Origin of the sequence: Micromonospora sp. NBC_00860, from assembly GCF_045207375.1 — a bacterium.
Lineage (GTDB): Bacteria > Actinomycetota > Actinomycetes > Mycobacteriales > Micromonosporaceae > Micromonospora > Micromonospora vinacea.
The window spans coordinates 3,428,781-3,544,123 of sequence record NZ_CP108825.1; the positions used below are offsets into that span (position 1 = coordinate 3,428,781).

The 115,343-nt window shown below is 70.7% G+C and carries 97 protein-coding genes, 1 tRNA gene, 3 rRNA genes, 4 pseudogenes and 1 riboswitch (2 of these 106 cut by a window edge); of the genes and pseudogenes, 26 read left to right on the plus strand and 79 right to left on the minus strand.

Annotated elements, in window-relative coordinates:
* The 5 genes and pseudogenes from OH804_RS15710 to OH804_RS15730 form a co-directional block, all read right to left on the minus strand.
* On the minus strand, positions 1-2,120 hold the 5' portion of the coding sequence (locus OH804_RS15710) for an RHS repeat-associated core domain-containing protein (RefSeq protein ID WP_406066067.1). Its footprint begins 4,174 nt before the window's first position; 2,120 of the gene's 6,294 nt are visible here — the first part of the coding sequence; its start codon is at positions 2,118-2,120; its stop codon lies beyond the left edge, outside the window.
* Between the two features lie 230 nt (positions 2,121-2,350).
* A complete protein-coding gene (locus OH804_RS15715; RefSeq protein ID WP_406066552.1) occupies positions 2,351-3,427 on the minus strand; it encodes a LamG-like jellyroll fold domain-containing protein in 1,077 nt (358 codons plus the stop codon).
* A gap of 111 nt (positions 3,428-3,538) precedes the next feature.
* A pseudogene (locus tag OH804_RS15720) lies at positions 3,539-5,206 on the minus strand (LamG domain-containing protein); the annotation flags it as partial.
* Positions 5,207-5,981: 775 nt separating this feature from the next.
* Positions 5,982-6,254: a hypothetical protein gene (locus tag OH804_RS15725; RefSeq protein WP_406066069.1), complete on the minus strand. Its 273-nt coding sequence runs from the start codon at positions 6,252-6,254 to the stop codon at positions 5,982-5,984.
* A 178-nt stretch (positions 6,255-6,432) separates the two neighbouring features.
* Positions 6,433-7,599, minus strand: a complete 1,167-nt coding sequence (locus tag OH804_RS15730) for a CdaR family transcriptional regulator (protein ID WP_196922388.1) — start codon at positions 7,597-7,599, stop codon at positions 6,433-6,435.
* A gap of 315 nt (positions 7,600-7,914) precedes the next feature.
* On the opposite strand from OH804_RS15730, the gene OH804_RS15735 reads away from it, so the two are divergent.
* Positions 7,915-8,319 (plus strand): hypothetical protein, encoded by a 405-nt coding sequence (locus tag OH804_RS15735; RefSeq protein WP_196922387.1) that lies wholly within the window; start codon positions 7,915-7,917, stop codon positions 8,317-8,319.
* A gap of 53 nt (positions 8,320-8,372) precedes the next feature.
* Here OH804_RS15735 and OH804_RS15740 read toward each other — a convergent pair whose 3' ends face one another.
* From OH804_RS15740 to OH804_RS15755, 4 genes are all read right to left on the minus strand, one after another.
* Positions 8,373-8,507, minus strand: coding sequence for a hypothetical protein (locus tag OH804_RS15740; protein WP_269215519.1), 135 nt, complete (start codon positions 8,505-8,507; stop codon positions 8,373-8,375).
* A 33-nt stretch (positions 8,508-8,540) separates the two neighbouring features.
* Complete coding sequence (locus tag OH804_RS15745; RefSeq protein WP_196922386.1) at positions 8,541-8,831, minus strand: hypothetical protein; 291 nt, start codon at positions 8,829-8,831, stop codon at positions 8,541-8,543.
* Between the two features lie 232 nt (positions 8,832-9,063).
* Positions 9,064-9,396 carry a hypothetical protein gene (locus OH804_RS15750; protein WP_406066072.1) on the minus strand — a complete coding sequence of 111 codons (333 nt, stop codon included), beginning with the start codon at positions 9,394-9,396 and terminating at the stop codon, positions 9,064-9,066.
* Between the two features lie 259 nt (positions 9,397-9,655).
* Positions 9,656-10,219 carry a TetR/AcrR family transcriptional regulator gene (locus tag OH804_RS15755; protein WP_406066074.1) on the minus strand — a complete coding sequence of 188 codons (564 nt, stop codon included), beginning with the start codon at positions 10,217-10,219 and terminating at the stop codon, positions 9,656-9,658.
* Between the two features lie 76 nt (positions 10,220-10,295).
* On the opposite strand from OH804_RS15755, the gene OH804_RS15760 reads away from it, so the two are divergent.
* Both OH804_RS15760 and OH804_RS15765 read left to right on the plus strand, forming a co-directional pair.
* Complete coding sequence (locus OH804_RS15760; RefSeq protein ID WP_196924896.1) at positions 10,296-10,991, plus strand: alpha/beta hydrolase; 696 nt, start codon at positions 10,296-10,298, stop codon at positions 10,989-10,991.
* Positions 10,988-11,338, plus strand: coding sequence for a transposase (locus OH804_RS15765; RefSeq protein ID WP_406066076.1), 351 nt, complete (start codon positions 10,988-10,990; stop codon positions 11,336-11,338). The genes OH804_RS15760 and OH804_RS15765 overlap by 4 nt, the downstream gene beginning before the upstream one ends.
* Before the next feature lie 398 nt (positions 11,339-11,736).
* On the opposite strand, the gene OH804_RS15770 is transcribed toward OH804_RS15765, so the two are convergent.
* The 9 genes from OH804_RS15770 to ald all read right to left on the minus strand — a co-directional run bounded on the left by OH804_RS15770 (position 11,737) and on the right by ald (position 20,286).
* Positions 11,737-11,810: transfer RNA gene (locus OH804_RS15770), tRNA-Pro, on the minus strand.
* A 213-nt stretch (positions 11,811-12,023) separates the two neighbouring features.
* On the minus strand, positions 12,024-13,427 hold the full coding sequence (gene der, locus OH804_RS15775) for a ribosome biogenesis GTPase Der (RefSeq protein ID WP_196922383.1): 1,404 nt from the start codon (positions 13,425-13,427) through the stop codon (positions 12,024-12,026).
* The gene (gene cmk, locus OH804_RS15780) at positions 13,424-14,104 is read right to left on the minus strand and encodes a (d)CMP kinase (RefSeq protein WP_406066077.1); all 681 of its coding nucleotides are present in this window, start codon (positions 14,102-14,104) and stop codon (positions 13,424-13,426) included. The genes der and cmk overlap by 4 nt, the downstream gene beginning before the upstream one ends.
* Positions 14,105-14,299: 195 nt before the next feature.
* Entirely contained in the window at positions 14,300-15,070 is a 771-nt protein-coding gene (locus OH804_RS15785; RefSeq protein ID WP_406066079.1) for a pseudouridine synthase, read from the minus strand.
* Positions 15,057-15,995 (minus strand): SMC-Scp complex subunit ScpB, encoded by a 939-nt coding sequence (gene scpB / locus OH804_RS15790; protein ID WP_406066081.1) that lies wholly within the window; start codon positions 15,993-15,995, stop codon positions 15,057-15,059. Before scpB ends, OH804_RS15785 begins: the two co-directional genes overlap by 14 nt.
* Positions 15,988-17,022, minus strand: coding sequence for a segregation and condensation protein A (locus tag OH804_RS15795; protein ID WP_406066083.1), 1,035 nt, complete (start codon positions 17,020-17,022; stop codon positions 15,988-15,990). The genes scpB and OH804_RS15795 overlap by 8 nt, the downstream gene beginning before the upstream one ends.
* A gap of 41 nt (positions 17,023-17,063) precedes the next feature.
* On the minus strand, positions 17,064-17,987 hold the full coding sequence (locus OH804_RS15800) for a ParA family protein (RefSeq protein WP_030487987.1): 924 nt from the start codon (positions 17,985-17,987) through the stop codon (positions 17,064-17,066).
* A 179-nt stretch (positions 17,988-18,166) separates the two neighbouring features.
* On the minus strand, positions 18,167-19,132 hold the full coding sequence (locus tag OH804_RS15805) for a site-specific tyrosine recombinase XerD (RefSeq protein WP_196922378.1): 966 nt from the start codon (positions 19,130-19,132) through the stop codon (positions 18,167-18,169).
* Positions 19,133-19,170: 38 nt separating this feature from the next.
* The gene (ald, locus tag OH804_RS15810; RefSeq protein WP_196922377.1) at positions 19,171-20,286 is read right to left on the minus strand and encodes an alanine dehydrogenase; all 1,116 of its coding nucleotides are present in this window, start codon (positions 20,284-20,286) and stop codon (positions 19,171-19,173) included.
* 292 nt (positions 20,287-20,578) lie between these two features.
* On the opposite strand from ald, the gene OH804_RS15815 reads away from it, so the two are divergent.
* Positions 20,579-20,854 (plus strand): TM2 domain-containing protein, encoded by a 276-nt coding sequence (locus OH804_RS15815; RefSeq protein ID WP_196922376.1) that lies wholly within the window; start codon positions 20,579-20,581, stop codon positions 20,852-20,854.
* Between the two features lie 83 nt (positions 20,855-20,937).
* Here the strand turns inward: OH804_RS15815 and OH804_RS15820 are convergent, their stop codons facing one another.
* The 9 genes from OH804_RS15820 to recN form a co-directional block, all read right to left on the minus strand.
* The gene (locus tag OH804_RS15820; RefSeq protein ID WP_196922375.1) at positions 20,938-21,543 is read right to left on the minus strand and encodes an NUDIX hydrolase; all 606 of its coding nucleotides are present in this window, start codon (positions 21,541-21,543) and stop codon (positions 20,938-20,940) included.
* 76 nt (positions 21,544-21,619) lie between these two features.
* The gene (locus OH804_RS15825; RefSeq protein WP_112697923.1) at positions 21,620-23,371 is read right to left on the minus strand and encodes a CTP synthase; all 1,752 of its coding nucleotides are present in this window, start codon (positions 23,369-23,371) and stop codon (positions 21,620-21,622) included.
* A gap of 163 nt (positions 23,372-23,534) precedes the next feature.
* Positions 23,535-25,940 (minus strand): hypothetical protein, encoded by a 2,406-nt coding sequence (locus OH804_RS15830; RefSeq protein WP_406066087.1) that lies wholly within the window; start codon positions 25,938-25,940, stop codon positions 23,535-23,537.
* On the minus strand, positions 25,940-27,118 hold the full coding sequence (locus OH804_RS15835) for a glycosyltransferase family 4 protein (RefSeq protein WP_406066089.1): 1,179 nt from the start codon (positions 27,116-27,118) through the stop codon (positions 25,940-25,942). The genes OH804_RS15830 and OH804_RS15835 overlap by 1 nt, the downstream gene beginning before the upstream one ends.
* Positions 27,115-28,797: a murein biosynthesis integral membrane protein MurJ gene (gene murJ, locus OH804_RS15840; RefSeq protein ID WP_406066091.1), complete on the minus strand. Its 1,683-nt coding sequence runs from the start codon at positions 28,795-28,797 to the stop codon at positions 27,115-27,117. The genes OH804_RS15835 and murJ overlap by 4 nt, the downstream gene beginning before the upstream one ends.
* A gap of 1 nt (position 28,798) precedes the next feature.
* Positions 28,799-29,665: a hypothetical protein gene (locus tag OH804_RS15845; RefSeq protein ID WP_406066093.1), complete on the minus strand. Its 867-nt coding sequence runs from the start codon at positions 29,663-29,665 to the stop codon at positions 28,799-28,801.
* Positions 29,666-29,732: 67 nt separating this feature from the next.
* Entirely contained in the window at positions 29,733-30,674 is a 942-nt protein-coding gene (locus OH804_RS15850; RefSeq protein WP_196922372.1) for a copper transporter, read from the minus strand.
* 27 nt (positions 30,675-30,701) lie between these two features.
* Positions 30,702-31,880 (minus strand): putative cytokinetic ring protein SteA, encoded by a 1,179-nt coding sequence (steA, locus tag OH804_RS15855; RefSeq protein ID WP_124773929.1) that lies wholly within the window; start codon positions 31,878-31,880, stop codon positions 30,702-30,704.
* Positions 31,881-31,999: 119 nt separating this feature from the next.
* Positions 32,000-33,757, minus strand: a complete 1,758-nt coding sequence (recN, locus tag OH804_RS15860; RefSeq protein WP_196922371.1) for a DNA repair protein RecN — start codon at positions 33,755-33,757, stop codon at positions 32,000-32,002.
* Between the two features lie 89 nt (positions 33,758-33,846).
* Between recN and OH804_RS15865 the strand changes: the two genes are divergently transcribed.
* A complete protein-coding gene (locus OH804_RS15865) occupies positions 33,847-34,866 on the plus strand; it encodes a helix-turn-helix domain-containing protein (protein WP_406066095.1) in 1,020 nt (339 codons plus the stop codon).
* 82 nt (positions 34,867-34,948) lie between these two features.
* On the opposite strand, the gene OH804_RS15870 is transcribed toward OH804_RS15865, so the two are convergent.
* The 5 genes from OH804_RS15870 to OH804_RS15890 form a co-directional block, all read right to left on the minus strand.
* Positions 34,949-38,671: a S8 family serine peptidase gene (locus tag OH804_RS15870; RefSeq protein ID WP_406066097.1), complete on the minus strand. Its 3,723-nt coding sequence runs from the start codon at positions 38,669-38,671 to the stop codon at positions 34,949-34,951.
* Positions 38,672-38,829: 158 nt separating this feature from the next.
* Positions 38,830-39,714, minus strand: a complete 885-nt coding sequence (locus tag OH804_RS15875; RefSeq protein ID WP_091407282.1) for an NAD kinase — start codon at positions 39,712-39,714, stop codon at positions 38,830-38,832.
* A 103-nt stretch (positions 39,715-39,817) separates the two neighbouring features.
* Positions 39,818-40,678, minus strand: a complete 861-nt coding sequence (locus tag OH804_RS15880) for a TlyA family RNA methyltransferase (RefSeq protein ID WP_406066099.1) — start codon at positions 40,676-40,678, stop codon at positions 39,818-39,820.
* A gap of 40 nt (positions 40,679-40,718) precedes the next feature.
* Positions 40,719-40,988 (minus strand): hypothetical protein, encoded by a 270-nt coding sequence (locus tag OH804_RS15885; RefSeq protein WP_406066101.1) that lies wholly within the window; start codon positions 40,986-40,988, stop codon positions 40,719-40,721.
* Positions 40,985-41,572, minus strand: coding sequence for a hypothetical protein (locus OH804_RS15890; protein ID WP_406066103.1), 588 nt, complete (start codon positions 41,570-41,572; stop codon positions 40,985-40,987). The genes OH804_RS15885 and OH804_RS15890 overlap by 4 nt, the downstream gene beginning before the upstream one ends.
* Positions 41,573-41,683: 111 nt before the next feature.
* Between OH804_RS15890 and OH804_RS15895 the strand changes: the two genes are divergently transcribed.
* Entirely contained in the window at positions 41,684-42,022 is a 339-nt protein-coding gene (locus OH804_RS15895) for an SCP2 sterol-binding domain-containing protein (RefSeq protein WP_088947517.1), read from the plus strand.
* 17 nt (positions 42,023-42,039) lie between these two features.
* Here the strand turns inward: OH804_RS15895 and OH804_RS15900 are convergent, their stop codons facing one another.
* Together OH804_RS15900 and OH804_RS15905 are read right to left on the minus strand one after the other, a co-directional pair.
* On the minus strand, positions 42,040-43,071 hold the full coding sequence (locus OH804_RS15900) for an HAD-IIA family hydrolase (RefSeq protein WP_406066105.1): 1,032 nt from the start codon (positions 43,069-43,071) through the stop codon (positions 42,040-42,042).
* The gene (locus OH804_RS15905) at positions 43,068-44,024 is read right to left on the minus strand and encodes a tetratricopeptide repeat protein (protein ID WP_406066107.1); all 957 of its coding nucleotides are present in this window, start codon (positions 44,022-44,024) and stop codon (positions 43,068-43,070) included. The genes OH804_RS15900 and OH804_RS15905 overlap by 4 nt, the downstream gene beginning before the upstream one ends.
* Between OH804_RS15905 and OH804_RS15910 the strand changes: the two genes are divergently transcribed.
* Positions 44,013-45,881: a hypothetical protein gene (locus OH804_RS15910; protein WP_406066109.1), complete on the plus strand. Its 1,869-nt coding sequence runs from the start codon at positions 44,013-44,015 to the stop codon at positions 45,879-45,881. The two genes, OH804_RS15905 and OH804_RS15910, sit on opposite strands and share 12 nt — an antisense overlap.
* Positions 45,882-45,971: 90 nt before the next feature.
* On the opposite strand, the gene rrf is transcribed toward OH804_RS15910, so the two are convergent.
* The 4 genes from rrf to tyrS form a co-directional block, all read right to left on the minus strand.
* Positions 45,972-46,088, minus strand: a 5S ribosomal RNA gene (gene rrf / locus OH804_RS15915).
* Between the two features lie 85 nt (positions 46,089-46,173).
* Positions 46,174-49,283 (minus strand): 23S ribosomal RNA (locus tag OH804_RS15920).
* 381 nt (positions 49,284-49,664) lie between these two features.
* Positions 49,665-51,179, minus strand: a 16S ribosomal RNA gene (locus OH804_RS15925).
* The 16S, 23S and 5S rRNA genes sit together here, the layout of an rRNA operon.
* Before the next feature lie 644 nt (positions 51,180-51,823).
* Positions 51,824-53,116, minus strand: a complete 1,293-nt coding sequence (gene tyrS / locus OH804_RS15930; RefSeq protein WP_406066554.1) for a tyrosine--tRNA ligase — start codon at positions 53,114-53,116, stop codon at positions 51,824-51,826.
* 82 nt (positions 53,117-53,198) lie between these two features.
* Here tyrS and OH804_RS15935 point away from each other — a divergent pair, with 82 nt between their 5' ends.
* Positions 53,199-53,606 (plus strand): PaaI family thioesterase, encoded by a 408-nt coding sequence (locus OH804_RS15935; RefSeq protein ID WP_406066556.1) that lies wholly within the window; start codon positions 53,199-53,201, stop codon positions 53,604-53,606.
* 22 nt (positions 53,607-53,628) lie between these two features.
* On the opposite strand, the gene OH804_RS15940 is transcribed toward OH804_RS15935, so the two are convergent.
* The 5 genes from OH804_RS15940 to OH804_RS15960 form a co-directional block, all read right to left on the minus strand.
* Entirely contained in the window at positions 53,629-54,966 is a 1,338-nt protein-coding gene (locus tag OH804_RS15940; protein WP_406066111.1) for a hemolysin family protein, read from the minus strand.
* A 126-nt stretch (positions 54,967-55,092) separates the two neighbouring features.
* Positions 55,093-55,734 carry a YgjV family protein gene (locus tag OH804_RS15945; RefSeq protein ID WP_196922364.1) on the minus strand — a complete coding sequence of 214 codons (642 nt, stop codon included), beginning with the start codon at positions 55,732-55,734 and terminating at the stop codon, positions 55,093-55,095.
* A 9-nt stretch (positions 55,735-55,743) separates the two neighbouring features.
* Complete coding sequence (locus OH804_RS15950; RefSeq protein ID WP_406066113.1) at positions 55,744-56,244, minus strand: GNAT family N-acetyltransferase; 501 nt, start codon at positions 56,242-56,244, stop codon at positions 55,744-55,746.
* Between the two features lie 46 nt (positions 56,245-56,290).
* On the minus strand, positions 56,291-57,763 hold the full coding sequence (locus OH804_RS15955) for a serine hydrolase domain-containing protein (protein ID WP_406066115.1): 1,473 nt from the start codon (positions 57,761-57,763) through the stop codon (positions 56,291-56,293).
* A 49-nt stretch (positions 57,764-57,812) separates the two neighbouring features.
* Entirely contained in the window at positions 57,813-58,316 is a 504-nt protein-coding gene (locus OH804_RS15960) for an ArsR/SmtB family transcription factor (protein ID WP_406066117.1), read from the minus strand.
* 181 nt (positions 58,317-58,497) lie between these two features.
* Between OH804_RS15960 and OH804_RS15965 the strand changes: the two genes are divergently transcribed.
* The 3 genes from OH804_RS15965 (at position 58,498) to OH804_RS15975 (ending at position 63,048) form a co-directional block, all read left to right on the plus strand.
* A complete protein-coding gene (locus tag OH804_RS15965; protein ID WP_406066119.1) occupies positions 58,498-61,089 on the plus strand; it encodes a cation-translocating P-type ATPase in 2,592 nt (863 codons plus the stop codon).
* A 96-nt stretch (positions 61,090-61,185) separates the two neighbouring features.
* Entirely contained in the window at positions 61,186-62,073 is an 888-nt protein-coding gene (locus OH804_RS15970; protein WP_406066121.1) for a universal stress protein, read from the plus strand.
* Between the two features lie 102 nt (positions 62,074-62,175).
* On the plus strand, positions 62,176-63,048 hold the full coding sequence (locus OH804_RS15975) for a universal stress protein (RefSeq protein ID WP_406066123.1): 873 nt from the start codon (positions 62,176-62,178) through the stop codon (positions 63,046-63,048).
* Between the two features lie 22 nt (positions 63,049-63,070).
* Here the strand turns inward: OH804_RS15975 and OH804_RS15980 are convergent, their stop codons facing one another.
* The 5 genes and pseudogenes from OH804_RS15980 to OH804_RS16000 form a co-directional block, all read right to left on the minus strand.
* Positions 63,071-63,706 carry an FMN reductase gene (locus OH804_RS15980; RefSeq protein ID WP_406066125.1) on the minus strand — a complete coding sequence of 212 codons (636 nt, stop codon included), beginning with the start codon at positions 63,704-63,706 and terminating at the stop codon, positions 63,071-63,073.
* Positions 63,703-64,845, minus strand: a complete 1,143-nt coding sequence (locus OH804_RS15985; RefSeq protein WP_406066127.1) for an LLM class flavin-dependent oxidoreductase — start codon at positions 64,843-64,845, stop codon at positions 63,703-63,705. The genes OH804_RS15980 and OH804_RS15985 overlap by 4 nt, the downstream gene beginning before the upstream one ends.
* Before the next feature lie 164 nt (positions 64,846-65,009).
* Positions 65,010-65,285 carry a ubiquitin-like small modifier protein 1 gene (locus tag OH804_RS15990; protein WP_196922357.1) on the minus strand — a complete coding sequence of 92 codons (276 nt, stop codon included), beginning with the start codon at positions 65,283-65,285 and terminating at the stop codon, positions 65,010-65,012.
* A 2-nt stretch (positions 65,286-65,287) separates the two neighbouring features.
* Positions 65,288-66,373 carry a WD40/YVTN/BNR-like repeat-containing protein gene (locus OH804_RS15995; protein ID WP_406066130.1) on the minus strand — a complete coding sequence of 362 codons (1,086 nt, stop codon included), beginning with the start codon at positions 66,371-66,373 and terminating at the stop codon, positions 65,288-65,290.
* An 88-nt stretch (positions 66,374-66,461) separates the two neighbouring features.
* Positions 66,462-66,551, minus strand: a pseudogene (locus OH804_RS16000) (3-methyladenine DNA glycosylase); the annotation flags it as partial.
* A gap of 170 nt (positions 66,552-66,721) precedes the next feature.
* On the opposite strand from OH804_RS16000, the gene OH804_RS16005 reads away from it, so the two are divergent.
* On the plus strand, positions 66,722-67,351 hold the full coding sequence (locus OH804_RS16005; RefSeq protein WP_406066132.1) for a DNA-3-methyladenine glycosylase: 630 nt from the start codon (positions 66,722-66,724) through the stop codon (positions 67,349-67,351).
* Positions 67,352-67,652: 301 nt separating this feature from the next.
* Here the strand turns inward: OH804_RS16005 and OH804_RS16010 are convergent, their stop codons facing one another.
* On the minus strand, positions 67,653-70,349 hold the full coding sequence (locus tag OH804_RS16010; protein ID WP_406066134.1) for an ATP-binding protein: 2,697 nt from the start codon (positions 70,347-70,349) through the stop codon (positions 67,653-67,655).
* Positions 70,346-73,030, minus strand: coding sequence for an AAA family ATPase (locus OH804_RS16015; protein ID WP_406066136.1), 2,685 nt, complete (start codon positions 73,028-73,030; stop codon positions 70,346-70,348). The genes OH804_RS16010 and OH804_RS16015 overlap by 4 nt, the downstream gene beginning before the upstream one ends.
* Positions 73,031-73,142: 112 nt before the next feature.
* Here OH804_RS16015 and OH804_RS16020 point away from each other — a divergent pair, with 112 nt between their 5' ends.
* The 5 genes from OH804_RS16020 (at position 73,143) to OH804_RS16040 (ending at position 77,260) form a co-directional block, all read left to right on the plus strand.
* Entirely contained in the window at positions 73,143-73,934 is a 792-nt protein-coding gene (locus OH804_RS16020) for an alpha/beta hydrolase (RefSeq protein ID WP_406066138.1), read from the plus strand.
* Positions 73,931-74,866, plus strand: coding sequence for an alpha/beta fold hydrolase (locus tag OH804_RS16025; RefSeq protein WP_406066140.1), 936 nt, complete (start codon positions 73,931-73,933; stop codon positions 74,864-74,866). The genes OH804_RS16020 and OH804_RS16025 overlap by 4 nt, the downstream gene beginning before the upstream one ends.
* A 6-nt stretch (positions 74,867-74,872) precedes the next feature.
* Positions 74,873-75,649, plus strand: a complete 777-nt coding sequence (locus OH804_RS16030) for an oxidoreductase (RefSeq protein WP_406066142.1) — start codon at positions 74,873-74,875, stop codon at positions 75,647-75,649.
* A gap of 29 nt (positions 75,650-75,678) precedes the next feature.
* Positions 75,679-77,058, plus strand: a complete 1,380-nt coding sequence (locus tag OH804_RS16035; protein WP_406066144.1) for an FAD-binding oxidoreductase — start codon at positions 75,679-75,681, stop codon at positions 77,056-77,058.
* A 73-nt stretch (positions 77,059-77,131) separates the two neighbouring features.
* Complete coding sequence (locus OH804_RS16040; protein ID WP_406066146.1) at positions 77,132-77,260, plus strand: hypothetical protein; 129 nt, start codon at positions 77,132-77,134, stop codon at positions 77,258-77,260.
* On the opposite strand, the pseudogene OH804_RS16045 reads toward OH804_RS16040, so the two are convergent.
* Positions 77,248-77,488 (minus strand): annotated as a pseudogene (locus OH804_RS16045) (DNA-3-methyladenine glycosylase); the annotation flags it as partial. The gene OH804_RS16040 and the pseudogene OH804_RS16045 overlap by 13 nt on opposite strands.
* 129 nt (positions 77,489-77,617) lie before the next feature.
* On the opposite strand from OH804_RS16045, the gene OH804_RS16050 reads away from it, so the two are divergent.
* Together OH804_RS16050 and OH804_RS16055 are read left to right on the plus strand one after the other, a co-directional pair.
* A complete protein-coding gene (locus tag OH804_RS16050; protein WP_406066148.1) occupies positions 77,618-78,073 on the plus strand; it encodes a hypothetical protein in 456 nt (151 codons plus the stop codon).
* 91 nt (positions 78,074-78,164) lie between these two features.
* On the plus strand, positions 78,165-78,590 hold the full coding sequence (locus OH804_RS16055; RefSeq protein WP_406066150.1) for a DNA-binding protein: 426 nt from the start codon (positions 78,165-78,167) through the stop codon (positions 78,588-78,590).
* A gap of 24 nt (positions 78,591-78,614) precedes the next feature.
* Here OH804_RS16055 and OH804_RS16060 read toward each other — a convergent pair whose 3' ends face one another.
* A complete protein-coding gene (locus OH804_RS16060) occupies positions 78,615-81,623 on the minus strand; it encodes an AAA family ATPase (RefSeq protein ID WP_406066152.1) in 3,009 nt (1,002 codons plus the stop codon).
* 266 nt (positions 81,624-81,889) lie between these two features.
* Here OH804_RS16060 and OH804_RS16065 point away from each other — a divergent pair, with 266 nt between their 5' ends.
* The 4 genes from OH804_RS16065 to OH804_RS16080 all read left to right on the plus strand — a co-directional run bounded on the left by OH804_RS16065 (position 81,890) and on the right by OH804_RS16080 (position 86,589).
* Positions 81,890-83,218: an MDR family MFS transporter gene (locus OH804_RS16065; RefSeq protein WP_406066154.1), complete on the plus strand. Its 1,329-nt coding sequence runs from the start codon at positions 81,890-81,892 to the stop codon at positions 83,216-83,218.
* 67 nt (positions 83,219-83,285) lie between these two features.
* A complete protein-coding gene (locus OH804_RS16070; RefSeq protein ID WP_406066156.1) occupies positions 83,286-84,803 on the plus strand; it encodes a GMC family oxidoreductase in 1,518 nt (505 codons plus the stop codon).
* A gap of 308 nt (positions 84,804-85,111) precedes the next feature.
* Positions 85,112-85,969 (plus strand): hypothetical protein, encoded by an 858-nt coding sequence (locus tag OH804_RS16075; RefSeq protein ID WP_406066158.1) that lies wholly within the window; start codon positions 85,112-85,114, stop codon positions 85,967-85,969.
* 266 nt (positions 85,970-86,235) lie between these two features.
* Complete coding sequence (locus OH804_RS16080; RefSeq protein WP_196922352.1) at positions 86,236-86,589, plus strand: MmcQ/YjbR family DNA-binding protein; 354 nt, start codon at positions 86,236-86,238, stop codon at positions 86,587-86,589.
* Between the two features lie 43 nt (positions 86,590-86,632).
* On the opposite strand, the gene argH is transcribed toward OH804_RS16080, so the two are convergent.
* The 20 genes and pseudogenes from argH to OH804_RS16180 all read right to left on the minus strand — a co-directional run bounded on the left by argH (position 86,633) and on the right by OH804_RS16180 (position 106,895).
* A complete protein-coding gene (gene argH, locus OH804_RS16085; protein ID WP_196924888.1) occupies positions 86,633-88,096 on the minus strand; it encodes an argininosuccinate lyase in 1,464 nt (487 codons plus the stop codon).
* A gap of 14 nt (positions 88,097-88,110) precedes the next feature.
* Positions 88,111-89,316, minus strand: coding sequence for an argininosuccinate synthase (locus OH804_RS16090; protein ID WP_406066160.1), 1,206 nt, complete (start codon positions 89,314-89,316; stop codon positions 88,111-88,113).
* Complete coding sequence (locus tag OH804_RS16095; RefSeq protein ID WP_196922350.1) at positions 89,313-89,828, minus strand: arginine repressor; 516 nt, start codon at positions 89,826-89,828, stop codon at positions 89,313-89,315. The genes OH804_RS16090 and OH804_RS16095 overlap by 4 nt, the downstream gene beginning before the upstream one ends.
* On the minus strand, positions 89,825-90,793 hold the full coding sequence (gene argF / locus OH804_RS16100; RefSeq protein WP_196922349.1) for an ornithine carbamoyltransferase: 969 nt from the start codon (positions 90,791-90,793) through the stop codon (positions 89,825-89,827). Before argF ends, OH804_RS16095 begins: the two co-directional genes overlap by 4 nt.
* Complete coding sequence (locus OH804_RS16105) at positions 90,790-92,067, minus strand: acetylornithine transaminase (RefSeq protein WP_406066163.1); 1,278 nt, start codon at positions 92,065-92,067, stop codon at positions 90,790-90,792. Before OH804_RS16105 ends, argF begins: the two co-directional genes overlap by 4 nt.
* Positions 92,064-92,969 carry an acetylglutamate kinase gene (gene argB / locus OH804_RS16110; protein WP_196922347.1) on the minus strand — a complete coding sequence of 302 codons (906 nt, stop codon included), beginning with the start codon at positions 92,967-92,969 and terminating at the stop codon, positions 92,064-92,066. Before argB ends, OH804_RS16105 begins: the two co-directional genes overlap by 4 nt.
* A 114-nt stretch (positions 92,970-93,083) precedes the next feature.
* Positions 93,084-94,256, minus strand: coding sequence for a bifunctional glutamate N-acetyltransferase/amino-acid acetyltransferase ArgJ (gene argJ / locus OH804_RS16115; protein WP_196922346.1), 1,173 nt, complete (start codon positions 94,254-94,256; stop codon positions 93,084-93,086).
* Positions 94,253-95,254, minus strand: coding sequence for an N-acetyl-gamma-glutamyl-phosphate reductase (gene argC / locus OH804_RS16120; RefSeq protein ID WP_406066166.1), 1,002 nt, complete (start codon positions 95,252-95,254; stop codon positions 94,253-94,255). Before argC ends, argJ begins: the two co-directional genes overlap by 4 nt.
* Before the next feature lie 111 nt (positions 95,255-95,365).
* Positions 95,366-95,556: pseudogene (locus OH804_RS16125) on the minus strand (hypothetical protein); the annotation flags it as partial.
* Positions 95,557-95,724: 168 nt separating this feature from the next.
* Positions 95,725-96,693, minus strand: a complete 969-nt coding sequence (sigJ, locus tag OH804_RS16130) for an RNA polymerase sigma factor SigJ (RefSeq protein ID WP_406066168.1) — start codon at positions 96,691-96,693, stop codon at positions 95,725-95,727.
* Between the two features lie 83 nt (positions 96,694-96,776).
* A complete protein-coding gene (locus OH804_RS16135) occupies positions 96,777-97,511 on the minus strand; it encodes an SDR family oxidoreductase (RefSeq protein WP_406066170.1) in 735 nt (244 codons plus the stop codon).
* Positions 97,512-98,370: 859 nt separating this feature from the next.
* Positions 98,371-100,917, minus strand: coding sequence for a phenylalanine--tRNA ligase subunit beta (gene pheT, locus OH804_RS16140; RefSeq protein ID WP_406066173.1), 2,547 nt, complete (start codon positions 100,915-100,917; stop codon positions 98,371-98,373).
* Positions 100,918-100,957: 40 nt separating this feature from the next.
* Entirely contained in the window at positions 100,958-102,025 is a 1,068-nt protein-coding gene (gene pheS, locus OH804_RS16145) for a phenylalanine--tRNA ligase subunit alpha (RefSeq protein WP_196922343.1), read from the minus strand.
* 219 nt (positions 102,026-102,244) lie between these two features.
* A complete protein-coding gene (locus OH804_RS16150) occupies positions 102,245-103,042 on the minus strand; it encodes a TrmH family RNA methyltransferase (RefSeq protein WP_406066175.1) in 798 nt (265 codons plus the stop codon).
* A gap of 83 nt (positions 103,043-103,125) precedes the next feature.
* Positions 103,126-103,518 (minus strand): 50S ribosomal protein L20, encoded by a 393-nt coding sequence (gene rplT / locus OH804_RS16155; protein WP_091087503.1) that lies wholly within the window; start codon positions 103,516-103,518, stop codon positions 103,126-103,128.
* A gap of 32 nt (positions 103,519-103,550) precedes the next feature.
* Positions 103,551-103,745 (minus strand): 50S ribosomal protein L35, encoded by a 195-nt coding sequence (gene rpmI, locus OH804_RS16160; protein WP_007458415.1) that lies wholly within the window; start codon positions 103,743-103,745, stop codon positions 103,551-103,553.
* A 20-nt stretch (positions 103,746-103,765) separates the two neighbouring features.
* Positions 103,766-104,410, minus strand: coding sequence for a translation initiation factor IF-3 (infC, locus tag OH804_RS16165; RefSeq protein WP_196922341.1), 645 nt, complete (start codon positions 104,408-104,410; stop codon positions 103,766-103,768).
* Positions 104,411-104,928: 518 nt separating this feature from the next.
* On the minus strand, positions 104,929-105,402 hold the full coding sequence (locus OH804_RS16170) for a PH domain-containing protein (RefSeq protein ID WP_181549307.1): 474 nt from the start codon (positions 105,400-105,402) through the stop codon (positions 104,929-104,931).
* A 334-nt stretch (positions 105,403-105,736) separates the two neighbouring features.
* Entirely contained in the window at positions 105,737-106,582 is an 846-nt protein-coding gene (gene hisG, locus OH804_RS16175; RefSeq protein WP_030488425.1) for an ATP phosphoribosyltransferase, read from the minus strand.
* Between the two features lie 49 nt (positions 106,583-106,631).
* Positions 106,632-106,895: a phosphoribosyl-ATP diphosphatase gene (locus tag OH804_RS16180; protein WP_030335709.1), complete on the minus strand. Its 264-nt coding sequence runs from the start codon at positions 106,893-106,895 to the stop codon at positions 106,632-106,634.
* 133 nt (positions 106,896-107,028) lie between these two features.
* On the opposite strand from OH804_RS16180, the gene OH804_RS16185 reads away from it, so the two are divergent.
* From OH804_RS16185 to OH804_RS16195, 3 genes are read left to right on the plus strand one after another with little or no spacing between them, the layout of a single operon-like run.
* On the plus strand, positions 107,029-107,892 hold the full coding sequence (locus OH804_RS16185; protein WP_406066179.1) for an ABC transporter substrate-binding protein: 864 nt from the start codon (positions 107,029-107,031) through the stop codon (positions 107,890-107,892).
* Entirely contained in the window at positions 107,889-108,734 is an 846-nt protein-coding gene (locus OH804_RS16190; protein ID WP_196922339.1) for an amino acid ABC transporter permease, read from the plus strand. Before OH804_RS16185 ends, OH804_RS16190 begins: the two co-directional genes overlap by 4 nt.
* Before the next feature lie 3 nt (positions 108,735-108,737).
* Positions 108,738-109,481 carry an amino acid ABC transporter ATP-binding protein gene (locus tag OH804_RS16195; protein WP_307788653.1) on the plus strand — a complete coding sequence of 248 codons (744 nt, stop codon included), beginning with the start codon at positions 108,738-108,740 and terminating at the stop codon, positions 109,479-109,481.
* Between the two features lie 19 nt (positions 109,482-109,500).
* On the opposite strand, the gene ribH is transcribed toward OH804_RS16195, so the two are convergent.
* From ribH to rpe, 7 genes are all read right to left on the minus strand, one after another.
* Positions 109,501-110,001: a 6,7-dimethyl-8-ribityllumazine synthase gene (ribH, locus tag OH804_RS16200; RefSeq protein WP_091401939.1), complete on the minus strand. Its 501-nt coding sequence runs from the start codon at positions 109,999-110,001 to the stop codon at positions 109,501-109,503.
* A gap of 2 nt (positions 110,002-110,003) precedes the next feature.
* Positions 110,004-111,269, minus strand: a complete 1,266-nt coding sequence (locus tag OH804_RS16205) for a bifunctional 3,4-dihydroxy-2-butanone-4-phosphate synthase/GTP cyclohydrolase II (RefSeq protein WP_196922338.1) — start codon at positions 111,267-111,269, stop codon at positions 110,004-110,006.
* On the minus strand, positions 111,266-111,955 hold the full coding sequence (pnuC, locus tag OH804_RS16210) for a nicotinamide riboside transporter PnuC (RefSeq protein ID WP_406066182.1): 690 nt from the start codon (positions 111,953-111,955) through the stop codon (positions 111,266-111,268). The genes OH804_RS16205 and pnuC overlap by 4 nt, the downstream gene beginning before the upstream one ends.
* Positions 111,955-112,593, minus strand: coding sequence for a riboflavin synthase (locus tag OH804_RS16215; protein ID WP_196922336.1), 639 nt, complete (start codon positions 112,591-112,593; stop codon positions 111,955-111,957). Before OH804_RS16215 ends, pnuC begins: the two co-directional genes overlap by 1 nt.
* A 1-nt stretch (position 112,594) precedes the next feature.
* Positions 112,595-113,656 (minus strand): bifunctional diaminohydroxyphosphoribosylaminopyrimidine deaminase/5-amino-6-(5-phosphoribosylamino)uracil reductase RibD, encoded by a 1,062-nt coding sequence (ribD, locus tag OH804_RS16220; RefSeq protein WP_196922335.1) that lies wholly within the window; start codon positions 113,654-113,656, stop codon positions 112,595-112,597.
* A gap of 166 nt (positions 113,657-113,822) precedes the next feature.
* Positions 113,823-113,993: riboswitch (FMN riboswitch) on the minus strand.
* Positions 113,994-114,071: 78 nt separating this feature from the next.
* Complete coding sequence (locus OH804_RS16225) at positions 114,072-115,028, minus strand: response regulator (RefSeq protein ID WP_196922334.1); 957 nt, start codon at positions 115,026-115,028, stop codon at positions 114,072-114,074.
* A gap of 1 nt (position 115,029) precedes the next feature.
* Positions 115,030-115,343 carry the end of a ribulose-phosphate 3-epimerase gene (rpe, locus tag OH804_RS16230; protein ID WP_030335689.1) on the minus strand. 367 nt of this gene lie beyond the right edge of the window, so 314 of the gene's 681 nt are visible here — the last part of the coding sequence; its start codon lies off the right edge, out of view — the gene reads right to left on this strand; the stop codon is at positions 115,030-115,032.

Here is a 115,343-nt window from a genome sequence, read left to right on the forward strand (position 1 = left end):
TCGACGCGGTACTTGTGCCACCACTCGGTGACCAGCGTGTTGCCCGTCGGGTCCTGCGGGTCGGGCACCTTGACCGGATAGCAGCGCCGGGTGTTGTTGTGCGGCGCCAGCGCGTCGACGATGGCGGCCGTGCACTCGGGCGCTGAGTAGTCGACTTTGATGCGGGCGCCGGTTTCCGTGACGATGCTGGAGAGGCGCAGCCAGTTGTCGGTGGGGCTGTGCTCGGTGTACACCCGGTTCGGTTTTGACTCCGCACCGAAAGTCACCTGTGGCAGATTGATGGCGGTGGTGCCGACCAGGCCCGCGTGGTCGATGCGGTCCAACCACAGGCCCTCGTGGGTGGAGTCGGCCGTCGCCGAGAAGGTGTGCCCCAGGGTCCAGGATTCGACGGGCTGCCAGTCCGGGGTTGATTTGGTGGTGTCCCACACCTGGGTGGTGACCGTCTTCAACCGCTTGGTGGTCCAGAACGTCGGCGTGTACTGCTGCGGGCAGGACGTGGCCGATGCCTTGCAGTCCTGGTCCCACGGGGTGTCCTTCCAACTCGAGGTCACCGGGGCGGCCTCGGTGCCACAGTTGGAGAAGCAGCGCATGTCCGTGCCGAACAGGACCTGCGCGTACGGGGTGGTGCTGCGTTCGGTGACGCCGTGCGTCGCGGTCGTCCGGTCGTACGTGCCGTAGTCGATGCGGGTGAGGTAGCCCGCCCGGTCGTAGCTCACGTCGTCGGAGTCGGTGACGTTCCGGGCGTACTTGTTGGTTTCCCTGCCGTACCAGAGCGACATGGTGTTGCCGCGCACGTCGACGACATAGTCGAGGTTCCACCGCCACGCTTGCACGCAGTCCGACCCGGCGAAGGTGCTCTTGGCGCAGGGCTCGGCGGTGTGGTTGCCGAACACCGGCACCGTGAGGGTGGAGTTCGTCGCGGTCGTCTCACCGGGCAGGTTGTGCCGGCCGAAGAAGTACTGGGTGCCGTCGGTGGCGGTCACCTTCCAGTACTCACCCACGTCACCGAAGGCCGGGTCGCCGCTGTCGCCGTTGGTCGCACCGGTCAGCTTCTCGATCTTCGACCCGTCCTCGGTACGGGAGTGCCAGCCCTTACCAGCCTGGTAGATGAGCTCGCCACCGCTGCCGTTGAGGCTCATCGTCGCGTTGTCCGAGCGCCAGCACTGGTCACCGGTCCGCGTAGTGTTGGTCGCCCCGTTCTTCATGTCCTCGGCACACGGCACGTACCGCCGCTCGATGAAACCGGACGAATAGTCGAAGCCCTCGCCGATCCACGACGGCTGATTGTTCGTGACCGCCGACCGGCCATCGACCGTGGATGACGAGTAGCTCAGGGCGACCGACGGTGCCGGGCCAGTCGCCGGGGGCATGCGCATCGGGTAGTTCCACGAGAAGTCACCAGCGCTACCGCCACTGGACCAGGTGGACGAGGGTGCCAGGCTGGTCGCGCCGAAATCACCATCCGTTCCAGCAGGTGCAGCGGCGAGCATCAGGAAGGAGCCCGACGCCGCAGTCGCGGACGGGACGCTCACGTCCGCGGTGGCGATCCCCGCGGTGGTGTCATTCCTGGTGTGCAGCGGCACCGACCGGCAGCTGGGGCTGGTGGGGTTGCTCATCGCGCACTGCGGAACCTGCCACAGACGCAAGCGCGACGCCCAGGATCCGCCGGCTGCGTAGCGGAAGGAGTCGTAGTTGACCGACACCTTCGCCACGCCGGTCGGGGTGCCTTGCGGTGCGGTCACCTGCAGCATCAGTCCGTCGCGCCACGCCTGCGGGAGGGTCGCCCGGTCCACAACCTTCACGTCGAGCTGAGCGAGCGGCTCACCGGCCTTGCCGGAGCCTCGCTCGACCCAGACCGGCAGCGAGCCGGCCCGCACGCCGCGGCTGCTGGCCGCACGGGCTGAGGTGGCGGCGAGGTCGACCCGCGCGGCTGCGCCAGCGGGCCACTTCGGTGCCGGGGAGGGAGCAGAGGTCACCCTGTTCTGCTGCCAGGCCTTACCGGCGGCCACCGGGCCGCCGTCGCGGTCGAGCTTCTCCGCGGGCGGCTTCGACGGCTGTCGCGGTGCTGCCGCCTGCGCTGGCACGTAGGGCACCAGGGACAGCACCAGAGACGCGATCACCGTCCCGACCAACGGCCAGCGTCGGCCGCTTGCACTGGGAAGACTCCGGCGCACCCGCCGTGGGCCGCGCACAGACCGTGCCGACATGAACTGTTCCTCTCCGACAACCACTACAAAGTTTGGGGGGAATTCGACAGGAGCGACCGGCTGTTGCCAGACCGGCGGACCTCGACCTCTCCTGCTCGGCCTGGCCGGGGACCGGGCCGAGCAGAAGAGGGTTTATCGCCGGGTCACCGGTGCCATATGACCGTTCCGCCGGGGTCGAGGAGCACCAGGTCGCCGTTGTCCCGCAGCACGAGTTGGCTCGCGTTCGAGCCTCGGGTGTTGGTGTGCCACACCGGTGTGCCGTCCCTGCTGTAGACGACCAGGTTGCCGTCGGTCTGCAGAATCAGGTGGGCGCCAGGAGTGCCGCGGGTTTCGGTGTCCCAGAGGGGGAAGCCTGCCTGGGTGAGGACGAGGTTGCTGTCGGGCTGCATCCATAGCTGGTAATTGCCGGTGTCGGAGCGCAGGTACTGACCTGCGGCGAGGCTTTCCCCCTTGGCCAGGGTGTTCGTGCCAGGTGAGACCGACATGTGGGCGTTGTACGCGTTGAGGACGGCGGTGTCGGTCATCGCGCCCTGGAAGACGGCCACGTCGTCGATGCCGCCGCTGAACTGGTCGGCGAACTGGTCATGCCACAGCGTGCGTCCTACCAGCAGCGGCCCCGACGATTTCATCGGCGTGAACACGACCGCCTTGGTTGTCTGCAGCTGCCCGTTGACGTAAAGGCGCAGTTCGCGGCGGCTGGCGTCGTAGACGCCCGTCAGGTGGGTCCAGACTCCGTCGACCGCGGCGGACTTCGACGACACCCACTCGGTCGCGGTGGTGGTGACATCCTCATCGCTCACTACGAAGGACCACTTGCCCTCTGTCTGGGTGTACTTGAGCCAGCCGGCGCTCTCGTGTGTGCCCTGTTGCGAGAGGATCGCTCTGCTTCCGGTCAGGCTGTCGATCATCGCCCAAGCGGAGAGGGTGAAGGAGTCGTCGGTGCGCAGCACCGGGGTGTCCTGCCAGACGGTGAATTGGTTGCCGTCGGCGTTGGGTGGGGTTGTTCCGGTCTTGACGGCGCTGCGGGCGTACTCCTCTGATGCGCTGGTGTAGCCCTCGTTGGGGAAGTATTCCGAGTCCAGCCACAGGCCGTAGCCGCCGTTGCCGTGACCTGACCCGTTCGTTGCGCCTCGGGTGAGGGCCAGCCATCGACCCCAGGTTGGCTCTGGATCAGGTGCCTCGCAGGTACCCCGCAAGTTGGTGAGGTAGCAGCGTGTCATGTTGTCAAAATTCCAGCTGCCCGTGAGGATCGGCGTCAGGATTCCGGGCTCGTTGAATCCGCCGGACAGCGGATCGGTGGCTAACTGGCCGGTGAAGTCGTGTGGCACCAAGACCCGGTCGAAGACCTGCACGTCGGCGAGGCTGCCCTGCCACCATGTTGACCCCGCCCTGCTCCTACCGATCCAGAAAGGTCCGGTTGCGTCGTTGAACCCGACGACACCCGTGACAGTTGACTCCAACGACCCATTGACATACAGCTTGAGCGTGTTTTCCGTAGCGTCGTATGCGGAGGCTAGGTGGGTCCAGACGTTTGTTTGTGGTACCGAGGTGGACTTCGCGATCCACCAGGTTGTCGTGCCGGAGGTCGCGGACGGCATTTGCGCCACCCACCGGTCGGTGCTCTTGTGGTACTGGAAGTACAGCGACGCCCACCCGGCGGCGTCTTTACTGACCAGCGTCCGGTCGGCTGACTTGTCGGTCAGCCGAACCCACGCGGCCACGCTGTACGACTTCGACGTGTCGACAACCTGCCCGGCGGCCTGGCCGTACGACGACGTTCCGTTGAACGTCGCTGTCTGCCCTCCCACCAGGCGGACATCATTGGTCCACGTCACGTTCGACGCCGTGACCAGCGAGTTGACCGGAGCGGGCGCACCGTCGGCTAGCGCCGCCGCCTGATTGATCCCCGGGTAGGTCTCCAAACCCCATCTGGCCGTCGGGCCTGACGAGCGGGTGACCATGAACTCCACGGATCCGGAGCCCTCGTTCATGGTGGCATCCACCGCTTTGACGAGCAGAACATTGCGGCCGAAGCTCGGCGCCGTCATGTCCACCTCGGCGAACCTGGGTTCGTGCCCTGTGCGGTGTTGGTGGCGGAGCCTTGCGGGCCGGGGACGTGTCCGTCACCGTGCCCATACCGCCGGCAGGCACTTGGATCCACTCGAAGGCCGCCGTCAAGGAGTCATTGTCATCGGCGTCCGGGAACACCGCGGAAAACTTCGGCGTCAGGGTGCCGACCGTCAGGACGCCGGACGCAGGACACTCCACCTCGGCGACCTGCAACCCGTTCGGCGTACCTGGCTTGGAGTCGAAGTCCGCATACAGCTTCGCGTCGTTCGGCTTGAACTTCTTCCGCCGCTTCTGCGTCGACTCGCCGGACCCATCGGAGGAGCGCGCGGTGAACCCGACCGTGACGGTGTTCCACCAATCCGTCGCCGCGGTCTGCACCTGACGGGTCACCGTCGCGCCGTCGAACTTCATGATCATGTCCGGTTGCGGCGGATCGCAGCCGCCGGCCTCGTTCGCGTGCCCCGAGGCGTCGGCCAAGAACGTCGGCAGCTTCATCTTCGACCAGCTGGACTTCATCGTCGCGTCGATCGCAGATGAGAGATACATCGACGCGACAGTGTTCTCGCAGGAGTAGGAGTGCCCGAGGTTCATCTGGACGTACGCCGACTCGATGTGCTTGCCCTTGAGCGACACCCGTTCGCGGTCGTCTTGAACTCAAAGAACGACCGATACAGAGCGCCACCCGTCGCGCGCAATCCACCGTCCGGATCGGCGCTCACCTACACGTCCCCGCTCAACCCGAATCGGATCTGGCGCACTGCCGGATTCGCCGCAGCCGCCGCTGATTTGACGACCAGCGCGTGAGCGAACCCCGTCCGGGTCGCCCGCACCACCAGGTCCACCTCGGTCAACAGGTTGCGGTACGTGACAGCGTCGCCCGAAACCTCCGGCGCCGGCAATGATCCCCCGGGCCACGACATCATCATCGTCTTGCCGCCGCGCTTGAGGGTCACCAGCGGGCCGTTGCCACCAGCGCAGAACGAGACGTCGGCGACCGATGCCGCCGGCCGCAACCCACCATCGGGTCCCGGAGCGAGATCGAGGTCAACATCGGTCCACTTGCCGTCCTTGCGGGTGCGCTGCGGCTCTACTGCTGCCTCGAAGCGCATCCGCCCGTCGGGCTGCGCCACCACCTCGGCGAGTTCCGTGCGGGAACCGTCCACGGACACCGGCTCGGCACAAGCCGCGGCCAACGCCGATGCCTCAGCCTCCGACGGGGCGACACCCGTACACGCCGGAGCCGCCCCAACGGCGGACACGGGGGCAGGAACGACGAGCAAACTGCCGGTGACGGCAGCGGCTACCCAGGCTGCCAGCCCACGACGGCACCGACGACCCATGCCACACGTCCAATCGATCAAGGAGCAGTGGCAGAGACAATAGGGCTGGTGATCTCTTCACTTGGTCCCGTTGGACCGCGCACAAGCCGACCGGTTCCACTTAGGACCCCAATGGCATCGGATGCCATCTATGACAGTGCCTCCCTGAGCTTGATTCACTACGCCTCGTAATCGACGCCAGCCAAACGTGCCGATAGCGTGATGTACGTCATAGCGCAATCGGCGGAATTGTGCGGTCCGCTGCTGAGCTGGCCCGTCGGCGTCGTTGTCGGAATGGGTGTGGCCGCGTGGCAACGGGTGCACGAGGTCCTGAGGAGCTAACAACGGGATAGCAGGACGTGTCCGGGGCGCTAACTGACGGCTCTCAAATTTGGGTGCCCAGATGCGGCCCAAGATCGGTGCGAATCCGGTCGACTGCCGCGCACCAAGCTCCAAACACCACTCCATCACTGACGTGAGCGGCGCCCCTCGCCGAAAACTCCGGCCGATGGATCGGGCGGTGCACCTGTCGGCGCAGCACCGCCACCTGATGCCGGAGCACCAGGATTTCCACGTCCTTGGCCCCACCATCGCGGGCGAGCTGGGACAACATCTGTAGAACCTGGCGAAGCAGCAGGTACATCAGCGATGTGCTCATGGCCTTCATCGTGTCGGCCAGGTCGATGTCGAGCGAACTGCAGCTCAGCCGGCGTAACCCAATTCTCGAGCCCCACAGGCCCGTCCGGCATGATCAGCTCGCTACAGGTTTCGATGCGTTTCGGTAACAAGCTGAGCTAAATCAGTATGAAGAACATGGAGCTCACTCGGCTGCTGATCTAGCCGGCGAGGATCCGGGCGACGGCGGTGCTCAGCACGCGTACGCCGCGGGTCGAGCCCGCCTCCAGCCCGGTCAGGTCGCGCACCCGGGTCAGGCGGTAGTCGAGCGTGCGCGGGTGGATGCACAGCGCGGCCGCGGTGTCGAGCCGGTTCATGTCGTGTTGGTAGTAGGCGTCCAGCGTGGCGACCAGGTCGGGGCCGGCGTCGAGTTGCGCCGCCACCACCTGGAGCCACTGCCCGACCTCCGCCAGTCGGGCGGCGCCCAGCTCGGCGAAGACGTCGGTGACCGTGTAGGCGTGGCGCGGCACGGCCCGCACCGGTGCGACCTCGCTGACCTGCCGGGCCAGCGCCACGGCGTCGCCGAACGCGCGCACCCGCCCAGGCGCGGTGCCGGCCGCGCACGGCCGGCCGGTCATCGAGGCCACGTCGCGGGCCAGCGCGAGCCCGCGCTCGACCGCCGGCTGCCGGCCGCCCGGTGAGCTGGGGATCAGCGCGACCACCTCGTGCGGCTCCGGCCAGCTCAGCGGCATCCAGTGCGTCTTCAGCAGCGCGCCGGCGAACTCGTCCCGCGCCGCCTGGTCCGGCCCGGGCGACCCGCCGGCCACCCGGACCACCGTCGCGACGACGTGGTCGGGGACCGGCATGTGCAGGCTGCGCGCCAGGTCGGTCGCGCTGTCGTCGCCGGCCAGCAGCATCACCGTCAGCAGCCGCACCTGGGCGGCGGTCGCCAGCGTGCGCCGCTGCCCCTCGATCCAGCCCCGGGTGTACGCGCCCTGGGCGGCCAGTCCCGCGGGAGCCAGCCAGGCGAGCGTGTGCATCGTCGCGGCGATGTCGTTCGGGCCGGCCGCCTCGTACACCTCGCGCAGCGTCAGCCGGGTGTGCACGAGCAGCACCTGCCGCTGCGCGGTCAGGGTGAGTCCCTTCTCGCCGCGCTGGCGGCCCATCGCGGCCATCAGGTCCAGATCCTGCACGTGGAACGGCGCGCTGTCCGCCGCGAGGTCGACCGTGCGCTGACGGAGGAAGACCGCGAAATCGAGCATCTCCGACCGCACCCGCGGCATGGCCGCGAGGTTGCGGTATTCCAGCAGCTCCTCCTGGTAGGCGTCCACCGCCCGGCGGGCGTTGTCGGCCACTCGCTGCCGCCAGAGGCTGAACAGACCGCCCATGCCGGTCAACGGTAATCGATGCGTTCCGGCCACTCCGCCCGGTTGACGCGGACCGGACAGCCTTGCGGACATTCGCAAGAACCGGGGTACGCCGGCGACCCGGTTCTCGCAATATCACGAAGACCCGGCCACCGGCACCTTGGAACGCTTCGCCATGGACGTCGGACGACGGCCCGGCCGGGTCGGGCGCGACCAGGTACGCGCCCCGGCATCCGCAGATCGCACAGCAATCGAGAGGTGGTTCTGGTTATGACATGGCGTAGTCGACCCTCCGCCGGAGCACGATCCGGCATTCTCCGCGCATCCAGTCTGCTGTTGGCCGCGACGGCGATGCTCGCCGCGTTCATGGCCGCACCGTCCGCGGCGGTCGCGGCACCCGCGCCGAGCGGCGACGCGGCTGTCGCCGCCATCGGAGCCGAGCGGGCATCGGCGAGCTCCGCCGGCACGTTGAGCGTCACGACGTCGACGGCGGCCGCCGCCTCACCGGCGAAGGGCGGCGGTTTCTCGGTGATGTCGGGCTCCTGCCCGTACGCCGGGCAGTACGTCGACCCGTGGCTGATCGTGTTCCAGGGCTGCACCCTCACCGGCCAGCCGACGACCGCGGTCAGCGCCCGGTGCTCCAACGGGGCCACCCTGGGCCCCGTGCACGTGCCGCCCGGCGTCTACGACATCTATGTCGACTGCTACCCGGCGTTCTTCAGCTCGCTCGCGTTCATCTGATCGGCCCACCCGGCACGGATCCCGTTGCGGGATCCGTGCCGGCGGTGCCGGTCTCAGGGCAGCGCGTCCAGGTGCGGGCCGACCGTGTTGGCGAAGCGGTTGCCGTTCGTCACGTCCCAGTTGACCGACCAGGTCATCGCGCCGCGCGGGCAGACGCGGCGGCCGACCTCGTCACGTGTGAAGGTCAACAACCGCTGTTTCCGCCGGTCGACCGGCGGCTCTCATTTGACACCCAGCCTGCGGGCGAACTCCTGCCCCCTCGCGTTGGCTTCCGCAACGTGTGCGGCCAATTGCTGCGGGGTACGTGACGGCAGCACGATCGAGCACCAAGCGGGTGGCACCGCCTGCAACTGCCAGCCCAGCTGGTCGGCGAGCTGGGGGGCCTCGGCGCGGACCCGGAGCAAGGAGGCGCTCATATCGCGGCGTACGAGGCGCTGCAGCGGCCTGTCGTAGAGGTCCTCACCTTGGTCAGGAAGACGGGCGTCGGATAGACCGACTTCCTTGACGCTCAACTTGTCGTGGAGTTTTTCTTCGGCCCAGAGCCGGTCCCAGGCATGGGTGGGCGTGATAGCCGAAGGCTGAGGGGCCCGAGTGATGGCCGAAGGTTGAGGCGAAGCTGATGCTGGACTGGCCACCGAGGACATGACGGGTGCGGCAGGGTGCTCCGCAGCCGAAGAGCTGTACCCGGTCAGGACTACCGCACAAACAAGCACGGCGGATCCGGTTTCGTGGTAGCGGGGCAGCTCATGTCTGGTCGCTCTTGTCTCTGCCCGTTCGTCTCGATGGCTCGGCGTACCCCACATTCAGCCAAGCTTCCTTGATGATCGGTGAGCCGTAGCTGGAGCAGGGTTCCGGTGGCGTGAATATCGCTATCCGCTGTTCGGTACGGACGTCTGCCATGGTGGCGCTGGGAGGCAGGCTGTCTAACGGTGGAAGCTCACGAATTTGCTGCTTGACGTCGGTGGAGGCAAGCAATGCCCTCACGACCGCATCGAGGACTCGCTCCGCCAACTCGTCCGATGTGGCCCGGCGTCCTCCATCGATCTCGTAGCGACCGCAGAGCACGAGGTCGCGCATCTTGTCATGGGGCGCCGGGGCCAGCTGTCCACTGACATTAGTGAGCCATTTTCATCGTGCGGAGCGGTTCGTTTCGACGTGGTGCAGGACCCAGGGCCCCGGCAAAGTCGTTAGGTGAGTGGTCGACGACGATGTCGACCAACTTGTCGCTGCGGGCCATGGCCGGCTGGGCTTGCACCTCCGCCCGAAATCCCGACTCGGGGGGGGTCCGCGTAGCCCTCTGTCGGCGTACGGGTTGGTGTCCCCAGCTGGGTACGGATCAACGGTTGGGGACGATCTGTTGATCGAGTGTGCTGAGGAAACCGGAGAACGCCCTATCTGTTCGGGTGCTGTCGGCAGTGGCATCGAGGTCCATGAGGAGACCGCGAATGACCGCGAGGACGAGGGTAGCGAGCTCTGGCCGATCGATGCTGCTCAAGCCTTTTTCGAGCGGCCCGAGCCAGTTAGTCGTCGCCATCCGGCGAAAATCGGGCAATAGTTGCTGCGCGGCGCTTTCCCGCCACTGCCCGAACATTCCCAAGTAAGGCTGCCCTTCGGGACCGGTTATGAACCTCCAGGCGTTCGCCAGCGTGGCGGTGTAGGGCTGATCGGGTCGTACGCGCAGCAGGTCACCGAAAGTGGTGAGCTGGCGTTGCCGCGCGTGCTCAAGAACGGCGCGCAGGAGAACGTCGCGGGTGCCGAAATGATAGATCAGCATGCGGGTGGAGGTGCCTGCGGCGGAGGCCAGTGGTTCGAGCCTGTCGGGCAGGCCGTGCTCGAGCGCGTAGTCGGTGCACGCGTCGAGCAGCCGCTTCTTGATCTCGGGTTGAGGTCGCCGTCCCACCGGCACACTTTTTCACGTAACTGCCGATACGTCTACTGTGGGTGGGACGGCAGTAACAGTGAACGCGGAGGTGGCGATGAGGGTCGTATTCGTGCACGGGGCGTGCGTGCGGGATGGCTGGTGGTGGTGGCACCGCATGACCGGATTGCTGGAGGAGCGGGGGGTGGCGAGCGTGGCCCCGGCGCTCCCGAGTTGCGGAGAGGCCGGCGCGCCGGGAGGTGCCGGTGGCCCGGGGTTGACCGAAGACGTCGGCGCCGTGCGGCAGGTGCTGCAGGACAGCGACGAGCCGACCATCGTGGTCGCTCACAGCTATGGCGGCATCGTGACGGCGGCGGCGGCCGCGGGCGTTGGATCGGTGCGCCACCTGCTGCTGATCTCCAGCTACCTGCCTGAGGTTGGGCAGAGCTTGTCAGACTTCGGTGACGGCACCCCCGCACCATTCCTCAACATCGACACCAACGCCGGGACGTTCGGAGTCCGCCCCGAGCTGCTTGTGGGCACATTCCTGCAGGACTGCGACGATGACGCCCAGTCCCAGGCGGCTGATCATCTCGCCCGTCAGAGCGTGCAGGTGATCGGGGAGCCGGTCGGGGCGGCCGCATGGAAGGACGTGCCCTCGACGTACCTCGTGTGCACCCGAGACGCAGGCACCCCGGTCCGATTGCAGCGCGAGTTCGCTCGCCGGGCCGGCCGTGTCGTCGAGCTCGACGCGGGCCACCACCCGTTCCTGTCTCAGCCCGTCGCGGTCCGCGACCTGCTGCTGAGACTGTGAGCCGCACATTGAAGAGTGAACTGTTCGACGCGATCGTCGACGACGCTCTGCGACGCGGCCGACAAAGGCCCGTCCCGTTCCTCGACTACGACCTGGAGATCCGCACCGTCATCTGCTCTACGAACGCGATCGAATCGTTGAACGCCCGCTACTGGCGGGCGATCAAGGCTCGCGGCCACTTCCCGAACGAGCTGGCCGCGTTGAAGTGTCTGTATCTGGTGACCCGGTCCGTGGACCCCACCGGAGCAGGCAGAACCCGATGGACGATGCGCTGGAAACCCGCCTTGAACGCCTCCGCCATCACCTTCAGCGACCACTTCCCAGCCGCTGGAACCTACACCACGTAGCAGCGCATGATGTCCCGCTAGTTGCTGAGCGTCGTCTCCTGGACGTCCAGTTCGCGCTCGTTGAGCCAGCTCTCCAACTCGGCAGCGACGGTGCCGTCGGCCCCGAGGTCTGCTCCGCCGTAGGCGGCTTGTGCGTCCTGCTCCGCCTTGAGGGCAGCGGCCTGATTGGGGAACCCCTGCCGCTTGTGCTGGCGGCGCCCCCCTCACGTCGGGCGGGAGGTCGATGATGAAGAACCAGCGGGTCTGGCCGTTGGCGAGGCGGTAGTTGTAGACAGCCATGAGGCTGCACCTCCGCAGTAACGGGATCGAGGGATGCAACCCACGTTAAGCGATCTCCGTTACCGCCAGCGTTACCGCAAGACCACACATGATCTTCTATATCCGCTGGTGAATACCAGTCGGGACGGCCGGATTCGAACCGACGACCCCTTGACCCCCAGTCAAGTGCGCTACCAAGCTGCGCCACGTCCCGCCCCCGCGTGGTTTCCCCCGCGGCAGCCGGTACAGCTTAGCGCAGCAGCTCCGAGTCGTCCGCACAGGCCCCACCGGCATCGCGGGCTATTCGAACCACCCGACAACGAGCTACCGCACACCCCCTAGAGCGTCCTAGGAGGGTGGGGTTGGACAGGGAAATGCCGGATGGGCGGGGTCCGCCCATCCGGCATTCGAACGCAAATCGAACCGGTCAGCCGTGCGCCTTGCCTCTGCCGCCGGGGCCGAGCTTCTTACGGGGGCGGACCGAGATCTCGATCGGGCTGCCCTCGTACCCGAATTCCTCGCGGAGCTTGCGCTCGACGAAGCGCTGGTAGCCGGCGTCCAGCGGGCCGGTGGTGAAGAGCACGAACCGTGGCGGCGCCACACCGGCCTGCGTCGCGAACAGGATCCGCGGCGCCCGTCCACCACGTACCGGGTGGGGGGTGGCCTGCACCAGCGCGGTGAGCCACTGGTTGAGGTGCGCGGTCGGCACGCGGGTTTCCCAGCTGGCCAACGCCTTGTTCAGGGCGGGGGCCAGTTTGTCCACGGCGCGGCCGGTCATCGCCGACAGGTTCAGCCGGATCGCCCAGGGGATGCGGCGCAACTCCCGGTCGATCTCCTTGTCCAGGTAGTACCGACGGTCGGCGTCGACCAGGTCCCACTTGTTGAACGCGATGACCAGCGCCCGGCCCGACTCGGTCACCATCGACAGGATCCGCTGGTCCTGCTCGCTGATCGGCTCGCTGGAGTCCAGCAGCACCACGGCCACCTCGGCGGCCTCGATCGCGCCGGCGGTACGCAGGCTGGCGTAGTACTCGGTGCCACTGGCCTTGCCGACCCGCTTGCGCAGTCCGGCGGTGTCCACCAGCTGCCAGGTCTGACCGCCGATCTCGACAAGGCTGTCCACCGGGTCCACTGTGGTGCCCGCCACCGAGTCGACGACCGCCCGCTCCTCACCGGAGAACCGGTTGAGCAGGCTGGACTTGCCGACGTTCGGCCGGCCGACCAGCGCCACCCGGCGCGGCCCGCGCGGACGGTTCTCCACGATCGCCGGTGCCTCCGGCAGCGCGGCGAGGATGGCGTCCAGCAGGTCGCCGGAGCCGCGTCCGTGCAGCGCGGACACCGGGAACGGCTCACCGAGACCGAGCGACCACAGCGAGGTGGCCTCCATCTCGATGGAGTTGTTGTCGGCCTTGTTGGCCACCAGGATCACCGGCTTGGCGCTGCGCCGCAGCATCTTCACCGCTGCCTCGTCGACGTCGGTGGAGCCCACCATCGCGTCGACCACGAAGAGCACCACGTCGGCGGTGACGACCGCCGTCTCGGCCTGCGCGGCGATGGCCGCGGCCCGGTCCTTCGCGTCCGGTTCCCAACCGCCGGTGTCCACCACTGTGAACGCCCGGCCGTTCCACTGCGCGTCGTACGGGACCCGGTCGCGGGTCACGCCAGGAACGTCCTCGACGACCGCCTGCCGGCGGCCGATGATCCGGTTGACCAGGGTCGACTTGCCCACGTTGGGGCGGCCGACCACAGCCACCACCGGCTGCGGGCCGCTCGGTTCCTCGACGACGAGCTCGGGCTCACGAAGCTCGACCCACCCTGCACCCTCGCTCATGCCACGCCCCGCTCGGTGAGCAGGTCGCGCATCCGCGCCACGACCTCGTCGATGCCCAGCTCGGTGGTGTCCAGCACCACCGCGTCGGGCGCCTGGGCCAGCGGGTTGACCTTGCGGGTCGAGTCGAGACGGTCCCGCCGCGCCAGGTCGGCGGCCGTGGCCGCCACGTCGGCGGCGTCCTCGGCGCTGCGCCGGGCTGCACGGGCCGCCTCGGAGGCGGTCAGGAAGACCTTCAGGTCGGCGTCCGGCGCCACGATCGAGCCGATGTCACGACCCTCGACCACCATCCGACCAGCGTTGGCGATCATCTCGCGCTGCCGGGTAACGAGCAGCTCACGAACAGCCGGCACGGCGGCGACGGCGGAAACCGCGCCGGTCACCTCGGCGCCACGGATCTCCGCGTCCACGCCCACACCGTCGACGGTCACGGCGTACCCCTGCGGGTGGGTGCCGATGCGCAGGTTGACCTCGCCGGCGACCTTCGCCACCGACGCGGCGTCGGTGAGGTCCACGCCGGAGCGCAGCACGGCCCACGTGATCGCCCGGTACATCGCCCCGGTGTCCAGGTAGCGCGCACCGATGCCGGCGGCGAGCCGCCGCGACACGGTGGACTTACCCGACCCGGACGGCCCGTCCACAGCGACCACACATCGCCCGAACCGTACGTTTTCCTCCACCGTGTCCTCCTCAGCCCGTACCTCACGGATCGCCCGGTGAGCTGGCGCCGCAAGCGGTTGTCAATCGTCATCAATCATGCCCGGGTGCGTTCACGAACCCGCGCGCGACGCCGCCGGAGGCGACCCACGCCACCCGGGCGGCCGCGTCCCGGCCATCGGTGGAGCCTACCGGCTGCCGTACCCCGAACTCGGGGGTCAGTCACCCACCGCGTTGAACAGGGCGGCGACCTCGGCGTTGGTCAACCGCCGGAGCCGTCCGGTCCGCAGTTCACCGAGCCGGATAGGACCGATCGCGGTACGCACCAGCCGGGTGACCGGGTGGCCGACCTCGTCCATCAGCCGCCGGACGATGTGCTTGCGGCCCTCGTGCAGACTCAGCTCCACCTGGGCGGATTTGCCCAGAGTGTCCACCACCTTGAACGAGTCGACCTTGACCGGCCCGTCCTCCAGCTCGACGCCGGCCAACAGGCGCTTGCTCAGGTTGCGCGGGATCGGCCCGACCACCTCGGCGAGGTACGTCTTCAGCACCTCGTACGAGGGGTGCATGAGCTTGTGCGCGAGGGTGCCGTCGTTGGTGAGCAGCAGCAGGCCCTCACTGTCCGCGTCGAGGCGCCCCACGTGGTAGACCCGCTGCTCCAGCCGGGCGCCGATGAAGTCGGCCAGCTCGTTGCGTCCCTTGTCGTCCGCCATGGAGGTGACCACCCCACGCGGCTTGTTCATCGCCACGTAGACCAGGCGGATGTCGACCTGGAGGCGCTCCCCGTCCACGTGGATCACGGAGGTGGCCGGGTCGACCTTGTCGCCGAGCTTGGCGACCCGCCCGTCCACGGTGACCCGGCGGCGGAAGATCAGGTCCTCACAGGCGCGCCGGGAACCCACGCCGGCGGCGGCGAGAACCTTCTGCAGGCGCTCAGCCCCCTCGTAGACGGGCGCGTCGGGTTTCGGGGAACGGTTATCGGGTCGCATCAGCAAGCTCTTCTACGTCGTCGGGCAGGAAGGGTGCGAGGGGCGGCAGCTCGTCGACGGTGTTCAGCCCGAGCTTCTCCAGGAACAGCGTGGTGGTCTTGTACAGGAACGCCCCGCTGTCCGTTTCGGTGCCGCACTCCTCAATGAGGCCGCGGGTGACCAGCGTACGGATGACCCCGTCGCAGTTCACACCCCGGATGGCTGAGATTCGCGAACGGGTCACCGGCTGCTTGTACGCAACCACGGCGAGCGTCTCCAACGCCGCCTGGGTCAGTCGTACCGACTGCCCGTCCAACACGAACCGCTCGACGTACGTAGCGTATTCCGGCCGGGTGTACAGCCGCCACCCACCGGCCGCCCGGCGCAGCTCGAACCCGTGCCCTGCCGTTGTGTAACCGGCAGCGATCTCGTCGAGCATCGGCCCGACCCGCTCGGCCGGCTGCTCCAGCACCTGGGCCAGCACCAGCTCGCTGACCGGCTCGTCGACGACCAGCAGGATCGCCTCCAACGCGCCGCGCAGCTCGGTGTCGGACAGCTCGGGCGCGGGCTCCGGCGCGGCCGTCACCCGCCGCCGCCCCGCCTGCTGCCGCCGGGGTACGTCCCCAGCGTCACCCGACTCCCCCGCCGTGCCCTTCGTCACCCCACCGAGGTCCGGCCCCGCCGAGCCCGCTTCCTCCGAGGCCACTTCCTCCGAGGCCGAGGCTGCTTCCTCCGAGGCCACCTCGACATGCTGTGGCTCAGCGGGGCCAACCTCGTCGGAGGCCAGTTCGGCAGCATCCGGCCCACCCGAGGCGTCCGGTGCTGCGGCGGACTCGTCCGGTGGCGTGGGGGTGTCCTCGGTGGCGGGCGGGCGGGGGCGGTCCCACGGGGGCACCCAGGCGGCAGCCTGGTCGGCCAGCGAGTCCCGGCGTTGCTCGTCAGTCATCCCGCGCACCCTCCGTCATTCCCGTCCCGTCCGGCCCGCCGGCCTCCCCCACCGACTCAGAGCCGTGCTCCACCGACGCAGGCTCGGGCCCCGCCGGCTCAGATCCAGCCCCCGCCGGCTCAGCCCCCGGCGGCTCAGGCCCACCAGGCCCCGGTGGCTCCGGGTCAGCCGGGGTTCCGGCGTACTCGTCGACGTGCAGCTCGGTGTCGCCGTCGGCCGGGCCGGTCCAGCGCACCGTCAGCTCCTCCAGGGCCTGCTCCTGAACGAACGAGACCAGGCCCTCCCGGTACAGCTCCAGCAGGGCGAGGAACCGGGCCACCACCTCCAGGGTGGCCTCGCAGTCGGCGCAGAGCAGCGAGAACGTGGCGGTGCCGGCCCGGCGCAGCCGGGCGGCGAGGATGGCCGCGTGTTCCCGGACACTGACCCGCACCATGTGCACGTGGGCGATGGAGACCTCCGGCACCGGCTTCGGAGTCATCGCCTTCACGGCCAGCTTCAGCAGCCGCTGGGGGCCGATGCCGAGCACCAGGTCGGGCAGCGCCTCGGCGTAGCGGGGTTCCAGGCTGACCGCGCGCGGATAGCGCCGGCCGCCGACGGCCTCCAGCTCGGCGATGTGCGCCGCCGCCTCCTTGTACGCCTTGTACTGCAACAGCCGGGCGAAGAGCAGGTCCCGTGCCTCCAGCAGGGCGAGGTCGGCTTCGTCCTCCACCTCGGCGGCGGGCAGCAGCCGGGCCGCCTTCAGGTCGAGCAGGGTCGCGGCGATCAGCAGGAACTCGCTGGCCTCGTCCAGGTCCCAGTCGTCGCCCATCGCCCTGATGTAGGCGATGAACTCGTCGGTGACCGTGTGCAGGGCCACCTCGGTGACGTCGAGTTTGTGCTTGCCGATCAGTTGCAGCAGCAGGTCGAACGGGCCGGTGAAGTTGGCCAGCCGAACAGTGAAGCCACTGGCAGCGGGATCGGCGGGCGGCACACCGTCGACCACTGCCGCGTCGGCGGTCTCGGGCGGGTCGAGGGGTGGCGCGGTCACCGGACGACCGTAGTCCACGAGTCGGGCACCGGGCGTTCCGGCTACCGCTCCGACTGGGCGGCGATCACCTCGCGGGCCAGCTGACGGTAGTTACGTGCCCCGGAGGAGGCCGGGTCCATCGTCGTGATGGGGGCACCGGCCACGGTGGACTCGGGGAACTTCACCGTCTTGGTGATGACCGTCTGGTAGACCTTGTCGCCGAACGCCTCCACCACACGCTGAAGGACCTGGCGGCAGTGCGTGGTGCGGCTGTCGTACATGGTGGCGAGGATGCCTTCGAGCTCCAGGTCGAAGTTGAGCCGCTCGCGCACCTTGTCGATGGTGTCCAGCAGCAGCGCCACACCGCGCAGGCTGAAGAACTCGCACTCCAGCGGGATGAGCACGCCGTGTGCGACGGTCAGCGCGTTGATCGCCAGCAGGCCGAGCGACGGCTGGCAGTCGATCAGGATGTAGTCGTACTCCTTGCGGACCGTGCGCAGGACCCGGGCCAGGGCCATCTCACGGGCGACCTCGTTGACGAGCTGGATCTCGGCGGCGGAGAGGTCGATGTTGGCCGGCAGCAGGTGCAGCCCCGCCACGTCGGTCTTGATGACGACGTCCTCGGCGATGATGTCGTCCTGCATGAGCAGGTTGTAGATGGACAGGTCGAGGTTGTGCGGGTTGACGCCCAGGCCCACCGAGAGCGCGCCCTGCGGGTCGAAGTCGACCAGCAGCACCTTGCGGCCATATTCCGCGAGCGCCGCGCCCAGGTTGATGGTGGTGGTGGTCTTGCCGACGCCACCCTTCTGGTTGGCCATCGCGATGATGCGCGCGGGGCCGTGCCGATCGGTGGGCATCGGCTCGGGAATGGGCTTACGCATCGTGTAGGCAGCCGGGTCCGCCGGACCCAGGTCCGCGCCGAGCGTGGCCTGCTGCTCGCGGAGCTCCGACGTCCAGGTCTCGGCACGGTCACCGTTGCCAGCCATGTGCTCGTTGCCCCCTCCCGACGACCCACCCGGCGTCGGAGCCGTCCGACGTCCTTCGCGGCGCCGCTGCGCACCCCGGTCGTGTCGCTCCAGGAGGTCCGCGCCGATGCCGACTGTACGCCACCGACCAGCAGGGGGTTCGGCACCGGCCCGGCGTGTCGGCGTCGACAGCGACCGGTTCAGCCCAGGGCGCGCGGATGCGCGGTGGCGTACACCTCGCGCAACCGCTCCACGGTGACCAACGTGTAGACCTGGGTGGTGGTCACCGACGCGTGGCCGAGCAGTTCCTGGACCACCCGGACGTCGGCGCCGCCGTCGAGCAGGTGGGTGGCGTACGAGTGGCGCAGGGTGTGCGGGGAGACGGCTGCGGGCCCGTCAACGGGCAGCCCGGCCCGGTCGGCGGCGCGGCGCAGGATGCCCCAGGCGCCCTGGCGGGACAGCGCGCCGCCGCGGGCGTTGAGGAACACCGCCGGGGTGCCCCGGCCGGCGGCGGCCAGCCCGGGGCGCGCCCGGACCAGGTAGGCGCGGACCGCGTCGACGGCATACCCGCCGATGGGCACCAGCCGCACCCGGCCGCCCTTGCCGCGCAACAGCACCGTGCCCTCGTCGGTGTCGAGGTCGTCCACGGCGGCGCCGACCGCCTCGGAGATGCGCGCGCCGGTGCCGTACAGGAACTCCAGCAGCGCCCGGTCGCGCAGCGCGAGGGGCGCGTCGTCGCCGGTCGCGGTGATCGGAGCGGCCGTCTCCAGCAGCCGGACCACGTCGTCGACCGGAAGCGCCCGGGGCAGCCGCCGGGGCGGCGTGGGCGGGCGGACGTCGCGGCTCGGATCGGCGCCGGCCAACCCCTCGCGCAGCGCGAAGCGGTGCAGGCCGCGTACCGCGCTGGCCGCGCGGGCGGCGGAGGACACCGCCAGCGGCGGGTGGACGTCGTCGCCGGCGCGCAGCCGCGCCAGGTGCGACTCGACGAGGCCGGCGCCGACCGACGCGAGGTCGGTGACGCCGGCCTCGGCCAGGGTCGCGAGATAGCGGTCCAGATCCCGACGGTACGAGGCGAGCGTGTTCGCGGAGAGGCCACGTTCGACGGTCAGGTGGTCGAGGTAACCGCGAACGGCACGGCGCAGCGCCGGCGTGGGTGGAGCACCCACGCCGGCGGTGTCCGTGCCGCCGGTCAGCCCGCCACCGTTCAGGCCAGCGCGTCGGCCAGCGGGAGCACGTCCATGCCGTGCGCCTCGGCCACCGGGCCGTAGGTGACCTGACCGGCGTGGGTGTTGAGGCCCAGCGCCAGCGCCGGGTCGTTGCGCAGCGCCTCGCGCCAGCCCTGGTTGGCCAGTTCGAGGGCGTACGGCAGGGTGACGTTGGTCAGCGCGTAGGTGCTGGTGTTCGGCACCGCGCCGGGCATGTTCGCGACGCAGTAGAAGATCGACTCGTGCACCTTGTAGACCGGGTCGGCGTGCGTGGTGGGGCGCGAGTCCTCGAAGCAGCCGCCCTGGTCGATGGCGATGTCGACAAGCACGCTGCCCGGCTTCATCCGGGAGACCAGCTCGTTGGAGATCAGCGTCGGGGCCTTCGCGCCGGGCACCAGCACCGCGCCGATGACCAGGTCGGCGTCGAGCACGGCCCGCTCGACCTCGTACGCGTTGGAGGCGACGGTCTGCAGGTGGCCCCGGTAGATCGCGTCGGCCTGCCGCAGCCGGGCGACGTTCTTGTCCAGCAGCAGCACCTCGGACTGCAGGCCCAGCGCGATCGCGGCGGCGTTCATGCCGGAGACGCCGGCGCCGATGACCACGGTCTTGGCCGCGTACACGCCGGAGACACCGCCGGGCAGCACACCACGCCCACCGCCGGTGCGCATCATGTAGAAGGCGCCCACCTGCGGGGCGAGCCGGCCGGCGACCTCGGACATCGGGGCGAGCAGCGGCAGCGACCGGTCGGGCAGCTCGACGGTCTCGTAGGCGATGCCGGTGACCCGGCGGTCGATCAGCGCGTCGGTGCACTCCTTGGAGGCGGCCAGGTGCAGGTAGGTGAAGAGCACCTGCCCCTCGCGCATCCGGTGGTACTCCTCGGCGATCGGCTCCTTGACCTTGAGCACCAGCTCGGCGGTCTCCCACACCTCGTCGGCGGTGGCGAGGATCGTCGCGCCGGCGGTGGCGAACTCCTCGTCGGTGATGCTGGAGCCAACCCCGGCGCCGGACTCGACGAAGACCTGGTGGCCACTGCGGGTGAACTCGTTGACGCCCGCTGGCGTGATCGCCACGCGGTACTCGTGGTTCTTGACCTCGCGTGGGATTCCGACCTTCACGATGCAGACACCTCTCTTCGGGGCTGCTCTCCCCCGACTGCTCGGTGCCGCGACGGCCCCTTTGCCATCGCGGTACACCGGTCCCGCGGCGGCAGTCTAGGCGCGCCCGGCGCCGCCGCGAGCCAGCACAGTGGCATCCGGTGCCCGGGTGTCCTGACGAAGTGTCAGGCACCGACCGGATCCGTCGATCGCGCATCACCCTCAACCGACAGGACAGTGTTTCACCATTATCGTCCCATCTGCCGGGTGGCGGTGCGGACAGCCGGCGAGTGGATCACTAATGTGTCCGCCCATGACCACTCCTCCTTACCAGCCCGGTTACCCCCAGCCGGGGTACCCACAGGGCGTCTCCGACAAGAGCAAGATCGTCGCGGGCATCCTCGGCATCCTGCTCGGCACCTTCGGTGCCGGTCGGTTCTACACCGGACACACCAAGATCGCCGTTCTCCAGCTCGTCGTGAGCGTGGTGACCTGCGGCGTCGGCGCTCTCTGGGGCGTCATCGACGGCATCCTCATCCTGGTCAACGGCGGTACGGACGCGCAGGGCCGTCCGCTGCGCGACTCCTAGACCAGACAGCGAAAGGGGCCCCGCGGTTGACCGCGGGGCCCCTTTGGCGCGTACTCCCCCACCGGCTGGACCGGCGGCGACGCTCAGCGCGGCAGCGGCGCGTCCGCCCGGCGCAGCTGCGTGAAGCCGGTGTCCCGGGCGCGGGCCGCGGCCAGCAGCCCGGCCACCGCGGCCGCGTTGGTGACCTCACCGGCCAGGACCATGGCGACCGCCTCGTCCAGGTCGATCCGGACGACCTGGAGGTCGGCCTCCTCGTCGTGGCGCTCGTGCCGCTCGTCGGCCGGCACGTCGCCGAGGTCGCGGGCCAGGAACACCCGGACGATCTCGTTGGTGAACCCCGGCGAGCTGTGCAGGTCCACCAGCACGTCGACCCGCCCGGCGGTGAGGTCGGCCTCCTCGGCCAGCTCCCGCAGCGCCGCCGCCGGCAACTCCTCGCCGGAGACGTCCATCAGGCCGGCCGGCAACTCCCACAGGTGCCGGCCGACCGCGTGCCGGTACTGCCGGATCAGCACCACCTGGCCGGCGTCGTCGAGCGCCACCACGGCCACCGCCCCCACGTGCCGGACGAGGTCACGCAGCCCGGTGCCGCCGCCCGGCATGGTCACCTCCTCGGTGACCACGTCGAAGATCCGCCCCCGGTACCGCTCCTGCCGGGAACGCACCTCGTAGCGGTGCTCGACGGCGCTCACGCCGTCGACTCGCTACGCTCGACGACGGCGCGAGACGCCACGCTGCTGAGCCTGCTGGTTCGCTCGCTGCGCTCGCTCACGAGGCCGACGACGCCTTGGTCGCGGCGCCGTTGCGGGCGGCCTTGCGCGTCGTCGGGGCCTCCGCCGCCGCGTCCAGGTCGACCGGCAGCTGGTCGGCCTGCGAGTACGCCACCGCGGCCTTGACGAACGAGGCGAACAGCGGGTGCGGACGGGTCGGACGGCTCTTCAACTCGGGGTGCGCCTGGGTGGCCACGAAGAACGGGTGCAGGCTCCGGTCCAGCTCGATGAACTCGACCAGCCGGCCGTCCGGCGACGTGCCGGAGATGTGCAGGCCCGCCTTCGTCAGCGCGTCCCGGTAGGCGTTGTTCACCTCGTACCGGTGCCGGTGCCGCTCGCTGATCTCCGTGCTGCCGTACGCCTCGGCGACGATCGAGCCCTCGGTCAGCGTCGCCGGGTACGCGCCCAACCGCATGGTGCCGCCCAGGTCGCCCCGGCCGGCGACGATGTCCTCCTGGTCGGCCATCGTGGCGATGACCGGGTGGGCCGCCTGCTCGTCGAACTCCAACGAGTTGGCGCCGTCCAGGTCGGCCAGGTGCCGGGCCACCTCGATGGTCATGCACTGCAGGCCGAGGCAGAGGCCGAGCAGCGGGATGCCGGCCTCGCGGGCGTACCGGGCGGTGCCGATCTTGCCCTCGATGCCGCGTACGCCGAAGCCGCCGGGGATGAGGATGCCGTCCACGCCGGCCAACGCCGCAGCGGCGCCGGCGGGGGTGACGCACTCGTCGCTGGGCACCCAGCGCAGCTGCACCCGGGCCCGGTGGCCGAAGCCCGCCGCCCGGATCGCCTCACTGACCGACAGGTACGCGTCGGGCAGGTCGACGTACTTGCCGACCACCGCGACGGTGACCGTGTGCCGGGGGCGGTGCACCCGCTCCAGCAGGTCGTCCCAGCTGGCCCAGTCCACGTCCCGGAAGGAGAGGCCGAGCCGGCGCACCACGTACGCGTCGAGCCCCTCCCGGTGCAGCACCTTCGGGATGTCGTAGATGCTCGGGGCGTCCGGGGCGGCGACGACCGCCTCGGCGTCCACGTCGCAGTAGAGCGACAGCTTCTCCTTGAGCTTCACCGGGATCTCCCGGTCGCAGCGGAGCACAATCGCGTCCGGCTGGATACCGATGTTGCGCAGCTGCGCCACCGAGTGCTGGGTCGGCTTGGTCTTCAGCTCACCCGACGGCGCCAGGTACGGCACCAGCGAGACGTGCAGGTAGAAACAGTTGTCGCGGCCCAGGTCGTGGCGGACCTGACGGATCGCCTCCAGGAACGGCAGCGACTCGATGTCGCCGACCGTGCCACCGACCTCGGTGATCACCACGTCGGGGAGCTGGCCGTCCTCGTCCGGGTCGGCCATCGCCAGGATCCGCGACTTGATCTCGTTGGTGATGTGCGGGATGACCTGGACGGTGTCGCCCAGGTACTCGCCGCGCCGCTCCTTGGCGATCACGTCGGAGTAGATCTGGCCGGTGGTGACGTTCGCCTTGCCGGACAGCGCCCGGTCGAGGAACCGCTCGTAGTGCCCGACGTCGAGGTCGGTCTCGGCGCCGTCCTCGGTGACGAAGACCTCACCGTGCTGGAACGGGTTCATCGTCCCCGGGTCGACGTTCAGGTAGGGGTCGAGCTTCTGCATCACCACGCGCAGCCCGCGCGCGGTCAGCAGGTTGCCGAGGCTGGAGGCGGTGAGGCCCTTACCCAGCGAGGAGGCGACGCCCCCGGTGACGAAAATGTGCCTGGTCGTCCGTGCTGATGGGGCCAAGGCCTGCTCCCGTGTCGTCTGTCGCGGTCATGCAGACCGCCGTGCTTGATCAGCAAAGTGATCACGCGATCCACGGGATTCGACGGTAACACCTCCCGGGCGGGTACCCGCAGGCCGCACCCCGGCTGCGACACCTCCGGGCCATCCGGACGAGGTCCGGCGCTCAGGGCGCGGCAACCTCCGTCGATGACCGGGAGACCTGCCGGGGCGGTACGGGCACCGTCGGCGTGGGGTCCGGAGTCGACCCGCTCGCGGTCGGGTCGACCGGCTCGTCGGCGTCCTCGCGGCGGTCGCCCGGAGGGTCCGACGCCGGTTGGGTGACCTTCGCCGGTGCGCTCGCGGGCGGGCCGCTGATCGGGCGCGGGTGCACCGCGCCCAGTGGCCCACCACCGCCGGACGGGCCGTCACCCCCACCGACCGGGCCGACCCCGCCGGGCCCGGAGTCGTCGTCGGCGCGGGGGCGGCCCGTTGCCGGCCGGGTCCGGTCCGCGGCGTGCCCGAGCACCCGCAGCGACGACAGGGCGGCCATCGGCACCACCAGGGCGGCGGCAGCGCCCATCAGGTCCAGTGCCGCGCCGTCGAGCACGCCACCGAGCACCGCGGCGACCACGGTGCCGGCCAGCGCGGCCCGGACCGCCGGGTAGATGCCGAACAGCCGCATCAGGCCACCCCACGGCTGCAACAGGGCGAACCACACCAGCAACCCGCCGGCCAGCGCCAGCACGGTCAGCGGGCTGTTGACCAACGTCTCGAAGTTCTCCGTGCTGGACCGGTGCACCGCGAACCCGCCGGTGCCGTCACCGAGCGCGGAGAGAAACCGCCCCAGGCTGCCCCGCTCCCCCGGAGGGCGCCGCAGGTCCACCACGGCGAACCCGATGCCGACCGCCAGCGCGGCCATGGTGGCCCAGGCCAGCCGGCTGATCGTCAACCAGCCGCCGGCACTGATCACGGCGGCGACACTCACCCCCGCGGTGAGCGCGATCGCGCCGACCGGGTCGGCACCCAGGTACGGGCTGCCGACCACCACCACGGCGAGACCACCCACCGCCACCATCACCGCCGGCCGCCAGCCCCGGTGCACCCGTTGGGCGAACCAGCCGCCGGTGAGCAACGCGCCGGCGAGGAACACCCCCAACCCCACAGTGCTCAGCCCGGCGTACCGGCCGCCCTGCAACGCGGAGTAGCCGACCACGCCGTTGAGCTGGAGGCGGGCCCCGGTGAGCACGTCCAGCCCGACCACGAGCGTGGTGAGGCCAGCCACCGCGCCGAGGGGTCCGAGGGTGCCCGCGTACCCGGGGGCGAACCGCACCGCGGCGGTGCCGGCGGCCACCAGCAGCGCTGTCACCCCGGCGAAGATCCACCCGGGGTGCTCACCGCGCCACCAGGGCACCGCGTCGGCCAGCAGCGCCGCCGGCACCGTCAACGCCGCGGCGACCAGCAGCAGCTCCACCACCGCCACGATCCGCCCGGAGACGGGCGTCGGGCCGGCCGGGCCGGCGTGCGGACGGGCCCGGCGCAGCAGCGGCAGGATGGCGAGCGCCAGCAGCACCTGCACCCCGGCGAGCAGCGCGAAGAACACACCGGAGACGGAGCGCTGGGCGGCCGCCTCCCGGTCGGCGCTCGCCGGAGCGTCGATGGCCTCGGCCAGGTCGGCCGGACGGCCACCGGTGCTGATCGCCGGACGGCCGAGGAAGAGCCTCTCCGGCATGGGCCGGCCCAACGCGGCGAGGGCGGTCGGCGCGAGGTCGACAAGTTGCAGGTACCCGTCTCGGCCGGTGCTGGCCGAGGTGAGCCACCCCCGCTCCCAGCCCGGCCCGTCGGCGACCGCCACGTGCAGCCGTGCCGGCTGGGCGGTATCGGAGATCCCCGCGACCAGCACCAACGACCGTGGGGGTCGCGCCGCCAGCACCCGGGCCAGCTCGGCGTCCGCCGCGCGGGCCTCCTCGGCGCGGGTCGCCGGATCCCCCCCCTCGACAGTGCCGAGGTCGACGATGCTCAGCACACACGAGCCGAGCAGCGGCCGCGGGTCGGCCGGCAGCCCGGACGCGTACCGGTCGACACGGCCGAACGGTCGGGCGGCGGCCACCGCCGCGCCCGGGCCCACGGCGACGGAGCACCGCACCGACTCGGACAACGAGCCGGGCATTGCACCCCAGGGCAGTCGCTGCTGGTTGTACTGGACCACGCTCTCCTGGTCGGGCAGGTTCGCGCCGATGCCGTCCGGCTGTTCGACAGTCACCCCCGCCGACGGGCAACCGTCGACCGACCGGCTGCCGTTCCACGCGGCGAAGCTGCCCGCGCCGAGGGTCAACCAGCCGTCCACCGGGCAGGTGGGCCGGTGCGCGGAACGCACCGACAGGGAGCCGATCGACCCGTCCTGGGCCATCCGCCACAGCGTCGGGGTGCTCTGCGGATCCACGTCCTCCCAGCGCAGCCCGGCGATCCCGGCGAGCACCACGAAGTCGGCGGTGCGTTGCGGGGTGCCCTGGGGTGGGCGGGCGGCGAGCGCGGTGACGCCCAGCGCCACCACGAGCACTGTCAACAGGGCGGGGGCGATTCGGCGCAACATCACCGGTGTCCCGTTCTCGGGGCGTCGGAGCCCGGGGCGGTCGCCGGGCCACCGGGATCCCCGGCCAGCTCGGCGTAGAGGGCGACGAGCGTGGCGACGGTGTCCTCCTCGGTCGGCCAGGTCGCCGCCCGTTCGGCGCCACGCCGGCCCAGCTCCGCCCGCGCCGCCGGGTCGTCCAGCAACGCGCGTACGGCCGCGTCGACAGCGTCCACGTCACCGGCGGGCACCCACGTGGCGGCGTCGCCGACCAGCTCCGGGAGGCCGCCCACCTGGGTGGCCACCAGCGGCACACCGGCGCGCAGCGCCTCCTGGGCGAAGAGCTGCCGCGCCTCCCAGTCGCTGGTCACCACCGCCAGGTCGGCGCCGGCGAGGAGGTCGGCCACGTCGGTGCGGTGCCCCAGCAGGGTCACCGGGGCACGGGCCGCCGAGGTCCGCGCGGCGAGCGGCAGATACGCCGGCCCACTGCCCGCGATCACCACGACCGGGGGCGGGGTACGCGTACGCCAGCGGGCCGCCGCGTCGATCAGCACGTCGTAACGCTTCTGCGGGTGCAGCCGGCCGACCGAGAGGATCAGCGGCTGGTCGGGGCGGACACCGAACTCGGCGCGTACCGCCGCCGGGCGTCGACGCGGCGCGGGCAGCGTCGGCGCGGCGACCGGGGCGAGCCGGGCGTCGGCGGCGCCCACCTCGGCGGCCCGTCGCACCAGGTCCGAGGAAGCCCCGAGCGCCACCCGGACGCCCCGGGCCACCACCCGTTCGACGAGCCGGGACACCCCGCCCCGCAGCCCTCCGGCGAGCACCGCGTTGTGCCAGGTGACGACCAGCGGGGCGGTCGGACGGGCCAGCACGGCGACCAACCCGGCCCGCAGTCCGTGCGCGTGCACCACGTCGACGTGAGCGGCGGCGAGCACCCGACGCAGCGCGAGCACCGCCCGGGCGTCGGCCGGAGTCGGGCTGGCCGGGATCTCCACCGGCGCGAACCGGGCACCGACACCGGTGAAGTCGAACTGTTCCTGTGTGGCGGCCGGCCCGCACACCAGGACGGTGGCGCCGCCCGCGACGAGGCCACGGGCCACCGAGCGGACGTGCTGGCCGACCCCACCGGTGCTGGACGCGAGCACCAACGCGACGGTGCCCGACCACCCGGCGGGCAGAGCTGGATCATGTCCCGCGCTCACTGGCCCACCGTCTCCTTCCCGTCGCCCCGCTGCGGGGAGCCCGCGTCCGGCGGCGCACCGCCGGACGACCCCCGCCGGCCCAGACGCCGCACCGCCCCGGCGAGCAGTGGCGCTACGTCCCGCCGGTCGACGAACCAGACCACGGCGAGGAACACCACCCCAACCAGAACCCCGGACAGCATGCCCTGACCCAACGCCGCCGCGATCGTCGGGGTGCCGTCGTCCGACCCGTTGAGCCAACGGGTGAGGCCCAGCCCGGCGAGCCCGGCGAGCACTCCGGCGAGGCCACCGGCCGCCCCGGCCCGGGCCGCACCCGCGAGGGCGGGGCGGCCGGCGCCGCGCCGCACCGCCACGAGCAGCAACGCGCCGAGCACCAGCATCCCCACCGAGTTGGCGGACGTCAGGGCGAGCACCCGGTCGGCGGTGGGCAGCAGCACCGTCAACGGCACCGCCACGGCCGGAACGACCAGCCAGCCGAGGGTGATCGCCACCGTCGCCGACCGGGTGTCGCCGCGCGCGTACAGCGCCCGGGACAGCAGCGCGAACAGGCCGTAGCCGAGCAGTCCCGGCGCGAACCCGCTGATGGCCGCCGCTGTGGACGCCGGATTGTCCGGGTAGAAGAGGGCGGCGATCGGCTGCGCGGTACCGATCAACGCCGCGACGCCCAGGCAGCTGAAGAGCAGCACGCCCCGCGTCGCGCCGGAGAGGGTCCGTCGGTAGCCGTCCTCGTCCCCGGCCGCGCTGGCGGCGGCCAGGGTGGGATAGGACGCCACCGCCAACGGCACGGCGAGGACCGCCCACGGCAGCAGATAGATCGCCTGGGCCAGGTTGAACACCTGTGGGGAGCCGGTGGGGCCCCCGGAGACCCGGTTCAGGACCACCAGGAGCGCGATCTGCTGTGCGGCCACCGTCACCGCGCCGGCCGTGGCGAGCCCGCCGATCCGGGCCCGCGCGTCGGCGGTGAAGGCGTACCCGAACCGGGGCCGTAGCCGCAGCCGGCGCAGCGGGATCAGCAGCGAGAGCGACAGCACGACCACGCCCACAGTGGTGCCGCCGGAGAGGAGCAGTTCGCCGCTGCGGCCCACCTGGGCCACCGACACGCCCCGCCCCTGGGCGGCGCCGAAGGCCACGTAGACGACGACCACGGTGAGGCTGGACAGCAGCGGCGCGATGACCGGCCAGGCGAAGCGTCGGTGTGCCTGCAGGACGCCGGTGAGCACGATGCCGATCCCGTAGAGCGGCAACTGCGGGGCGAACACGCGCAGCATCCGGGCGCCGGCGGCGAGTTCCGCCGCCGATCGTCCCTCGCTGATCAGCGAGATGATCGGGTCGGCGAACAGGACGACGAGCACGGCGAGGGGAACCAGCAGGCTCACCGTCCAGGTGAGCAGGGCGCCGGTGGTGGCCGCCACCGCCCGCCGGTCCTCGGCCGCGACCGCCCCGGCCAGCAGGGGCACGACCAGGCTGGCCAACGCCCCGCCCGCGACGATCTCGAAGACGATGTTCGGCACCGTGTTCGCGATGACGTACATGCCGCCGAGGTCGCTCTGCTCGACCACCCAGGTGAACACGGCGGTGCGGCCGAACCCGGCGAGTCGGCTGGCCACGGTGAGGACGGCGATGAGCGCGGCTGCCCCGGCCAGCCGGCCGGCGCCGGCGAGGGGTGCCGGTCTGGTCACGTCAGTCGGCGCGTCGGCCCAGTGCGTCGAGTTCGCGCAGCCCCGGGGTCCGCTGGATCACCGCCGTGAAGCTGACCTTCTCGCTGGCGGCGGTGAGCCCGGCGAGGACGGCGAGCAGACCGGCCCGGCCGAGCGGGCCGGTACGGGCGGCGAGCGCGACGCCGAGCAGCGCCCCGAGCGCGTTCGCGCCACTGTCGCCGAGCATCACGTCCTCGGCCAGGTCGTCGCGGAGCAGGCCGGCGGCGGCGCCGGCCGCGCCCGCGGCGATGCCGCCCTGCGGGCCACCGGTCAGCGGCGCGGCGAGCAGCAGCCCGGACTTGAGGGCGCGGCCCGGCCGCAGGTCGAGCAGATTCAGCAGGTTGGCCGTGCCGGCGATCACGCCGGCGCCGAGCAGCACGTCGACACCCCGACCGAACGCGCCGTGCCGCTGCCGGCGCGGGTGCGCGGCGACCCGGGGGTCGGCGGCGAGCAACGCGGCGGCACCCAGCCCGGCGGCACCCACCCCGACGACCTTGACCAGACCGGCGGTGACCCGCCCCTCGCGCAGCGCGGCGAGGTGCCCGGCGAAGCCCTTGGCCGCCTTCTGCTCCGGGCGCGCGCCGACCACGTCGTCGTACAGGCCGACGCCGCCCGCGCCGAGACCGGCGACCAGGGCGGCTCCACCGGCCGCGCCGCCGGTGGCGCCGAACGCGCCAGCGGCAGCCGCGCCGGCGGCCAGCGCCGGCCCGGCGGCCAGGCTCACCGTGCGGCCACGGAAGTTGGTGCGCTCCAACGCGGGCCCGGCCGGCGAGGTGCGGGCCTCACGCAGCGCGTACCGGGCCGCCGCGGCTCCCGCGCCGGCGATCAGCAGCCGGCCCAGCGCGCTCACGCCGCCACCTCGCTGGCGCGGCAACACGCCACCTGGTCGGATCCGGACACGGGGGTACGTCGTTCGCTCACTGGGGCAGTCTAGGCAGCAGCGACGGGGCATTGTCGCCGACGCCGTACTGCCCTGCCTTCTTCTCGGTGAGTTGCTGCACCAGGGCGAGGGTGGTGACCACCTGGCCCTGCACGGTGTTGGCGTTGTCGACCGTGGAGATGGTCTGGGCGAGCACCGGGTCGCCGCGCACCACGCCGACCAGGTTGCCGCCGACGGAACCGTTGCCGGCCACCACGATCGACCCGGTGCGGTCGAACTGCTCGGCGATCTTGACGACCGACTCGTCCCGCTTGTCGGAGTCCTTGTCGACGTACGGCTGACCGCTGACCACGACGACCGCCTCCGCCGAGGCGGTGACCTTGTTGCTGTCGGTGGTCAGGTAGCCGGCGTTGTTGTAGGCGGCGAGCACCGCCCGCCGGTCGGCGTCGCTCACCGGCGTGACGCCCTGGGCCCGGTCCAGCAGGACGCTGGCCAGCAGAGCGCTGGAGGTCTCCACGCCGTGCCCGTTGCCCGGCAGGCCGGTGGTCTGCGCGGTCGGGCGGGCCGCGGTGACGGCCAACTCCAGCAGGTTGGAGTTGTTGTCCGGGTTGATGAACTTGTCCTGCAGGTCGACCTGACCGGTGATGGTGGCCCCGGCCAGCTGGAGCTTCTTCAGCACGCCCTCGGTGTGGTCACGCCCGTTGGGCAGGCTGAGCACCACGACCCGACGCCCGGCGAGGGTGCCGGGCAGGACGACCTGGGAGATCTCCTCGGCGAACTCCTCTTCCAGCGCGAGTTGCTTCTCCATGTTGCTGACCGTCTGACGCCAGTGTTGGTTGTCCTTGCGCAGCCCGGTGACCTGCCCCTCGAGCGAGTCGGCGACCGGGCCGTTGAGGGCGGCTGTGCCGACCACCAGACCGATCGCCAGAGCCAGGAAGACCGCGGTGAGGGACACCACGTGGTAGCGGAAGTTGATCACGCTTGCAGCCTCTTGATCGGTCGGGAACTAGAAGAGCCGGTACAGCTGGAACACGAAATTGTCCCACCACTCGGCGACGACGCCCAGGTACGCCTTCCCGACCGTCGACACGGCCACCGCGGACGCCATCGCCGCGATCGCCGACAGCACCAGCAGCAGCAGCGACGAGCCGGAGATGCTCTGCCGGTAGAGCCGGCTCACCCCCTTGGCGTCGACCAACTTGCCGCCGACCTTCAGCCGGGTCAGGAACGTCGAGGCCATCCCGCCACGGCCCTTGTCGAGGAACTCGACGAGGGTGGCATGGGTGCCGACCGCGACCAGCAGCGAGGCGCCCTTCTCGTCGGCGAGCAGCATGGCCAGGTCCTCGCTGGTCGCCGCCGCCGGGAAGGTGATCGCCGGCACACCGAGGCCGTTGACCCGGGGCAGGCCGGGCGCGCGCCCGTCCGGGTACGCGTGCACGATCACCTCGGCGCCGCAGCGCAGCACGTCGTCGGTGACCGAATCCATGTCCCCGATGATCATGTCCGGGGTGTAGCCGGCCTCGACCAGGGCGTCCGCGCCGCCGTCGACGCCGATGAGCACCGGCTTGAACTCCCGGATGTACGGGCGCAGCACATCCAGGTCGGCCTTGTAGTCGTAGCCGCGCACCACGATCAGGCAGTGCCGACCCTGGATCTGGGTCTCGATGTCCGGCACCCCGACACCGTCGAGCAGCAGGTCGCGTTCCTGGCGCAGGTAGTCCATCGTGTTGGCGGCGAACGCCTCCAACTGCACCGACAGGCCCTCCCGGGCGTCGGCCATCGCCTTGCCGACCGACTCGGCGTCCTGGAGGCTGCCGTGCGCCACCGGCTCGTCACCGGCGAAGACAGTGTTGCCCTCGATGCGCACCTGGTCGCCCTCGCGGATCCGCTCGAAGACGCCCTCACCCAGGTCGTCGAGGAGCGGAATGCCGGCGGCGATCAACACCTCCGGGCCGAGGTTCGGGTAACGACCGGAGACCGAGGGCTTGGCGTTGAGCACCGCCGCGACCCCGACGGCGACGAGCGAGTCGGCCGCCACCCGATCCAGGTCGACGTGGTCGATGACCGCGATGTCACCGGGGCGCAGCCGACCGACCAGGCGTTTCGTCCGGCGGTCAAGGCGCGCGGTGCCGAGGACTCTGCCCGGTTCGGAGTTCCGGTTCCGGCGCAACGTGGGTAGACGCATCGTGACCATCCTGGCATGTGAGGCAGGCTTTTCTGTCGCGACATGCCTGAGCAGGGCCGCCTACCCAGGGAAGCACACACCGGCACAAGCCGGTGTGCTTGCGCTCACAATACGCGGCGTCACAACCGCCTTTCCTTGGCGGCCACTGCCAGAAGCTCCTCGGCATGGGCGATACCCAGATCCGAATCGGGCAAACCCGCCAGCATGCGCGCCAACTCCCGGGCCCGCTCGGTGTCCTCCACCACCCGCACCCCGCTGGTCGTCACCGCACCGCCGGTGTCCTTCGCCACCACCAGGTGCCGGTCGGCGAACGCGGCCACCTGCGGCAGGTGTGTGACGACCAACACCTGGTGGCTGCGGGCCAGCCGGGCCAACCGGCGGCCGATCTCCACCGCCGCCTGGCCACCGACCCCCGCGTCGACCTCGTCGAAGACCAACGTGGGCGGACCACCCGAACCGGCGAACACGACCTCGATGGCGAGCATCACCCGGGACAGCTCACCGCCGGAGGCACCGCGCTGCAACGGCAGCGACGGCGCGCCCGGATGGGCCAGCAACCGCAGCTCCACCTCGTCACCGCCGTCCGCTGTGACACCCACCTCGACGCCGTTGACCGCCAACGTCGGCTCGGCCCGCCCGGCCGGACGGGGCAGCACCGCCACCTCGATCCGCGCGTGCGGCATGGCCAACCCGGCCAGCTCGACGGTGACCTGGTCGGCGAAGCGGACCGCCGCCTCCTGCCGGGAGGTGGACACCCGCCCGGCGAGGTCGGCCACCTCGACGGCGAGGCGCTGGCCCTCCCGCTCCAACTCGTCGAGCACGTCGTCGGACATGTCCAGGTCGGACAGTCGGGTGCGCGCCCGGTCGGCCCAGGCGATCACCCCGTCGACGTCGTCGGCGTACTTACGGGTCAACGCGCGCAGCGCCGCCCGCCGCTCGTAGACGTGCTGCAACCGGGCCGGGTCGGCGTCCAACGTCGCGAGGTACGCCGACAGCTCCGCGGACACGTCGGTGACCAGCGTGGCCGCCTCCTCCAGGCGGGCCGCCAGCTCACCGAGCGCCGGATCGGTGCCGGACTGCGCCTCCAGGGTCCGCCGGGCGGTGCCGAGCAGCGCCGCCGCGTCCGGTGTCTCGTCGGAGGCCTCCACGCCACCGGCCACGCACTGCTGGGCGATCTGCGCGGCCGTGCGCAGGCCCTCGGCGTGCTCCAGCCGCTGCGCCTCGGTCTTCAGCTCGTCGTCCTCACCGGGCTGCGGATCGACCCGGGTGATCTCGTCGAGGCCCAACCGCAGCAGGTCGGCCTCCTGGTTACGCTCGCGGGCGTTGCGCCGCCGGTCGGCCAGGTCGTCGACGACCCGACGCCACCCCGTGTACGCCTCGCGCAACGCGTCGAGCAGCTTCTCGTGCGCGGGGCCGGCGAACCGGTCCAGTGCGGCCCGCTGCTCGGCCGGGCGCAGCAGCCGCAGCTGGTCGGACTGGCCGTGCACGGCGACCGCCTGCTCGCCGACCTCACCGAGCATCGACACGGGCATGCTCCGGCCGCCGACGTGCGCGCGCGAGCGCCCCTCCACCGTCACCGTGCGGCTCAGCAGCACCGAGCCGTCCTCGTCGGGTTCGCCACCGGCCTCGATGATCCGCGCGTGCACGGCGTCGCCGACCCGCCCGTGCAGCCGCAGCCGGCCCTCCACCACCGCCCGGCCGGGTTGGGCGCGGACCCGCCCGGCGTCGGCCCGGCCGCCGAAGAGCAGGCCGAGGCCGGTGACCACCATCGTCTTGCCCGCACCGGTCTCGCCGGTGATGACGTTCATGCCGCCGGTCAACGGCAGCGTGGTGTCTTCGATGACGCCCAGTCCGGTGATGCGCAGCTCTTCCAGCACAGCCACCGACAGTAGACGCGAGGCCCGACACTTGACCAGCCGACGGGCCCGGGTACGGCCCGTACCCGGCCGACGTACAGTTCTGCCCCGTGTGGGACGTGATCGGCCTGACCTCGGCTGAGGAGGAGCTCTACCGCTGCCTGCTCCAGCTCACCACGGCCCGCATCGACGAGTTGGCCGTTCGCCTGCACCGGCCCCGTGAGCAGGTCGTCGCCCAGGTCGAGGCGTTGCGCGGCAAGGGCCTCGTACAGCCCACCGACAACGACCCGGACGCCCCGCTGCGCCCGACCGCCCCGGACGTCGCCCTCGGCGGGACGCTGCTGCGCCGCCAGGAGGACCTGGAGTCGGCCCGCCGACTGGTCACCCAGTTGGCCGAGGAGTACCGCTCCGGGCTGCGCCGACACCACGTCGACCACCTGGTGGAGGTGATCACCGGCGCCCGGGTTCTTCGCGACCGCCTACGCGATCTGCAGAACTCGGCGCGGACCGAGGTGCTCTGGTTCTGCCGGGCCAATCCCCTGGCCATGGCCGGCCCGGAGAACGTCGAGGAGTTCGACGCGCTGGCCCGGGGGGTGAACTACCGGGCCATCTACGAACGGGACCTGCTGCTGGAGCCGGGCGCGTTGGCTGACCTGGCCAAGGGGGTCGCCGCCGGTGAGCAGGCCCGCGTCCTGGACCGGCTGCCGGTCCGACTGGCCATCGTGGACGCCCGCACGGCCATCTGCCCGTTGGTGCCGGACCGCGACGGCGGCGAACCGAGCGCCGCCGTGATCGGCCGCAGTCAACTGCTCGATGCCCTGCTCGCCCTCTTCGAAAGTCACTGGCGGGTGGCCACCCGGCTGCGGCTGGACGACCCGCTCGCCGTCGCGACGCCGGAGGCGCGACGGCCGGAGCCGGACAACCAGCCGGGCGACGGTTACCAGCCCGACGCCGACGAGGCCCGGTTGCTGTCGCTGTTCGTGGCCGGCGTACCGGACAAGTCCATCGCCTCCCAGCTCGGGGTGAGCCGGCGCACCGTGCAACGACGGATCGCCGACCTGATGGCCGCCGCCGGCGTGGACACCCGGCCCGGGTTGGCGTTCCAGGTGGCCCGCCGCGGCTGGCTCTGACGCGGAAAGGGTCCGCCGTCGACCGACGGCGGACCCCCTCAACCGCAAGGGCGGGACGGCCGGGCCGCCCCGCCCTGCCCGATCAGCGCAGCCCGTACGCCTGGAGCACCGTCTGGTCGACGGTGTTCCCGGCCCGGTCGGCGGCGTGCACCCGCAGCGACACCGTTCCGCGCCCCGCCGGCACGGTAGCGGTGTACCGGGTGCCCGACCCCGTGGTCGGCGCGTTGCGCCAGGTGACGCCCCCGTCGAAGGAGACCTGCACCCGGACGCTGGCGCCGGTCGGCGCCGGCACCCCGGCCGGCTGCCGCAGGGTCAGCCCGAGCTGGTGCGACCGGTTGCCGCGTACCGTGCCGAGCAGGTCGGCCGGCACCCGGTAGTCGACCTGGAGCAGCGACAACGGCGTGGCGGCGTCGCCCGCCGGTCGGGCCGAGGTGAACTCCCAGGCCGTGTCCGTCCGTGTGCCGTAGCGCCACTCGTCCGAGGAGCGCTGGGTGGTCACGTCCAGGCGGTAGCGGGCCGCCCCGGCGGTAGCGGGCACCGGCGCCCAGCCGTCGGAGAGGTCCGCGATCTGCTGCCCGTTGCGGCTGACCCGCGCCGCGACGGTGTCCGACTCCTCGCTCTCGCCGGCCACGCTGTAGTGGCCCTGCGCGTCGACGAATTCGGCCACCCGCAGATCCAGGTTGTCACCGGTGCGCGTGGGCACCGGCGCACCGCTGGCCGGAACGGCCGGGCGGATCACCGGCGCGTGCCAGGTCTCGGTCACCCGGTCGTCGGCGGCGTAGCGGCGGGGCTGCTCGGTCAGACCACCGGCCAACTGCCCCCACTGCATGAACATCTGCTTGTGCAGCACCCGATGCTGCCACCAGTTGTCGCCGGCGCTGACGAACTCCTGACGGGTGGTGCCGTTGCGGACCATGCGCTGGTCGTCGTTCCAGGCGTACTCCTGCCACGGACGCCAGCCGAACCGCTCCTCGGTTGCCCAGCCCGCACCCACGTCGCCGTAGCTCGCGGTCACCTCGGCGGTGTTCTTCGAGGTCACCGTGTGCACAACACGCTCCGGCACCCGACCCTTCGACACCTGCCACACGTCGTACAGGTAGGGGCTGTCCACGGTCAGCGTCAGGTCCAGCGTCGCCCGGCCCCTGCGCGCTGCCGCGATCAGCCGCTGCCCGTCGTCGTACGCGACCACCATCGACGGGATCGGCAGCCGCTCTCCGGTGGGCCGCCAGACCGTCCACGCGCTCTGGTCCTCCGGCCGGACGATCAGGACCGCGGCGGCGCCGGCTGCCGCGGCGGCGGTCACCTGCTCCTCCTCGGAGCGGTTCGGGTCGGCGCTGAGCAGCACGGCGGCGCCCCGCACCCGGGTCAGCTCGGCGGGGGTGCCGGTGCCGGCCCAGACCAGCGGCAGCTTCCGCCGACCGGTCGGCGCCGGTGACGTGCCCAGCAGGTTGATGTCCGACGGACCGGACACCCCGCTGATCGTCGCGTCCACCATGGGCGCGACGAGCTGCCACCGTGAGGCGAACTCGAACTCGCCCCGGCGCACCTGGCGGGTCGGCGTCACGTTGACCTGCTGAACGGTGCTGTAGGCCATCACACCGTGGTCGATCTGCCGGCCGTTGCCCAGCACCCGGTGCACGTAGTAGCTGAGCGCGGCCCGCTGCTCGCTGGGCTTCGGCGTCTCGATCCGCACCGGCGTGCCCTTGCGGGCGTCGAGCACCACGGTGATATCCCGGTCGACGGTCACCTCCGGCTCGATGATCTGCGTCATCTGCTCGTCCAGGGGGACGCCGTGCGTGAGCAGCGCGGTCAGCACGTACGTGCCTTCCTCGACCTGCAGGGTGCCCTCGCCACCCCACATGCCCCAGAAGTCCGACTCGGGCTGCTCACCGAAGACGGTCAGCCCCGGCGAGAGGCCCGGCTGACCCTCCCGGTCGAGCAGCTTGATGGTGAGTTGGTGCACAGGACCGCTGACGGTGAGCCCGACCGGGGTGCGCACGGCGACGCCGTCCGTGCCGGTCGCCACCAGCCAGCCACCGTGCGGGCCCCGGCCCAACTTCGCCGGGTCGGCGCGCAGCGGCACTGCCACGCTGCCGCCCGCCGGCACGGTCACCTCGCCGAAGGTCACCGCGACCCCGTCGGGCTCGGCCGCTCCGGTGTCCAGGTTGCGGAGGTCCAGGGCCAGCCGCAGTGTCTGCGCGGTCTTCGTGCCGTTGGTGTACGTCACGGTCCGCTCGACCGCGGTACCGCCGGTGGAGATCCGGCCGAAGTCCGCGGTGGCCGAGGCGTACACCTGCTGCCCGAGCGCCCGCGCCACGTCGACCCGACCGCCACCCTGCTCGAAGACGGTGAGCGCCGGGTTCGCCTTCGTGGTGCTGACAAGCGCGTCCTTGAGTTTCGCGGCGGGCCAGTCCGGGTGTTCCTGGGCGAGGATCGCCGCCGCTCCAGCCACGTGCGGAGTGGCCATGGACGTGCCCGACGCGGTCGTGTAGGCGTCGTCCACCGGCGTACCCATTGTGGTGCCGGCGGCCCGCGCGGCGACGATGCCGACGCCCGGCGCGGTGATCTCGGGCTTGAGGCCGTTGTCGCCGAGGCGCGGGCCCCGGCTGGAGAACTCCGCCAGGTTGTCGGCGCGGTCCACCGCGCCGACGGTGAGCGCCGCCGCGGCCGCGCCGGGCGCGCCGACGGTACGCGCGGCGCCCGAGTTGCCGGCGGCGACCACGAAGAGCGCGCCGGTCTCGGCGGTCAGGTCGTTCACCGCCTGGCTCATCGGGTCGGTGCCGTCGGTGGGGTCGCCACCGAGGCTCATGCTGACCACCTTCGCACCGGAGTGGGCGGCCCACTCCATGCCCGCGATGATGGACGAGCTGAAGCCGGAGCCACCGTCGTCGAGCACCTTGCCGACCAGCAGCTGCGCGCCGGGGGCGACGCCCTTGCGTCTCCCGTCGGACGCCGCCCCGCTGCCGGCGATGGTGGCGGCCACGTGGGTGCCGTGGCCGTGCCCGTCGCGGGCGCTGCCGCTGCCGGAGAAGTCCTGCGCCTCGGCGATCCGACCGGCCAGGTCGGGGTGGGTGGCGTCGACACCGGTGTCGAGCACCGCCACCTTCACGCCGGCACCGTCCCGGCCGGCGGCCCAGGCGGTCGGGGCGCCGATCTGCGGCACGCTGTGCTCCAGCGTCGGGCGGACCCGCCCGTCCAGCCAGACACGGGCGATGCCAGCACCCAGCCGGGGCGCGGCGGCAGTCGTGGTCCGGCTGGCCGGCGTACCGGCGAGCGTGGTCCACAGGCCGCCGAGGGCGCCCTTGCCGACCCGCAGCGCGGCGCCGTTGATGCTCTCCAACGGCCGGGCGTCAGTGGCACCGGCAAGCGGCTTGACCCGCCCGGCCGCCTGCTCCTGGTAGCGCACGATCAGCGGCAACGTGCCCTGCGCAGCGTCGCCGTATCCGTCGGCGGCCAACTCCTGCACGTCGAACAGGTTGGCGTCGAGGACCCCGCTCGAGACGTAGGGCAGGGCGTCGCTGGGCAGCACCCGCAGCCGGCCGTCGACCTCCAGGGTCTGGAAGATGACCCGCTCGCGCCCGGGTCCCGGACGGACGGTGGCGGCGACCCGGCCCGGCGCCGCGGGCGCGAGCTCGACCTGGTCGCCGGTGATCAGGGTGACGCGGACGGGTGCCGCGTGCGGGGTGGGCGTGCCCGATGTGGGGCCGGTGGGCCGGGCGGGCGGGTCGGCGGACGCCGGTGCGGCGACGCCGACCACCAACGCGCCGACCGCGCCGACCGCGAGCCAGCGTGGGGACCAGTGCATGCGATGCGCTCCTCTACTCCTCCAGGCCCGCCATCCGTAGATGAGGGCCGATCGGAGTCTGCGTCGGAGCGTGTCACCAGGTCACTAGTCGCCCGCCGCCGCAGCGGCGACATGTCGTCAGGTGGACAACTCACATCCACCGACTGTGTGCGCCACGGTCACCGGCGGCTGCCGCGCCACCCGTGCACGGGGAGGCCGAACTTGGCCACCAGCCGGTCGGTGAACGGGCGGGGGCGCAGCCGCACGATGCGTACCGGCAGGGCGCCCCGGCGCACCGTCACCCGCGCGCCGGGTGGCAGGTCGTAGACGCGCCGGCCGTCGCAGGAGAGCACGGCGAGGGTGGTGAACGGGTCCACGGTGATCACGAAGGTGGACGTCGGGGCCGTGACCAGCGGGCGGCTGAACAACGCGTGCGCGCTGATCGGCACCAGCAGCAGCGCTTCCACCTCCGGCCAGACCACCGGCCCGCCACCGGAGAACGCGTACGCGGTGGAGCCGGTGGGGGTGGCGCAGACGACACCGTCGCAGCCGTAGCGCGACAGTGGCCGCCCGTCCACGTCGACGAGAAGCTCGAGCATCTGGGCCCGCTCGCCCTTCTCGATGCTGATCTCGTTGAGCGCCCAGGACTCGATGGTCGGCCCACCGTCGAACTCGGCGGTGACGTCCAGTGTGAGCCGCTCGTCGACCGTGTAGTTGCGACCGACGACGTCCCGGACCGCGGTGTCCAGGTCGTCGATCTCCGCCTCCGCCAGGAAGCCCACCTTGCCGAGGTTGATGCCGAGCAGCGGCGCCTTCGCGGGCCGGGCCAGCTCGGCGGCGCGCAGAAAGGTGCCGTCTCCACCGAGCGCGAAGACGATCTCGGCGCCCTCGGCGGCCTGCGGGCCAGCGACCGGCACCACGCCGGGCAGGTCGAGGTCGTCGGCCTCGTCGGCGACCACCCGTACCTCGAAACCCGCGTCGATCAGGTCGGCGGCGACCGACCGGGCGTGTTCCGTGCTGCGCCGACGGCCGGTGTGCGTCACCAGCAGCGCGGTCCGGCTCATCGCGCCACCGGCCCACGCCGGAGCGGGCGGCGTCGCGCCAGCCGCGCCTCGGCGCGACCGCCTGTCAGCCCGCGGCCCGTTGTGACGTCCTCGCTGCGCGTGTTCACCCTGCGACCTCCTCCGCCGCCACGTCCGGCACGTCGCCGGCCGTCGTCGAGCCGTCCGGCCCGGCCGCCACCACGGCCCGCACCCGCTGCGGGTCGGCCGCTGGTGCGCCCCGGCGCAACCATACGAAGAACTCCACGTTGCCGCTCGGCCCGGGCAGCGGGCTGGCCGCCACGTCGGCCAGCCCGAGGCCGAGCCGCTCGGCCGTCGCGGCCACGTCCAGCACCGCCTCGGCGCGCAACTCCGGATCGCGGACCACACCGCCGGCGCCGACCCGGTCCTTGCCGACCTCGAACTGCGGCTTGACCATCAGCGCCAGGTCACCGTCGTCGCGGGTGCAGCCGGCCAGCGCCGGCAGCACCAACCGCAGCGAGATGAACGACAGGTCGGCGACAGTGAGGTCGACCGGGCCACCGATCGCGTCGGCATCGAGGGTACGGACGTTGGTGCGCTCCAGGACGCGGACCCGCTCGTTCGTGCGCAGCGGCCAGGCGAGCTGCCCGTAGCCGACGTCCACGGCCACCACCTCGGCCGCGTCGGCGCGCAGCAGCACGTCGGTGAACCCACCGGTCGACGCTCCCGCGTCCAGGCAACGCCGCCCGGCGATGTGCAGCCCACCGGGGGCGAACGCGGCCAGCGCGCCGGCGAGCTTGTGCCCGCCCCGGGAGACGTACTCCTCGGCCGGGTCCGCTCCGGTCACCAGGAGCGGGTCGGCGGGGTCGACCATCGCGGCCGCCTTACGGGCGACCACGCCCCGCAGTTGGACCCGGCCGGCCTCCACCAACGCGGCGGCCTGCTCACGGGAGCGGGCCAGACCGCGGCGGACGAGTTCGGCGTCCAGCCGGTTACGACGTGCCATGCGTGTGGTTCTCCGGTCTGCTCAGGCCTGGTCGTCCCGCTCAGGTCTGGTCGATGGTGGCGAGGGTTTCCCGCAGCGTCTCGTAGGCCGCCTCGTACTGGGCGATCTGGTCGGCCGGAGCAAGTGTCGCCGCGTTGGCGAGGGACTGCACGGCGGCGTCCACCGCCGGATGCCGCGCTTCATCGTCCCCGAGGTCCGGTGGCGGCCCGGGGCGGGCACCCACCGGCGGGCCAGGCCGCCCCAGCCCGCCGGCCGGCGGGCTGGGGCGGGCCGGGAAGGACCCGCCGGGCAGTGGACCGGGCCGGGTCATTCGGCGTCGTCCGACCGCGGCTTGCGGACCGCCTTCTTGGCGGGCATCACGGCCGGCGTCGGGACGTCCTCGTCGGCGGTCCGGCTGATCGTCGCCGGCGGCTTCCTGGCAATGGCCTTCTTGGCGACCGCCTTCTTCGCCACGGCCTTCTTCGCCACGGGCGCGGAGACCGGGGCACCGCCCGAGGAGTCGGACGGCACGAGCCCGGCATCGGGCCGCGCGGCGACGGTCGGGTCGGGTTGCGGCGTCGGGCCGGCGGTCGGCCCGCCGGCCGGCTCGGCGGACCGCGCCTCCCGTAGCTGCCGTTCCAGGTCGTGCACCCGCCGGGTCAGCTCGGCGACCTCGTCGGCGGTGGCCAGCCCGACCGCACCGAGGGCCCGGTCGACCTCGAAACGGACCAGCTTGGTCAGCGCCTCCCGGTTGGCGGCGCCGGTGGTGACAAGCTCCTCGCCGAGGGCCTGGAGTTGGGCGGCGGTCGCACCGCCGGAGCCGACCAGGCGACGAGCCACGTCCTGGGCCTTCTTCCGGGGCGCCTCCGCAAGGCCCATGGCCAGCTCGAGGTAGGCGCGCCACGCGTCCTGCATGCCTGAGTCCTTCCACGGGGCGGGGTGTGCAGGTGTCACGCTACCGGGCACCCCGGACCAACCCGTGCGGTACGGTGCCGAGGACGGCGTGGCGATCAGCGAGGGGGAGATGTGGCCAGCGTGGACGAGTGCCGGCAGGCGTTGCAGGAGCTGGCCGCCCGGTTGGATCGCAACGCCGAGACGGTACGCGAACGGATCGACCTGGACCGCACGTTGGCCTGCCGGATCACCGACCTGGACACCGCGTTCCACGGCCGGATCACCGGTGGTCGGCTGGTCGAGCTGACCGACGGCGACGACCCCAAGGCCAAGATCGCGCTGAGCACGTCCAGCGACGACCTGCTCGCCCTGGTCCGAGGCGACCTGGACGTCACCAGCGCGGTGACCTCCCGCCGGGTGTCGATCAAGGCCAACCCGTTCGACCTGCTCAAGTTGCGCAAGCTGCTCTGACTGTTTGGCTGGCGGCGTCACGCCGCCGCGGTCAGACCGAAACTCTCCAACGCGTGGGCCGCGTCCGGGCCCACCGGGCGGATCTTCGGTAGCGCCGGCACCGGTGCCGACCAGGCCACCGCGCAGAGCGCCGCCAGGGCGTCCAGCGGTCGGCCGGCCCCGGCCAGCTCCAGCGTGCCGTCCCGGTCGGTCACGGACCAGCCGCCAGCGTCCGCCGGGCCCGGGACCCGCACCGCGGCAGCCGGGTCGAAGAGCCCCGCCAGGTCCCTCGCCACGTACGTGGGACGGCGCCGCGGCTCGGCGGCCAGCAGCTCCGGTACGCCGCTGACGCCGGTGAGCACGAGCAGGCTGTCCAGCCCCGCCCGGCGGGCGCCCTCGATGTCGGTGTCCAGCCGGTCACCCACCACCAGGCTCCGCCCGCCACCACTGCGCCGAGCGGCCGTCTCGAACAACGCCGACTCCGGCTTGCCGACCACCACGTCGGGGTCCCGCTCCAGCGCCGTCCGCAGCACGGCGACCAGCGAACCGTTGCCGGGCAGTGGTCCCCGCCCACTGGGCAGGGTGCGATCGGTGTTGGTGGCGATCCAGATCGCACCCGCCCGCACCGCGATCGACGCCTCGGCCAACTCGGCCCAGCCGACCTGCGGGCCGTACCCCTGCACCACCGCCGCCGGCTTCTCGTCGGCCTGGGTGACCGGGGTGAGACCGACAGCGCGCAGCTCCGCGCGCAGCGCCTCCGCACCGACCACCAGCACCGACGCGCCGGCGGGCAGCCGGTCGCGCAGCAACTCGGCCGAGGCGGCTGCGGAGGTGAGGACCTCCTCCGGCCGGGCCGGCACACCCATCCCGGTCAGCAGGTCAGCGACCTCGCTGGACCGGCGGGACGCGTTGTTGGTGGCATACGCCACCGCCCGTCCCTCGGCGTGCAGCCGGGCCACCGCCTCGACGGCGCCGGGGATCGGCCGGTCGATCAGGTAGATCACGCCGTCCAGATCGAAGACGACCAGGGTGTACCCGTCGACCAGCCGCTCCCCCACGCCCGCGCTCACCGCTGCGTCGAACCCGACTCGTCGTCCCGGACCGGCACGGTCCCGTCGGCGTCCGCCGCGTCGACGTCCGACGTCACGCCACTGTCGCCAGCGGTGTCCACGTCGGCGTTGCCGCTCTCGGTGGGGTGACGGTCCTCGTCCTCGCCGTCGAAGCCTTCGTCGTCGACGGGACGGCCGACAGCGGCGTCCTCCTCGTCGTCGTCGAAGTCCTCGTCCTCGTCATCGTCATCGTCGTCATCGTCATCGTCATCGTCATCGTCGACATCGTCATCGTCGTCGTCGTCGCCGGTCAGGTCGGCGTCGGGTCGGGCCGGCACCGCGCCAGGAGTGCCCGGGCCTGCGGCGATCTCCTCGGCGGCCTCGTCCTCGTCGTCACCCTCGATGACCACGCCGTCGAGCTCGAGCAGGCGCTCGGCGGCGTCGGTCTCGCCCTCGGTGTCCACGTCGGCAGCGCGGGAGAACCATTCGCGGGCCTCCTCGCGCCGACCCACCGCGAGCAGCGCGTCGGCGTACGCGTACCGCAGCCGGGCCGTCCACGGCACTGTGGCTTCGCTGGTGAGGTCCGGGACCTGGAGCATCGCGACCGCAGCGTCCTTCTGCCCGAGGTCGCCCCGCGCGCCGGCAGCGACGATCAGCAGCTCGATCGCCACGGCCTGGTCCAGCTTCTCCCGGTCCGCGCCACGGAACAGGTCGATGGCCCGCTCCGGCCGGCCGAGGGCACGCTCGCAGTCCGCGAGTACGGCCAGGTGGCTCTGCAACCCGCTCATCCGGTGGTACGTGCGCAGCTCGGCGATCGCCGACTGCCACTCTCCCGCGTGGTACGCGGCCAGGCCGACCGCCTCGCGGACAGCGGAGATGCGCGACGCGAGCCGCCGGGCGGCCAGCGCGTGCGCCAACGCCTCGGCCGGGTCCTCGTCGATCAGCTGCCCGGTGGCGACCAGGTGTCGGGCCACCGTCTCGGCGACCGGCTTGTTCAGCGAGAGCAGCTCAGCGCGGACGTCCTTGTCGAGGTCGGTCGCGACGATGTCGTCCGGCAGCGCCGGGGCCGAACTACGCCCGCCCTCGAACGACTCGGAGCCACCCGCGCGATCGTCGCGACGGAACTCCCCCTCGCGACGCGGCCGCTCGTCGGCCCGGAAACCCCCGGTGCGCTCTCCACCCCGGTGGCCGCCCTCGCGGTCACCGCCACGGAAACCGCCCTCACGGGGAGCGCTGGAACGCGAACCGTCCCGGTCGCCACCACGGAACCCGCCCTCACGGCGGTCGCCGCCCCGGAAGCCGCCCTCGCGGGGAGCGCCCGAGCGCGAACCGTCGCGGTCACCGCCCCGGAAGCCACCCTCACGGGGGGCGCTGGAACGCGAGCTGTCCCGGTCGCCGCCACGGAAACCACCCTCACGGCGGTCACCGCCACGGAAGCCACCGTCGCGGTCACCGCCACGGAAGCCACCCTCGCGCGGCGGGCCGGAGCGAGTGCGGTCGCCACCCTGGTAACCGCCCTCACGACGGTCACCCCCACGGAAACCACCCTCACGGTCACCACCGCGGAAGCCACCCTCACGGGGAGCGCCCGAACGCGAACCGTCGCGGTCCCCGCCCCGGAAGCCACCCTCACGGGGGGCGCTGGAACGCGAGCTGTCCCGGTCGCCGCCACGGAAACCACCCTCACGGCGGTCACCGCCACGGAAGCCACCGTCGCGCGGCGGGCCGGAGCGAGTGCGGTCGCCACCCTGGTAACCGCCCTCACGACGGTCACCCCCACGGAAACCACCCTCACGGGGAGCGCCCGAACGCGAACCATCGCGGTCACCACCACGGAAACCACCCTCGCGGCGGTCGCCGCCACGGAAGCCACCGTCGCGGTCACCACCGCGGAAGCCACCCTCGCGCGGAGCGCCCGAACGCGAACCGTCCCGGTCGCCGCCCCGGAAGCCACCCTCACGGTCGCCACCACGGAAACCGCCCTCACGACGGTCGCCGCCACGGAAACCACCGTCGCGATCTCCACCGCGGAAGCCACCCTCACGGGGGGCGCTGGAACGCGAGCTGTCCCGGTCGCCACCACGGAAGCCACCCTCGCGGCGGTCGCCACCACGGAAACCACCGTCGCGGTCACCGCCACGGAAGCCACCCTCGCGCGGCGGGCCGGAGCGAGTGCGGTCACCGCCCTGGTAACCGCCCTCACGACGGTCACCCCCACGGAAACCACCCTCACGCGGGGCGCTGGAACGCGAACCGTCCCGGTCGCCACCACGGAAGCCACCCTCACGAGGGGCGCTGGAACGCGAGCTGTCCCGGTCGCCACCCCGGAAGCCACCCTCGCGGCGGTCGCCGCCACGGAAGCCACCGTCGCGGTCACCGCCACGGAAGCCACCTTCGCGGGGGGCACTGGAGCGCGAGCTGTCACGATCGCCGCCACGGAAGCCGCCCTCGCGGGGCGCACCGGACCGGAAACCACCCTCGCGGGGAGCACCCGAGCGCGAACCGTCCCGGTCACCGCCGCGGTAGCCGCCCTCACGGGGGGCGCTGGAACGCGAACCATCGCGGTCGCCGCCACGGAAACCACCCTCACGGCGGTCGCCGCCACGGTAGCCGCCCTCACGGGGGGCGCTGGAGCGCGAGCTGTCCCGGTCACCACCACGGGAGCCAGAATCGCGGCCGCCGGCGTATCCGCCTCGGGCGCCGCCGCTGTCGCGGTCTCCCCGGTACGGGGGCCGGCCTTGGTCATCGCGGCGCGGGCCGCGGTCGCGTCCGCCCGCACCGTCAGTACGGTCTTCGTAACGACGGGGACGGTCTCCGCCCTGCGGTCCTGAACTCACAGGTACATCCTTCCTGATTGCGCCACCAATGGCGCTACGCAGTCGAGGGCCGACCCGGATGGGGCGGCCCTCGACTGGAAGATTGTCCGGCGGCGTCCTACTCTCCCACACCCTCACGAGTGCAGTACCATCGGCGCTGGAGGGCTTAGCTTCCGGGTTCGGAATGTAACCGGGCGTTTCCCCTCCGCCATGACCGCCGTAACTCTATGAACATATCAAACAACCCCGGCACACAAACACGGGTGTTCGCTTGTTCAGAGTTGCACAGTGGACGCGTAGCAGCTTAGTAGTCAAGTCCTCGGCCTATTAGTACCGGTCAACTGAACCCGTTACCGGGCTTACATTTCCGGCCTATCAACCCAGTCGTCTAGCTGGGGGCCTTACCCCACCAAGGTGGGTGGGATACCTCATCTTGAAGCAGGCTTCCCGCTTAGATGCTTTCAGCGGTTATCCCTTCCGAACGTAGCTAACCAGCCGTGCCCTTGGCAGGACAACTGGCACACCAGAGGTTCGTCCGTCCCGGTCCTCTCGTACTAGGGACAGCCCTTCTCAAGTATCCTACGCGCACGGCGGATAGGGACCGAACTGTCTCACGACGTTCTAAACCCAGCTCGCGTACCGCTTTAATGGGCGAACAGCCCAACCCTTGGGACCTGCTACAGCCCCAGGATGCGACGAGCCGACATCGAGGTGCCAAACCATCCCGTCGATATGGACTCTTGGGGAAGATCAGCCTGTTATCCCCGGGGTACCTTTTATCCGTTGAGCGACACCGCTTCCACTCGCAAGTGCCGGATCACTAGTCCCGACTTTCGTCCCTGCTCGACCTGTCAGTCTCACAGTCAAGCTCCCTTGTGTACTTGCACTCAACACCTGATTGCCAACCAGGCTGAGGGAACCTTTGGGCGCCTCCGTTACCTTTTAGGAGGCAACCGCCCCAGTTAAACTACCCACCAGACACTGTCCCTGAACCGGATAACGGTCCGAAGTTAGATACCCAAATCAACCAGAGTGGTATTTCAAGATTGCCTCCACCCATACTGGCGTATGGACTTCACCGGCTCCCACCTATCCTACACAAGCTAATTCGAGTACCAATGTCAAGCTATAGTAAAGGTCCCGGGGTCTTTCCGTCCTGCCGCGCGTAACGAGCATCTTTACTCGTACTGCAATTTCGCCGGGCCTGTGGTTGAGACAGTGGGGAAGTCGTTACGCCATTCGTGCAGGTCGGAACTTACCCGACAAGGAATTTCGCTACCTTAGGATGGTTATAGTTACCACCGCCGTTTACTGGCGCTTAAGTTCTCCGCTTCGCCCCGAAGAGCTAACAGGTCCCCTTAACGTTCCAGCACCGGGCAGGCGTCAGTCCATATACATCGAATTACTTCTTCGCATGGACCTGTGTTTTTAGTAAACAGTCGCTTCCCCCTGCTCTCTGCGGCCATACAACGCTCCACCCGCGCGGGGCTTCACGTCTCCGGCCCCCCTTCTCCCTAAGTTACGGGGGCAATTTGCCGAGTTCCTTAACCACAGTTCGCCCGATCGCCTCGGTATTCTCTACCTGACCACCTGTGTCGGTTTGGGGTACGGGCCGCTAAGAACTCGCTAGAGGCTTTTCTCGGCAGCATAGGATCACTGACTTCACCTGAATCGGCTCGGCATCACGTCTCAGCCCTAGTGTGTTGCGGATTTGCCTACAACACGGCCTACACGCTTACCCCGGCACAACCACCGGCCGGGCTCAGCTACCTTCCTGCGTCACCCCATCGCTTGACTACTACCCATCAGGTTCCCACGCTCCCTCAACTCAGTCCGAAGACCTCACCAAGTTCGGATGGTTAGCACAACGAGGTTCATCAGGGACGCTCTTTCGCGGGTACGGGAATATCAACCCGTTGTCCATCGACTACGCCTCTCGGCCTCGCCTTAGGTCCCGACTCACCCAGGGCGGATTAGCCTGGCCCTGGAACCCTTGGTCATCCGGCGGAAGGGTTTCTCACCCTTCTTTCGCTACTCATGCCTGCATTCTCACTCGTGCCGCGTCCACAACTGGGTCACCCCGCTGCTTCACTCGCGGCACGACGCTCCCCTACCCATCCACACACCTGCACAAGGAATCAAGTCCAAGCGAGGATAAAATGTGAATGCCACAGCTTCGGCGGTGTGCTTGAGCCCCGCTACATTGTCGGCGCGGAACCACTTGACCAGTGAGCTATTACGCACTCTTTAAAGGGTGGCTGCTTCTAAGCCAACCTCCTGGTTGTCTATGCGACCCCACATCCTTTTCCACTTAGCACACGCTTAGGGGCCTTAGCTGGTGATCTGGGCTGTTTCCCTCTCGACTACGAAGCTTATCCCCCGCAGTCTCACTGCCGCGCTCTCACTTACCGGCATTCGGAGTTTGGCTGATTTCGGTAAGCTTGTGGGCCCCCTAGACCATCCAGTGCTCTACCTCCGGCAAGAAACACGCGACGCTGCACCTAAATGCATTTCGGGGAGAACCAGCTATCACGGAGTTTGATTGGCCTTTCACCCCTAACCACAGGTCATCCCCCAATTTTTCAACATTGGTGGGTTCGGCCCTCCACGCGGTCTTACCCGCGCTTCAGCCTGCCCATGGCTAGATCACTCCGCTTCGGGTCTAGGACACGCGACTGAATCGCCCTATTCAGACTCGCTTTCGCTACGGCTCCCCCACACGGGTTAACCTCGCCACATGCCACTAACTCGCAGGCTCATTCTTCAAAAGGCACGCCGTCACCCCGCAAGGCTCCGACGGATTGTAGGCGAACGGTTTCAGGTACTATTTCACTCCCCTCCCGGGGTACTTTTCACCATTCCCTCACGGTACTTGTCCGCTATCGGTCACCAGGAAGTATTTAGGCTTACCAGGTGGTCCTGGCAGATTCACGGCAGATTTCAGGGGTCCGCCGCTACTCGGGAACACCCACAGAAGGTCAGCAACTTTCACCTACCGGACTCTCACCGTCTACGGTCAGCCATTCCAGACTGTTCGACTAGCCACTGACTTTGTAACTCCTCGAGTGCATGTCAGTACACTCAGCGGGGTCCCACAACCCCGACCACGCAACCCCTGACAGGTATCACACGCAGCCGGTTTAGCCTCGATCCGCTTTCGCTCGCCACTACTCACGGAATCACTAAATTGTTTTCTCTTCCTACGGGTACTGAGATGTTTCACTTCCCCGCGTTCCCTCCACACACCCTATGTGTTCAGGTGTGGGTGACACCACATGACTGGTGCCAGGTTTCCCCATTCGGACACCCTGGGATCACAGCTTGGTTGACAGCTCCCCCAGGCCTATCGCGGCCTCCCACGTCCTTCATCGGCTCCTGGTGCCAAGGCATTCACCGTTCGCCCTTGACAACTTGACCACAAAGATGCTCGCGTCCACTGTGCAATTCTCAACAAACGACCAACCCACAACCCGATCCGCCCCACACCAAACCCGACAACAGTCAGCGGTATGTGAGGCCAGGCCATGCCTGGCAGACTGCCAGCCCCCACACAGGAGGCCAGCCACGTCTCTGAAACAACAACCACACGGGTTGTTCCTTCAGGACCCAACAGGGTGCCTACATCTCCCCCCAGCCGCACCAGAAGCAACCGTTCCCACCACCCAAGGGTGGCTGTACTAGGCGCCGCCGGCCGTTGCCAGGGCAAAACTTGCCAGTGTCTCCGCCATCTGAGCACCCCACCACCACAGTCGGGCAGTGCGGGCTCCTTACCGACTTTCGTCGGAAGGTGCTCCTTAGAAAGGAGGTGATCCAGCCGCACCTTCCGGTACGGCTACCTTGTTACGACTTCGTCCCAATCGCCAGCCCCACCTTCGACGGCTCCCTCCACAAGGGTTGGGCCACCGGCTTCGGGTGTTGCCGACTTTCGTGACGTGACGGGCGGTGTGTACAAGGCCCGGGAACGTATTCACCGCAGCGTTGCTGATCTGCGATTACTAGCGACTCCGACTTCACGGGGTCGAGTTGCAGACCCCGATCCGAACTGAGACCGGCTTTTTGGGATTCGCTCCACCTCGCGGTATCGCAGCCCATTGTACCGGCCATTGTAGCATGCGTGAAGCCCTGGACATAAGGGGCATGATGACTTGACGTCATCCCCACCTTCCTCCGAGTTGACCCCGGCAGTCTTCGATGAGTCCCCGCCATAACGCGCTGGCAACATCGAACGAGGGTTGCGCTCGTTGCGGGACTTAACCCAACATCTCACGACACGAGCTGACGACAGCCATGCACCACCTGTGACCGCCCCCGAAGGACCTCACATCTCTGCGAGTTTTGCGGCCATGTCAAACCCAGGTAAGGTTCTTCGCGTTGCATCGAATTAATCCGCATGCTCCGCCGCTTGTGCGGGCCCCCGTCAATTCCTTTGAGTTTTAGCCTTGCGGCCGTACTCCCCAGGCGGGGCGCTTAATGCGTTAGCTGCGGCACAGGGAACCGGAGAGGCCCCCCACACCTAGCGCCCAACGTTTACAGCGTGGACTACCAGGGTATCTAATCCTGTTCGCTCCCCACGCTTTCGCTCCTCAGCGTCAGTATCGGCCCAGAGACCCGCCTTCGCCACCGGTGTTCCTCCTGATATCTGCGCATTTCACCGCTACACCAGGAATTCCAGTCTCCCCTACCGAACTCTAGCCTGCCCGTATCGACCGCAGGCTTGGGGTTGAGCCCCAAGTTTTCACGGTCGACGCGACAAGCCGCCTACGAGCTCTTTACGCCCAATAAATCCGGACAACGCTCGCACCCTACGTCTTACCGCGGCTGCTGGCACGTAGTTGGCCGGTGCTTCTTCTGCAGGTACCGTCACTCTCGCTTCGTCCCTGCTGAAAGAGGTTTACAACCCGAAGGCCGTCATCCCTCACGCGGCGTCGCTGCATCAGGCTTCCGCCCATTGTGCAATATTCCCCACTGCTGCCTCCCGTAGGAGTCTGGGCCGTGTCTCAGTCCCAGTGTGGCCGGTCGCCCTCTCAGGCCGGCTACCCGTCGTCGCCTTGGTAGGCCATCACCCCACCAACAAGCTGATAGGCCGCGAGCCCATCCCAAGCCGAAAAACTTTCCACCACCAGCCATGCGGCCAGCAGTCCTATTCGGTATTAGCCCCCGTTTCCGAGGGTTATCCCAAAGCTTGGGGCAGGTTGCTCACGTGTTACTCACCCGTTCGCCGCTCGAGTACCCCGAAGGGCCTTTCCGCTCGACTTGCATGTGTTAAGCACGCCGCCAGCGTTCGTCCTGAGCCAGGATCAAACTCTCCAACAAAAAATTAGTTGAACAGCTATCCCGGCAACAAACAAATGTTGCCAAAGGAATCCCAACCAGCCAGCAAAAACTGACCAGTCCGGGGTATAAATCATAATTGGCACTGGCTTTACAAGCACCCTGTTGAGTTCTCAAAGAACAACCACACACCGACCAGAAGCCCCACCCAAGTGGAACCCCAACCGGGGCTAATTCCCGTACCGCGTCCGGCGCTTTCAGCGCCAGGCACTTTTACTACGTTACCCGCTCGTTTCCGCCGTGTCAAACCGATATTTCGCGGTTCGTCGTGCTTCACCCGAGAATGCGGGCACCATGTCGCAACCGGCTTGCGCCGCTCTCGTCATGGATTCGACAGGCCGGCCGTCGCGATTTCCCGCGACCCGCCCGGTGCCCTGCCGGTTCGTAACCATACCCGGTCGGTTTCGCCGCGCCAAATCCGCCTCGCGGCGTTTCTGGGGGCACCTCCCGGTTGGGGCTCCGGTGGGCAATGCCCGCCCGACCCCCTGGCCGTTGGCCGGCGCTCCGGCCGTCTCAGGCTTTCGCCTGTTTCGTCCGTTCCGCGCTGACAGAGAGAAAGTTACGCGTCCGGCGGGATGATCGTCAAATCCGCCGGACGCGTCCCCCGTCACATGGTCGACAGTGGGCTATTCGCCCAGCTCAACGCCCGCGAACGACCGCTTGCCGCGGCGCAGCACCAGGTAACGCCCGTGCAGCAGGTCGGTCGCCGAGACCCGAGCATCCACCTCGGTCACCCGGTTGTTGTTGACGTAGGCGCCACCCTCGGCGATCACCCGTCGGGCCTCCTTGAGGCCGCTCACCAGACCGGAGTCACGCAGCAGACCCGCCACATCCGGCAATTCGCCGGTGAGGCGAACGAGACCGGCCTCGGTCAGGGCCGCGCGCAGGGTCTCCGGTGCCAACTCGTCCAGCGATCCGCGGCCGAAGAGCGCCTGGCTCGCGGCGATCGCCTGCCGGGTCTCGTCGGCGCCGTGCACCAGGGTGGTCAGCTCCTCGGCGAGCGCCCGCTGCGCCAGCCGGGCCGCCGGCCGTTCGGCGGTCGCCTTCGCCAACTCCTCCAGCTCGTCGCGGGTCCGGAAGCTGAAGTACCGCAGGTAGCGGTCCACCTCCTGGTCCTCGACGTTGAGCCAGAACTGGTAGAACGCGTACGGGCTGGTCATCGTGGGGTCGAGCCAGACAGTGCCACCCTCGGTCTTGCCGAACTTCGTGCCGTCGGACTTGGTGACGAGCGGCGTGGTGAACGCCTGCACCGGCCCCGCACCCCGTCGGCGTACGTAGTCGACGCCGGCGGTGATGTTGCCCCACTGGTCGGAGCCGCCGAACTGGAGCTGACAGCCGTGCCGGCGGTGCAGCTCGAAGAAGTCGTTGGCCTGTAGCAGCTGGTAACTGAACTCGGTGAAGCTGATGCCGGTCTCCAGGCGGGCCCGCACCACCTCCCGCGCGAGCATCTTGTTCACCGGGAAGTGTTTGCCCACGTCGCGGAGGAACTCGACGATCGACATCTCGCCGGTCCAGTCCAGGTTGTTGACCAACTGCGCCGCGTTGTCCCCGGTGTACGACACGAACGGCGCCAACTGCTCGCGGATGCGCTCGACCCAGCCGGCGATCACGTCGGGCGGGTTGAGGGTCCGCTCGGCGCTCTCCTTCGGGTCGCCGATCTGCCCGGTCGCCCCGCCGACCAGCAGCAACGGGCGATGGCCGGCGAGTTGCAGCCGGCGGGCCATGAGGACCTGCATGAGGTTGCCGACGTGCAGGCTCGGCGCGGTGGGGTCGAAACCCACGTAGTACGTGGTGGACTTCCCACCGTCGAGCAGCTCGCGCAGCTCGTCGAGGCCGGTCGAGTCCTGTATCAGGCCACGCCAGAGCAGGTCGTCGATCAGGGAGTCCCGCCCAGGCGGCGGAGGGCTGCTGTCGGTCACGGTCACCGATTCTCCCCCATCGTCGGCGTCGACCCGTACCGGGTTTGCCGCAACCCACCCCGGCTAGGCTTGCGCCCCGTTGATCGGGGAGGGCTTTGCCGTGGAGATTCCGGATCTGACGGGCGGTTTCGCCGCCCTGCTCGGCCTCAAGTTCGAGGAGGCCAGCGCCGACCGGGTGGTCATCAGCTGGCAGGTCCACCCGGGGCTGCACCAGCCGTTCGGCATCCAGCACGGCGGTGTGTACTGCTCGGTGGTGGAGACCGCGGCCAGCGTGGGCGGGGCCCTCTGGCTCGCCGACCGGGGCACTGTCGTGGGGGTGTCGAACCAGACCGACTTCCTGCGGGCCGTGCGGGACGGCGAGCTGACCGCGGTCGGTACCCCGGTGCACCGCGGCCGCAGCCAGCAGCTCTGGCAGGTGGAGATCACCGACGCCGACGACCGGCTGGTCGCCCGTGGTCAGGTCCGGCTGCAGAACCTCTCGCCCGCCTGAGCGACGGCGTGCGCCGGACTTGTCACCTGCGGGCCTCGTCCAGCACCGGTTCCGGGGCCTGGTCGGTGTCGGCGTCACCGTCGGCTTCATCGGGTACGCGGCTGAGCCGTACCTCGGTGATCGCCCGGTGGTCGATGCCGGCCACCATCAGCACCCAGCCGTCCAGCGTGACGTCCTCCCCGGCGACGGTGGGGATGTGCCCGAGCCGGGTCAGCACCAGCCCGGCGACTGTGGTGTAGTCGCCATCCGGGCGCGACGGCAGCTCGACGCCGATGTCCGGCAGGTCGTGGACCGGGAAGGTGCCGGGCAGCAGCAGCGCGCCGTCGGGGTCGCGTCGTACCGAGCGCACATCCCGGTCGGTCTCGTCGTAGATCTCGCCGACGATCTCCTCCAGGATGTCCTCCAGCGTCACGATGCCGTCGACGGCGCCGCGCTCGTCCACGACGAGCGCGATGTGCTGACGCTCGGCCTTGAACTGGCGCAGCGCGTCCACCACGGGCAGCGAGTCGGGCAGCAGCATCGGCGGCCGGGCGATCTCGTCGACCGGGCGATCGTCGGGCACGCCCACCAGGTCACGCAGGTGGATCATTCCGGCGGTGTCGTCCAGGCCGCCGTGGCGCACGACCGGAGCCCGGGAGTGCCCGGTGGCGGCCAGCACGAGCCGCGCGGCCTCCGCAGTGGTCCCGCTGTCGAGCGTGAAGACCTGCAACCGGGGTACGAGGACAGCCCGCAACCGCCGGTCGGCGATCTCCACGGCGCCCGCGATGATGGTCCGCTGTTCCTTGGTGAAGCCGTGGTTGCCGGCGACGATGTCGCGCAGCTCGTCCGGGCCGATCTCCTCCGGCTGGTGTTTGGGGTTGAGCCCGACCAGGCGGACCACCACGTCGCTGGTGGCGCCGAGCGCCCAGACGGCCGGCCGGGTGAAGCTGGCCAGCAGGTCGAGTGGGCGGGCCACCAGCAGTGCCCAGCGCTCGGCGGACTGCATGGCGATCCGCTTGGGCGCCAGCTCGCCGAAGACCAGGGTGACGAAGGTCAGCGCGAGGGTGACCGCCACGATCGCCACCGTCTCGGCGGCGCCGCCGAACATCCCAAGCAGTGGCACCAGGGGTTTGGCCAGCGAGACCGCCGCAGCGGCGGAGGCCAGGAAGCCGGCGAGGGTGATGCCGATCTGGATGGTGGCCAGGAAGCGGTTGGGGTCCTTGGCGAGCCGGGCCAACACCCGCCCGGCCCGGCTGGTGCGCTCCAACCGCTGAATCTGGCTGTCTCGCAGCGACACCAACGCCATCTCGCTACCCGCGAAGAGCGCGTTGATCACGACCAGGACTCCGACCAGGGCCAGTTGGCTCCCGTAGCTCTGCACGCCCGGTTCGCTCCCTCGTGGTGGTGGCACCGGCCGCTACGCGCGGCACCCGCCGGTCGGCGAGCCCGCCCGGCGTAGGCCTGTCATTGCCCCGTCCGGCGCCGGCCGAATCCTGCCCCGGCGACGCTACGCCGACTGGGCCGTCGATGACGCCGGCAGGTCGAGGATGTACGAGTCGCCCTCCGGGCGGAAGCCGAGCCGGTGGTAGTAGGGGGCGACCATCCGGGGCGGGCTGACCACCCGGTGGAAGCCCCGTTCGGTGAACAGGTGGCTGCGCCGGTAGACGAACTCGCCCGGGGTGAAGTCCCGGAACTTCGGGGTCACGTAGTCCAGGTCGATCTGGGCGACGCCGGGCGCCTCGGCGTGCGACAGCACCACCCCGACCACCTCGTCGGCCGTGACCACGAGGAACGCCGAGCGCCCCGAGGCGTCCGGGTCCCAGTGGAAGCCGGGGTTGAACCGGGCGATGTCGGCGGCGTGCACCCGCAGCGTGTGCGCGAGGAACTGGTCGCCGACACCGACCTCGACCACCTGGTAGGTCTTCTCGTCGTGCCGGGTGGCGAGCATCCCGCGCAGGTACCAGATGTTGATCACCGCGAGCACGACGTTGAGCCCGACGCCGGGCCAGACCTCGATCGCGGCGTTGTAGCCGATCAACACGAAGCAGCCGACGAGGTTGAGCGCCCGCAACCGCAGGATGCGCGACTGCAGCAGCGACCAGACCAGCACCGCGGAGCCGGCCCAGCCGACGAGATCCAACCAGTTCACGCCGCGAGACTAGTGCCCGCCCAGGTCAGGACCATCGGCGGGCAGCTCCAGCAGCCACTCTTCGACGTCCTCGCCGCGGCCGTTGGCGTACCCCGAGTCTTCGCCGACCACAGCGAACCCGCACTTGCGGAGCACCGCGAGGGAGGCGGCGTTGTCCTTGGCGGCGCGGGCGTGCACCGGCCGGGGCAGCTCGCGCAGCAGGGCGGCCAGGGCCGCCGTGGCGTGGCCCCGGCCCCAGCGCGCCGGGTCGATCCAGTAGCTGACCTCGGTCTGCCCTTCGACCGGGAACGCGCTCACGTAGCCGACCACCTTGCCGTCGGCCTCGACGGTGCGGACCAGGTTCGCCGGGTTGGTGAGCACCCGGGCCCAGTGTGCGGCGAACTCCCGACGGTCGGTCGGGTCCTTGGGGCCGAACGCGGCCATCCGGTTGGCCTCCGGGTCCTGCTGGTGCAGGAAGAACTCGACAAGGTCGTCCTCACGGACCGGGCGCAGCAGCACATCGGAGGTCATCGGCCGAGGGTACGCAACCGCTGTGACACGCAGCGGCGGCGCGACGTCAGCCGGCGACGGCCACGACCGCCAGCACGGCGGCCACCACGGAACTCGCCACCGACAGCAGCCGACGCCACGGCACCCGCGCGTCGACCAGCGGCAGGGCACGCCACCGGGTCGCCGCCACTGCCACCCCCGCCGCCGACAGACCGGCCCCGAGCGGCCACAGCCAGGCCGGCACCACCGACCAGTCCCCCAACTGGTGCCCCAACCCCAGATAGGCGAACGCCCAGACCGCCGCCGCCAGCACTGTCACCTGGTCCAGTCGGCGGCGGCGGGCGGTGCCGAGCAGGGAGACGCCGCCGAGGAAGGTGAAGGCCACCGCGAGGCCGGCGCCGATCCACGGCAGCACCACCGACGTCGCCGAGTCGGCAGTCTTCTGCGGCACCCCGAGCAGCCGCAGTCCGATCGGCTCGACGCCCTTGTCGGTGTTGCCGAGCACCACCACAGCCCGGCCGGTGGCTCGCTCGAAACCGACGTAGGACCGGAACCCGCCGGTCGCGCCGTTGTGCCAGACCACCTCGTGGTCGCCGTGTCGGGTGGTGAACCAGCCGTACCCGATGCGGGTGTCGTCGTCCTCGCGGAAGCGGGCGGTGGCGGCGTCGGCGCCGGGCCCGGTGCCGGCCAGGGTTGCGGCGAGCAACAGGCCCAGGTCCTCGGCCGTCGACCAGGGGCCGGCGCCGGCAGGGGCGTAGCCGGACCCCGCCCACGGGTCGAGCGGCCTGCCGCCGGCCCGGCTGCCCTGGGCGCGACCGGCCGGCAGGTCGTCGTCGCGGGTGGCGACGACGGTGGCCGTCATGCCGAGCGGCCCGAGCACGCGGGCCCGCAGCAGCTCCGGGTACGCGACGCCGGCCTTCGCGGCGAGCGCGTGGCCGAGCATTGACGGCCCGAGGTTGGAGTAGTGGACCTCGCCGCGGTCGTCGTCGGGACTGACCCGGTCGGCGGCGCCGCGGATGGTGTCGACGCCCTGCCCGGCGTAGGGGTTGCCGCCGGAGACGTTGGACCAGAGGATGCGTGCCCACCCCAGCGGGGAGCCGGGGGCGAGCCGGGGCAGGCCGGCGCGGTGGCTGGCGAGTTCGGCGAGCGTGACGTCGCGGGCCGGGCCGGCCACTTCGGGCCAGGTGGCGCCGAGCCGGTCGTCCGGGCCGACGACACCGGCGGCGACCTGGTCGGCGAGGAGCATGCCGGTGAGGGCCTTGGCGACCGAGCCGATCTCGAACGGGGTGCCGGGCTCGACGGGTCGACCGGCGGGGTCCCGGTCGCCCAGGCCGGCGGTGCGGATCCGGCCGTTCTCGACCAGGGCGACGGCGAGCCCGCGGTGCCCCGACGGGTCGGGCGCGGCCGACCGTGCGGCCGCGGCCAGGTCGCGATCGCCGGTGGTCTGCGCGCCGAGTCGGGGCGCCCGGGGCATCAGCGCCACCCCGACCAGACCGGCGATCAGCGCGACGACGAGGGCGGTGACTGTCGCCCGGCTCATGGTGGCTCCTCCGTGGGAGTGGTCGGATGCGCGGTCGAGCCGCGTCTGGTCAGCGGCCGGCGGCGGTGAGGATGGCCAGCAGTGGCACCACTCGTTCTGCCGGGACCGCGTAGCGTCCTCGGCCGGCGCTGCGCAGCCAACCGGCGGCGGTGATCTGGCGCAGGTGGTGATGCAGTTGGCCGGTGGTGCCCAACTCGTCGATCTCGGCCAGCTCGCTGGTGCTCTGCCGGCCGCCGAGGATCTCCCGCAGCAGCCGCAGCCGCACGGGGTGGGCCAACGCGGAGAGGGTGCCGGCCAGTTCGGTCCAGTCGTTGGCGAGCAGGTCGTCGACGGTGCGGCCGTACTGCCAGTCGTAGTGCTGGCCGGCGACGCGGACGGTGCCGGTATAGAGGACCGCGCCTGTGCCGTCGGCCGGCAGTCGTTGCTTGAGCCCGTCAAGGGCCCAGAACGTGCCCTCGGATGCGGGCGGCGCTGGTGGCTCCGCCGTCAGTCGTTCGCACAACGCGGCGACCTGCGTCTCCAACGCGGCGAGCCGCGACTCCATGGTGGTCATGCGTCGATAATACGCACTAACGTATTTACGTACTACCCGGGGTCCGGGATGTCGATGTCCAGCGCGGGTCTTTGGTCCCGAGCCCCTCGGGCGCAACGCCTCTGCCCGGCGTGATCACGCAGCGGGATGGTGAGACGGACGGCGTGCCGGTGACGCGCCGCGCGGGACGGGGAGGTCACTGGTGGCGAAGACCGGCGGTCCGGGCGGGACGCTGGAGGGCACGATCGATGTGCCCGTCGCGGGAGGGCTCAACGCGGCAGAGGCCGCCGCCCGGCTGCGGGCGAACGGACCCAACGCGGTGGCGCCGCCGCCGCGCCGGCATGCGGCCGTACGGGTGCTGCACCAGCTCACCGACCCACTGGTGGCCCTGCTACTCGCCGCCGCGGTGGTGACCACGGTCCTCGGCGACTACCCGGACACCGCGGTGATCGTCCTGGTCGTGCTGGTGAACACGATCATCGGTGTCGTGCAGGAGATCCGCGCGGACCGTGCCATCGCAGCCCTGGGCCAGCTCGCCGCCCCCACCGCGCGGGTGGTCCGTGACGGCCGTGACCTGGCCGTCCCCGCCGCAGACCTGGTCCACGGCGACCTCGTCCGGATCGAGGCCGGCGACATCGTGCCGGCCGACCTGCTGCTGGTCGAGGCGAACCGGCTGCAACTGGATGAATCCGCGTTGAGTGGAGAATCGGTACCGGTGGGGCGGACCGTCAGTCAGGAGGCGCTGGCCGGGACGGTGGTCACCACCGGACGCGCGGACGGCACCGTGCTCCGGACGGGGCCGGCGAGCGCGTTGGGCCGGATCAGCACCCTGGTGGCGGGCACGCGGCCCGCAGCCACGCCCCTGCAACGCCGGCTCTCCGCCCTGGGCCGCACGCTCGGAGTGGTCGCGGTCGGGCTGTCGGGGCTGGTCTTCGTGATCGGAGTGCTCAGCGGTCGGCCGGTGGTCGACATGGCCATCACGGCGGTGAGCCTGGTCGTCGCGGCGGTACCCGAGTCGCTGCCGGCGGTGGTGACCCTGGCGCTGGCGCTGGGCGCGCGCCGGATGGCCGCCGCGCACGCCATCCCGCGCCAACTGCACGCGGTCGAGACGCTCGGCTCGGTGACCGTGATCGCCTCCGACAAGACGGGCACCCTCACGGAGGGGCGCATGGCGGTACAGCAGGTGGTCACGTCCGACGGTGCCCGCTATGGAGTCACCGGCACCGGATACGCCCCGTACGGCACAGTGCACCGGGACGGCGCGCCGGTGGCCGTACCGGAGGGGCTGCGCCGACTGGCGCGAGCCGGGCTGCTCTGCAACGACGCCGCCCTGTCACCCCCAGATGACGAACGATCCGACTGGGCTGCTGTCGGTGACCCCCTGGAAGCGGCGCTGGTCGCCTTCGCGGCCCGCTGCGGCCTCGACCCACAGACCACCCGCGCCGCCTGGCCCCGGATCGCTGAGCACCCCTTCGACCAGGCACAACGCCGGATGATCACTGTGCACCGCTCCTGCGACCAGCGTTACCTGGTGGTCTGCAAGGGCGCACCGGAGAGCATCCTCGGCGCGCCCCTGGTCGACGCCACCGCCGAAGAGATCGCCGAACTGACCACCACCGCGCAGCGGCTGGCGGCCGAAGGGCTGCGGGTGCTCGCCGTCGCGACCGCCCTGGTGGACCGGATGCCCAACCTCGCCGCACCCACCGGGCTGCGTCCGGTGGGGCTGGTCGCTGTCGGCGACCCCCTGCGCGTCGGTGCCCCGGAGATCGCCGACAGCTTCGACGCCGCCGGCGTAAGGCTGCTGCTGATCACCGGCGACCACCCGGCCACGGCCGCGGCGATCGGTGGTCAGCTCGGCCTCTGGCGTGTTGGCGACCCCCTCGCCAGTGGCGACGACGACCAGACGGCGCACCCGGACACCCGGGTCTTCGCCCGGACCCAGCCAGAACAGAAACTCGACATCATCGCCGGCCTACAGGCCCGTGGCGAGGTGGTGGCGATGACCGGTGACGGGGTGAACGACGCCCCGGCGCTCCGGCGCGCCGACATCGGGGTGGCGATGGGTGGCGGCACCGAGGTCGCCCGGCAGGCCGCCGACCTGGTCCTCGTCGACGACGACCTGTCCACAGTGGCCGCCGCCATCGGCGAGGGCCGCCGCATCTACGACAACATCCGCCGGTTCCTGCGCTACGCCCTCTCCGGCGGGGTGGCCGAGATCCTGGTGATGCTCATCGGCCCGCTGTTCGGGCTGGCCGTACCACTGCAACCCGCACAGATCCTCTGGGTCAACCTCCTGACCCACGGGGTGCCCGGGGTGGCCCTCGGTGCCGAGCCGGCCGAACCCGGCACCCTGCGCCGGACGCCCCGCTCGCCCCAGGAGTCGGTGCTCGGCGCCGGGCTCGGCCGGGACGTCCTGGTCACCGGCGCGCTGATCGCCGCCGTGGTGCTCGGAGCCGGCGTGTTCGCCGCACACCGGGGCCTGCCGTGGCAGTCGGTGGTCTTCGTGGTGCTCGGGCTGGCCCAGCTCGGCGTGGCACTGGCGGTCCGGGCGCCCCGGCTGCCGGGAGCCCGGCACGGCAACCCCGGCCTCCTCGTCGCAGGGGCGGCGTCAGCGCTGCTGCAGGTCGGTGGGGTGCTGTTCGCTCCGTTGCGGGACCTGCTCGGCACCGACCCGCTGGGGCCGGGCGTGCTGCTGGCCTGCGCGGCGGTCAGCGTCGTACCCGGGCTGGCGCTGCGGCTGGCGCAGCGCCGGCCGGCGCTGGCGTCGTCCCGCCGTGACGCTGACGCGGCGTGACGAGTGACGGGACCAACGGCCCCCGGTCCCTTGCCGTACGCCCCTGATCGCCGGGCCCACCTCGCACGAGGATGAAGACGGATGAAGGAGGACATGATGACCATCAGATCCGGTGCTCCCGTGGTGGTGGCGGTGGACGGTTCGACCTCGGCGCTGGAGGCGGTGCGGGTCGCCGCCAAGGAAGCGACGGTGCGACAGCGCCCCCTGCGGGTGGTGCACGCGTTCATCTGGCCGCTCTACGACGTACCGCTGATTCCGGGGCCGGGCGCTCCCGTCGATGCAGGGCTTCGCCACGAGGCTGAGCGGACCGTCGCCGAGGCGGTGACCGAGGCCGGCAAGACCGCGCCGGAACTCGCCGTCACCGGCGTGGTGATCGATGGCGCGGCCATGCCGGTGCTCCTGGGCCAGTCCCGGGACGCGGCGCTGCTGGTGCTCGGCAGTCGGGGCCTGGGAGGTTTCGCCGAGTTGCTGATCGGCTCGGTGGCCGTGCAGGTCTCCGCACGCGCCGAGTGCCCGGTGCTGGTGGTCAAGGGTGAGGCGCGCGCCGACGGTCCGGTGCTGGTCGGCGTCGACGGCTCGGCCCTGTCCACGGAGGCACTGGCATTCGCCTTCGAGGAGGCCGCGCTACGCGGCACCGACCTGGTGGCCGTGCACGCCTGGCTCACCCCCACGCCGACCGGCCCCGGCGACATCCTGCCGCTGGTGTACGACGTCGACGCGCTGGCCGCCGACGAGAGGCGGGTGCTCGCCGAATCTCTGGCCGGTTGGTCGCAGCGGTACCCCGAGGTGCCGGTTCGCCAGTGTGTGGCATACGGCGCGGCGGCTCGGGTGCTGGTGCAGCAGTCCGCCACCGCGCAGCTCACCGTGGTCGGAGCACACGGCCGGGGCGCCCTCGCCGGTGCTCTGCTCGGCTCGGTGAGCCACGCGGTGCTGCACCACTCGCACAGCCCGCTGGCGATCGTCCGGCACCGCCGGGACGCCTGAACGTCGTGCCCCCGTCCGCGCCGGCCACCTCTCGGCCGGCGCGTTCGGCGGCGCGGCGCGGGTGCGCGGTCGACAATGGCCTGACGAACCCAGGGAGTCCCGATGAATCGACCTGTCGTGGTGGGCGTGGACGGATCGCCGTCCAGCCTCGTCGCCGCCGAACACGCGGCGCGGGCCGCACTGCTCCGGTCCCGACCGCTGCTCCTGGTGCACGGTTACCTGCACCCGTCCGGTTACGGCGTGCCGCTCAACCCGTACGACCTCGGGGTGCCGGTGCCCCCCGAGGAGGCGCAGCAGATGTTGGAGCGTACGGCGACCGAGCTGACCGGCCGGTGGCCCGGCCTGGTCGTCGAGGTGCGTCAGGTCGCCGGCGGCCCCGGCATCACCATGATCGAGGAGTCCCGCCGGGCGGAGCTGGTCGTGGTGGGCAGCCGTGGCCGGGGCGGCTTCACCGGGCTGCTACTCGGCTCGGTCGGCGCGCAGGTGGCCGCGCACGCCCACTGCCCGGTGCTGGTGGTCCGCCCGGACGAGCAGCCGATCCCGGTGGACGGCCCGGTGCTGGTCGGCGTCGACGGGTCCGAGTCGTCCCGGCTCGCCGTCGGCTTGGGTGCCGACGAGGCGGCGCTGCGGGACGTGCCACTGGTGCTGGTGCACGTCGGCCCTCCGGACGGAGGCCGGACGGTGCCGGAGGAGATCGAGGAGTCGCAGGCCGCGTACCAGGCCGAGGCGGTGCGGCTGCTGGCCGACGCCTCCGCCCTGGCGCGCGCCGACCACCCCGACCTGGTGGTACGGGAGCATCCGGTCCGGGCGGCCGGCGCGGCCCAGGGGCTCATCGAGGCCAGCGGCACGGGGTCGCTGCTGGTCGTGGGCACCCGGGGCCGGGCCGGGTTCACCGGTCTGCTGCTCGGGTCGGTCAGTCAGGCGGCGATCCAGCACGCGCACTGCCCGGTGCTGGTCGCCCACCCGGTCAGCTGACCGGCGCTGGTTGCCCACCCGGTCAGCTGACCGGCGCGTCGTCACCTCTGCCGAGCATCTGCAGGAAGTCGGTGGTGAGGGCGAACGGGTCGGACGGCCCGGTGGCCGGTGGCCGGCGATCGATCTGGTCGGCCAACTCCCCGGCGGCGCGCCGGATCCGAGCGCGCAACGCGCCGTCGGCGGTGCCGTCGGACCAGTCCTCCGGAGCGGCGAAGACGGCGGTCGGGACGACCACCGACCGGAGGTAGGCGAACATCGGACGGACGGCGTGCTCCAGCGCCAGCGAGTGCCGGGCGGTGCCGCCGGTCGCACCGATCAGCACCGGCCGGTCGACAAGCGACTCGGAATCCAACACGTCGAAGAAGGACTTGAACAGCCCGTTGTACGACGCGCTGAAGATCGGGGTGACGGCGATGAGCCCGTCCGCCCCGGTCACCGTGTCGACGACCTCGCGCAGCGCCGCCGGCGCGAACCCGGTGAGCAGGTTGTTCACCACGTCGTGGGCGTACTCCCGCAGGTCGACGACGTGCAGCTCCACCTCGGAGCCGCGCCGGACCAACTCGTCGCGGGTGGCCGCGGCGAGCTGGTCGGCGAGCAGCCGGGTCGACGAGGGCTGACTCAGCCCCGCCGAGACGACGGCCAGGGTGCGGCGGGTCATCGGGTCGCCCCCTCCGGTGCCTTGCCCGTCACGTCGTCCACGGCGTGCACTGTGCTGTCCTTGGCGCCGCCCGCGGCGGCGACCAGCGAGGCGTGCGTCGGCGCCGCCGGTACGTGCGCCGGACGCAGCGCGTCGAACTCCTTGCGCAGCACCGGCACGACCTCCTCGCCGAGCAGGTCGAGCTGCTCCAGCACGGTCTTCAGCGGCAACCCCGCGTGGTCCATCAGGAACAGCTGACGCTGGTAGTCACCGACGTACTCCCGGAAGCCGAGCGTGCGGTCGATGACCTGCTGCGGGCTGCCCACTGTCAGCGGGGTCTCCCGGGTGAACTCCTCCAGCGACGGCCCGTGCCCGTAGACCGGGGCGTTGTCGAAGTACGGCCGGAACTCCCGGACCGCGTCCTGCGAGTTGCGGCGCATGAACACCTGCCCGCCGAGGCCGACGATGGCCTGGTCGGCGGAGCCGTGGCCGTAGTGCGCGTACCGCTGGCGGTAGAGCGCGATCATCCGCTGGGTGTGCTCCTTGGGCCAGAAGATGTGGTTGGCGAAGAAGCCGTCGCCGTAGTACGCGGCCTGCTCGGCGATCTCCGGGCTGCGGATCGAGCCGTGCCAGACGAACGGGGGCACGCCGTCGAGCGGGCGCGGCGTCGAGGTGAACGACTGCAACGGGGTGCGGTACTTGCCCTTCCAGTCCACCACGTCCTCGCGCCACAGCCGGTGCAGCAGGTCGTAGTTCTCGATGGCCAGGGGGATGCCGGCGCGGATGTCCTTGCCGAACCACGGGTAGACCGGGCCGGTGTTGCCGCGGCCCATCATGAGGTCCACCCGGCCGTCGGACAGGTGCTGGAGCATCGCGTAGTCCTCGGCGATCTTCACCGGGTCGTTGGTGGTGATCAGCGTGGTGGCGGTGGACAGCAGGAGCCGCTCGGTGCGCGCCGCGATGTAGCCGAGCATGGTGGTCGGAGACGACGGCACGAACGGCGGGTTGTGGTGCTCGCCGGTGGCGAAGACGTCCAGACCGACCTCCTCGGCCTTCAACGCGATCGCGACCATCGCCTTGATCCGCTCATGCTCGGTCGGCTCCCGACCGGTGGTCGGATCGACAGTGACGTCACCGACGGTGAAGATTCCGAACTGCATGACCAGCTCCTCGCGTGTCAACCGGATGCCGTCGTGGTACCCGGACGCAGCTCACAACTTATTTGACGACGCAACTATTCCGTCGGCGGGACGCCCCGCAGTGGCGCCGGTCACCCTCCACAACCGGACAAGCGGGTCGGGAACTCCCCTCGGTGTCGGCCCGCTCAGCCGCCCGCCACCGAGGGCAGCACCTGCACCTCCGCGCCGTCCTCGACCGGGGTGGCCAGACCGCCGGAGTGCCGGCAGTCTTCCCCGTCGACGAAGACGTTGACGTAGCGGCGCAGCTCGCCGCGCTCGTCGCGGATGCGCCGGGCCAGCCGGGGATGCGCGACGGCCATCTCGTCGAGGACCGCCCGCAGCGTCCCGGCGGCGGTGACGTTCAGCCGACTCGCGCCCCCGGCCTCGCCGCGCAGCGGGCCGGGCAGCAGCACGGTGACCACGCTCAGACCTCCGCGGCGCGAACGCAGAGCACGTCGGGCAGGTGTGCCGCGACCGACGACCAGGAGTCGCCCTCGTCGCGGCTGGCGAAGACCGAGCCGGAGCGGGTGCCGAAGTAGACCCCACCGGGGGTCGCGTCGTCGGCGCACATCGCGTCGCGCAGCACCGCCGGATAGAACGGGCCCTCGGGCAACCCGACCGAGAGCGGCTCCCACTTGCCACCGGCGTCGGCCGAACGGAACACCCGGCAGCGGTGGTCGGTCGGGAACCGCTCGCCGTCGGCCACCAATGGGAAGGTCCACACCATGCCGCCGCGACCCGGGTGGGCCACCATCGGGAAGCCGAAGTCGCTGGGAAGCCCGTCGGCGATCGAGGACCAGGTGCGGCCGTCGTCATCGGAGCGGTAGACGCCGTGGTGGTTCTGCGCGTACAACCGCTCGGGGTTGCCGGCGTCGCGGGCGACCTTGTGCACGCACTGGCCGAACTCCGGCCACTCGTCGGGCATGAAGTAGGCGCGGATGCCGGTGTTGCCCGGCGCCCAACTCGCCCCGGCGTCCTCCGAGCGGTAGACCCCACCGGTGGACATGGCGACCAGCAGCCGAGCGGGGTCACGCGGGTGGGGCAGCACTGTGTGCACGGCCTGACCACCGAAGCCGGCCTCCCACTGCGGGCGGTGCGGGTGGTCCCAGAGGGAACGGACCAGCTCGAAGCTGCGGCCACCGTCGGTGGACTTGAACAACGCCGAGGGCTCGGTGCCGGCCCAGATGACGTCCGGCTCGTCGGGGCCGGCCGGCATCAACTGCCAGACCCGGCCGAGGGAGACGCCGGTGTCGGCCGGAAACGCGACCGGCGCCTCGTCGGGCTCGTCCCAGGAAGCGCCGAGGTCGTCGCTGGTGGCGACGCTGGGGCCGAAGTGTGAGCTGGTCATGCCGGCGAGCAGCCGCGGGGTGGAACGACGGGTGTCGACAGCCACCGCGTAGACACCGGTCATCGGAAAGTGCGGGCCGGTGATCTCCCAACTGCGGCGGTCGTCGGTGCTGGTGGCGAGAAACAATCCCTTGGCGGTGCCGATCGCGAGCACTGTTGCCATGACGTCCTCCGAACCGTCGGTGAGCAGGTCCGGTGATTATGGCCACACCCCCCGACAGACTCCCCCGCCCACACGCCGGGTGGCGTGCTCAGCGCCGGACGCGCGGCACGTGCCGGCGGTACGCGCTGACCGTGGGATCGCCGTCCAACCAGAACCGCCAAGGCAGGTCGTGCGCGCCGAAACTCGGACCCTCAGCAAAGTCCTATTTGCCCTGGCAAGAAGGCACTTCTTCGTTTTCTGCCCAATCCTTGGACAGCCCTTAACGAAGGGCCGAGTTGGCTCGGCGTGCGGCGGCTCGCGGCAGTAGGGCCTGTTTTTTGCGTGCGGGCCTTCTGCTTTCCTTGGCAGGTGACATACGCCTGGCTTGACGCTCCCGCCACTTCGGTCGCCGATACCGCGCGCCAACTCCTCGGCTGGCTGGCGGTTGCCAACGGCGTCACGATCCGGATTGCCGAGACCGAGGCATACGCGGGACTAGGCGGGGATCCCGCCAGCCACGCCCATCGAGGGCGGACCTCGCGTAACGCGGCGATGTTCGGGCCGGCGGGTCACCTCTATCTCTACCGCATATACGGGTTGCACACCTGCGCCAATGTGACCTGCGGACCGGTGGGGCAGCCAGCGGCGGTTCTCCTGCGCGCGGGGCAGGTCGTGCGTGGTGTCGACCTGGCCCGGTCTCGGCGGCCTGCGGCGAAGCGCGACGTCGATCTCGCTTCAGGGCCGGCACGCCTCGTCGAGGCGCTTGGCCTGCAACTGACGGCCTATGGGACATCGGTGGTTGACGGCACCGGGCCGCTGACCCTGCATCCTCCGACTGAACCGGTCCCGGGCGAGCGCGTCGTGGCTGGTCCTCGTGTTGGCGTGACCAATGCACACGATCTGGCGTGGCGATTCTGGATCGCCGGCGACCCGACCGTCAGCGCCTACCGCCGCCACGTCCCGCGTAGCAGCAAGAAAGATCTTGGAAGTATGTCCTGACCCTGCTTGCATGCCGGCAATGACGGACGCACTTGTGGAGAGGTCGTACAGCCGGGTTGGCGCGTACGGCCAGTCCAAGCTGGCCGCGTTCCTGGGCGTGCAGCTCACCCTGCTGGCGCCGCTGATGACCGAGCCGTGCGCTGCCGACTCTGCGGTCCGCGACCGACCGGGCCGTCCTCGGCGGGCAGTACTACGCACCCAGCGGCGTGCGGGAGTTCCGCGGTCACCCCCGGTAGGTCACGTCCAGCCCCGAATCGAAGGTCGTCCAGCAGCGCCTGTGGGACGTCTCGGAGGAATTGACTCAGGTCAGGGCGTCGCGCAGCGCGGCCCGCCCGGCCACGCCCAGCTTGGGATAGACCCGGTAGAGGTGAGTGCCGACCGTCCGGTGCGAAAGGAACAACTGGTCGGCGATCTCTTTGTTGGACAGGCCCTGCGCCGCGAGCCGCGCGATCTGCAGCTCCTGAGCGGTCAGATCCTTGTGGCGCGGGCCGGCGTCGGGGGAAACCTCGAGACCGGTGCTGCGCAACTCGGCCTCGGCCCGCTCGGCCCACGGACGGGCACCGGCCCGCCGGAAGGCCGCCGCCGCGGCGGTCAGACGCGTACGCGCCTCGGCGATGCGGCGACGGCGGCGCAACCATTCGCCGTACACCAGCTCGGTGCGGGCGACCTGCAGCGGATAGTCGTGTGCGCCGACGACGGCGAGGGATGCCTCGAACAACTCCTCCGGCTCGGCGGAGATGAGGGCGCGAGCGCGCGGCAGGAGCATCCGGATCAGCGGGCTGTCGAACGAGCGGGCGTGCTCCTCGGCGACGTCGAGCCGCTCGGCCAGTGCGCCGGTGCCGACGTCGCGGCCGGACGCCTCGGCCAGGTCGGCGATCGCGACCAGGCCGAGACCGGGAAGATCGCACACGCCGGCCAACTGGGCCCGGGCCTCCCAGAGGCGCCCGGCCACGAGGTGGGCCAGGCCGGCGCTCCACTGCTGCCACAGGCCGATGTCGACGCGGCCGTTGGGGTCGACGGCCCGACTGCTCTCCAGCGCGGCGGTCATCGCGGCGGTGTCGCCGCGCCAGGCGTGGACGTGGGCGACGATCGCGCTGGCCATGCTCTCCGTGAGTGGCTGGTGGAGGTCGGCGGCCAGGCGCCGCCCCTCGTCGGCGGTGGCGAGGGCGTCGTCGAGGTGGCCCTGGGTGGCGTGGGCCTGGCCCAGGTTGGCGAGGGAGGCGGCCAGCGTGCCGGCCGCGCCGGTGCGGCGGGACAGGTCGGCCGAGATGCTTTGGAAGCGGACGGCGAGTGCCCAGTCGTGCGGCATGTGACAGGCCAGGGCCATGCAGTGGGCCGACATGGGGGTGACCGGGTCCGGCACGGCGCGCAGGAGCTCGGCGGCGGACTGCCCGTGACGGGACGGGTTGAGCAGTGCGCCGATCACCGTGTCCCAGACGGTGCCGGCCGCGTACGGCAACGCCCGCAGATCCTGCTCGACGCGTCCCCGCACGGCCGGGGCGGCCGACGTGGCGGCGCACCGGATGGCGGTGGCGATCAGGAGGGTCAGCGCGGTCAGCTGCTCCTCCGGTGAGGTGGCCGTGGCGCCGGCCCGGCGGGCGATCGAACCGAGGTCGAGCGGGTCGCGGCTGATCCCGCCGGTGGTCAAGCCGAGATTGCTTTCGACGAGCCCGGCCCGCACCAGCACAGCCGGGTCGTCGGAGGCGACGGTCGCTTCCGCCGCCAGCTGCAGCGCCGCTGCGTCCAGTCCGGCCTGCCGCGCGGCGTCGGCCGCCCGGGCCAGCCGGTGGGCCCGGGTCGCGCCGGCCGGGGTCAGCTCAGCCGCCCGCTTCCAGGTGCGCATGGCGGAGCCACTGTTTCCCCGGGCCATCAGGGTCGCCGCGGCCCGATCGAGATCGGCCGCTATCTCGTCGTCGGTGCCAGACGCGGCGGACGCCCGGTGCCAGGCGGCCCGCGGCTGGTCGGCCTCGCCGCTGAGGGCCTCGGCCAAGGCGAGGTGGGCCTGGGCCCGCCGCGGCCGGCCGGCCGCGTTGTACACGGCCGACAGCACGAGCGGGTGGCGGAACCGCAGTTCGCGGCCGGTGGTGCGGACGAGTCCGGCCTGTTCGGCCGGGGCGAGGTCGGCGAGGCTCAGGTCCAGCCGGTTGGCCGCCGCCTCGATCTCGCGAATCCACGGCTCGCTGTTGGCCGCGGCGATCAGCAGCAGATCCTGCGTCGGCCGGGGGAGACGTTCGACGCTGGCGGCGAATGCCTGTTCGAGGCGACTGGTCAGCGGCAGCCGGGCCGGCAACGTGATCGCCTCGGCCAGGCCCCCGTCGGTCACCCCGCGCGTCATCTCGACCAGGGCGAGGGGGTTGCCCTCGGCCTCGGCCAGGATGCGGTCGCGGGCCGGGCGGCCGAGCGCCGGGTTGAGGCTGGTGAGCAGCCGGGCCGCGTCGGTGTCGGAGAGCCGGCCGAGCGCGAGGCCGGGCAGGTTCAACGCGGCGAGCGGGTCGGCAGCGCCGTCGCGGACGGTGGCGACGATCAGGGCCGGGGCTTCGTCCAGGTGCTGGGCGACGAAGCCGATGATGCCGACGGTCCGCGGGTCCATCCAGTGCACGTCCTCGAGCACCAGCAGCAGCGGGCGTTCGGCCGCCAGCTCCTCCAGCAGGCCGAGCACCGCCACCGACAGCAGGTGCCGGTCGGGGGCGACGTCGGGGCCGAGCCCGAACGCGCTGCGCAGGGCGTCGGCCTGCTGCGGAGGCAGCCGGTCGATCCGGTCGACGGCACCGTGCAGAAGCTGGTGCAGGCTGGCCATGCCGATCGACGCTTCGCTCTGCACGCCGGCGGTGACCAGCGTGGCGAAGCCGGCTGCGGCGGCCGCCTTCTCCAGGTCGCCGACGAGTGTCGACTTGCCGATGCCGGCCTCGCCCCGCACCACCACGGTGGCGGCGGTTCCGCCGGCCACGTGGTCGAGGAGGCCGAGCAGCATGGACAGTTCTCGTTCGCGGCCGATCACGGCAAGTCCTCAAGCGCGTCCCGGATGGCGGCGCGGTTGGTGATCCCCAGTTTGGGGAAGGCGCGGTACAGGTGGGATCCGACCGTGTGGTGGGAGAGGAAGAGCTGGTCGGCGATCTCCTTGTTGGACAACCCGGTGGCGGCGAGACGGGCGATCTGCAGCTCCTGCGCGGTGAGGGCCGGCGCCGCGGACCGGGCCGCCTGGGCGACGGTGACGCCGGTCCCCGCCAGCCCGGCCTCGGCGCGGGCCGCCCACGGCTGGGCCCCGGCGTGGTGGAACGCGACCGCGGCCAGGGCCAGCTCGTCGCGAGCCGCGTCGACTCGCCGGCGGCGGCGCAGCCATTCGCCGAGCAACAGCCGGGTACGCGCGCTCTGCAGGGGAAAGTCAGGGGCGAGGGCAGCCCGGAAATGCTGCTCGGCCTCGTCGGTGTCGCTGGCGAGCAGGGCGCGGCTGCGGTGCACGAGCAGGCGCGGCAGCAGCGCCGGGAACCTCCGGATCAGCAGATCGACGGCGGCGACGAGCGGAGCGGCACGATCGGCGGCGCCGCAGCGAACAGCCGCCTCGGTGAGGTCGGCGACGACCACCGGTGCAAAGTCCGGATGGGCGGCCGCCTGGAGCAGCTCGGCGAGGGCCTCGTCGTTCCGTCCGCTGGTGAGTGCCTCCAGGCCGAGCGTCCAATGCCGCAGCGCGGCCAGGTCACCGCGGGCAATTCCGGCGAGCTGGTCGGCGGCCGTGAGCGCCTCGGCGAAGCCGTCGCCACGCCAGGCGGCCACGTGAGCGGTGAGCATGGCACCGTGTGCGGCGATGACCGGCAGGCCGAGATCGGCACCGTGCCGCCACGCCTCGTCGGCCGCGGTCAGGGCCTCCGGCAGGTGCCCCCGCACCAGGAGGTTGCGCCCCTGCCGGGCCTGCACACTGACCAGATCGGAGAGGGCTCCGGACCGTCGGTAGCCGGCGGTCGCGGCCGACCAGCAGTGGCCGGCCACGGTCCAGTCGTGCACCGACTCCGCCGCCGACCCGAAACCATTCGCGACGAAAGTCGGGATATTCGATATATCGGTGGAAATCTGTTCGGCGACGGCGGTGAGTTGTTCGGCGTGACGCTCGGCGTCGAGGAACGCCCGGCCCATCATCATCCGCAGGTCATCGTCGGCCAGCGCCAGTTTTTCCAGCTCGACGAGGACCGCTGGGCTGGCGCCGGGGTCGGGGCGCAGCCGGCACTCGACGGCGGCGAACAGAAGCACGGTGGCGGCGAGATTCCGGTCGACCGGCGCCACGCGACGGGCGGTATCCGTCACGTCTTCGATGCTCGGGCTCTCGGCGTTCGCGTGCAGCGCCAGGGTCTCTTCGATGATCATGATGTGGGCCAGGACCACCGGGTCGGTAGTGATCTTGCGGGCCGCGGCGGTGAGCCGCAGGGTGGCGGCGATCAGACCGGCCTGCCGGGCGTCGTCACCGGCCCGGGTCAGCCGGCGGGCGGCCAAGACCGAGTCGGGCGACAGCTCCGCCGCTCGCTCGTGGTAGCGCATCGCGGCGCCGAGGTTGCCGCGCTTGCGGGCCAGGCCGGCCGCGGTCTCCAGGTCGCGCGCGACGTGCTCGTCCCGGCCGACGGTGGCGGCCGACCGGTGCCAGGCCGAGCGTTCCGGGTCGCTGGCGTGCACGGCGGCGAGGGCCCGGTGGGCGGCGATCCGGCGGGGGAACGACGCGCCCCCGTACACCGCGGATTGAACGAGCGGGTGGCGGAACGCCAGCCGCCCCCCGGTGGCCCGGACCATTCCGGCCGCCTCGGCCCGCCGCACCTGATCCTCGGCGTCGTCGATGCCGAGATGCCCGGCCGCGGCGGCGACGCCGGCCACGTCGGCGTCGCCGCACGCGGCCAGCAGCAGCACTTCCTGGACCGGCGTGGGCAGGGCGCCGATCTGATCGGCGAACGTGTTCTCCAGCCGTACGCCCAGCGGCAGCCGGTCGGGAAGACTGGACGAGTCGAGCAGCCCTCGGTCGAGCAGGCCGCGGGACAGCTCGACCAGAGCAAGCGGGTTGCCCTCGGCCTCGCGCAGCACCCGCTCGCGCAGCACCCGGTTCAGCGCCGGGCTGGCCTCGGCCAGAAGGCCCGCGGCGTCGGCCTCGGCGAGCCGGCCGAGCGGCAGTTCGGGCAGACCCAGATCGGTGACCGGATCGGGCCCGTCCGAGCGGCAAGTGACAAGCATGACGATCGGGCTCTCCCGGAGCCGGTGCCCGACGAAGCCGACCATGGCGACCGTCGGCTGATCCATCCACTGGATGTCCTCGACGATCACCAGCAGCGGGCGCTCCTCGGCGATCTCCTCCAGCAGGCCGAGGACCGCCACCGACAGCAGCAGTTGCTCGGGGGCGGTGCTCGGGCCCATGCCGAACGCGCTGAGCAGGGCCGCGCGCTGACGTTCCGGGAGCGCGCCGGCGCGGTCGACGACCGCGTGCAGCAGTTGCTGAAGGCCGGCCAGCCCGGCGGGGCTGCTCTCCCGCTGCACCCCGGCGCAGGTCAGAACCCGGAAACCGAGCTCGACTGCGCGGGCGCGGGCGTCTTCGACGAGAGCCGATTTACCGATGCCGGCCGCCCCGCTGACCAGGAGGGCGCTTCCGCGGGCACCGGCCTCGGCCAGAAGGCCGTGCAGTGTTGCCTGTTCGCGGCCCCTCCCGATCACTCCGTGACGATACGCCGGAGCTGATCAATTAAGTAATGACCTAGAGCACGGTCGGAGGGCCGTAGATGAATGACAGATGCCACGCCGGCGGCCTCGGCGGAACACTTCGGGCATGACTTCTCCCGTTGTCTTCATCCACGGCCTGTGGCTACACGCGTCGTCGTGGCAGCCCTGGATCGACCTGTTCTCCGAGCGCGGCTACCGGGCGACCGCACCGGGCTGGCCCGGCGACGCCGCGACCGTCGAGCAGACCCGCGCCAACCCGGACGCCCTGGCCGGGCACGGCATCGACGACGTCGTCGAGCACTACTCCCGGATCATCGAGGGCTTCGACACCAAGCCGATCCTGATCGGGCACTCCTTCGGCGGCATGATTGCCCAGAAGCTGCTCGGCCTCGACCTCGGTGCCGCCGCGGTGGCCGTCGACGCCGCCCAGATCAAGGGCGTGCTGCCGCTGCCGCTGTCGACCCTGCGCTCCGGTTTCCCGGTGCTGGGCAACCCCGCCAACAACAGCCGGGCCGTCTCGCTGACCCCCGAGCAGTTCCGGTACGCGTTCGGTAACGCGATCAGCGAACAGGAGTCGCGCGAGCTGTACGACCGGTGGTCGATCCCGGCCCCCGGCAAGCCGCTGTTCGAGGCGGCCGCGGCCAACTTCAACCCGCACTCGCCGGCCAAGGTCGACACCGGCAACGAGTCGCGGGGCCCGCTGCTGTTGATGGCCGGCGGCAAGGACCACACCGTTCCCGAGACCGTGGTGCGGGCGACCCTCAAGCAGTACCGCCACTCGCGCGCCGTCACCGACATCGTCGACTTCCCGGACAAAGCCCACTCGCTGACCATCGACAGCGGCTGGCGTGAGGTTGCCGAGACCGCGCTGACCTGGCTGAAGGGGCAGGGCCTGTGAAGAAGATCGCGGCGCTGCTCGTGGCCGTACTGGCGCTCGCGATTCCGTCGGCGGCCGCCGGACACGACCGAGGCTTGGCAGACAGTCGTCTGCCAGCCGGGTTCACCGAGCGCAAGGTCCACGGCATCAACTACGTCAAGGGTGGCCACGGCCCGGTGCTGGTGCTGCTGCACGGCTACCCCGAGACCTGGTACGAGTGGAACGCGATCCTGCCCGCGCTCTCCGCCCACTACACGGTGGTCGCGCCCGACCTGCCCGGCGCCGGCAAGAGCGACGCCCCGGCCACCGGCTACGACAAGAAGACGATGGCCGCCTCGATCCACGGGCTGCTCGTCGCGCTCGGGCTCAACAAGGACATCCGCCTGGTCGGGCACGACATCGGCACGATGGTGGCCTACGCGTACGCCGCCGCTCACCGGGCCGAGGTCAAGAAACTGGTGCTGAGCGAGGCGCCGATCCCCGACAAGGGCCTCTACTCGTTCCCGGCGCTGTCGGCCGAGGGCCCCGGCCCCTGGCAATTCGGGTTCTTCACTCTCACCAATGGCCTGCCCGAGCAGTCGGTACACGGCCGCGAGGAGCAGTGGGTGCAGGGCTTCACCGACCACCTCGAGGTGGTCAAGGACGGCGTCGGCCCCGACGACGTACGTGTCTTCGGGCACTACCTGAAGGACCCCGCGCACCTCAAGGCGAGCTTCGAGTGGTTCCGGGCGTTCCCGGCCGACATCGCCGACAACGAGGTCAACCAGCAGCACAAGCTGACGATGCCGGTGCTCGCGATCGCCGCCGACCACAGCCTCAAGGACACCCTCGAGAAGCAGGTCCCGAACTACGCCACCAACGTCGAGTCGGTGATCATCGCGAACTCGGGTCACTGGATCTACGAGGAACACCCGGCCGAGATGACCCAGCGCCTGCTCACCTTCCTGCGATAGGTTCCCATGGATCTCTCTCTTTCGGGCAAGAAAGTCCTGGTCACGGGGGCGAGCAAAGGCATCGGGCTGGCGATCGTGCGGGCCTTCGCGGCCGAGGGCGCGACCGTCGTCGCCGGTTCCCGCACCACGACGCCGGAGCTGGCCGCCCTTCCGGTGCACCCGGTCAACGCCGACCTGAGCACCCCCGACGGTCCGGCCGCGCTGGTCGAAGCGGCAGTGCCGATCCTGGGTGGCCGCCTCGACGTACTGGTCAACAACGTCGGCGGTGTGCATCCGCGTACCGGGGGTTTCCTCTCGATCACCGATGACGAGTGGATGCAAACCCTCAACATCAACTTCATTTCCGCCGTACGGGTGACCCGCGCCGCCCTTCCGTACCTGCTCGACCAGGGCGGGGCAATCGTCACCGTCAGCTCGGTCAATGCGTCGCTGCCGGATCCCCTCGTCATCGACTACAGCGCGAGCAAGTCGGCCCTGTCCAACTTCTCCAAGGCGCTGTCCAAAGAAGTAGGGCCCCGAGGCGTACGCGTCAACGCGATCAGCCCCGGCCCGGTCGAGACCGACCTGTGGCTGGGCGCCGGCGGCGTCGCCGAGACCGTCGGCGACGCGGCCAACCTGACCCCCGAGGACGTCGCCAAGGGAGCGGTCATCGGCACCGCCACCGGCCGTTTCACCCGACCCGACGAGGTCGCCGACCTGGTGCTGCTGCTGGCGAGCAGCCGGGCCGGCAACGTCACCGGCACCGACGTCCTCATCGACGGCGGCCTCACCCAGTCACTCTGATCTCCGCTTTTAACCGAAAGGCACTACCAGTGATCGACAACCTGCGGGCAACCGTCACCGGTCCCGTACTCCTGCCCGGTGACCCCGGCTACACGGAGGAACTGCACACCTACAACCTGACGGTCGTGCACACGCCGTCGGTCGTCGTCGGCGCCACGAGTGCCGCCGACGTCCAGGCCGCCGTGCGCTACGCCGCAGCAACCGAGCTGCCCGTCGCGGCGCTGGGCGCCGGGCACGGCAGCTCGGTGTCCTCAGACGGCTCGGTGCTCATCACCACCCGGCGGCTGACCGGCCTGACCATCGACGAGAATGCCCGGACCGCCCGGGTCGAGGCGGGTGTCCGCTGGGCCGACTTCATCGAGCAGGCCGGCAAATTCGGGCTCGCCGGCCTCAACGGATCGTCGCCGACGGTCACCGTGGTGTCGTACACCCTGGGGGGTGGTCTTGGCCCGTTCGGCCGGAAGCATGGCTATGCGGCCGACCACGTGACCGCCCTCGAGGTCGTCACTGCCGACGGCGAGCTGCGACGCGTCACGGCCGACACCGAGCCTGACCTGTTCTGGGCGCTGCGCGGCGGTAAGGGCAACTTCGGCGTGGTGGTCGCGATCGAGTTCGACGTCTTTCCCATCCGCACGTTCTATGGGGGTGGCATCTTCTTCCCCGGCGAACTGGCGCCGCAGGTGCTGCACATGTTCCGTGAGTGGACCGCCGACCTGCCGGAGGAGATGTCGGGCTCGGTCGGACTCCTGCACCTGCCGCCGCTGCCATTCGTGCCGGAGCCGCTGCGCGACCGGCTCGTCGCCCACCTGCGGATCACCTACCTCGGCGACATGGCCGAGGGCGAACGGCTGATCGCGCCGTTCCGGGCCCTCGGCGAGCCGATCATCGACGCGGTCGGCGAGCTGCCCTACACGGCGATCGCGTCCGTCCACGGTGACCCAATCGACCCGCTTCCGCTGTACGAGCACGGCGCCCTGCTGCACTCGCTGCCGGCTGAGGCGGTCGACGAATTCCTGCGCCTGGCCGGTCCGGAGGCCGTGTCGCCACTGGTGCTGGCCGAGATCCGACACATGGGCGGTGCGCTGTCGCGGCCGCCGACGGTACCGAACGCGGTCGGAAACCGCGACGACGCGCTGTTCAACGTGTTCCTGGTGGCCGCGGGTGGCCCGCCCGACGCGGCGGCTCTGCACGGCTATGAGCAGCAGTTGATCGACGCTCTTTCGCCGTGGTCGACCGGGCGCCGTTACCTCAACTTCCTGTTCGGTGGCAGCGATGCCACCGTCGAGAGCGCGGCGCTGGCCTGGACTCCCGCGGACTATCCGCGGCTGCGGGAGATCAAGCGGCGCTACGACCCGGCCAACCTGTTCCGGATCAACCACAACATCCCGCCCGCTGTCCTTTCCGACTGAGCTCTCCCTTCCGGCTGAGCTATCCCTTTCCGATTGACGGGAGATGTCAGTCATGCCGTCCTAGCGTCGCGGCATGGCTGACAACTTCGATCTTGTCTTCGGCAACTGGACCTTGAAGCAGTGGCGCCTGCGCGAGGTCCTCGCCGGCGGCGACGAATGGTACGGATTCTTCGGTACAACCCAAGCCCTCGTGGTGGCGTAACCGCTGCGCACGATCTGGCGCGGCGATTCTGGATCGCCGACGATCTTGGACGTACGTCTTAACCTCACTTGCATGCCGGAGGTGAAGTAGACGTAGGCGTACCCGGCGGGGCCGAACATCACGGCGTTGCGCGGGGGTGCGGCCCCGATGGGCGTGCGAGGCGGGATCGCCGCCACTTCCCGCGTACGCCTCGACCTCGGTGATCCGGACGGTGACCCCGCCGCCGGATCAGGCCGGCACCCGGAAGCCCTCCGGTGTTCATCCGTTCGTCGTCCACCCGCGGAAACCCGATCCGCGACCGGCGGGTGTAACGAGTGTCGTCGCAGGGCGCGACGGCGCATCCGGAGAGGAACCACCATGAACGTACGCAGAATCCGTCGACCTCTCGTCGCCATCGTCCTGGCCGCGGCAGGCGCCACGCTTGCTCTCGCCCCGTCGGCCAGTGCCAACGCCCCGCTGCGGGCGGGTGCCGCGGTCGACGGCGCCCCGCTGACCGCGGTCGTGCTCAGCGGCACCGGCAAGATCGACGCCAGCGGCGCGGCGGTCTTCGTCCCGGTCACCCTGACCTGCTCGCAGCGCACCTCGGTCGACCTGACCGTCAAGGTCGCCCAGGCGATCGGGGACACGATGCGGACCGGCACGACCATTCGGAAGGTGGTCTGCGACGCGACCACGCAGAGGGTCCGGATCGCCGTGACCGCGACGGAGCGCCCGTTCGCCCCGGGCGTGGCGTTCGGCGTGGTGACCGGCAACTCCTGCGACGCGTTGTGCAACTCCCTCACCGACGAGCACCGCTTCGAGCTGTCCCTCTGAGCCATGGCGGGGCGGGGCGGTACTCCAAGACCGCGCCGCCCCGCTTCAACATCTTGTTGACAATGCATCGTTGATGGGGTGTGCTCGGGGTATGACGACCGAGAACCTCTTCACCGCGCCGGACCCGGGCCGGGCCCGTGCCCACCGCACCCACGAGGCGCTACAGCGGATCAGCGAGCGGCACGCCGGCACCGACACCCGGCGGGGCCGTTGGGCCCACCCGTACGTGCTCGACCCGTGGGAGGCCGTCGCCCTGGTCACCGCACTCGCCGCCGGCGGGGCCGAACGCGAACCCGCGGAGGAGCCGATCGACGCCGCCGACCTGACCGCCGCGCTGACCCTGCTGCCACACGTCCGCGCCGAGCTGGACGCCCTGGAGGCCGGCCTGCTGACGCTGGCCCGCGACCGGGGGCTCACCTGGCAGGCCATCGCGTACGGGCTGGGTCTGGGCAGCGCGCAGGCGGCCCGGCAGCGCTACGAACGGGTCGCCGCCCGCTCGTCCGAGCAGAACAGCTGACCGCCATCCCCACCCCGGCCCGCCTCACTCCACGCCGGCCAGACCTGCTCGATGCGCGATCGCCGCAGCCTCGGTCCGGCTGGACGCGCCGAGTTTGGCGAGAATGCTGGAGACGTGAGTGCTCGTGGTCTTCTGCGTGATGAAGAGTTCTTCGGCGATCCGGCGGTTGCTGTACCCCTGCGCGACCAGCCGCAGCACCTCGGTCTCACGTGGGGTGAGCCCCAAGGAGACGGCGGCGTCGTGCTCCGCGTCCTGCTCGTCCACCGGCCGGCTGTCTGCCACGAACGCCGCCGCGATCCCGGCCCGGGCGGCGAGGACCTCGATGTCGGCAAGGAGCAGTTGAGCGCCGAGCCCGGTGGCGATCCGGTGTGCAGCGGTGAGCCGATCGGCCGCGGCGTCGCGCCGGTGTGCGGCGAGCAGGGCGCGCCCCTCGCCGAAGAGTGCGCCCGCCAGCTCGTAGGGACGCTCCAGCGGCTCGAACGCGGCGACGGCGGCGGCCCAACGCCCCGGGTCGTCGCCTCCCTCCGCCCGCGACAACTGGGCCTGCAGGACACGTGCGAACGCGTGCGAGATGGGAAACACGATCTCCAGGTGTTCGGCGGCCTCGCGTACGGCGGCGAGCACCTCGGCAGAGCCTGTACCGGCCGACAATGCGTCCGCCTCGATCGCGGCGGCGGCGCAGAGCGCCGGCAGCACATCGCTCACCGGCCCGTTGGCCAGCGCCGCGGCGATACGTAGGAACTCGGCTCGAGCGCCGGCGATGTCGCCCTGACGGGTCGCGGTCTCCACGATGTACTGGACCAACGGGATGAGGAACTGCGGCTGGAGATCCTCGGTACCGAAGAGTTCGCGGGCGAGTGTCAACTGGTCAGCGGCCTCGGTCGTATGTCCCCGTAGCAACTGGCCGTAGGCGCGGCGCCCCACGATGGCGGCCCGTGGCTTGTCCGACTGGGCGACCGCCGCGGCCTCGTCGAGCGCCGTCTCCGACTCCGGCCACCGGCCCAGCGAGAACAGCGAGACCGACCGGTTGCAGTGCACCCACGCCTCGGCATCGGCCAGGCTGAGCGAGCGACACATCTTTATGCCGTGATCGGCCGTCCGGATCGCCTCCTCGGAGCGGCCCATCCCCTCCAGAATCGAGGGAAGGTTCTGGTTCACCCGCCCGATGAGGTCGACCACGCCCAGCTTCTCGGCACGATCTCGTACCTCGTACAGGTCGGCAAGGCTGGTGCCGTCGATATCGGTCGCGGCGTCGAGCCAGCAGAGAGTGATGCGAGTTCGTAGCTCCAGGTCCTCGGCGCCGCAGCCGGCGGCGTACGTCACGGCGAGGTCGGCCGCGGCACGGCTCTGCGGTCCGGGTCGGTGCCGCGCCCCCCAGGTCGCTATATGCCCCAGGATGTCGGCATGCAGCATCGACGGGGGCAGTTCGGCAACCAACTCCTGCGCAGTTTGCAGCTCCCGCCACCCATCCCCGCGGTTCAACGCCTGGACCAGTTGGGAACAGCGCATCCAGAACCAGGCCGCACGGACCGGATCTGGCTCGTGTTCGCTCGCGAGGAGTTCCAGCGCGGTACGCGCCAGGTGTAGCGACCGGTCGAGATTCCCGCTGTGCCACCCGGCCGTGGTGGCGGCGGCGAGCAGGTCAAGAAGGCCCGGCCCCACCTCGCCCGCCCCGTGCCCGCGGCGCGGGTACCGCTCCGGCAGACCCAGGGCGGGCAGGGTGCCGCGTACCTCATCCGGAACCCGGTCCCACAGCTCGAGCGCGCGTTCCAGCAGGCTCAGCCGCTCGGCGTACGCGTATCGGGTCCACGCCTCGTCGGCGCCGCGGACACACATGTACAGCGCTTTGGCGTCATCGTGGGCGGCATACCAGTGCTGGGCGAGGCGGCCGGTCAGCTCATCGGGCCGGACGAGCGAGGGCGCGGCTTCCAGCGCCTCGCCGTACCGTCGGTTGATCAGGGCTCGCTCGCCGGGCAGCAGGCTGTCGCTGACGGCCTCGCGTACCAGCGAGTGGCGAAACCGATAGTCCGATCCGTTCGGTTCGGGGACGAGGATCTGGGCGAGTACGGCCGCCCGCAATCCCTCGATCAACTCGTCCTCGGGTAGACCCGTCACGGCCTTCAACAGCGGATACCCGATCGCTGCGCCACTCTCCGCGGCAATCCTGGCGATCCGCTGGCTGGTGTCCGGCAACGCCTCGAGCCGCGCCAGCAACACCTCCCGAAGGTTGTGCAGCTCTTCCCCCGGGTGTTCCACGTAGGCGCGGGCGAGCTCCTCGACAAAGAACGCGTTGCCGTCGGAGCGGGCGAAGATGTCGTTGAGCACGACCGGGTCGGGCAGCGCCCCGAAGAGACCACCGAGTTGCTTGGTCACCTCGACTCGACTGAACCGGGTCAGCTCGACGCGGCGTACCGACCGGAGCCGGTCCAACTCCGCCAGGAGCGGGCGCAGCGGGTGCCGGCGGTGGACCTCGTCGGACCGGTAGGTTCCGATGAGCAGGAGACGTCCGGTGCGCCTGCTGCGGCACAGGTATCCCAGCAGGTTGCGCGTGGAAGCGTCGGCCCAGTGCAGATCCTCGATCACCAGCGCCACCAGGCGGCTCGACGCCAGGCGTTCCAGGACCCGCGTGGTGAGTTCGAGGAGCCGTCCGACGTCTTCGCTTCGATGTTCCACCGACGCCCCGGCGTCCAGATCCGGCAGGATTCCGGCGAGCAGCGCCTCCTGACCCGCGCTCGCCTCCTGAACCTCGTCGGGTAGCCGCTGCCACAGGACGTGCAGCGCCGCAGTGAACGGCGCGAACGGGAACGCGTCGCCGCCGACCTCGATGCAACGACCGACCGCCACGACGGCCCGCTTGTCGTCGAGCGTACGAAGCAGCTCGTCGACAAGCCGCGTCTTGCCGACGCCCGCCTCGCCCCGCACGAGCAGCGCTTGGGGGGTGCCGCGGGCGGCCGCCTCGGCGGCCTGGCGCAGCTCGGCCAGTTCGGCTTCCCGCCCCACGAAGGCAGGGGTGACGGTAACGGCGAATCCCACAAGACCAACAATTGCATAAACCACAGAGTGTCTGTTTCGGCAAGTGCCCCGAATCTCCCATCCGGCTCGCGGAAACACCCTCGCGAACCGCTGCGGGCCACGTTCTAGGAACTTCGTCCGAGCTGTGGCGGCTACTGCCCGCGAGTCAGGTCCCGGGGCAAGTCAAAGGCCGGAAATTCTCCCGATGCCGCACCCTTTGCCGGCTGTGATCATCGATAGCGCCCCTTCCCGACCCCTGACTCCTGAGTCTTGGAGAAAACCCGCCCATGAGGATGTTTCGCTCGCTCTACCGCAGCATGACCGGGTTTCCCGGCGGATTTTGGGTGCTGTGGAGCGCCACCCTGGTGAACCGGATGGCCACCTTCGTCTATCCGTTCCTCGGGATCTACCTGACGACCGAACTCGGGTATTCGGCCACCACCGCCGGGCTCGTGCTGGCAACCTTCGGCATCGGGTCCGTCGCCGGATCCTTGATCGGCGGTGAGCTGAGCGACCGAATCGGCCGACGCCCGACGATGGCCGGCGCCCAATTCCTCGCCGCCGTGTCGACCGCGATCATGGGCTTCACCCCGAACGGGGCGACTATCGCTGTTCTGGTGTTCTTCATGGGGCTCGGTGTGAGCGCGTCACGGCCTGCGGTACAGGCAATGATCGTGGATATTGTCCCGCAGAAGGACCGCGTCCGTGCCTTCTCGGTCAACTACTGGGCCGTCAACATCGGTTTCGGGTTCTCGGCGGTCGTTGCCGGTTATCTCGTACACGAGGGTTATCTCTGGATCTTCCTCGGCGACGCCGTCACGACCTTGATCTGCGCCGTGGTCATGTGGGTCCGGCTGCCGGAGACCCGGCCCGAGCGTGCCGACACCGCCTCCTCGGGCACGCAGGTGCCAAGTTCTCGGCAGGTGTTCCGAGACTCCCGGTTCATGACGTTCTGTCTGCTCGCCCTCGGCGTGTGGCTGATGATGTTCCAGGGGTGGAGCATCCTTCCGGTCGACATGGCCGGACGCGGGATCAGCACCCAGGCGTACGGGTTGATCATCGCCTTGAACGGCATTGTCATCGTCCTGCTGCAGATCCCCGTCACCGCCCTGGTGAAGGGGCGCAAACTCGGCCTGGCTCTGGTGCTGACGTTCAGCGCGGTCCTGCTCGGTGCGGGATTCGGCCTGACCGGCCTCGCTGGCACCTCGTTGATCTTCTCTGCGCTGTGCGTGGTGATCTGGACCCTGGGCGAGATCCTGTACGCCCCCGCGTCGTCGGCCGCCGTGGGTGACCTGGCGCCCACGCAGGCCCGAGGCCGCTACCAGGGCGTCTACAGCCTGAGCGCCTCCGTGGCGTCGGTCCTGGCGCCCCTTCTGGGCGGACTGGTGCTGGACCACTGGGGCGGACACGTCCTCTGGTCCCTCTGCGCCGCCGTCGGTGCGGTCGCCGCGGCCGGCTTCTGGATCCTGTTCCGCCGGTCCGCCCGGAGCGCTGACCGCTCGGGAGGGGACGTCGAGGACACATCCGCGGGCCCCCGGGGCCCGGTGTCGAACCCGGCGGGCCGGCTACCCGCCCGCGCGGTTTCCGCCCAGGGCATCACTGCCGGCATCCGCTAGCCGAGCGCGCCGACCCGACCGGCACCACAGACAACCCGACACCATTGCACCTGAAAGAGGATTCATCATGCCTGGTTATGACTACATCGTGGTCGGCGGTGGCTCGGCCGGATCGGTGATCGCGGCGCGGCTGTCCGTACGCCTCTCCGTGCGGGTACTGCTCCTGGAGGCCGGGAGCAGGGAATTGCCGGCCCTGAGCGCCGTACCGGCGGCGTGGCCCGCCCTCATGAACTCGCCCGCCAACTGGGGTGACGTTTCGGTGCCCCACGCGCAGACCGGCGCGACGATCCTGCAGCCACGGGGCCGCGGGCTCGGCGGCTCCTCCGCCATCAACGGCATGATCTTCCTCCGCGCCCACCGGTCGAGCTACGACGCCTGGTCGGCGGCGGGCGCGGACGGCTGGGGCTACGACGACCTGCTGCCGTACTTCCAGCGCACCGAGCGGACGCGGGACAGGAACGCGGCCATCCGCGGCCAGGAGGGCCCGATGCAGGTAGCTCCTGCGGCTTCCGTGCACCCGCTGATGGAGGCGGCAGGAGAAGCAGCCGTGGAGGCGGGACACCCGCGTGCCGTCGACTTCTCCAACGGACTGGAGGACGGAGTGGGCCTGTTCGACCTCAACATCGTCGACGGCGTACGCCAGACCGCCGCCGACGCCTATCTCCGGCCGATCCTGCACCGGCCGAACCTCCACGTGGTGACGGACGCACTGGTCCACCGGCTTGTCTTCGACGGTAACCGGTGCGTCGGCGTCGACTACACCGTCGCGGGCGCGACGAAATCGGCGCAGTGCTCCGGTGAGGTGGTGTTGACGGCGGGCACGATCGGCTCAGCACAGCTCCTGATGCTCTCCGGGATCGGCCCCAAGGAGCATCTGCGCGAGGTCGGCGTCGACGTGCTGGTGGACGCGCCCGAGGTCGGCGCGAACTACCACGACCACCCCACCACCACCGTCACCTACACCTCCTCGCGAGAGGTTCCCGGCAGCGCCGGAAACCACGCCGAGGTTGGTGTACGCCTACGCAGCGACCCCGCCCTGGCCGTGCCCGACGTGCAGCTCATCCTCAGCGAGGCGCCGCTGTCGCCGTTGGCTCCGCAGGTCGAATACGGCCGCGGATACTCCTTCCTCGTCTCGCTGATGAACCCACGCAGCCGCGGCACGATCCGCCTGTCAGGCCCCAACCCGGAGGCACCCCTGCTGCTCGACCCCAACTGCTACGCCGACCCCCGCGACCTCGACGCCATGATCGGGGGACTGCGCGCGGCCCGTCAGATCGGTGCGGCACCGGCGCTCGCTCCGTGGCGAGGGGAGGAGGTGGTCCCAGGACCGATCAACCATGACGCGACCCTGGGCCAATACATCCGGGAGAGCCTCGTCGTCTACTGGCACCCGGTCGGCTCCTGCCGGATGGGGTCGGACCCGACCTCTGTGGTCGACGAGGAGTTGCGGGTCAGAGGAGTCACCGGGTTGCGTATCGCCGACGCGTCCGTCATGCCCTCCATCCCGGCAGCCAACACGCACGCGACTGTGCTGGCCGTGGCCGAACGGGCGGCGGATCTCATCAGGGGCCTCACCCGTCCATGACCCGAGCCGTGGGCCGACCCTGGTCCCTACCGCCACGCCGCCCGCACACCGCGCCCGGTCTGGCGTCCGGCTCGCTGTCCCGATCCCGCTGGGACGCCGACCCGCTCCCCTGCCGCCACCCGGCGGATTCGATGAGCCCTCGTGCGAGTGAGTCCAACCCTTGACCGGAGCACCGCATGTCACCAGCTGACCTGACCAGGTTCGCCGCCCTAGCCGGAGCTGGATCTGGCGGCCGGAGACCACACCCGTGACGACATCGCGCTCGTGAGCCGTTCACCGACCCCGAGCGTCCTGACGATTGGTAGGACATGAGCACGAAAGCCGGCGAGACACCGCCGCAGCGGCCTGAGTGGCCCGCTCCGGACCTCAGCGGACTGCACGAGGTCACCGGATTTCCATTCCCCGTCCATGTCAGTCCGGGCGGGGCCGAGCGGGGTGTGCTCGTCGCGCAGCGCGCCCAACAGGTGGCTTCCTGGTTGTCCGAGACGGTCGGCGCCCCGCCGACACCGCCGCTCTTCGTGGTCGGTCCGCAGGACTGGGCGAAGGTCGCCATCTTCCCGATCTACGGCGTGGTGCACGTGGCCCGCGACCGAATGGTGATCAACCAGGAACCTGCTCCCATGTGGGACGCTTTTCTGGACAACGTCATCCCGGAGCTGCCGCAGCAGGTCAAGGGACAGTTGAATGCCCGCTTCGGCGACCCGATCGATCTCGCCCCGCTGAACGACCTGTTCGTGGCCCACGAGATGAGCCATCTCTCGCACGACTTCGCGGGCTGGCGAGACCCGGGCAACCTCTGGCTCCGGGAGTTGATCGCGAACGTCGGCATGGTCGGCTACCTCTCGGAAGCCGAGACGGAGATGCTGCCGATCCTCGACGCGGCGGCGGCCTGCTGGTCGGCACCGGTGCAGTGGCCGATACGCGCGCTTGCCCGCATCCGGGAGCCGGCAGACGGCCACGGGCTCAACGGCGTGGCCAACTACATCTGGTTCCAACTCGGACTGATCATTGTCGCCCGGCGGCTGTGGGACAGGCATGGGCCGGCAGCCTTCCAACGCCTGTGTGAGTTGTCCCGGGGCCCGGAGCTGACCCGACCGGACGTTCTCGCGATGCTCGACGAGATCGACCCTGAGGTCGGACAAGCGGTAAGGAATTGGCCCAACTGACGGATCGTCGCGGGTCGCCGCCCCTTCGTCCGAGCGGACCGCTTGACGACCCCGCTCGTACGTGCAAGATCGTGCTCAAACGTGGAAGTAGGGGCCTCAACCTCGGCCGAGGCCCCTAGATCCAGGATCGAGCACGATCTTGCCAGGCGAGGGCCAGCCGGGCCAGGCCGGGCCGCGCCGAGAGAGCGGGCCGATGCCCGGATCGGCACGCCGCGCCTAAGACTGCTGCCGGCCGGGCACACTGTGCGCACGACGAGGAGGCACCCATGGAGCGCGCGGAGATGTTGGCGTACTGCCTGGCCAAGCCGGGAGCGTGGCTGGACCAACCGTGGGAGGGCGACGAGGTGGTGAAGGTCGGCGGCCGGATCTTCGCGTTCCTCGGCAGCGCCGGGGGCAAACCGACGGTCGGCATCAAGTGCGGGCCGACCCGGGAGGTGGCCGACGAGTGGCTGCACCGGCACCCGGACGACGCCAGCGTGATGCCCTACATCGGCAGGTCCGGGTGGAACACGCTGCGCCTGGACGGCGGGATCGACGACGAGGAGCTGACCGAGGCGGTCGACTCGTCGTACGACATGGTGGTGGCCAAGCTCCCCAAGCGGGAGCGCCCGACGGCCTGAACCGCCGCGGCGCCGGCGGCCAGCGCCGACGCCACGGCACAGCTCAGCGCGGAACGACAGGCTCGGCGGCCCACTCCCGCCAGCTGGCCAGCCGGTCCGCAGCGGCGGCGAGCTGGTCGGCGACCGGGCCGGGGCCGGTGGAGCCGGGGGTGGTCCGGGCGGCGAGAGCCGAACGGACCGAGAGCACGTCCCGCACCGACGGGTCGAGGTGCCCGCTGATCGCGACCAGGTCCGCGTCGGAGACGTCGTTCAGCTCGCACTCCCGAGCGGCGCAGAGCGCCACCAACTGGCCGGTGATCTCGTGCGCGTCGCGGAACGGCACGTTGCGTCGGACCAGCCAGTCGGCGACCTCGGTGGCGAGGGAGAAGCCGACCGGGGCGGCGGCGACCAGGCGGTCCACCCGGACCGTCATCGTGGAGATCATTCCCGCCAGGGCCGGAAGCAGCAGCTCCAGGGTGTCGACAGCGTCGAAGGCCGGCTCCTTGTCCTCCTGCATGTCCCGGTCGTAGGTCATCGGCAGGCCCTTGAGCATGGTGAGCACTGTCATCAGGCCGCCGACCAGACGCCCGGACTTGCCCCGGGCCAGCTCGGCGATGTCCGCGTTCTTCTTCTGCGGCATGATCGACGAGCCGGTGGCGAACGAGTCGTCCAGCTCCACCCAGCCGAACTCGTGCGAGGTCCAGAGCACCACCTCCTCGCCGAGCCGGGACAGGTGCACCCCGATCAGGGCGGTGGTGAAGAGGAACTCGGCCACGAAGTCCCGGTCGGCGACGGCGTCCATCGAGTTGGCGAACGACGTACGGAAGCCCAGCTCCTTGGCCACCGCCACCGGGTCCAGCGGGAGCCCGGAACCGGCCAGGGCACCCGCGCCGAGCGGACTGATCGCCGCCCGGTGGTCCCAGTCGCGCAGCCGCTCCAGGTCACGCAGCAGCGGCTGCACGTGGGCCAGCAGCCAGTGCCCGAAGGTGACCGGCTGGGCGTGCTGAAGGTGGGTCATACCCGGCGCGGCGGTGTCGATGTGCCGCTCGGCCTGCTCGACCAGCGCCTCCGCCAGCTCCACCAGGCGGCTGGCCACGCCCCGGGCGTGGTCGCGCAGGTAGAGCCGCAGGTCGGTGGCGACCTGGTCGTTGCGGGACCGGCCGGCGCGCAGCTTGCCACCGAGGCTGCCGAGACGCTCCAGCAGACCGCGCTCCAGCGCGGTGTGCACGTCCTCGTCGTCGATGGTGGGGCGGAACGTTCCGGAGGCGCAGGCGGCCTCCAGGTCGTCCAGCGCCGCCAGCATCCGGCCCAACTCCTCCGGATCGAGCAGGCCGGCGCCGGCGAGGACCCGGGCGTGCGCCCGGGAACCCGCGATGTCGTACGGGGCCAGGCGCCAGTCGAACTGCACGCTCACCGACAGTCGGGCGAGCGCCTCGGCGGGGCCGCCCGCGAACCGGCCACCCCAGAGGCTCGTCCGGTTGGTAGCGGCGCTGTTCTCGGTCAGGCTCTTGTCGTCCACCCCGCCCATTGTGGTCCCCATGGTCAGTGGCCTCCCAGCCGGGCGTCCCGAGCGGCGGCCATCCGACTCGGCAACCCCCACAGCTGCACGAAGCCCTTCGCCAGGGACTGGTCGAAAGTGTCGCCGGTGTCGTAGGTGGCCATCCCGAAGTCGTAGAGGCTCGCCTCGGAGCGCCGGCCGGTCACCGTGGCCCGGCCGCCGTGCAGGATCATCCGTACCTCGCCGCTCACGTGCCGCTGCGCGTCGTCGATGAACGCGTCCAGCGACGCCTTCAGCGGCGAGAACCACAGCCCGTCGTAGACGAGTTCGCCCCAGCGCTGGTCGACGCCCCTCTTGAACCGGGCCAGGTCCCGCTCGACTGTCACCGCCTCCAACTCCTGGTGGGCGGTGATCAGCGCGATCGCGCCGGGCGCCTCGTACACCTCGCGGCTCTTGATGCCGACCAGGCGGTCCTCGACCATGTCGAGCCGGCCCACGCCCTGAGCGCCGGCGCGCCGGTTCAGCTCCAGGATCGCCTGGTACGGAGTGACCGTCTCACCGTCGATCGCCACCGGGACGCCGCCGTCGAAGGTGAGCACGATCTCGTCGGGATCGCGCTCCTGCGTCGGATCGGCGGTGTACGAGTAGAGGTCCTCGACGGGGGCGTTCCAGATGTCCTCCAGGAAGCCGGTCTCCACCGCGCGGCCCCACAGGTTCTGGTCGATCGAGTAGGGCGACCTGGCCGACACGTCGATCGGCAGCCCCTTCTCCTCGGCGAAGGCGATCGCCTTGTCGCGGGTCCAGGCGAAGTCCCGGGCCGGCGCGATGATCTTCAGGTCGGGGGCGAGCGCGTTCAGGCCCACCTCGAACCGGACCTGGTCGTTGCCCTTGCCGGTGCAGCCGTGCGACACGATCGTGCCGCCGTGCTTGCGCGCCGCGGCCACCAGGTGCTTGACGATCAGCGGCCGGGACAGCGCCGACACCAGGGGGTAGCGGTCCATGTAGAGGGCGTTGGCGCGGATGGCCGGCAGGCAGTAGTCGGCGGCGAACTCGTCGCGCGCGTCCACCACCTCGGACTCGGCGGCACCGCAGTCCAGGGCGCGCTGCCGGATGGCGTCGAGGTCCTCGCCGCCCTGCCCGACGTCGACAGAGACAGCGATCACCTCGGCGCCGGTCTGCTCGGACAGGTACGGAATGGCGACGGAGGTGTCCAACCCCCCGGAGTACGCGAGCACGACCCGTTCGGTCATGACGTGGTGTTCCCTTCAACGGTGTCGTCCCGGCGGGCCCAGCCGGCGAGTTTGTCCCCGAGGGCGGCCCCGCCGACGGCCTCCCGGGCCACGACGAGGATGGTGTCGTCACCGGCGATGGTGCCGACGATCTCGGGCAGGCCCGCCCGGTCCAACGCGCTGGCCAGGTACTGGGCTGCGCCCGGCGGTGTCCGCAGGACGGCGATGTTGCCACTGGAGTCGACCCCGTTGAGCAGTTCGCGCAGCAGCCGTACCAGCCGGGCCGGTGCGGCCTCGGCGTCGCGCAACGGTCGCTGCCCATCCTCGGGGATCAGGTAGACGGCCGGGCCGTCGCCGCCGCGCACCTTGACCGCGCCCAACTCCTCCAGGTCCCGCGAGAGGGTGGCCTGGGTGACTCCGACGCCGTCGGCGGCGAGCAGGTCGGCCAGCTCGGTCTGCGACCGGATCGCCCGGTCGCGGATCAGCTCCACGATCCGGGCGTGCCGGGCCGCGCGGGTCAGCGGTGCGGTCATCGCGGGCCCCCGGTGGCGGCGTCGCCGGTCGCGGCGCCCCCCGTCGCGGTTCCCAGCAGGAACGTCAGCAGCGCCTTCTGCGCGTGCAGCCGGTTCTCCGCCTGGTCGAAGACCGCGCTCTGCGGGCCGTCGAGCACCTCGTCGGTGATCTCCTCGCCGCGGTGTGCGGGCAGGCAGTGCAGCACTATCGCGTCCGGTGCCGCCTGCCCGAGCAGCTCCTTGTTGACCTGGTATGGCAGGAACGGGGTGATCCGGTCCAACCCGTCGGACTCCTGCCCCATCGACGTCCAGGTGTCGGTGGCCAGCACGTCGGCGTCGCGTACCGCCTGGGCCGGGTCGGTCAGCACCCGCACCGACCCGCCGGTCTCCGCCGCGATCTGGGCGGCCTGCTCCACCACTGCCGCGTCCGGCGCGAACCCGGCCGGGCCGGCGATCCGCACGTGCATCCCGGCGGTCGCCCCGGCCAGCAGGTACGACTGCGCCATGTTGTTCGCGCCGTCCCCCACGTACGCAAGGGTGCGGCCGGTCGTGCCGCCGCACCGCTCCCTGATGGTGAGCAGGTCGGCCAGCAGCTGGCACGGGTGGAAACCGTCGGTGAGCGCGTTGACCACGGGCACGGTGGCGCCCGCCGCCACCTCGGCGATCCGCTCGTCACCGTGGGTCCGCAGCACGATCGCCGCGACGTAGCGGGACAGCACCCGACCCGCGTCGGCGAGGGCCTCACCGCGACCGAAGTGGGTGACCTGCGTGTCCACCACGAGGGGGTGGCCGCCCAACTCGGCGATCCCGGCGTCGAACGAGATCCTGGTCCGCAGGCTCTGCTTGTCGAAGAGCACCGCCACCGAGCGGGGGCCGACCAACGGCCGGTGGCCGAACCGGTCCGCCTTCATCCGTGCCGCCAGGTCGAGGACCGCTGACTGTTCGGCGGGCGAGAGGTCGTCATCGCGAAGGAAGTGCCGGGTCATCGAGTCGTCCCCGTCGTGGTCGTGGGTGTCGGCGTCGAGATCTTGGAAGATTTCGACCCCTGGAGGGGCGCTTTCCCTCCAAGATCTGCGTCGGTTCCGGCGGCGGCAACGGCCGTCGCGTCCAGGGCGGCGGGTAGGGCCGCGAGGAAGGTGTCCGCCTGGGCGGCGGTGAGGATCAGCGGCGGCGCCAGCCGGATCGCACCCGGCTGCACCGGGTTGACCAGGAAGCCGGCCTCCCGCAGCGCCTCGGCCAGCACCGACGACACCGGCGCGGTGAGCGCCACGCCGAGCAGCAGACCGGCGCCGCGTACCTCGGCGATGAGCGGGTGGTCCAGCGCCTCGATGCCGCGACGCAGCCGCTCACCGACCCGCTTGACGTTGTCGAGAAGGCCCTCGTTGGCGATGGTCGCCACCACGGCGAGCGCCGCCGCGCAGCTGACCGGGTTGCCGCCGAACGTGGTGCCGTGCGAGCCGGGGGTGAGCAGGTCCGCGGCGGGGCCGAAGGCCAGCGTGGCGCCGATGGGCAGCCCGCCACCGAGCCCCTTGGCCAGGGTGACCACATCCGGCTCCACGCCCTCGGCCTGGTGGGCGAACCAGTGCCCGGTACGCCCGATGCCGGTCTGCACCTCGTCGAGGACCAGCAGCGCGCCGTGCCGGGCGGTGATCCGCCGGGCCGCGGCGAGGTAGCCGGCCGGCGGAACGAGCACGCCGTTCTCACCCTGGATGGGTTCCAGGATCACCATGGCGGTGGCGTCGGAGACTGCGGCTTCGAGGGCCGCGACATCGCCGTAGTCGACGTGGGTCACCTCGCCCGGCAGCGGCCGGAACGGATCGGCCTTCGCCGGTTGGCCGGTCAACGCGAGGGCACCCATGGTGCGGCCGTGGAAGCCGCCCCTGGTGGCCACCACGTGGGTACGGCCGGTGCGCCGGGACAGCTTGAACGCCGCCTCGTTGGCCTCCGCGCCCGAGTTGGCGAAGAACACCCGGCCCGGTCGGCCGGCGAGCGCCAACAGCAGCTCGGCGAGGGCCACCGGCGGCTCGGCCACATAGAGGTTGGAGACGTGGCCGAGGGTCGCGACCTGCTTCGACACCGCCGCCACCACCGCCGGGTGGGCGTGACCGAGGGCGTTGACCGCGATGCCACCCACCAGGTCGAGGTACTCCCGACCGGCGTCGTCGACCACCACCGCACCGGCGCCGGCGACCAACGCCATCGGCGGCGTGCCGTAGTTGTCCATCATGGACTGCTTCCACCGCTGCGCCAACGTGCTCATGTCTCGTCCGTCCCGTCTCCCGGCACCACCATCGTTCCGAACCCTTCCGAGGTGAACACCTCAAGCAACGTCGAGTGCGCCACCCGGCCGTCGACGACGTGCGCGGCGGGCACTCCCCCACGCACCGCCCGCAGGCAGGCCTCCATCTTCGGCACCATGCCCGACTCCAGGCTGGGCAGCAGCTTGGCCAGGTCGTCCGCGGCGATCTCGGAGACGAGGCTGGTGGTGTCCGGCCAGTCGGCGTACAGCCCGGCCACGTCGGTGAGCACCACCAGCTTGCGGGCCCGCAACGCGATGGCCAGCGCCGCGGCGGCGGTGTCCGCGTTGAGGTTGTGCAACACCCCGTCCGCGTCCGGCGCCACCGTGGAGATCACCGGGATCCGGCCGGCATCGATCAGGTCGGTCACCGCTGACACGTCGACCGACTCGACGTCCCCGACCTGGCCCACGTCGACCGGCACCCCGTCCACGTACGCCGGACGGCGCACCGCGGTGAACAGCCGGGCGTCCTCCCCGGAGAGACCGACGGCGTACGGACCGTGCGAGTTGATCAAACCCACCAGTTCCCGGCCCACCTGACCGACCAGCACCATCCGGACCACGTCCATCGCCTCGGCGCTGGTCACCCGCAGACCACCCCGGAACTCGCTGGCGATGCCGAGGCGACCCAGCATCGCGGAGATCTGCGGACCACCGCCGTGCACCACCACGGGCTTCAGGCCGGCGTAGCGCAGGAAGACCATGTCGGCCGCGAACGCCCGCTGCAACTCCGGATCGGTCATCGCGTTGCCGCCGTACTTCACCACGACCGTCGAGCCGGAGAAACGCGCCAACCAGGGCAGCGCCTCGATCAGCGTCTCCGCCTTGACCTGGGCGCGAGCCAGATCGCTGCTGAGACTCACCGCGCCGGCCTTTCGTTCGCGACTGCGGGACTCCGCTGCGCTGCGTTCCTCGCGCTCACGTCGCTGGCCTTTCGTTCGCGACTGCGGGACTCCGCTGCGCTGCGTTCCTCGCGCTCACGTTGAGTACGCCGAGTTCTCGTGGACATACGCGTGGGACAGGTCGTTGGTCCAGATCGTGGCGGCCGACGTACCCGCGTGCAGGTCGATCCGGATGGTCACGTCCCGCCCGGTCAGGTCGACCTTCGAGCGGTCCTCGGCGGCGGCGCCGCCCCGGCACACCCACACCCCGTTGACCGCCACGTCCACCTCGTCCGGCTCGAACGCGGCGGCGGTCGTGCCGACGGCGGCGAGGATCCGACCCCAGTTGGGGTCGTTGCCGAACAGCGCCGTCTTGACCAGGTTGTTGCGGGCCACCGTACGGCCCACCTCGACCGCCTCGTCCTCGTCCGCCGCGCCGACCACGTCGATGGCGACCTGCTTGGTGGCGCCCTCGGCGTCGGCCACCAACTGCTGGGCCAGGTCGTGACAGGCCGCAGTGACAGCGGCGGCCAGCTCGGCCGGCGTCGGCTCGATGCCGCTCGCGCCGCTGGACAGCAGCAGCACCGTGTCGTTGGTGGACATGCAACCGTCGGAGTCGACCCGGTCGAAGGTGACCCGGGTCGCCGCGCGCAACGCCTCGTCCAACGTCGCCGGCCCGGCCACCGCGTCGGTGGTCAGCACGCACAGCATGGTGGCCATCCCCGGCGCGAGCATCCCGGAGCCCTTGGCCATGCCGCCGACCGTCCAGCCGCTCCCCCGGGCCACAGTGGTCTTCGGCCGGGTGTCCGTGGTCATGATCGCCTCGGCGGCGGCCGGGCCACCGTCACGGGACAGCCCGCGGATCGCCGAGCGGACGCCCGGCAGCAGTTTCGGCATCGGCAGCCGCTCACCGATCAGGCCGGTCGAGCAGACCGCGACCTCACCGGCACCGAGGATCAACCGTGGGCTGACCGAGGTCAACGCGGCGGCGGTGTGCTCGGCGGTGGCGTGCGTGTCCTGGAAACCGGCCGGGCCGGTGCAGGCGTTGGCGCCACCGGAGTTGAGCACCACGGCGCGGACCACACCGCCCTGCACGACCTGCTGGCTCCAGAGCACCGGCGCGGCCTTGACCCGGTTGGTGGTGAAGACGCCGGCCACGCCGGCGTCCGGACCGTCGTTGACCACCAGGGCGACGTCCGCGCCGCCGCTGGTCTTCAGGCCGGCGGCCACACCGGCCGCCCGGAACCCCCGCGGGGTGGTGACACTCATGGTGCGGTCCCCCAGATCGACAGGCCCGTCGTCTCCGGCAGGCCGAGCATCAGGTTGGCGTTCTGTACGGCCTGACCGGCGGCGCCCTTGCCCAGGTTGTCCAACGCGCTGAGCACGATCAGACGGCCCGAGTCGACGTCGACGGTGGCCTGCAGGTGGCACGAGTTGGAGCCCAGGGTGGCGGCGGTGTGCGGCCAGCGGCCCTCCGGCAGCACGTGCACGAACGGCGCGTCCGCGTACGCCCGCGCCAGCACCTCCTGCGGGTCGACGCCGCGCGCCGGCAGCGCGGTGACAGTGGCCAGGATGCCGCGCGGCATGGGTGCCAGGACCGGGGTGAATGACAGGCCGGTAGCGCCGGTGGCCTGCTTGATTTCCGGGACGTGCTGGTGGGTTCCCACCCGGTACGGCGACAGGTCGCCCATCACCTCGCTGGCCAACAGGTGCGGCTTCGCCGCCCGGCCGGCGCCGGAGGTGCCGGAGGCGGCGACCACCACCACGTCGGCGGGGTTCGCCGCGCCGTCGGCGATCAGCGGCGCGAGCGCCAGCGTGATCGCGGCGGCGTAGCAGCCGGTGTTCGCCACCCGGGTGGCGCCGGCGATCAGCTCCCGCTGACCGGGCAGCTCCGGCAGGCCGTAGGTCCACTGCCCGGCGTGCGTGCCGCCGTAGTACTGCGCCCAGGCGTACGGGTCGGCGAGCCGGTGGTCGGCGCCCAGGTCGACGATGCGCACCTCGGCCGGAAGCTGGGCCGCGAGGGCCGCCGACTGGCCGTGCGGTAGGGCCAGGAAGACCAGGTCCGCGTCGGCCAGGGTGGCCGGATCGGTCTCGCCGAGCACCAGGTCGAGCCCGGTGAGCTGCGGGTGCACCACGTCGACGCGGTGCCCGGCCTGGCTGTGCGCCGTGGCGGCGACCAGGTCGAACTCCGGGTGCCCGGCGATCAGGCGCAGCAGCTCACCCCCGGCGTACCCGCTCGCTCCGGCGACCGCGACTCGGATCCCCATACTCACCTCCGCATGACTATGCAGCGAAGATTAACAAGGACGACACAGGACTGCAAGTTCATACACTGCTCTGCATGATGATGTAGTCCGAATCCCTCGAGCGGGAGCCGTTCATGTTCCTGGCTCATCAGGCTGCGGAGAGCCGGTCTCAGCCATCCGGTAGGAGCGGGTGTGTCGGGCGGCCAGCCGAGGAACCGATCGAACATGTCGCTGGCGCAACCGGTGGTGGTGGGGTTGAGCTTGTGCAGGTCGTCGATAGCGTCATGAAGCAGACTGGCCAGGTAGAGGAACAGGCTGACCGGCTATGCACCGCACCCTCCTGAAGAACCGGCGACTGCTCGCGGCACACGCATCACCATCCCACCGGCGACAACCCCACCCGCGACCCTCGCCGCCCTCCAGGACCGGTTCCAGGCACAGACCGGCGAGGACAACAAGATCAAAACTACGTGTTAATGATCTGCGATCCCTTAGTCGAATGACCAATTCGTCAGTTTCAGCGGATTAAGCATCAGCCACACGTTCGTGACACATTCAGCACTGACGCCAAAAGTGGCCACCCCATATCGACGCTCCTCATTTCTAAGCATGTATCCGAGACCGTCAGCCGTGTCTCGTCGCTCAAAACGGAGAGCGGGTTGCTTACGCATCACTCCCATGAGCCACCGCGCTACATGATCCGAACCACGGATAACCTGAGGTGCGGCATTGACGAATCCGCCCCCATCTACTCGCAGTTCGACGTCTGGGGCCAACACGCGCAACAGGTCTTTAATATCCCCTCCAACCGTTGCGTCGCGGAATGCCCGAACAACTTCATCATGCTGTTGAGGAGAAACTTGTGCTCGCCTTTCTCCTCGAACGTGCCGACGTGCGGACGTCGCCAATTGCCTTACGGCTCCTGGTGAACGGCCTACAACACTAGCAATCTCGCCAAACGGCACGCCGAATACATCATGCAGTACGAACGTCACTCGCTCCGCTGGGGTCATAGACTCGAGGACCGTCAACAAAGCCATACTGACCGTTTCATCGAGGGAAACGCGATCGAGCGGGTCGGCGGCGATATGACTGGAACTCATTGGCCCCTTTGCTGCGTCCGCAAAAAGGTCAGATGGGACTGGCTCCGGTAGCCATTGTCCGACGTACGTCTCCCGTCGTGCCCGCGCGGAGCCCAGCATGTCGAGTGAGATCCGGCTCGCAACTCGCATCAACCACGCAGCGGGCGTGGCAATCGCTTCACGTTCCTCGGCCTCAAGGCGGTACCATCTGACATACGTCTCTTGCACCACATCTTCAGCGTCGGCCAGGGTGCCCATCATACGAAAAGCCAGCGACATCAAACGGCGTCGCTCGGCCGCGACGGAATCGAGAATCCGCGATTCATCACGCTCGCCTCCTCCAAACCCTACGGATTCGGCAGGAAAATCTTCCGACATGGGGCACCCTTTCCGACCTAAGCGCGGCATGCCTCAACTATCATCTGCCAGCCGAGCGTTCCATCGTCCTCTTATTTCGGGTTTCAGACGAAGGGGATTCCTGAAATGGGGTACCTCACAGTGCCTACCCGGTGAGCGCCACGTGGAACCATGGCATCGGGTGCCCCTTCCGCGTCCACGGTCACAACCTCGCGGTCGTCTCCGTGATCAGCCAGCGTGGCACGGAAGAGGTCATCGTGGTAGAAGCGGTCGGGTCCAGCGATCTCGACCTCGCTTCCCGGCTCCAATGTCGTGGCAGCCTCGGCGAGCAGCTCGATGACCTCGTCCAGCTCGACGGGCTGGATGAACGACCTGGGAGCGAAAACCTTTCCATCGACAGTGTGCTGGTCAATGAGGATGGGAATGTAGCTCTGGAACTGAGTGGCTCGGATGATGGTTGCGGGGATCGAACCGGACCGTGCGGCCTTCTCCTGCGCTACCTTGCCGAGGTAGTACCCAATCTCAGACGCGTCTCCTTGTCCGACGCCGACGATGGAGAGCAGGACGTGATGACGCACACCTGCCCGCTTGCCCTCCGCATTCAGATTGTTGATCGCTCCCTCGAAGAACGAAATGGCCCCCTCCGCATCAAAACGCGGGGTGTTCAGGACGTTCACGATGGTGTCGACTCCGACGAGGGCCTCGGCGAGCCCCTCGCCAGAGATCACGTCGATCCCGTCATCAAGTCCTCCCGAGACCACCTCGATGCCCCTGGCCTCCAGCTTGTCAGCAAGGGGGGAGCCGACACGGCCGCGCCCACCAGCGATGAAAACCTTCATTTTTCACTCCGTCCCGGGCCACCGGTCGCCGCCCTCACCAATATGACGACGCAGGCCAGGAAAATGTCAGGTTCCGAGGCAGATCTCTTCTCAGAGCCCCTCGGCCGCTGCGACCGGCGGGGGTAACCGGGGGCGGACCTCACCGGTGGATGCGGGCCGTGGGAAGGGCTACGGCGCGCGCGTCGCGTGTTAAGGCGTATGCCAACACGAAGCGACGGTGTGCGGAGCCCGGTCTCAGCGTGGTCGACATCACCTGACTCCCGTTCCCGCCTCTCACGACGGGGGAACGATGCTTACCCCCCTCGTCGTCGAGATCACCTTCGACCTCGGTGACCTCCCGCATGTATGCCACCTCGGCGTCGTCTGGCCTGGCCCGCCATGCCCCCAGGATCGCATCCGGCTGCGAACCGCGCTCGGAGTTACGAGACTTCTCTTAAGCTCCCCGGTCACGGCATTAACTGCCGGTGCCCTGACATTGAGAACGGGCTTCCGTGCGGCGTCACTTGTCCAGGGTCACCCGAACACATTCCAGCCACTCCGTCCACGCGGCCGGATCAGTAGGATTCCCATCCATCTCGAGGGAGAAATATCACCCAATAACGTAAGCAGATCATCCCCTGCTCGGTCTACGAATTGCCAGATGACCTTTGACATCACCTCAATCGCTTCACGTTCATCCATTGAATAGCTACCGACGAGAACCTCCGTAACGGGGTGTCGTATTCAATCCACCGCTTTTAAAGGCCCTGGCCTGGTGAGAAATCACCAGGCCAGGGCCCTTGATCGCAGTGCCTCGCCAGCGACTCGAACCCCCCAGCCCGCGGATTAAGAGATCGCGGGGTTGGGGCAGTGGCACCCGTTACGCGCCGCGCAGGGTGGCGCCCAGGCGCTCCGCCGCGACGGCGACCGCCGCGTCCCGTGCCGCTACCGCCTCCTCGACGGTGAGCGTCCGGTCCGGTGCGCGGAAGGTGAGCTTGTACGCCAGCGACCGGCGACCCTCGCCGAGCTGCGCGCCGGAGTACACGTCGAACAGCCGCACGTCCTCCAGCAGCTCACCGGCGCCCGCCTCCAGCGCCCGGCGCACCTGCTCCGCCGGCACCGAGTCGTCCACCACCAGGGCCACGTCGATCAGCGCCGGCGGGAAGCCGGAGACCGTCGGCGCGGGCGTCACAGGGGTCGCCGGCAGCGCGTCGAGGTTCAGCTCCATCGCGCTGGTGCGGCGGGGCAGCTCCAGCGTCGCGACCACCGTCGGGTGCAGCTCGCCGGCGTGGCCGACGACCGAGCCGTCGACCCGCAGCTCGGCGCAGCGACCCGGGTGCCACGGGGCGTACTCGGCGGCGCGCACCTCGACCCGCTCGTCGGGGATCCCGGCGGCGGCCAACACGTCACGGGCCGCCTCGATCGCGTCCGCCCAGCCGGCCGGTCGACCCGGCCCCCACCAGCCGGCCGGGTCGAGGTCGCCGGAGAGCACCACCGCGACGTGCACCGGCTGCGCCGGCACCACCGCGTCGGCGGCTGCGAACTCCTCGTCGGTGGGGCGCCGGTCCACGCCCATCGCCGGCGGGCTGCCGGCGCCGACGCGCGGGTGGAAGACCGCACCGATCTCGTAGAGGGCGAGGTCGCGGTGACCCCGGCCGAGGTTGCGCTTGAGGATGCCGAGCAGCGGGCCGAGCAGCGTGGTGCGCAGCAGCGGCTCCTCCTCGGACAGTGGGTTGGCCAGCCGCACCGCGGGCCGACGCGTGTCGTCGGCCGGCAGGCCGAGCTGGTCGGCCAGTTCCGGCGACACGAACGGGTGCGCGAGCACCTCCACGTACCCCCGCTCGGCCAGCGACCAGGCGACGGCCCGGCGGCGACGCTGCCGGGGGGTCAGACCGCGCCCCGGAGGCGCGGTCGGCAGCACCGAGGGAACCTTGTCGTACCCGTCGAGGCGGACCACCTCCTCGACCAGGTCGGCCGGGTCGGTCAGGTCGGGCCGCCAGGTCGGCGGGGTGACGCTCAGGACCGTCCCGACGCCGCTGGCCACGCCGACCGCTCCCGGGTCCTCGGACAGCCGGTCCGCGCCCTGCGCGACGGTGCAGCCCACCCGCTCCAGCAGGGCGACCACCCACGCCGGCGGGTACTCCACACCGACCCGCCGGGTCGGCAGGTCCGCCGGAAGGCTGATCGGGGCACGCGGCCGAACGTGGTCGATGTCCAGGATTTCCGCGCTCGGCGTGCCCCCGCCGTGCTCGGTGAGCAGCCGCACGGCACGCTCCAGCGCGACCAGCGCCACGGCCGGGTCGACGCCCCGCTCCCAACGCTTCGCGGCCTCGCTGAACAGCTTGTGCCGGCGGGCGGTGCGCCCGACCATCGCCGGATCCCAGTGCGCCGCCTCGAAGAGCACCGTGGTGGTGCCGGCGACGACCTCGCTGGTCTCGCCGCCCATCACCGCCGCGAGCGAGATCGGCCCCGTGTCGTCGCAGATGACCATGTCGTCGCTGGTGAGCACCCGGTTGACGCCGTCGAGGGTGGTCAGCTTCTCCCCCGCCTCGGCGCGGCGGACCACCAGCGGCCCGGCGATCCGGTCGGCGTCGAAGGCGTGCATCGGCTGACCCAGCTCCAACATCACGTAGTTGGTGATGTCGACGGGCAGCGAGATGCTGCGGATGCCAGCGGTGACGAGCCGCTGCTGCATCCAGGACGGCGTGGGCGCGGTCGGGTCTACCCCACGGACCAGGCGGGCCGTGAACCGGTCGCAGCCGACAGTGTCACGAACCTCCACCGGGTACGCCGGCGTCTCGGTGCCGCCCGGGGCCGGCGCCAGGGCCGGGTCGCGCAGCGGCACGTCGAACGCGTGCGACAACTCCCGGGCCAGGCCACGCAGGCTCAGCGCGTACCCCCGGTCGGGGGTGATCTCCAGATCGAGCACGACGTCGTCGAGACCGACCACCGGGCGCGCGTCGTCGCCGGGCTTCGCCGTCACGTCCGGCCCCAGCACGATGATGCCGGAGTGGTCGTCGCCCAGGCCCAGCTCCTTGGCCGAGCAGATCATGCCCGCCGAGTTGTGCCCGTACGTCTTGCGGGCGCCGATCGCGAAGCCGCCGGGCAGCACGCCGCCGGGCAGGATCACCACCACCCGGTCGCCCGGGGCGAAGTTACGGGCCCCGCAGACGATCTCCTGCGGTTCGCCGGTGCCGTTGGCGGCACCCACGTCGACCCGGCAGAACCGGATCGGCTTCTTGAAGCCGGTGAGCTCCTCGATCTCGCGGACCTCACCGACGACCAACTGGCCGGTGACGGTCTCGGCCAGGTCCACCACGGACTCAACCTCGATGCCGAGGTCGACCAGGGCCTGCTCCAGGTCACCGGTGGGCAGGTCGGCGGGGAGGTCGACGTACTCCCGCAGCCAACTGACAGAAACTCGCATGACTTCAGACCACCGTTCCCGTGTCTCGTACCCGCATCGCCTACGCCCCGGTCCCGAGCGCGCGGCTGAACCGCACGTCGCCCTCGAAGAGATGGCGGATGTCGCTGACCCCGTGCCGGACCATCAGGGTCCGGTCGATGCCCATGCCGAAGGCGAATCCGGAGTAGACCTCCGGGTCGACGCCGCAGGCGCGCAGCACCCGCGGGTTGACCATGCCGCAGCCACCCCACTCGACCCACTGTGGGCCGTCACGGTGCTCCGGGAACCACACGTCGAACTCCGCCGACGGCTCGGTGAACGGGAAGTAGTGCGGCCGCCACCGGGTCTTCGCCTCCGGACCGAACATCGCCCGGGCGAAGTGGTCAAGCGTGCCCCGCAGGTGCGCCATCGTGATGCCCTTGTCGACCACCAGACCCTCGGCCTGGTGGAACACCGGGCTGTGGGTGGCGTCGATCTCGTCGGTGCGGTAGACGCGGCCGGGCACGATCACGTAGATCGGCGGCTTGCGGCTGAGCATCGTGCGGGTCTGCACCGTCGAGGTGTGCGTGCGGAGAACAAGGCCGGAGCCCTCGGGTGCGATGTGGAAGGTGTCCATCAACCCGCGCGCCGGGTGGTCGGCGGGGATGTTCAACGCGTCGAAGTTGACCCACTCCAGGTCGACCTCGGGCCCCTCGGCCACCTCGTAGCCCATCCCGACGAAGAGGTCGCTGATCGACTCCATCAGGGTGCTCAACGGGTGCCGAGCGCCACGTGGACGCCGGTCGTAGGGCAGGGTGACGTCCACCCGCTCCTCGACCAGCACCCGCTCGGCCTGCTCGCGCTCCAGCACTTCGGCGCGGTCGGCGTACGCGGTCTCGATCGCCCGGCGGGCCTCGTTGACCCGCTTGCCGGCGTCGGACTTCGCGGCCGGCGGCAGCGCCCCGATCTCCCGGCGCGCGAGGGAGACCGGTGACCGGTCACCCAGGTGCACCGAGCGCAGCGCGGTCAGCGCGTCCGGGTCGGCGGCCGCTGTGAACGCCTTCGTGGCGTCCGCGACGGCCTCGTCCAGGGCGGCGGGGTCGAGCAGGGCGACCTGCTTCGGGTCGTACGGATCGTTGCGGTAGCTCATGGCGTACGGGCACTCCCTCACGGCGGCGCCAGCCCTCACCGGGGCGGCTAGGCGAGTCTACGGACGCGCGGCTGTGCCGCAGCCCGCCGGTAGGAGTTGTGCAGGGAGCAGGTCAGGCCCGCCGCCCGCCGATACCGGCGGGCTGGCTAAACGAACGCCGTGTCGCGTTCATGGACGGACGCTCTCCCCTGCTGTCAGTCGCGCCGGAGGCAATCACCCTCAGCGCTGCGCTCTCGCTGAAGCGTACAGGCAGACCGCTGCGGCGGCAGCCAGGTTCAGGCTCTCCGCGCGCCCGTACAGCGGCACCCGCACGCGGGCGTCGGCGGCGGCGGTCAACTCCTCGGGCAGCCCGTGCGCCTCGGAGCCGAACAACCAGGCGGTGGGCCCGACGAGCCGGCCGTAGTCGGTCAGGTCGTCCAGGTCGCTGTCGCCGTACCCCGTGGTGGCGAAGATCGACAACCCGGCGGCGCGCAGCGCCTCGACCACCGCGACCGGGTCGGTGGCGCGCACCACGTCGACGTGGAAGAGGCTGCCGGCCGAGGCCCGCACACACTTACCGTTGTACGGGTCGACGGCGTCTCCGGCGAAGATCACCGCACCCGCGCCGGCCGCGTCGGCGGTGCGCAGCACCGTGCCGGCGTTGCCCGGGTCGCGGATCTCGGCGAGCACCGCCACCAGCCGGGGCGCACCCGCGAGGGCCTGCTCCAGCGACACGTCGAGGTGCCGGCAGACGGCGACGAGGCCCTGCGGGGCGACGGTCTCGGCAAGCGCCGCGATGGCATCGTCGGTCACCTCGGAGACCGGCACGTCTGCGCGGGCCGCCGTGGCGGCCAACTCCGGATACCGGTCGAGCGCGGTGGTCGTACCGAACAGTTCGGTGACCACCCCCGGCCGCGCGAGGGCCTCGCGGACCGCCTGCGGGCCCTCGGCCAGGAAACGGCCGGTGATGTCGCGGTCCCGGCGGCGTTGCAGGCGGCGGGCGGCGACAACCCTGGGGGTACGCGGGGTGAAGGCCATGGTGTGCGTTCCTCCGACACGATTGAGGCGCCCCCCGGACGGCGGTGCCGACACGGGAGACGCCTCGCTCTGGTGCGTGGGGATCAGGCGGCCTGAGCCGCCGCGCCGCCGGTGCCCTCGGCCGCGACCGCGGCCCGGGCCAGCTCGACGATCGCCGCGAAAGAGGCGGCGTCGTTGACAGCCATGTCGGCCAGGATCTTGCGGTCGACCTCGATGCCGGCCAGACGCAGGCCCTGGATCAGACGGTTGTAGGTCATCCCGTTGGCCCGGGCGCCTGCGTTGATCCGCTGAATCCACAGCTGCCGGAAGTCGCCCTTGCGGTCGCGACGGTCCCGGTAGGCGTACTGCATCGAGTGCAGCACCTGCTCCTTGGCCTTGCGGTACAGGCGGGAGCGCTGACCACGGTAACCGCTCGCGGTCTCCAGCAGGGTACGACGCTTCTTCTGGGCGTTTACAGCCCGCTTGACGCGTGCCATCTCAACTCCTTATTACGTAAAGGTGGCGCGCGTCAGCGGCCGAGCAGCTTCTTGATGCGCTTGACGTCGGCCTTGGCCAGCACGACCGTGCCGGTCAGCCGGCGGGTCTGGGTGGAGGGCTTCTTCTCCAGGTTGTGGCGGAGGCCGGCCTGCTGGGCAACGATCTTGCCCTTGCCGGTCACCTTGACCCGCTTACCCATACCCGTGTGGCTCTTCATCTTCGGCATGTGGAACGTCTTCTCCCCTGTTACTCGCCGCTGGTGTCGGCGGCGAGGCCGGTGTCACCGGCTGCTGCGGTCTCGCCGACCGCCGCGGTCTCATCGGCTGCCGGAGCGGACTCGTCCGCCCGGTCCCGAGGTGCACCGCGAGACGCCGTAGCGGCGACCGCGGAGGCCTTGACGGCCCGATGCGGGGCGAGAACCATAATCATGTTTCGGCCGTCCTGCTTCGGAGCGGCCTCGACGTATCCCAGGTCCGTGATCTCGGACTCGAGCCGGCGCAGGAGCCGGTAACCCAGCTCCGGGCGGCTCTGCTCGCGACCGCGGAACATGATCGTCACCTTGACCTTGTCGCCCGCCTTGAGGAACCGCACCACGTGACCCTTCTTGGTCTCGTAGTCGTGCGGGTCGATCTTCGGTCGAAGCTTCATTTCCTTGATGACGGTCTGCTGCTGATTACGCCGCGCTTCGCGCGCCTTGAGTGCACTCTCGTACTTGAACTTGCCGAAGTCCATGAGCTTGCACACCGGCGGGCGCGCCATCGGCGCAACCTCGACCAGGTCCAGATCGACGTCCGCGGCCAGCTGAAGAGCGCGCTCCAGCGGGACGATGCCCACCTGCTCACCCTCTGGGCCGACCAGTCGGACCTCACGTGCCCGGATCTGCTCGTTCACGCGTGGTTCGACGCTGATGGGGCCTCCTCGAGTCGTTTCTGCTCAGTCGCCGACCCCTGCGGCTCCCAGGAGGGAACCGACCCGAAAAGCAGAAGGCCCCGGCGCATGCCAGGGCCCGCTCGACCGGTCAGCACGATCACAAGGATCGCGCATCCGGCTCCGGGACATGCCCGAAACCGGTGACCGGACCCGGCCACCGTAGCGGCGACTCGGGTGGGAGCAGGCGCTCCGCTTTCAAGGCTGTCTGCTCGCACGCGGAGACAGCCTGGTCGACTCGACAACAGTACACCGGCGCCCCGGCCACCCCCAAACCGGGCACCACCTGCGGTCAAGGCGCCGGTGTGGCCGGCCGGCGCGCGGCAACGCGGCAGCGCGGCAAGATCCGCGCATGTTCCCTGAAACTGCTGCCTCAACGTGCCGGGAGGCAGCAGTTTCAGAGAAGTTGTCCAGATCTTGGCGAGGGCGCACGGCCTGGCGGGTGGGCAGCGTCGGGACGGGCGGTGGGTGACGTGGCTCGGTCAGCGGCCGACGGCGCGTTCGGCGAGGCGGGCCTGGTGGGCCTCGTGCAGCCGACGCAGCGCGCGGACCCCGTCGACGGCCAACTCCTTGTCGGCGGCCTGCAACGCGACCATCGGCAGCAGGTCGTCGTCGTGCAGCTCCAGGCTGGCCCACGGCGCGCCCCGGTCGAAGCGGACGCCCCGGACAACCTCCCAGGGCAGCTCGTAGGAGCTGATGACGTTACGCACCCGGATGCTCCGCGCGTCCGCCTCCACCCGGGGGCGGGTGAACAGCAGGAAGCCCAACGCCCCGAAGATGCCCAGGCCGATCATGGCGATCTGGTCGCCGCGCTGGAAGCTGCCGTAACCATCGCCGGTCGGGCCACTCAGCGAGGTGGCGACCAGACCGAACACCACCACCAGGGCAGCCGCCGCCGACCAGCAGACCACGCGGATGCGGCGGGGCTTCAGGCGGACCAGTTCGGTTTCACTCACCCCACCAGTCTGCCATCCGTAATCGTCCACCAAACGCACCACCCGCCGAGCCGCCACCCCCGAACCGCGAGTCCTGTGCCCCCTGGCGAGCGGAAGGGTCGCCGATCTTGCGGTTTCGGTTGTCGATACAGGGTGATATGCGCCTTGTGTCGGTGCAGAAAGTGCAAGATCGCCGCGGAACAGGGTCAGGTTGGGCTTGGCGATCATGGAGTTGTGGTGCCTGGTTTGGGGTTCTGCGGGCGCTTTGTCGCCCACCACAACTCCATGATCGACGAGGTAGCACTGGAACGGGCGCGCGGACACCCGGTCCAGCGGCGCTCGGGACGGGGGACGGTCAGAGGCGGCAGGCGTGGATGTTGGTGACGAGGATGGCGCGGGCGCCCAGCTCGTACAGCTCGTCCATGATGCGGTGCACGTCGTCGCGAAGCACCATCGCCTGCACCGCCACCCAGCCCTCGCGGTGCAGCGGCGACACGGTGGGCGACTCGATGCCCGGGGTGAGCCCGCTGGCCCGGTCCAGCAGACCGGCCGGCACGTCGTAGGCGAGCATCACGTAGCGGCGGGCCACCAGCACACCGTGCAGGCGGCGCAGCAACTGCTCGGCCTGCGGTTGCGCAGGTGCGCCGGCGCGCCGGACCAGGACCGCCGAGGAGCGCAGCAGCGGCTCACCGAAGACCACCAGGCCCGCCTGGCGCAGGGTCGCGCCGGTCTCCACGACGTCCGCGATCACGTCGGCGACGCCGAGGCGTACGGCGTTCTCCACGGCACCGTCGAGGCGGATGACGTCGGCCTTGACCCCCACCTCGCCGAGGTGCCGCTCGACCAGCCCCGGGTACGCGGTGGCGATCCGGTGACCGCCCAGCTCCTGGACGGAGGCGATGTCGTCGGGGCGGGCGGCGAAGCGGAAGGTGGCCCGGCCGAAGGCGAGGTCGACGACCTCCTCGGCCGGCGCGGCCGAGTCGATCAGCAGGTCGCGGCCGGTGATGCCGAGGTCGAGGTCACCGGAGCCGACGTAGGTGGCGATGTCCTTCGGGCGCAGGTAGAAGAATTCGACGTCGTTGGCCTCGTCCCGGCAGACGAGGTCCTTGGGGTCGGTGCGCTGGCGGTAGCCCGCCTCGCGCAGCATCTGGGCGGCCGGTTCGGCCAGGGTGCCCTTGTTGGGAATGGCGACACGCAGCATGACGGAGTGCTCCTTCGATCCGGATGGCGATCAACGGGGTGGGGGGCACTCACAGATGTCGGTAGACGTCCTTGAGCTCGAGACCACTGGCGAGCATCAGCACCTGGACCTGGTAGAGCAGCTGGGAGATCTCCTCGGCGGTGCGCTCCGGCCCCTCGTGCTCGGCGGCCATCCACGACTCGGCCGCCTCTTCGACGACCTTCTTGCCGATGAAGTGCACGCCCTTGTCCAGCGCGGCGACGGTGCCCGAGCCCGGGGTGCCAGCGGCGGCCTTGGCCTGCAGCTCGGCGAACAACTCCTCGAACGTCTTCACGGGGAACGATTCTTCCAGCCACCCGGGCGACGCCCCGCGTCCGGGTCCGCCGGAATCCAGCAAGCGGACAATTCCCTATCAACATGGTGGGACAATTGTCGATCGATGCCCATGGAGCTCTACGCTGTCCGCCATGGCCAGCAGCTCACGTCTCCTCGCGCTCACAGTCGCCGGCGCCGTCGTCGTAGCGACCGCCGGATGCGCGCCGCAGGACGAGAAACCCACCCCCACTGTCACCGCAGCAACGTCCTGCGCCAAGGACAGCCTGCCCACGCGTACGCCGGGCAAGCTGACCATCGCCACCGACCAGCCGGCGTACGAGCCGTGGTTCTCCGACGACACACCGGACAACGGCGAGGGCTTCGAGTCCGCCGTCGCGTACGCGGTGGCCGAGAAGCTCGGTTACGCCCGCGCCGACGTCACCTGGACCCGGGTCAAGTTCGACACCGCGATCGCGCCGGGGCCGAAGGACTTCGACTTCGACATCAACCAGTTCTCCATCACGGAGGAGCGCAAGCAGGCGGTCGACTTCTCCGCGCCGTACTACCTGGTGCGGCAGACAGTCATCGCGCTGAAGTCCTCGAAGATCGCCAACAGGACGTCGCTGGCCGAGCTCCGCGACGCCCGGCTCGGCGCGCAGGTCGGCACCACCAGCTACCAGGCGATCACCGAGGTGATCAAGCCGACCGCCAAGCCGCAGGTCTACAACAGCAACGACGACGCCAAGAAGGCGCTCCAGAACGGGCAGCTCGACGGCATCGTGGTGGACCTGCCGACCGCCTTCTACATCACCGGCGCGGAGATCACCGACGCGACGATCGTCGGGCAGGTGCCGCAGGTCGGTACGCCCGAGGCGTTCGGGTTGCTGCTGGACAAGAACTCCCCACTGACGTCCTGCGTGAGCGGGGCGGTCGGTCAACTCGCCACGGCGGGCACGCTGAAGCAGCTGGAGCAGAAGTGGCTCGCCCAGGTGGCGGGGGCGGCCGAGCTGCGGTGACGCTTCTGGATCACGTGCCGTCCGAGGCGCAGCTGCGGCGCTCGGCGTACCGGCGTCGGCAGACCGTCTACAGCGTGGTGGTCGCGGCGGCCTCGACGGCGGCGCTCGGCACCCTGCTGGTGATCGCGGTGACCGGGGCGCCGGGCTGGGACCGGGTCCGACTGTCGTTCCTGGATCCGGAGATCGCCCGCGACGCGCTGCCGACGGTGCTGAGCGGGCTCTGGCTCAACGTACGGCTGCTGGTGTGCTGTGCGATCGGCGCGCTGCTGCTCGGGCTGGTGATCGCCGTGCTGCGGACGCTGCGCGGGCCGGTCTTCTTCCCGGTCCGCGCGCTGGCCGCCGGCTACACCTACACCTTCCGCGGCCTACCACTGATCATCGTGCTCTACCTGCTCACCCTCGGCGTGCCGGGGCTGCGGTTGCAGGGCATGCCGCCGGTGCTGGTGCTGGGTGGGATCGCGTTGGTCCTCACCTACGGCGGCTACCTCGCCGAGGTGTTCCGGGCCGGCATCGAGTCGGTGCACTCCAGCCAACTCGCGGCCGCCCGCTCGTTGGGCCTGACCTACCGGCAGACGATGCGGCACGTGGTCCTGCCGCAGGCCGTCCGCCGGGTGGCGCCTCCCCTGCTCAACGACGTGGTGGCGTTGCAGAAGGACGTCGGGCTGGTCTCGCTCGCCGGGCCGATCGACGCGGTCCGCGCCGCCCAGATCGCCACCGCCCAGACCTTCAACTACACGCCGTACATCGTGGCGGGGGTGCTCTTCGTGCTGCTCGCGATCCCGCTGATCGCGGTCACCGACTGGGTGACGCTGCGCGCGGCCCGCCGACAGTCGGGAGGCTGAGCCGTGGCGTTGTTGCGCTGTCGAGGGCTGCGCAAGGAGTTCGGCGGGCACGTCGTGCTCGACCAGCTCGATCTGACCGTCGCCGAGCACCAGGTGGTGGCTCTGATCGGCGCGTCCGGGTCCGGTAAGTCGACACTGCTGCGCTGCGTCAACCTGCTGGACGACCTCGACGACGGCACCATCGAGTTGGACGGGGAGGACATCTCCGACCCCCGGGTGGACCCGGACCGGGTCCGGCGGCGGATCGGCATGGTGTTCCAGGCGTACAACCTCTTTCCGCACCTGAGCGTGTTGGACAACATCACCCTCGCGCCGCGCCGCGTACACGGGCGGGGCCGGGCGGAGGCCGAGGCGCAGGCCCGGGAGCTGCTCGACCGGGTGGGGTTGGGCGCCAAGGCGGACGCCTATCCGGACCGGCTCTCCGGCGGTCAGCAGCAGCGGGTGGCGATCGTCCGGGCGCTGGCCAACTCACCCCGACTGATGCTGCTCGACGAGGTCACCTCCGCGCTGGACCCGGAGCTGGTCGGCGAGGTGCTGGCGATGATCCGCGACCTGAAGGCCGACGGGATGACAATGGTGCTGGCCACCCACGAGATGGGTTTCGCCCGGGAGGTCGCCGACGAGGTGTGTTTCCTCGACGCCGGGCGGGTCGTCGAGAGCGGCCCGCCCGAGCAGGTGCTCGGCGAGCCGACGCAGCCTCGTACCCGGCAGTTCCTGCGCCGGATCATCGAGGCCGGTCGGCTCTGAGCGAGGGTCGGCGGAGGCGTCAGCCGCCGAAGCCGACCCGCTGGGCGTTGCCCGCCGCCACGGTCCGCACGGCCAGCGCGGCGTCGAGCGCCGCGACGGTGGCCGCCCAGCCCTTGTCCTCCGCCGAGCCGGGCAGACCGGCGCGGTCGCGGGCCTGCTCGATGGTCTCCACTGTCAACACTCCGTGCGCCACCGGCTTGCCCTCGTCCAACGCCACCCGGGTCAGCCCGTCGGTGACCGAACGGCAGACGTAGTCGAAGTGGGCGGTGGACCCGCGGACCACCACGCCGAGGGCGACCACCACGTCGCAGCGGCGGGCGAGGGCCTGCGCGACCACCGGCAGCTCGACCGACCCGGCGACCCGGGCGACGACGGAACGAGCGCCGCACGCCTCGGCGGCGGCCACCGCACGCTCCAGCATGTGGTCGGTCAGCTCGCCGTGCCAGCGGGCGGCAACGACCCCGACGGTCAGCCCCGCGGCGTCGACCGCCTCGACTCCCGGCTCACCGAAACCCGCCATCGTCATGCTCCGATCTCGTCATTGGCGACCGGACGCCCCAACGGCGCCTCGGACACCTCGTCCAACTCGTCCAGCAGGTGACCCATCCGGTCCCGCTTGGTGCGCAGGTAGCGCATGTTCTCCGGGTGCGCGCCGACCGGAAGCCCCTCGCGGCCGGTGATGGTCAACCCGTACCCCTCCAGCCCGGCCCGCTTGGCCGGGTTGTTGGTCAGCAGCCGCATCGAGCGCACGCCCAGGTCGTAGAGGATCTGCGCGCCGGTGCCGTAGTCGCGGGCGTCGGCCGGCAGGCCCAGGTCGAGGTTGGCGTCGACGGTGTCGCGGCCCAGGTCCTGCAACTGGTACGCCTGCAGCTTGTGCAGCAGGCCGATGCCGCGCCCCTCGTGCCCGCGGACGTAGAGCACCACGCCCCGGCCCTCCTGCCCGACCCGAGCCAGCGCGGCGTCCAGCTGCGGCCCGCAGTCGCAGCGCAGCGAGCCGAACACGTCTCCGGTCAGGCACTCGGAGTGCACCCGGACCAGCACGTCCTGGCCGTCACCGAGGTCACCGAGCACCATCGCGACGTGTTCGGCCGGGTCGTGCTCGGCGCGGTAGCCGAGCGCCCGGAACACCCCGTGCTTCGTCGGCATCCGGGCGTCGGCGACCAGCTCGACCTGCTTTTCGGTACGCCGCCGGTAGGCGATCAGGTCGGCGATGGTGACCAGCGTGAGGCCGTGCTCGGCGGAGAACTTCTCCAGGTCCGGCAGGCGCATCATGGTGCCGTCGTCGTTGACCAGCTCGCAGAGCACGCCGGCCGGACGCAGCCCGGCCAGCCGGGTCAGGTCGATCCCCGCCTCGGTGTGCCCCGGCCGGCGCAGCACCCCGCCCTCACGGGCGCGCAGCGGCACCACGTGCCCGGGGCGGGCCAGATCGGTCGGGTCGGTCGCCGCGCCGGCGAGCAGCCGGCTGGTGTGCGCGCGGTCGGCCGCCGAGATGCCGGTGCCGACGCCCTCGCGGGCGTCCACTGTCACCGTGTACGCGGTGCCGCGCCGGTCCTGGTTGGTGTGGTGCATCGGCGGCAGGTCGAGCCGGTCGGCTTCGCTCTCGGTCAGCGCCACGCAGACGTATCCGGAGGTATAGCGCACCATGAACGCCATCAGCTCCGGCGTGGCCAACTCGGCCGCGAAGATCAGGTCGCCCTCGTTCTCCCGGTCCGCGTCGTCGACCACGACGACCGGCCGCCCGGCCGCGATGTCCGCGATCGCCTGCTCGATGCTTCCGAAGCTGGTCATGCGATGGCCTCCGTGTAGGTGGGCGTGCGGGCGGCAGCCGGCCGGGTGGCGCGGGACGTGCGCCACCAGGCGGCGAAGCCCCAGACGCAGAGGGCGCCGTAGATCAGGTACATGACGGCCGACGGGTAGAACCCGCCCCGCAGCAGCAGCGGCACGCCGACCGCGTCGACCGCGATCCAGAGCAGCCAGAACTCCACCCAGCCGCGGGCCATGCCGTAGGTGGCCAGCAGGCTGCCGGTGAGGATCCAGGCGTCGGGCAGCGGGCCCCACGAGCCCAGGGCCTTGAGCAGCGGGTACGCCGCGGCGGTGCCGAGCACGGCGGCCACCAGCAGCATCAGGCGCTCCCGTCCGGTGGCCCAGCGCGGGACGACAGCGGCCTGCCCGCCGTCGGCGCGACGGTTGCGCTGCCAGCGCCACCAGCCGTAGAGGCTGACGGCGAAGAAGAACACCTGCCGGCCGGCCTGCCCGTACAGGTCGTGCGCCTGCGGGGTGGCGAACACCCCGCCGAGGAAGACGGTGAGGAGCAGCGCGTTACCGATCATGCCGACCGGCCACGCCCAGACCAGGCGGCGCAGCCCGAGCAGCGCCGAGACCAGACCGAACGCGTTGCCGACGATCTCCCGGGCCAGCACCGGCGAGCCGGCGACCTGCACCTGGGCGTCCAGCAGCCAGCTGAGCGGGCCCATCAGGCCACCCCGCCCGGGTTCGAGGCCACCCCGCGAGCGTCGGTGAGCCGGTCGCCGAGCAGCCGCTCGACGTACTTGGCCAGCACGTCGACCTCCAGGTTGACCGGGTCGCCGACGCCCTTCGCGCCGAGCGTGGTCAGCTTGAGCGTGGTCGGGATCAGCCCGACGGCGAACTCGTCCGCGCCGACGGCGGCCACCGTCAACGAGACACCGTCGATGGTGATCGAGCCCTTCTCCACCACGTACCGGGACAGGGCGGCGGGCAGTCGGAACCGGACGGTCTCCCACTGCTCGGCCGGCTCGCGGGAGATCAGTTCGCCGACGCCGTCGACGTGGCCCTGCACCAGGTGCCCGCCGAGCCGGCTGCCGAGCGCTGCGGCCCGCTCCAGGTTGACCGGGTCGCCGGGGCGCAGCGCGCCCAGCGCGGAGCGACGCAGCGTCTCCCCCATCACGTCGGCGGTGAAGACCCCGTCGGCCACCTCCACGACGGTCAGGCAGACACCGTTGACGGCGATCGAGTCGCCGTGCCGGGCGTCGGACGTGACCAGCGGGCCGCGTACGCCGAGCAGCGCCGAATCGCCCGCCGTCGGCGCGACCCGGACAATCTCGCCCAATTCCTCGATGATGCCAGTGAACATCTCAGCCCTCCCGTTTGCGGGGCAAAGCGGTGATCCGGATATCCGGACCGATCTGCGTAACGTCGACGAACTCCAGATCGATTGCCTCGGCGATGGTGGTCACTCCCGCGTCGACCAGAGCGGTCGGACCGGCGCCGAGCAATCGCGGCGCGACGTACCCGACGATCTTGTCGACCAGGCCGGCCTCCAGGAACGCGCCGGCCAGCCGGGGGCCGCCCTCCAGCAGCACCGCGCGGACCCCGCGCTGGTGCAGCGCCGCGAGCAGCGCCGACAGGTCGACCCGGCCGTCCGGGTCGGCGCCGACCTCGTCGGCGGTCGCGATCCACGTCCGCGCGGCGCCGTCGCGGACCTTGGCGTCAGCCGGGGTACGCCCCGAGCTGTCCACCACCACCCGCAGCGGCTGCCGGATGGCCAGGCTGCCGTCGCGCAGGTTGCGGGCTGTCAACCGGGGGTCGTCGGCGAGCACGGTGCCCACCCCGGCGATGACCGCGTCGACAGTGCCGCGCAGCGCGTGCACGTCGATCCGTGCCGCCTCCGAGGTGATCCACATGCTGGTGCCGTCCGCCGCGGCGGAGCGCCCGTCGAGGGTGGCGGCGTACTTCCAGATCACGTACGGCCAGCCCCGGCGCATCGAGGTCAGCCACGCGACGTTGCCGGCCTCGGCCTCCTCGCCGCGTACCCCCAGGTCGACCCGGACCCCGGCGGCGCGCAGGGTGGCGGCGCCACCGGAGGCGACCGGGTTGGGATCGGGCACGGCGATGACCACCCGGCCCACCCCCGCCTGGACCAGCGCGGAACTGCAGGGACCGGTGCGGCCGGTGTGGTCGCAGGGCTCCAGAGTGACGACAGCCGTGCCACCCTTGGCCCGCCGTCCGGCCTGTGCCAGCGCGACGATCTCGGCGTGCGGCCCGCCGGCGTACGCGTGGAAACCCTCGCCCACGACCTCGCCGTCCTCGTCGAGCAGCACGCACCCGACCACCGGGTTGGGGCTGGTGGTGCCGAGCCCGCGCGCCGCCAACTCGATCGCACGCCGCATCGCCTCATCAACGGAGACGCTGGCCATCGCCCTGCCCCTGCCCTCTCACTCGCCGGTCCGCGCGCGGGCGGTCAGGGAGGCGGTGGCCATGGGGCCACGGGCAGGCGGTGGCGGATTCCGGGAACGGCGGAGCCGCCCCGGGGGGTCGGCACGGCACGCTGAAGCCAGCGGCCGGCTCGGACCCGTCCGTCCCGCGCGCTGTCTCCCATCCGGACTGTCTGGGCGCGGACGAACCGCCCCCAACCGTCGGCCCCGGATTTTCACCAGGTCCACCGGACGGCAGAGCCGTCCGGGTCGCGGGCTGACCACGGTTGGACCGTGGATCACCGCCGGTTCGGAATTTCACCGAGTCCCGCCAGCGCGTGGTGGGTACACGGGAAGTCTTACACGCCGATCCGGCTCCGCCGCCACCTAGGCGAGCTACTTCACAGCGCTATCACGCTCAGGTGACGCCGCGACGCCGGTCCACCGCCACGTACGAGCCCGGTTGGCTCTTGGCGACCGTCTTCATCTCCGAGGCCATCGCGATCGCTTCGAGGGGGTCGGAGAACCGCTTGCCGGCGTCGGAGAGCGAGACCCCGATGGAGAGCGTGACCAGGGCCGCGCGCCGGATGTTGCCGCGGCGGTCCTTCAACTCGACGAAGCCGCGCTCCCGGTCGGTCGGGTCGTAGAGCGTGTCGGCGGTGTTCTCGAAGTCGACCACCGCCTGGGAGGTCAGCGGGCGCACCTGGTCCGGGGCGCAGACGATGACGAAATCGTCACCGCCGACGTGGCCGAGGAAGGCCGGTGGCAGTCCGACGCCCACCACCGCCCGGTGCAGGCTGCGGGCCAGCGCGGAGATGAAGTCGTCGCCACGGACGAAGCCGTACCGGTCGTTGACGCTCTTGAACCGGTCGATGTCGACGTAGCCGACCGCGTAGTCCACGCCCTGCCGGACCCGGTCGCTGATCTCCCGGCGGATCCGGCTGTTGCCGGGCAGCCCGGTCAGCGGCGAGACCTCCCGGAACTCCTTGTTGCGGCGCAGCGTGGACGAGACCCGGGCCACCAGTTCGGCGGTGTCGAACGGCTTGACCAGGTAGTCGTCCGCGCCGGCGCTGAGCCCGTGCACCTTGTCGACGGTCATCCCCTTGGCCGTCAGCATGATCACCGGAAGGGCCGAGGTCATCGGGTCGGCGCGCAGCCGCCGGGTCAGCTCCAGCCCGTCGATCCGGGGCATCATGAGGTCGACCACAGCGAGGTCCGGTCGCTGGCGCTCGATGACCTCCAGCGCCTCCTGGCCGTCGCTGGCGTGGATCACCTCGAAGCCGTGCAGCCGCAGGTTGAACTCGACGAAACGAGCGATGTCCTCGTCGTCGTCCACGACGAGAATGATGTCCTTGCGGTCGGCCTCGGGCTCCACCTCAGGCCCCGGGAGCCGCGCGTTCCGCCAGTGCCCGCAGGTGCCGTACCGCCTCCGCCGGGTCGGCGGCCCCGTACACGGCAGTGCCGGCCACGAACGCGTCGGCGCCCGCGGCGGCCGCCTGTTCGATGGTGTCGGCGGCGATCCCACCGTCGACCTCGATGCGCAGCTCCAGGTGCCCGGCCGACACGTGCCGCCGGGCCGTCCGGACCTTCTCCAGCAGCTGCGGAATGAACCGCTGCCCACCGAAGCCCGCCTTGATCGTCATGATCAGCAGGGTGTCGAAGCTGGGCAGCAGGTCCAGGTAGGGCTCGA

Bases quoted from the DNA above. Each gene is read 5' to 3' on its own strand.
- OH804_RS15715 (WP_406066552.1), bottom strand. From the start codon at position 3,427: ATGACACGCTGCTACCTCACCAACTTGCGGGGTACCTGCGAGGCACCT.
- OH804_RS15725 (WP_406066069.1), bottom strand. From the start codon at position 6,254: ATGAGCACATCGCTGATGTACCTGCTGCTTCGCCAGGTTCTACAGATG.
- OH804_RS15730 (WP_196922388.1), bottom strand. From the start codon at position 7,599: ATGGGCGGTCTGTTCAGCCTCTGGCGGCAGCGAGTGGCCGACAACGCC.
- OH804_RS15750 (WP_406066072.1), bottom strand. From the start codon at position 9,396: ATGCGCGACCTCGTGCTCTGCGGTCGCTACGAGATCGATGGAGGACGC.
- OH804_RS15760 (WP_196924896.1), top strand. From the start codon at position 10,296: ATGAGGGTCGTATTCGTGCACGGGGCGTGCGTGCGGGATGGCTGGTGG.
- der (WP_196922383.1), bottom strand. From the start codon at position 13,427: ATGAGCGAGGGTGCAGGGTGGGTCGAGCTTCGTGAGCCCGAGCTCGTC.
- OH804_RS15785 (WP_406066079.1), bottom strand. From the start codon at position 15,070: ATGCGACCCGATAACCGTTCCCCGAAACCCGACGCGCCCGTCTACGAG.
- scpB (WP_406066081.1), bottom strand. From the start codon at position 15,995: ATGACTGACGAGCAACGCCGGGACTCGCTGGCCGACCAGGCTGCCGCC.
- OH804_RS15800 (WP_030487987.1), bottom strand. From the start codon at position 17,987: ATGGCTGGCAACGGTGACCGTGCCGAGACCTGGACGTCGGAGCTCCGC.
- OH804_RS15815 (WP_196922376.1), top strand. From the start codon at position 20,579: ATGACCACTCCTCCTTACCAGCCCGGTTACCCCCAGCCGGGGTACCCA.
- OH804_RS15830 (WP_406066087.1), bottom strand. From the start codon at position 25,940: ATGTTGCGCCGAATCGCCCCCGCCCTGTTGACAGTGCTCGTGGTGGCG.
- steA (WP_124773929.1), bottom strand. From the start codon at position 31,880: ATGCGTCTACCCACGTTGCGCCGGAACCGGAACTCCGAACCGGGCAGA.
- OH804_RS15870 (WP_406066097.1), bottom strand. From the start codon at position 38,671: ATGCACTGGTCCCCACGCTGGCTCGCGGTCGGCGCGGTCGGCGCGTTG.
- OH804_RS15875 (WP_091407282.1), bottom strand. From the start codon at position 39,714: ATGAGCCGGACCGCGCTGCTGGTGACGCACACCGGCCGTCGGCGCAGC.
- OH804_RS15880 (WP_406066099.1), bottom strand. From the start codon at position 40,678: ATGGCACGTCGTAACCGGCTGGACGCCGAACTCGTCCGCCGCGGTCTG.
- OH804_RS15885 (WP_406066101.1), bottom strand. From the start codon at position 40,988: ATGACCCGGCCCGGTCCACTGCCCGGCGGGTCCTTCCCGGCCCGCCCC.
- OH804_RS15890 (WP_406066103.1), bottom strand. From the start codon at position 41,572: ATGCAGGACGCGTGGCGCGCCTACCTCGAGCTGGCCATGGGCCTTGCG.
- OH804_RS15950 (WP_406066113.1), bottom strand. From the start codon at position 56,244: ATGACCTCCGATGTGCTGCTGCGCCCGGTCCGTGAGGACGACCTTGTC.
- OH804_RS15955 (WP_406066115.1), bottom strand. From the start codon at position 57,763: ATGAGCCGGGCGACAGTCACCGCCCTCGTCGTCGCGCTGATCGCCGGT.
- OH804_RS15960 (WP_406066117.1), bottom strand. From the start codon at position 58,316: ATGACCACCATGGAGTCGCGGCTCGCCGCGTTGGAGACGCAGGTCGCC.
- OH804_RS15970 (WP_406066121.1), top strand. From the start codon at position 61,186: ATGACCATCAGATCCGGTGCTCCCGTGGTGGTGGCGGTGGACGGTTCG.
- OH804_RS15975 (WP_406066123.1), top strand. From the start codon at position 62,176: ATGAATCGACCTGTCGTGGTGGGCGTGGACGGATCGCCGTCCAGCCTC.
- OH804_RS15980 (WP_406066125.1), bottom strand. From the start codon at position 63,706: ATGACCCGCCGCACCCTGGCCGTCGTCTCGGCGGGGCTGAGTCAGCCC.
- OH804_RS15985 (WP_406066127.1), bottom strand. From the start codon at position 64,845: ATGCAGTTCGGAATCTTCACCGTCGGTGACGTCACTGTCGATCCGACC.
- OH804_RS15995 (WP_406066130.1), bottom strand. From the start codon at position 66,373: ATGGCAACAGTGCTCGCGATCGGCACCGCCAAGGGATTGTTTCTCGCC.
- OH804_RS16020 (WP_406066138.1), top strand. From the start codon at position 73,143: ATGACTTCTCCCGTTGTCTTCATCCACGGCCTGTGGCTACACGCGTCG.
- OH804_RS16030 (WP_406066142.1), top strand. From the start codon at position 74,873: ATGGATCTCTCTCTTTCGGGCAAGAAAGTCCTGGTCACGGGGGCGAGC.
- OH804_RS16040 (WP_406066146.1), top strand. From the start codon at position 77,132: ATGGCTGACAACTTCGATCTTGTCTTCGGCAACTGGACCTTGAAGCAG.
- OH804_RS16050 (WP_406066148.1), top strand. From the start codon at position 77,618: ATGAACGTACGCAGAATCCGTCGACCTCTCGTCGCCATCGTCCTGGCC.
- OH804_RS16055 (WP_406066150.1), top strand. From the start codon at position 78,165: ATGACGACCGAGAACCTCTTCACCGCGCCGGACCCGGGCCGGGCCCGT.
- OH804_RS16065 (WP_406066154.1), top strand. From the start codon at position 81,890: ATGAGGATGTTTCGCTCGCTCTACCGCAGCATGACCGGGTTTCCCGGC.
- OH804_RS16070 (WP_406066156.1), top strand. From the start codon at position 83,286: ATGCCTGGTTATGACTACATCGTGGTCGGCGGTGGCTCGGCCGGATCG.
- OH804_RS16075 (WP_406066158.1), top strand. From the start codon at position 85,112: ATGAGCACGAAAGCCGGCGAGACACCGCCGCAGCGGCCTGAGTGGCCC.
- OH804_RS16080 (WP_196922352.1), top strand. From the start codon at position 86,236: ATGGAGCGCGCGGAGATGTTGGCGTACTGCCTGGCCAAGCCGGGAGCG.
- argH (WP_196924888.1), bottom strand. From the start codon at position 88,096: ATGGGCGGGGTGGACGACAAGAGCCTGACCGAGAACAGCGCCGCTACC.
- OH804_RS16090 (WP_406066160.1), bottom strand. From the start codon at position 89,316: ATGACCGAACGGGTCGTGCTCGCGTACTCCGGGGGGTTGGACACCTCC.
- OH804_RS16095 (WP_196922350.1), bottom strand. From the start codon at position 89,828: ATGACCGCACCGCTGACCCGCGCGGCCCGGCACGCCCGGATCGTGGAG.
- argF (WP_196922349.1), bottom strand. From the start codon at position 90,793: ATGACCCGGCACTTCCTTCGCGATGACGACCTCTCGCCCGCCGAACAG.
- OH804_RS16105 (WP_406066163.1), bottom strand. From the start codon at position 92,067: ATGAGCACGTTGGCGCAGCGGTGGAAGCAGTCCATGATGGACAACTAC.
- argJ (WP_196922346.1), bottom strand. From the start codon at position 94,256: ATGAGTGTCACCACCCCGCGGGGGTTCCGGGCGGCCGGTGTGGCCGCC.
- argC (WP_406066166.1), bottom strand. From the start codon at position 95,254: ATGGGGATCCGAGTCGCGGTCGCCGGAGCGAGCGGGTACGCCGGGGGT.
- sigJ (WP_406066168.1), bottom strand. From the start codon at position 96,693: ATGTCGGAAGATTTTCCTGCCGAATCCGTAGGGTTTGGAGGAGGCGAG.
- OH804_RS16135 (WP_406066170.1), bottom strand. From the start codon at position 97,511: ATGAAGGTTTTCATCGCTGGTGGGCGCGGCCGTGTCGGCTCCCCCCTT.
- pheT (WP_406066173.1), bottom strand. From the start codon at position 100,917: ATGCGAGTTTCTGTCAGTTGGCTGCGGGAGTACGTCGACCTCCCCGCC.
- pheS (WP_196922343.1), bottom strand. From the start codon at position 102,025: ATGAGCTACCGCAACGATCCGTACGACCCGAAGCAGGTCGCCCTGCTC.
- OH804_RS16150 (WP_406066175.1), bottom strand. From the start codon at position 103,042: ATGGCCTTCACCCCGCGTACCCCCAGGGTTGTCGCCGCCCGCCGCCTG.
- rplT (WP_091087503.1), bottom strand. From the start codon at position 103,518: ATGGCACGCGTCAAGCGGGCTGTAAACGCCCAGAAGAAGCGTCGTACC.
- rpmI (WP_007458415.1), bottom strand. From the start codon at position 103,745: ATGCCGAAGATGAAGAGCCACACGGGTATGGGTAAGCGGGTCAAGGTG.
- hisG (WP_030488425.1), bottom strand. From the start codon at position 106,582: ATGCTGCGTGTCGCCATTCCCAACAAGGGCACCCTGGCCGAACCGGCC.
- OH804_RS16185 (WP_406066179.1), top strand. From the start codon at position 107,029: ATGGCCAGCAGCTCACGTCTCCTCGCGCTCACAGTCGCCGGCGCCGTC.
- ribH (WP_091401939.1), bottom strand. From the start codon at position 110,001: ATGGCGGGTTTCGGTGAGCCGGGAGTCGAGGCGGTCGACGCCGCGGGG.
- OH804_RS16205 (WP_196922338.1), bottom strand. From the start codon at position 111,269: ATGACCAGCTTCGGAAGCATCGAGCAGGCGATCGCGGACATCGCGGCC.
- pnuC (WP_406066182.1), bottom strand. From the start codon at position 111,955: ATGGGCCCGCTCAGCTGGCTGCTGGACGCCCAGGTGCAGGTCGCCGGC.
- OH804_RS16215 (WP_196922336.1), bottom strand. From the start codon at position 112,593: ATGTTCACTGGCATCATCGAGGAATTGGGCGAGATTGTCCGGGTCGCG.
- ribD (WP_196922335.1), bottom strand. From the start codon at position 113,656: ATGGCCAGCGTCTCCGTTGATGAGGCGATGCGGCGTGCGATCGAGTTG.